Source organism: Streptomyces sp. NPDC046925 (genome assembly GCF_040644915.1).
Classification (GTDB): domain Bacteria; phylum Actinomycetota; class Actinomycetes; order Streptomycetales; family Streptomycetaceae; genus Streptomyces.
In genome coordinates, this window is the sequence record NZ_JBEYWZ010000020.1 from 1 (window position 1) to 87,010 (window position 87,010).

Annotated in this window: 67 protein-coding genes and 1 pseudogene; 18 read left to right on the forward strand and 50 right to left on the reverse strand. The window is 71.7% G+C overall.

The annotated features are described in order from the left end of the window. Window positions 1-314: 314 nt before the first annotated feature. Window positions 315-1,088 (reverse strand): hypothetical protein, encoded by a 774-nt coding sequence (locus ABZ906_RS43300; RefSeq protein ID WP_361392550.1) that lies wholly within the window; start codon window positions 1,086-1,088, stop codon window positions 315-317. 489 nt (window positions 1,089-1,577) lie between these two features. Here ABZ906_RS43300 and ABZ906_RS43305 point away from each other — a divergent pair, with 489 nt between their 5' ends. Both ABZ906_RS43305 and ABZ906_RS43310 read left to right on the forward strand, forming a co-directional pair. Next, window positions 1,578-1,958 (forward strand): hypothetical protein, encoded by a 381-nt coding sequence (locus ABZ906_RS43305; RefSeq protein ID WP_361392553.1) that lies wholly within the window; start codon window positions 1,578-1,580, stop codon window positions 1,956-1,958. 415 nt (window positions 1,959-2,373) lie between these two features. Continuing rightward, window positions 2,374-3,444, forward strand: a complete 1,071-nt coding sequence (locus ABZ906_RS43310) for a helix-turn-helix transcriptional regulator (RefSeq protein WP_361392556.1) — start codon at window positions 2,374-2,376, stop codon at window positions 3,442-3,444. 57 nt (window positions 3,445-3,501) lie between these two features. Here ABZ906_RS43310 and ABZ906_RS43315 read toward each other — a convergent pair whose 3' ends face one another. The 14 genes from ABZ906_RS43315 to ABZ906_RS43380 all read right to left on the reverse strand — a co-directional run bounded on the left by ABZ906_RS43315 (window position 3,502) and on the right by ABZ906_RS43380 (window position 26,118). After that, complete coding sequence (locus ABZ906_RS43315; protein ID WP_361200659.1) at window positions 3,502-4,035, reverse strand: hypothetical protein; 534 nt, start codon at window positions 4,033-4,035, stop codon at window positions 3,502-3,504. A 171-nt stretch (window positions 4,036-4,206) separates the two neighbouring features. After that, on the reverse strand, window positions 4,207-4,500 hold the full coding sequence (locus tag ABZ906_RS43320) for a helix-turn-helix transcriptional regulator (protein ID WP_361200657.1): 294 nt from the start codon (window positions 4,498-4,500) through the stop codon (window positions 4,207-4,209). Window positions 4,501-4,547: 47 nt separating this feature from the next. Next, window positions 4,548-4,709, reverse strand: a complete 162-nt coding sequence (locus ABZ906_RS43325) for a hypothetical protein (protein WP_361392559.1) — start codon at window positions 4,707-4,709, stop codon at window positions 4,548-4,550. Between the two features lie 189 nt (window positions 4,710-4,898). Beyond that, window positions 4,899-6,401: an AMP-binding protein gene (locus tag ABZ906_RS43330; protein ID WP_361392561.1), complete on the reverse strand. Its 1,503-nt coding sequence runs from the start codon at window positions 6,399-6,401 to the stop codon at window positions 4,899-4,901. Beyond that, window positions 6,398-7,198: a phytanoyl-CoA dioxygenase family protein gene (locus ABZ906_RS43335; RefSeq protein WP_361200652.1), complete on the reverse strand. Its 801-nt coding sequence runs from the start codon at window positions 7,196-7,198 to the stop codon at window positions 6,398-6,400. Before ABZ906_RS43335 ends, ABZ906_RS43330 begins: the two co-directional genes overlap by 4 nt. Before the next feature lie 89 nt (window positions 7,199-7,287). Beyond that, window positions 7,288-8,064, reverse strand: coding sequence for a 2OG-Fe dioxygenase family protein (locus ABZ906_RS43340; protein ID WP_361200650.1), 777 nt, complete (start codon window positions 8,062-8,064; stop codon window positions 7,288-7,290). A gap of 76 nt (window positions 8,065-8,140) precedes the next feature. Then, window positions 8,141-9,130, reverse strand: coding sequence for an aspartyl/asparaginyl beta-hydroxylase domain-containing protein (locus tag ABZ906_RS43345; protein ID WP_361392563.1), 990 nt, complete (start codon window positions 9,128-9,130; stop codon window positions 8,141-8,143). 119 nt (window positions 9,131-9,249) lie between these two features. Further along, a complete protein-coding gene (locus ABZ906_RS43350; protein ID WP_361392565.1) occupies window positions 9,250-10,566 on the reverse strand; it encodes an MFS transporter in 1,317 nt (438 codons plus the stop codon). Next, window positions 10,563-14,594: an amino acid adenylation domain-containing protein gene (locus ABZ906_RS43355; RefSeq protein WP_361392567.1), complete on the reverse strand. Its 4,032-nt coding sequence runs from the start codon at window positions 14,592-14,594 to the stop codon at window positions 10,563-10,565. The genes ABZ906_RS43350 and ABZ906_RS43355 overlap by 4 nt, the downstream gene beginning before the upstream one ends. A gap of 10 nt (window positions 14,595-14,604) precedes the next feature. Beyond that, window positions 14,605-15,378 (reverse strand): alpha/beta fold hydrolase, encoded by a 774-nt coding sequence (locus ABZ906_RS43360; RefSeq protein ID WP_361392570.1) that lies wholly within the window; start codon window positions 15,376-15,378, stop codon window positions 14,605-14,607. Between the two features lie 3 nt (window positions 15,379-15,381). Continuing rightward, complete coding sequence (locus ABZ906_RS43365; RefSeq protein ID WP_361200640.1) at window positions 15,382-15,594, reverse strand: MbtH family protein; 213 nt, start codon at window positions 15,592-15,594, stop codon at window positions 15,382-15,384. A 75-nt stretch (window positions 15,595-15,669) separates the two neighbouring features. Then, window positions 15,670-16,098, reverse strand: a complete 429-nt coding sequence (locus ABZ906_RS43370; protein WP_361392573.1) for a LuxR C-terminal-related transcriptional regulator — start codon at window positions 16,096-16,098, stop codon at window positions 15,670-15,672. 58 nt (window positions 16,099-16,156) lie between these two features. Next, window positions 16,157-24,241 (reverse strand): amino acid adenylation domain-containing protein, encoded by an 8,085-nt coding sequence (locus ABZ906_RS43375; RefSeq protein ID WP_361392576.1) that lies wholly within the window; start codon window positions 24,239-24,241, stop codon window positions 16,157-16,159. 2 nt (window positions 24,242-24,243) lie between these two features. Next, entirely contained in the window at window positions 24,244-26,118 is a 1,875-nt protein-coding gene (locus ABZ906_RS43380) for a condensation domain-containing protein (protein ID WP_361392579.1), read from the reverse strand. 207 nt (window positions 26,119-26,325) lie between these two features. Here ABZ906_RS43380 and ABZ906_RS43385 point away from each other — a divergent pair, with 207 nt between their 5' ends. Further along, window positions 26,326-27,753 (forward strand): DegT/DnrJ/EryC1/StrS family aminotransferase, encoded by a 1,428-nt coding sequence (locus ABZ906_RS43385; protein ID WP_361392582.1) that lies wholly within the window; start codon window positions 26,326-26,328, stop codon window positions 27,751-27,753. Between the two features lie 96 nt (window positions 27,754-27,849). On the opposite strand, the gene ABZ906_RS43390 is transcribed toward ABZ906_RS43385, so the two are convergent. The 9 genes from ABZ906_RS43390 to ABZ906_RS43430 all read right to left on the reverse strand — a co-directional run bounded on the left by ABZ906_RS43390 (window position 27,850) and on the right by ABZ906_RS43430 (window position 35,521). Next, window positions 27,850-28,818: a transketolase C-terminal domain-containing protein gene (locus ABZ906_RS43390; protein ID WP_361392585.1), complete on the reverse strand. Its 969-nt coding sequence runs from the start codon at window positions 28,816-28,818 to the stop codon at window positions 27,850-27,852. Next, window positions 28,815-29,666 (reverse strand): transketolase, encoded by an 852-nt coding sequence (locus ABZ906_RS43395; protein ID WP_361392588.1) that lies wholly within the window; start codon window positions 29,664-29,666, stop codon window positions 28,815-28,817. The genes ABZ906_RS43390 and ABZ906_RS43395 overlap by 4 nt, the downstream gene beginning before the upstream one ends. Then, window positions 29,663-30,736, reverse strand: coding sequence for a M20/M25/M40 family metallo-hydrolase (locus tag ABZ906_RS43400; protein WP_361392590.1), 1,074 nt, complete (start codon window positions 30,734-30,736; stop codon window positions 29,663-29,665). The genes ABZ906_RS43395 and ABZ906_RS43400 overlap by 4 nt, the downstream gene beginning before the upstream one ends. Window positions 30,737-30,753: 17 nt before the next feature. Next, window positions 30,754-31,578: a [LysW]-aminoadipate kinase gene (locus ABZ906_RS43405; protein ID WP_361392593.1), complete on the reverse strand. Its 825-nt coding sequence runs from the start codon at window positions 31,576-31,578 to the stop codon at window positions 30,754-30,756. Between the two features lie 18 nt (window positions 31,579-31,596). Then, window positions 31,597-32,628, reverse strand: coding sequence for an N-acetyl-gamma-glutamyl-phosphate reductase (argC, locus tag ABZ906_RS43410; protein WP_361392596.1), 1,032 nt, complete (start codon window positions 32,626-32,628; stop codon window positions 31,597-31,599). Continuing rightward, entirely contained in the window at window positions 32,616-33,482 is an 867-nt protein-coding gene (locus tag ABZ906_RS43415; RefSeq protein WP_361392599.1) for a RimK family alpha-L-glutamate ligase, read from the reverse strand. Before ABZ906_RS43415 ends, argC begins: the two co-directional genes overlap by 13 nt. After that, window positions 33,479-33,643 (reverse strand): lysine biosynthesis protein LysW, encoded by a 165-nt coding sequence (locus tag ABZ906_RS43420; protein WP_361200619.1) that lies wholly within the window; start codon window positions 33,641-33,643, stop codon window positions 33,479-33,481. Before ABZ906_RS43420 ends, ABZ906_RS43415 begins: the two co-directional genes overlap by 4 nt. Window positions 33,644-33,745: 102 nt before the next feature. After that, window positions 33,746-35,191 (reverse strand): helix-turn-helix domain-containing protein, encoded by a 1,446-nt coding sequence (locus ABZ906_RS43425; protein ID WP_361392602.1) that lies wholly within the window; start codon window positions 35,189-35,191, stop codon window positions 33,746-33,748. 168 nt (window positions 35,192-35,359) lie between these two features. Then, window positions 35,360-35,521 (reverse strand): hypothetical protein, encoded by a 162-nt coding sequence (locus ABZ906_RS43430; RefSeq protein ID WP_361200615.1) that lies wholly within the window; start codon window positions 35,519-35,521, stop codon window positions 35,360-35,362. Window positions 35,522-35,973: 452 nt separating this feature from the next. On the opposite strand from ABZ906_RS43430, the gene ABZ906_RS43435 reads away from it, so the two are divergent. From ABZ906_RS43435 to ABZ906_RS43465, 7 genes are all read left to right on the forward strand, one after another. Further along, window positions 35,974-42,477 carry an amino acid adenylation domain-containing protein gene (locus ABZ906_RS43435; RefSeq protein WP_361392605.1) on the forward strand — a complete coding sequence of 2,168 codons (6,504 nt, stop codon included), beginning with the start codon at window positions 35,974-35,976 and terminating at the stop codon, window positions 42,475-42,477. Continuing rightward, the gene (locus ABZ906_RS43440) at window positions 42,474-48,818 is read left to right on the forward strand and encodes an amino acid adenylation domain-containing protein (RefSeq protein WP_361392607.1); all 6,345 of its coding nucleotides are present in this window, start codon (window positions 42,474-42,476) and stop codon (window positions 48,816-48,818) included. The genes ABZ906_RS43435 and ABZ906_RS43440 overlap by 4 nt, the downstream gene beginning before the upstream one ends. 67 nt (window positions 48,819-48,885) lie before the next feature. Beyond that, entirely contained in the window at window positions 48,886-49,098 is a 213-nt protein-coding gene (locus ABZ906_RS43445) for an MbtH family protein (RefSeq protein WP_361392609.1), read from the forward strand. Then, window positions 49,095-50,354: an MFS transporter gene (locus tag ABZ906_RS43450; protein WP_361392612.1), complete on the forward strand. Its 1,260-nt coding sequence runs from the start codon at window positions 49,095-49,097 to the stop codon at window positions 50,352-50,354. The genes ABZ906_RS43445 and ABZ906_RS43450 overlap by 4 nt, the downstream gene beginning before the upstream one ends. Before the next feature lie 4 nt (window positions 50,355-50,358). Beyond that, entirely contained in the window at window positions 50,359-51,390 is a 1,032-nt protein-coding gene (gntD, locus tag ABZ906_RS43455; RefSeq protein WP_361392615.1) for a guanitoxin biosynthesis L-enduracididine beta-hydroxylase GntD, read from the forward strand. Between the two features lie 32 nt (window positions 51,391-51,422). Next, the gene (locus tag ABZ906_RS43460) at window positions 51,423-52,184 is read left to right on the forward strand and encodes an SDR family oxidoreductase (RefSeq protein ID WP_361392618.1); all 762 of its coding nucleotides are present in this window, start codon (window positions 51,423-51,425) and stop codon (window positions 52,182-52,184) included. A gap of 117 nt (window positions 52,185-52,301) precedes the next feature. Then, window positions 52,302-52,820, forward strand: a complete 519-nt coding sequence (locus ABZ906_RS43465) for a GNAT family N-acetyltransferase (RefSeq protein ID WP_361392621.1) — start codon at window positions 52,302-52,304, stop codon at window positions 52,818-52,820. Between the two features lie 76 nt (window positions 52,821-52,896). Here the strand turns inward: ABZ906_RS43465 and ABZ906_RS43470 are convergent, their stop codons facing one another. Then, the gene (locus ABZ906_RS43470; protein WP_361392624.1) at window positions 52,897-53,433 is read right to left on the reverse strand and encodes a GNAT family protein; all 537 of its coding nucleotides are present in this window, start codon (window positions 53,431-53,433) and stop codon (window positions 52,897-52,899) included. A gap of 118 nt (window positions 53,434-53,551) precedes the next feature. Here ABZ906_RS43470 and ABZ906_RS43475 point away from each other — a divergent pair, with 118 nt between their 5' ends. Then, entirely contained in the window at window positions 53,552-54,526 is a 975-nt protein-coding gene (locus tag ABZ906_RS43475; RefSeq protein ID WP_361392627.1) for an MBL fold metallo-hydrolase, read from the forward strand. A 262-nt stretch (window positions 54,527-54,788) separates the two neighbouring features. Here ABZ906_RS43475 and ABZ906_RS43480 read toward each other — a convergent pair whose 3' ends face one another. After that, window positions 54,789-55,688 carry a helix-turn-helix domain-containing protein gene (locus tag ABZ906_RS43480; protein WP_361195951.1) on the reverse strand — a complete coding sequence of 300 codons (900 nt, stop codon included), beginning with the start codon at window positions 55,686-55,688 and terminating at the stop codon, window positions 54,789-54,791. 147 nt (window positions 55,689-55,835) lie between these two features. Between ABZ906_RS43480 and ABZ906_RS43485 the strand changes: the two genes are divergently transcribed. Then, window positions 55,836-56,660: a helix-turn-helix domain-containing protein gene (locus tag ABZ906_RS43485; RefSeq protein WP_361392629.1), complete on the forward strand. Its 825-nt coding sequence runs from the start codon at window positions 55,836-55,838 to the stop codon at window positions 56,658-56,660. 111 nt (window positions 56,661-56,771) lie between these two features. Next, window positions 56,772-57,476 (forward strand): beta-ketoacyl-ACP reductase, encoded by a 705-nt coding sequence (locus ABZ906_RS43490; RefSeq protein ID WP_361195955.1) that lies wholly within the window; start codon window positions 56,772-56,774, stop codon window positions 57,474-57,476. A 64-nt stretch (window positions 57,477-57,540) separates the two neighbouring features. Here ABZ906_RS43490 and ABZ906_RS43495 read toward each other — a convergent pair whose 3' ends face one another. The 9 genes from ABZ906_RS43495 to ABZ906_RS43535 all read right to left on the reverse strand — a co-directional run bounded on the left by ABZ906_RS43495 (window position 57,541) and on the right by ABZ906_RS43535 (window position 67,067). Next, window positions 57,541-57,885: a hypothetical protein gene (locus ABZ906_RS43495; protein WP_361392632.1), complete on the reverse strand. Its 345-nt coding sequence runs from the start codon at window positions 57,883-57,885 to the stop codon at window positions 57,541-57,543. A 269-nt stretch (window positions 57,886-58,154) separates the two neighbouring features. After that, a complete protein-coding gene (locus ABZ906_RS43500) occupies window positions 58,155-59,525 on the reverse strand; it encodes a zinc ribbon domain-containing protein (protein ID WP_361392635.1) in 1,371 nt (456 codons plus the stop codon). Beyond that, window positions 59,522-60,079 (reverse strand): phage tail protein, encoded by a 558-nt coding sequence (locus tag ABZ906_RS43505; RefSeq protein WP_361195960.1) that lies wholly within the window; start codon window positions 60,077-60,079, stop codon window positions 59,522-59,524. The genes ABZ906_RS43500 and ABZ906_RS43505 overlap by 4 nt, the downstream gene beginning before the upstream one ends. A 31-nt stretch (window positions 60,080-60,110) precedes the next feature. Beyond that, window positions 60,111-62,069: a putative baseplate assembly protein gene (locus ABZ906_RS43510; RefSeq protein ID WP_361392638.1), complete on the reverse strand. Its 1,959-nt coding sequence runs from the start codon at window positions 62,067-62,069 to the stop codon at window positions 60,111-60,113. Beyond that, the gene (locus tag ABZ906_RS43515; protein ID WP_361195963.1) at window positions 62,069-62,524 is read right to left on the reverse strand and encodes a GPW/gp25 family protein; all 456 of its coding nucleotides are present in this window, start codon (window positions 62,522-62,524) and stop codon (window positions 62,069-62,071) included. Before ABZ906_RS43515 ends, ABZ906_RS43510 begins: the two co-directional genes overlap by 1 nt. Before the next feature lie 126 nt (window positions 62,525-62,650). Beyond that, on the reverse strand, window positions 62,651-64,567 hold the full coding sequence (locus ABZ906_RS43520; RefSeq protein ID WP_361195965.1) for a VgrG-related protein: 1,917 nt from the start codon (window positions 64,565-64,567) through the stop codon (window positions 62,651-62,653). After that, the gene (locus ABZ906_RS43525) at window positions 64,567-65,286 is read right to left on the reverse strand and encodes a LysM peptidoglycan-binding domain-containing protein (RefSeq protein ID WP_361392641.1); all 720 of its coding nucleotides are present in this window, start codon (window positions 65,284-65,286) and stop codon (window positions 64,567-64,569) included. The genes ABZ906_RS43520 and ABZ906_RS43525 overlap by 1 nt, the downstream gene beginning before the upstream one ends. Before the next feature lie 74 nt (window positions 65,287-65,360). Next, window positions 65,361-65,783: a phage tail protein gene (locus ABZ906_RS43530; protein ID WP_361195969.1), complete on the reverse strand. Its 423-nt coding sequence runs from the start codon at window positions 65,781-65,783 to the stop codon at window positions 65,361-65,363. A gap of 93 nt (window positions 65,784-65,876) precedes the next feature. After that, on the reverse strand, window positions 65,877-67,067 hold the full coding sequence (locus ABZ906_RS43535) for a hypothetical protein (RefSeq protein WP_361392644.1): 1,191 nt from the start codon (window positions 67,065-67,067) through the stop codon (window positions 65,877-65,879). Window positions 67,068-67,446: 379 nt separating this feature from the next. On the opposite strand from ABZ906_RS43535, the gene ABZ906_RS43540 reads away from it, so the two are divergent. Together ABZ906_RS43540 and ABZ906_RS43545 are read left to right on the forward strand one after the other, a co-directional pair. Further along, entirely contained in the window at window positions 67,447-67,845 is a 399-nt protein-coding gene (locus ABZ906_RS43540) for a hypothetical protein (protein WP_361392647.1), read from the forward strand. A gap of 1,038 nt (window positions 67,846-68,883) precedes the next feature. Next, window positions 68,884-69,543 carry a hypothetical protein gene (locus ABZ906_RS43545; protein WP_361392650.1) on the forward strand — a complete coding sequence of 220 codons (660 nt, stop codon included), beginning with the start codon at window positions 68,884-68,886 and terminating at the stop codon, window positions 69,541-69,543. Here the strand turns inward: ABZ906_RS43545 and ABZ906_RS43550 are convergent. The 5 genes from ABZ906_RS43550 to ABZ906_RS43570 form a co-directional block, all read right to left on the reverse strand. Continuing rightward, window positions 69,492-69,650 (reverse strand): DUF6760 family protein, encoded by a 159-nt coding sequence (locus tag ABZ906_RS43550; protein WP_361195977.1) that lies wholly within the window; start codon window positions 69,648-69,650, stop codon window positions 69,492-69,494. The two genes, ABZ906_RS43545 and ABZ906_RS43550, sit on opposite strands and share 52 nt — an antisense overlap. Continuing rightward, on the reverse strand, window positions 69,647-70,156 hold the full coding sequence (locus ABZ906_RS43555) for a hypothetical protein (protein WP_361392653.1): 510 nt from the start codon (window positions 70,154-70,156) through the stop codon (window positions 69,647-69,649). The genes ABZ906_RS43550 and ABZ906_RS43555 overlap by 4 nt, the downstream gene beginning before the upstream one ends. Next, window positions 70,156-70,599: a phage tail protein gene (locus ABZ906_RS43560; protein WP_361195981.1), complete on the reverse strand. Its 444-nt coding sequence runs from the start codon at window positions 70,597-70,599 to the stop codon at window positions 70,156-70,158. The genes ABZ906_RS43555 and ABZ906_RS43560 overlap by 1 nt, the downstream gene beginning before the upstream one ends. A gap of 110 nt (window positions 70,600-70,709) precedes the next feature. Further along, a complete protein-coding gene (locus tag ABZ906_RS43565) occupies window positions 70,710-72,314 on the reverse strand; it encodes a phage tail sheath subtilisin-like domain-containing protein (RefSeq protein WP_361392656.1) in 1,605 nt (534 codons plus the stop codon). A 235-nt stretch (window positions 72,315-72,549) separates the two neighbouring features. Continuing rightward, window positions 72,550-74,355 carry a DUF4157 domain-containing protein gene (locus tag ABZ906_RS43570; protein WP_361392659.1) on the reverse strand — a complete coding sequence of 602 codons (1,806 nt, stop codon included), beginning with the start codon at window positions 74,353-74,355 and terminating at the stop codon, window positions 72,550-72,552. Window positions 74,356-74,671: 316 nt separating this feature from the next. Between ABZ906_RS43570 and ABZ906_RS43575 the strand changes: the two genes are divergently transcribed. Then, entirely contained in the window at window positions 74,672-76,075 is a 1,404-nt protein-coding gene (locus ABZ906_RS43575; protein ID WP_361392662.1) for a hydrolase, read from the forward strand. Between the two features lie 50 nt (window positions 76,076-76,125). On the opposite strand, the gene ABZ906_RS43580 is transcribed toward ABZ906_RS43575, so the two are convergent. The 5 genes from ABZ906_RS43580 to ABZ906_RS43600 all read right to left on the reverse strand — a co-directional run bounded on the left by ABZ906_RS43580 (window position 76,126) and on the right by ABZ906_RS43600 (window position 81,562). After that, window positions 76,126-78,189, reverse strand: coding sequence for an AAA family ATPase (locus ABZ906_RS43580; protein WP_361392664.1), 2,064 nt, complete (start codon window positions 78,187-78,189; stop codon window positions 76,126-76,128). After that, window positions 78,186-78,866, reverse strand: a complete 681-nt coding sequence (locus tag ABZ906_RS43585) for a DUF4255 domain-containing protein (RefSeq protein ID WP_361392667.1) — start codon at window positions 78,864-78,866, stop codon at window positions 78,186-78,188. The genes ABZ906_RS43580 and ABZ906_RS43585 overlap by 4 nt, the downstream gene beginning before the upstream one ends. Before the next feature lie 160 nt (window positions 78,867-79,026). After that, the gene (locus tag ABZ906_RS43590) at window positions 79,027-79,644 is read right to left on the reverse strand and encodes a response regulator transcription factor (protein ID WP_361196184.1); all 618 of its coding nucleotides are present in this window, start codon (window positions 79,642-79,644) and stop codon (window positions 79,027-79,029) included. A gap of 255 nt (window positions 79,645-79,899) precedes the next feature. Further along, window positions 79,900-80,646: a VCBS repeat-containing protein gene (locus ABZ906_RS43595; protein WP_361392670.1), complete on the reverse strand. Its 747-nt coding sequence runs from the start codon at window positions 80,644-80,646 to the stop codon at window positions 79,900-79,902. Between the two features lie 328 nt (window positions 80,647-80,974). Then, complete coding sequence (locus tag ABZ906_RS43600) at window positions 80,975-81,562, reverse strand: helix-turn-helix domain-containing protein (RefSeq protein WP_361392714.1); 588 nt, start codon at window positions 81,560-81,562, stop codon at window positions 80,975-80,977. 199 nt (window positions 81,563-81,761) lie between these two features. On the opposite strand from ABZ906_RS43600, the gene ABZ906_RS43605 reads away from it, so the two are divergent. After that, the gene (locus ABZ906_RS43605; RefSeq protein WP_361392673.1) at window positions 81,762-82,217 is read left to right on the forward strand and encodes an Lrp/AsnC family transcriptional regulator; all 456 of its coding nucleotides are present in this window, start codon (window positions 81,762-81,764) and stop codon (window positions 82,215-82,217) included. A gap of 63 nt (window positions 82,218-82,280) precedes the next feature. Here ABZ906_RS43605 and ABZ906_RS43610 read toward each other — a convergent pair whose 3' ends face one another. The 4 genes from ABZ906_RS43610 to ABZ906_RS43625 form a co-directional block, all read right to left on the reverse strand. Further along, window positions 82,281-82,994: a DUF3592 domain-containing protein gene (locus ABZ906_RS43610; protein ID WP_361392676.1), complete on the reverse strand. Its 714-nt coding sequence runs from the start codon at window positions 82,992-82,994 to the stop codon at window positions 82,281-82,283. Window positions 82,995-83,127: 133 nt separating this feature from the next. After that, the gene (locus tag ABZ906_RS43615; protein ID WP_361392679.1) at window positions 83,128-83,799 is read right to left on the reverse strand and encodes a DUF6000 family protein; all 672 of its coding nucleotides are present in this window, start codon (window positions 83,797-83,799) and stop codon (window positions 83,128-83,130) included. 55 nt (window positions 83,800-83,854) lie between these two features. Further along, entirely contained in the window at window positions 83,855-84,718 is an 864-nt protein-coding gene (locus ABZ906_RS43620) for an immunity 49 family protein (RefSeq protein WP_361392682.1), read from the reverse strand. Between the two features lie 251 nt (window positions 84,719-84,969). Beyond that, on the reverse strand, window positions 84,970-85,392 hold the full coding sequence (locus ABZ906_RS43625; RefSeq protein ID WP_361392685.1) for a MarR family transcriptional regulator: 423 nt from the start codon (window positions 85,390-85,392) through the stop codon (window positions 84,970-84,972). A gap of 192 nt (window positions 85,393-85,584) precedes the next feature. Between ABZ906_RS43625 and eno the strand changes: the two genes are divergently transcribed. Then, window positions 85,585-86,895 carry a phosphopyruvate hydratase gene (gene eno, locus ABZ906_RS43630; RefSeq protein WP_361392688.1) on the forward strand — a complete coding sequence of 437 codons (1,311 nt, stop codon included), beginning with the start codon at window positions 85,585-85,587 and terminating at the stop codon, window positions 86,893-86,895. Between the two features lie 16 nt (window positions 86,896-86,911). Here the strand turns inward: eno and ABZ906_RS43635 are convergent. Next, window positions 86,912-87,010 (reverse strand): annotated as a pseudogene (locus ABZ906_RS43635) (hypothetical protein); the annotation flags it as partial.

Below are 87,010 nucleotides of genomic sequence, written 5' to 3' on the forward strand. Positions count from 1 at the left end.
CACCGCACCACCGCACCACCGCACCGCCGGACCGCCGGACCGCCGGACAAAGACAGGCAGCCCACACCACCACCCCGCACAAACCACCCCGCCGACAACCAACCCGCCGACAACACCGCCGGATCAGGGCCCACCCCGCCCCACAGGTATGCGCCGCCCCCGCCCCACAGGCGGACAACAAGGCGCAGCCAGACCCCGGCCACACAACCCACACACCAGACACAGCGCCGGACACAACCGGCCACAGCCAGCGCACGACCCCGACACCCACCCGGACACCCACCCAGGAAACCCTCAGCAGGCAGGACGGGTTCTCACCGCACCACGACGTTGTCCGCGGCCGACGTCGATGGGCCGGTGGTGGTGTTGCCGTAGTACGCCCAGCGCCACGCGCCCGTCTTGGATGCCTTCACGGTCGTTTTGAGAGCGCCCGAGCCATTGGCGTGCACCTTCTTCACCGTGGTGAAGGAGGCGGCTCCGCTGGGCTTGAACTGCAGGCTCACCAAGCGGCTTCCGTAGGAGGCGTACTTCCTCGTCTCCCAGTTGGCCCGCGTCACCTTGCCGGTCACCGTGATGGTCTTGCCCTTGGCCACCGGCTCCGGCGAGGCGTTCACGCTCAGGCGGGAGTTGCGCTTGACGTAGGCGGTCAGGCCCTTGTCGTCCGTGTCACCGCCGCCGCCCGTGAAGGACACCTCGGCCGCGACCTTCCAGGCTCCGGCCTCGCTGTTGCGCATGTCCCATTCACTGGGGTCGAAGTACATCGTCTCGTTGAAGTCGCAGACACCCGAGCTCACCTGGTGGCAGTCGCTCGTTTCGATGGCGTGCCACAGCCGTTCCCCCGAATTCCCCGTACTGCCGCGGTACAGGAACACCGCCGGCCACTTCCACTTCTTGGTGGTCGCCATCCGGAACGAGGTGGGCGCCGCGACCTCCTCGGACACCCCGATCACGATCGGCTTGCCGCCGTTCACCTGGACGCGGGTGAAGGAGACCCCGCCCTCGGCCGCCCCGGCCGGCACCGCGGCCATACCCGTGAACACCGCCGACGCGCCAACGGCCACGACGGCTCTCCAGACCTTCTTGCCCACCTGATCCCCGATCTCTGTGTCTCTGTACCGAAAGGTGCCGGAGAGCCCTCCTCCGGCGCCTTACAGACCGCCGCGGCCCATACGGGGTTGCACACCCGTAGATCACGATCGGGCATCAGAGGATCCTCGCCTCGTGCCTCTGACGGTGAGGCGCAACCAACCACCGAACCCCGCCGATCCCGCCGCCCGGAGGGCATCCCTCGCGAGGACCGATCGAGGAGGAGGCGCCCCTGGCCGTCGGTGTGTCCGCGCGGCCGGGCGCCTCTCAATCTTCTACCAGCGACCAAGCCTTTCCCTGAAGCGGGCACATTCGTTGAAGGAACCGGCCACCCCGGACGTTGGCCATGGGTTGCCCCCGCTCCCGCTCCCCCAGGAAGCTCAGCAGAAGGTCCCGGACAGCACAGACATGAAGGAACCCGGCGTGCGCAGCACGCAGCACGGCCGGGGCTGGGGGCTCCGCCTCCCGCCCACACCGAAAGGACAGCCCCCATGACCAAGCGGCCGCCCGTCTACATCCTCATCACCCCCGACGGACAGGCCCGGTGGGGTCACCAGCTCGCCGTCGCCGAACAAGCGATGGGACCGCACGGCATCGGCCGCTCCTTCCTCACCCCCCAGGCACGCCTGCGCATCGCCGCACCAAACGCCGCTCTCACCAGCCCCGACCAGTACGCGCCCAACCCCTACGCCGCCCAGGTCCTCGCCCACCTCGTCGGCCTCCCGCCCCACAACACCCCCGAAACCCGCGGCCCAGTCGCCCTCTACGGCTTCGACCCCACCAACGAACGGGACCGCACCCGGCCGCTGACCACCCCCGAACGCAACACCATCACCCGGGCCCTCACCGCCGCCGGATGCACCACCACCTGAGAGTCCCCACCCTGCTGCCCGCCCCTTCATCGAGGTTGAAGAGTTGGTCAGAGACCTTTCTCGAATCGCGCCTCGCTGACGTCGGTCAGGCTCAGGGGTCGTCGGGCCTACGGTCTCTGCAGGGCGTTGCCCGATGGCGTGGTGACCCGCAACTCAGCCCATCGATGCGGGTTTTGTGGCCTCAAGCCTATGGAGCTGTGCTCTTTGGGTATGGGGCGCCCGGCTGTCGTTTGGCGTGTGGTGAGTGTTGCCCGCAAGTGCACCGTGTGGTTGCCCTCTTTGGCGGCCTGGTTGCGTGATGTGGGCAGCGTGTGGGGGTCTTCCGCATGTTCTGTGCGGAGGTCGGGGGCCCTGCGTGTGATGCTGAGGCCGCGGGGGTTCGTGTCGGCAATGTCGGCATCCGAGCGGAGGATTTATGGTTGATCAGGGGATCGGCGACAACGTTATCGGCGTGGGGGACACACTCAGTGCTGAGAACGTCGCCGTCTACCGGTGGCTGGCCCTCCACGGTCAGCTCGATCCGGCACGGATAGCCGAGGAGACCGGGCTCGACGAGACGGTCGTGAGCGGTGCGGTGAGCTATCTTCTGCGGATCGGTCTGGTGGAGCGGGGTGGGGTGGGTGATGGGCAGCTGCGGGCCGTGAACCCGGCGCGTGTTGCCGCCGTGGCTACCGCGCCGATGGAGCGGGCCATCGCTCAGCAGGAGGCGCGGCTCAATGTGTTGCGCGATCAGTTTGCCCAACTGGCCGCCGATTATGACGAGGGGCGGCACAGTGTCGCCACTGACGTGGAGCGCATTCCCGGGCTCACTCAGGTGCGGGACGCGCTGACGCGAGCCGCGGCGAACTGTCGCGAGGACATGGTCACCGTGCAGCCCGGCGGCACCCGTCCCCCTGAGGTGCTCCAGGACGCGTTGCACCGGGACAGTCAGATGCTGGCCCGGGGAGTGCGGATGCGGACGCTCTACCATCACACCGCCCGGTTCAACGGTCCCAGCCAGGCGTACGTGGCCCGGATGAGCGCCCTTGGCGGGGAGTACCGGACCGCCCACCAACTGGCCGGTCGGTTGATCATGTTCGACCGGGAGCTGGCGTTCATGACCGACCACGACAACCGGCTCGGGGCGGTGGTGGTCCGGGAGCCTTCGGTCGTGCATTACCTGTACGAGGTCTTCGAGCAGACCTGGTCGCAGGCGCAGCCTTTCTCCGACGCTGCCGCCGACGGCCTGGAGGCCGTCGCCAAGGATCTGGACCGCACCATCCTGCGGCTGCTCGCGACGGGGTTGAAGGACGAGACGATCGCCCGGCGGCTCGGCATGTCGCTGCGCACCACCCGCAAGCACATCTCCGACATGATGCAGGCTCTCGGCGCCGAGAGCCGCTTCCAGGCCGGGGTGGCGGTCGGCACGGGAGGGTTGTTGGACGACGACGGCGACGATGGCGGGGGCGGGGAGGCGGGCTCCTCCGCCTCTGCCGGTCAGGCCTGATCCGGGCGGCGATGCCAGCGGCACGCGCACGGGGGCGTCCGGTGCGCCCGGGAGGGGTCAGTCCGCGTCTTCCAGGCTCAATTCCAGCAGCGTCGTCGGGGCGTGGATCTCCGACAGGAGGTAGGTGTGGTCCGGGGGGACGAACAGGGTGCCGCCGGAGCGCAGGCGCATGCCCAGCGGGTGCGAGGGGCCAGGGGCCGGGTCTTCGCCGTTGCGCGTCAGGTCGCAGCGGCAGGCGCCCTCCACGACCGTGACGGTGGAGCCGCTGCCGCTCGGCTCGCCCTTCGTCGCGGGGGACCCGGCGGCCAGGAAGCGGTAGAAGGGGCGCACCCGCAGCCGGAGTCTGCGGCCGAGCTCCGCCGCCAGTGGTTCGGTGTCAGGTCCGCCCGGCACGGGGGCAGCGGCGTCCGGTTCCGGGCGCGGCGGCCGGGGCAGCGCGATGAGGGCCGGGAGGGTGTTGGGCTCCTCGGGCCACAGCAGGGCGGGGCCCTTGGTGCCGTTGGCCTCCACGCACAGGGCCAGCTCTTCGACGTAGGACTGGATCGGCCGGCTCAGGGCTTCTTTTTCCTGCCCTTCTCCTTGTCCGGGCATGCTTCTCCGATCTGCCGCATGTCCGGTCGATGCGGGGTGAGTGGGGTGGGTCAGGGTGCTGCGGCGCCGTGGCCGCGGCGAGCATTCTGCCTCTCTGACGTCAGGACCAACAGTCACGTGCACGCGTGACAGGGGGAGCTATTGCGCTCGTCGAGCGCGGTCAGGCCGCGGTCAGGCCGTCGTCCGGTGCGGGTGGTCGGAGAGCTCCGGCGCCGTCATGGGGTCCGCGTCCCCGATCGCTCCGGTGAGCGAGCCCTCGGCCGACAGGGCGAGGAGCAGCAGGTGCATGCGGTTGCGGGCTCCTGTCTTTGCTCGTATCCGGCGCATGTAGGTGTCGACGGTGTGCGGACTGACGTCCATGCGCCGGGCGATCTCGCGGTAGGTGTCCCCGCGTGCGACGTGTCCCAGAACTTCTCTCTCCCGGTGGCTGATCTTGCCGACTGCTTCCCCGAGTTCACTGCTCACAGCTCCGACGCCCTTTCTGTTCGGGTACGCGCAGGTCATTCAGATCGTTAGGGAAGGCGGCCCCAGCCGCTGTCGCCGTTGTCCCACGCGGCCGAGGACATCGTCGTCTGGGCGCGGAGGTGGCCGGTCTCGGCGGCGGCGGTTCCGGCCACCGCGCCGACCGTCAGCAGGCACAGGACGCTGAGTACGAACACGCGGGCAGACTTCATGGTTTCTCCTGCTTTTCCTGGAATCGAGGGGGGGGTGGCAACGCTGGGGCCGTCCCGGCCGCTGGTGGTGCGGCCGTTCCCTTTCGCTCTTCCAGGATGCTGCGCGGCCCGCCCCGAATCCATGGACCGGCCCGTTCACCAAGTTGCCCCGTGCGGAAGGGGAAGGGTGCACGAGTCGCCCATCTCGTCTCAATCAGCGGCAAACGTCTCGCGGAGCTTCGCTCGGTCGATCTTTCCGTTCCGTGTCGAGGGCAGTGCGGTTAGTTCGGTGAAGTGCCGTGGAACCATGAAACGGGGCAGGCGGGTTGCGCAAGCGTCCCTCAAATCCTGCTCGTTGACCGTTGCTCCGGTCACGCGCGTGTAGAACGCGGCCAGTTGGGTGGAGGCGGCGACCTTGACGCCGACGACCGCGGCGCGGCGCACTCCGGGCACTCCGGCGAGCACGGACTCCACCTCGCCCGGTTCGACTCGGTAGCCGTTGACCTTGAGCTGGTCGTCGAGGCGGGATACGAAGTGGAACTGGGTGCCGTCGAAGGTGACCAGGTCTCCGCTGAAGTAGCAGCGGCGCGGTCGGCCGTCCTGGTGGGGGGCCTCCCGGAATTTGTGCGCGGTGAGCTCCTCGTCACCGGCGTATCCGACCCCGACGCAGTTCCCGGCGATGACCAGCTCCCGGGTCTCGCCGGGCTCGAACGGGCGCAGCGCCCCGTCCACTTGGCACAGCAGCTCCGCGTCGACTACCGCTGTCCCGATGGGCGGGCGGTCGGGCCAGTCGGTGACCTCGCCCGTGAGCCGGTACTGGGTCACGACGTGGGTCTCGCTCGGCCCGTACTGGTTCACCAGGGTCAGGTCACCGGCGGCGCAGAACTTGCGTACCTCGTCGTTGATGACCAACTGCTCGCCCGCGACCGAGATCTCCCGCAGGCTCGGTGTCTCGACGCCCGCGACGCACGCGGCGGCGGCCAGGCCGTGCAGGCCGACGACGGGCTGGAAGAGGCGGGCGGCCTGGTGCTCGCTGATGATGTCGAGCAGCGTGAAGGGATCGAGGCGGTCGTGGTCGTTCACCACGATCAGGGTCGCGCCGGCCAGCCAGGTCGCCACGGTGTCCTCGTAGACCATGTCGAAGCCGATGGACGACATGTGCAGGGTGTTCGGTACGCGGTCGTGGCTCCACCGCGCGACGTGCCAGTTGCCCAGGTCCGCGAGGACCACCGGAGGCACCGTGACGGCCTTGGGGTCGCCGGTGGAGCCGGAGGTGGGGATGACGTAGCAGATGGGTCCGGTTGCTACTTCGTCGCGCCGCGTGCCGCGGATCGAGTCGAAGGTGTGCTGCGGGACGTGCGAGTCGACCGGTGGGCACGCCTCGTCGCGCAGGATCATGGCGCAGCCGGCGCTGCGCACGAGTTTGGTAGTCCAGGCGGGCGGCATGGTCGGGTCGATGGACAGCACCCCGGCGCCGACGCGCCAGACGCCGAGGACCGCCGCGCTGCGGGACCAGGAACGTGTGGCGTGTACGTCGACGACGTCGCCGGGGCCGATGCCTTGTGCGGCCAGGCCGCCCGCGATCTCGGCCGACAGCGCGTCGAGTTCGGCGTAGGTATGCCGGACGCCGCCGTCGATGACCGCCACCGCGTCCCGGTGCCGGGTGAGGGCGTCGACCAGCTGCTGGATCAGTGAACCGTCGACGTCGCTCATGCGATCAGACCTCCGTCGACGAGTTCCAGCGGCCGGTAGTCGCGCGAGGCGACGAACTCCGGGCGCGGGTGCGGTACGTCACGCAGTTCGTTGTCGACGCTGTTGTAGCTGACGAACGCCATGGTGCGGCTGGTCGGCGACATGTTCGCGCCGGATCCGTGCGCGATGCAGGGGTCGAAGAACAGCAGGCTTCCGGCGCGGCCGACGATGGAGCGGATCTCCGAGTCGGCGGTCACCTTGGCCATCTGCTCGGCGTCCAGCGCGAACTTCAGCTTCGACGACAGGTCGGCCTCCCACTGCGAGGTGCCGGCGGACTCGGGGTGCCAGGGGGCGATCTCGCCGTTTCGGTGCGAACCGGGCACGACCAGGAGCGGGCCGTTGTGCTCGGTCGCGTCGTCCAGGAGCACGGCGACGTTGACGGCGCGCGGCTCGGGCATGCCGTCCTTGTTGCCCCAGACGCTGTAGTCCTGGTGCCACTGCCACACCTCGCCGCGCAGCGCCTGCTTGGCGTTGACCTTGCACTGGAAGACGTGCACCTTGCTCTCCAGGAGTGCCTCCGCCGCACAGAGCAGCTGAGGCAGCCGAACCAGGCGGGAGAAGAGGGCGCCGGTGGTGTGGCAGCCGTGGATGCCGCGCACCGTGGTGCCGTCCTCCTCGAAGATCCGGCCGGGGTGCTCGGTCGCGTAGAGGTCGCTCACCTCGCGTCGCAGGGCGGCGATGTCGTCGGCGTCGAAGACGTCGTCGAGGAGCAGGAATCCCTCGGACCGGTATTGCGATATCTGACTTTCGGTGAGCATGGCTCGCTGACCTCTCTGCGATGTCGCGGGGTGGTGGGGTGGGTTACGGCGAGAGTGGCGGGTGCGGTACCCGTCCGGCCGCGGCGACCTCAGATGTGCTGCCGCATCGGGGTGAAGTCGGTGAGGATGACCGCGCGTTCGCCCGGCTCGGTGCCGGCGCCGCGCTTGATGGGCGAGACGTAGTGGCTGACCTTCACGTCGGTCACGCCGTACGACTCCAGCGGCTTGGTCAGCTCGAACTCGGCGAGGACCTCGTCGGCCGGGACGTCCGCGGGCTGCTTGCCCCGGTACTGCGGCGGTGCGATGACGTTCAGGCCGCCGTCGACGTTGCTGCGGTAGACCAGGTGCGCGAAGACGAACGGCTCGCCGTCCTGGTGGAGCTCGTTGGGCGAGGAGATGGCCTCGTTGCCGTGGTCGTCGACCGCCAGCTTGATGAGGTGGACGCCGACGTGCAGCGGGAACGCCAGGTCGCTGCGCGACCAGCGGGTCTGCTCGAAGTCGAAGTCGACGATCTCGCGGATGATCGGGTTGTTGCGGGCGGATTCGCTCATGGCGGGCAGCTTGCGCAGCACGCCGACGTATTCGGGGTTGTGGTCGGCCTGCCAGTAGCCGTTCATCCAGCCCTCGTCGCCGAAGTGCGAGTCGGGGATCCAGCTGAACTCCCGCGACCACGGCAGGAAGATGCCGCGGGCGTAGCGGCGGTTGCGTCCCGCCTCGGTCGCGTAGGGGTCCGGCGGGAGGTCGACGAATTCGGCGCGCAGGTTCTGGAAGGCCGGGTCGGATTCGGTGATGCCGAATATCTCGGCGAGGTCCCAGCGGGCGAATCCGTGCTCGACGAGTGCGGGCGTTTCGGTCAGCGTCTGCATGATTTTCCCAAGCGGTAGAAGAGAAATTGGTGGATGGGGGTGGGCAGCGGCTGGTGATGGGTGGCGGCCGGTGCCGTCAGGCCGTGGCCAGCGTGCGTGCCTGGCGTACGACCACCTGGCGGCGGCGGCCGCGCCGGGTGGACAGCTCGACGCGGGGGCTTTCGTCGAAGAGGTCGAGGCGCAGCAGGCGTTCCTCGCTCCAGCCGAGCAGCCGGAACTCGCCGGCGCCCAGGTGCAGCAGTTCCACCGGCCCGCGCCCCTCGACGCGCAGGACGAGCACGTCGTCCTCGGCACTCACCTCGGCGGCGAGGTCGCTGTCCTGGTCGTCGACCACCGGCTCGCCCCACTCCATGAAGGAGAACGGCACCGCGAAGCTGCAGCTGAACTCGGCGAGTTCGCGCGCGGTGAGCGGCAGGACGGGGCGGTAGTACGCGATGTCGCTGGCCGGCAGCTGGGCGCGGAAGCTGTCCGGGAACAGGGCGAGCAGGCTGTCGCTGGTGGCGACGTCGGCGACCAGGTGGATCCTGGAGCGCTCCCCGGTGTTGCTCAGGGAGTGCGGGCGCTCGAAGTCGGCGTACCAGAGGGTTCCCGGCTGCCAGCGCTGCTCGACCCCGTCGAGGACCATGACCGCGTCGGGGTTGGTGACCAGCGGGATGTGCAGGCGTACGTAGCCGTAGGGCAGGCCGAGCGGGGTGTCCGAGTGTTCCTCGACGGACACGCCGGGGGCCAGCGCCATCAGGCGGACGCTGCGCAGTTCGGTGCCGAGCTCGGACAGGACCTGGCGCAGGTACGGCGCCTTCGCCATCAGCGGCGTGTCGGCGAATCCGTCGCGTCCCGGGCCGCCGGGGTCGGTGCGTGTGAGGTCTCCGCCCGGCGCGCGCAGGGAGAGGACCTTCCAGTCCACGTCGGACTCCTCTCCGACGGCGCCGTCCTCGAAGGACCGCTGCAACGCCCAGAATTCGGAGCCGCTCAGTTCCGCGAGATCCGCGGCGAGCCGGTCGGCGTCCAGGTCGTTACGCAGCATGACGGTGGCCGGAAGGTGTTCCAGGGAGCTGCTCTCGTGCATGAAGACCTCGCTTCGATGAGCTTTTCTAGCTCTTCTTGCTTATCCCTTGCCATTGAATTCTTACGTGTTCGGCACTTCGGGAAAAGCTTCGGACAGGGGGCAGAAACGTCCAGGACGCTTTAGGACAGGGCCTTTTCGGTATCCGCCGCGGTAATGGTGCGCGCGGATTCCGGGAAATCACGCATGCGTCGTATCGGACCGCAGAACAGAATTGCTGTCGCCATTACTTGGAGACCGCTGAGCATCCACATCGTTTCCCGGACTCCGGACAAGGCGCCGAGCGTGCCGCCGAGCAGTCCGCCGACGGCGATGGCGCCGAAGCTGATGACGGCCGCGCTGGCACTGACGCGCCCAATAAGGTCCGGTGGGCAGTAGCGCTGGCGGAAGGTGTCGGTGATGACGGACGCCGCGACCACGCCGGCGCTGCAGCCGATGCCGCCGAGCACGAAGAACGCGAGTCCGAATCCGGTGCCGGTCAGCGGGAACAGCAGCGTGAAGGGCGCCGCGCCCAGGTGGCAGATCAGCACGGCCCGCGCGGTTCCGTGGCGCGCGGATACCCGGGGGGAGAGCAGGACGCCGAGGATTCCGCCGAGACCGCACAGCGTGAGGACCGCGCCGACCGCCGCCTCGCCCGCTCCGACCGTCCGGACCAGGAACGCCACTTCGATGGAACTCATGCCGGTCAACGCGATGTTGGACACCGCGCTGAAGACGGCGAGCGAGCGCAGTACCGGGTCCCGGAAGAGGAAACTCAGGCCGTCGGCGACCTCGGTGCGCAGCCGGCGCCGCTCGACGGCCGGGGGCGCGGGTTCGGGCGTGCGGATCGTGCGCAGACACAGCCAGGACACCAGGAAGCTCAGTGCGTTGGCGACCAGGCCGGTGACCGCGCCGAAGGCCTGGACGAGCATTCCGGCCAGGCCGGGGCCGATGACCTCGGTGGTCGACTCGCTGCCCTGCAGCCGCGCGTTGCCCGCCAGGAGTTCCTCGTCGCGGACCAGGACCGGCAGGAACGCGCGTTGCGCGGTGGTGAAGAAAACGTTGGCGCACCCGCCGACGAACGCGGCCGCGAGCAGCTGCGCGATGGTGAGGACGCCCGCCCAGGCCGCGACCGGAACACTGACGAACGCGACGAAGGCGACGACGTCGGCGACCAGCATCACCGGGCGGCGGGGCAGGCGATCCACCCAGGCGCCCGCGGGCAGGCCCAGGATCAGCCAGGGCAGATACGCGACGGAGGTCAGCAGGCCGACGACGAAGGTGCTCGCGTGCAGGGTGAGGACGGCGACCAGCGGCAGCGCCACCACAGCGATCGAGTTGCCGAGCAGACTGGTCGTCTCCCCGAACCAGAACAACCGGAAGTCACGCCCGGACACCGAGCCTTGGTTGGCCACTGAGTCCTGGTTGGCCACTGAGCCCTGGCCGGGCGACTCGCTCATCGCTCCCCCGCCGCAGGTGCCGCAGGCATCGCACGCACCGCAGGCCGCGACGCGTCCAGCAGGGCAAGCTTCCCGGCGATGACCGAGCCGATCCGCGCGATCGGATCCCGCTGGGTGATCTCACCGTGGCCGCAGGCGATCTCGTGCACCTCGAACCGTCCGGTCACGTGCGCGCGCCACGACTCCGGTACGGGCGCGTCCTGCGCCTTGCCCTCCGTGGCGGAGAAGAACACCGCGTCTCCCTCGTACGTGCGGGGCCGCAAGTCCTCGTAGATCCGGTCGTTGTCGACGAACACCCGGGCCAGGGCCGCCGCCTCCTCCCGCGTCAGCCATTCGAGGGTGCTGCCCGGCCGGCGGACCGCCTGCTCGTAGGCGTCGAAGTCCATCGGTTGACGGCCGGACTGCCCGCCGGACTCGGACAGGTCGTATCCCAGGGAGTCCAGGAGCTCGGCGAACGTCTCCGGGCTTCCTTCGTCGAGGGGCCGGTAGTCGGGGACCGACGCGGGTGGGTAGCCGTCGAGCAGGGCGAGCAGGTCGACCTCTGCTCCGGCGGCCTGGAGGTCGGTGGCCAGGAGGTGGGCGATGACGGCGCCGAAGGACCAGCCGATCAGCCGGTAGGGGCCTTCGGGCTGTACGGAGCGGATCTGGCGCGCGTAGTCCTCGACCATGGCTCGCCAGGAACCCCCGCACGCCTCCGCGTCGGTGAGCCCTCGGGCCTGCAAGCCGTACACGGGGTAGTCGGCGTCGATGTGGCCGAGCAGGCCCGCGTAGCTCCAGCTGATCCCGGCGGCCGGGTGCACGCAGAACAGCGGCGGCCGGTCGCCGCCGGTGCGCAGGGGCAGCAGGGGCGCCAGCGGGTCGTGCCGCGCGCCCTCGGTCAGGCGGTCCGCGAGGCCGGCGGCGGTCGGCGCCTGGAACAGGTCCAGGATGGTGAGCTTGCCGCCGAGCACCGTGCGCACCCGGGAGAGCAGCCTGGTGGCCAGCAGGGAGTGGCCGCCCAGGTCGAAGAAGCTCTCCTCGGCTCCGACCCGGCTCAGCCCCAGGACCTGCGCGAACAGATCGCACAGGACCTCCTCGTAGGGTCCGCGCGGGCCACGTGATGTGGGGCGGTGCGCGAGGTCGGGGTCCGGCAGCGCGTCGCGGTCGAGTTTGCCGTTGGGCGTCAACGGCAGCCGCTCCACCGTCTGGAAGAACGACGGGATCATGTGGTCGGGCAGCACCGAGGCAAGCTGGCCGCGCAACTCGCGTGCGTCCGGGGCCTGGCCGCCCGTGGTCGGCTGCACGTATCCCACCAGGCGCTTGTCGCCCCCGGCGGCCGCGCGTACGGCCACGGCGGCCTGCGCCACGCCCGGGCAGCGGGCCAGCGCGGCCTCCACCTCGCCGAGTTCGATACGGAAGCCCCGCAGCTTGACCTGGTCGTCGACGCGGCCCAGGTAGTCGAGCCTGCCTTGGCGGTCCCAGCGGACCAGGTCACCGGTGCGGTACATGCGGGTCCCCGTCTGCCCGGCCGCGGGCCAGGGGCAGGCGACGAACCGTTCGGCGGTGACGGTCGGGCGGCCCAGATAGCCGCGGGCGACGCCGGGTCCTGTCACGTACAGCTCGCCCGGCACGCCCGGCGCGACGGGGCGCAGCCGCTCGTCGAGCACGAACACCCGGGTGTTGCCGATCGGCCGGCCGATCAGCGGGTGCGGGCTGTCCGCCGCGTCCCACCACAGCGCGTCCAGGGTGCATTCGGTGGGGCCGTAGAGGTTGTAGCAGAGGGTGTCGGGCGTCGCCTGGCGTACGCGGGTCCACAGCTGCTGGCCTGCGGCTTCCCCGCCGAGCAGCAGCACCCTTGGTGCGCCCGGCGCGGTGAGCAGGCCTTCGTCGAGCAGGTGCTCCGCGTAGGTGGGGGTGACGTCCAGGACGTCGATCCCGGCGGCCTTGACGTAGGCGGTCAGCGCGGCGGCGTCGCGCCGGATCTCGTCGCCGATGACGTGCAGTTCATGCCCCGCCAGCATCCAGAACAGGGCCTCCCACGAGGTGTCGAACGACAGCGAGGCGGTGACAGCGGACCTCAGGCGCCTGTTCGCCGTGGCCTCGGTGCGCGCGATCAGGCCCGCGCGGTGGAAGGCATACAGGTTGCTCAGGGCGGCGTGCGGGGTCACCACGCCCTTGGGGCGGCCGGTGGATCCGGAGGTGTAGATGACGTACGCGGCGCTGTCCGGGCGTATGCGGCCCGTCAGGTCGGGCAGGGGGCCTGATGGTGTCTCATCCCGGTCGGCGAACACCGACGGCAGCTCGCCGAATTGGTGCGTTGCCGCAGTCGCGGTGTCCGTGACGACGGCGACCGGTGCAGCGTCGCGCAGCATGTGCGCGATCCGCTCGGGCGGATATTCCAGGTCGAGGTGCAGATACGCCGCGCCCGTCTTGAGGACCGCCAGCATCGCGACGACGGAATCGGCCGTGCGGGGCAGGGCGAGCGCGACCACCCGTTCCGCCTCGGCGCCCTGTGCGCGCAGGCGGCGGGCCATCAGGTCGGCGCGCGCGTCGAGTTCGGCGAAGGTGAGCCGCGTGTCCCCGCACACCAGGGCCGTCGCATGCGGGGTGCGCGCGGCCTGTGCCGCGAACAGTTGGGGCACGGTGTCGGGCGAGGCAGGCGCCGTCGTGTCGTTCCAGGCGACCAGGGTTTGGTGGCGGTGTTCGGCGGAGAGCGGGTCGGCCGCGCTGATGGGCTGCTCCGGGGCTGTCACGAGCTGCCTGAGCAGCCGGGGCAGGGCGTCGGCGATGTGGTCGGCGGTGGCCCGGTCGAAGAGGCCGGTGGCGTACTCGAGGGTGCCGTCGATGCCGGCTGCCTCGCCGTCGGGGGCGCGGTGCTCGCGGAAGTCGGCGGTCAGGTCGAACTTGGCTATGCCGTGGTCCGATTGCTCCTCGGTGCAGGTCAGGCCCGGCAACGCGAGGGTCCCCTGCTCTGCCCTGGACAGGGTCAGCATGACCTGGAAGAGCGGATGCCGGGCCAGGGACCGCTCCGGGTTCAGGTCCTCGACCAGGCGCTCGAAGGGGACGTCCTGGTGGTCGTAGGCGGCGAGGTCGGTGTCCCGCACCCGGTGCAGCAGCTCTCCGAAGGTCGGGTCACCCGATACGTCGCTGCGCAGGACCAGGGTGTTCACGAAGAAGCCGACCACGCCTTCCAGCGCGTCGTCCAGGCGCCCGGCCACCGCGGTGCCGATCGGGATGTCCGTACCCGCCCCGAGCCGCGAAAGGAGGACCGCGAGACCGGCTTGCAGCACCATGAAGGTGGTGCAGCCGTGGTCGGCGGCGACCGCGAGCAGGCGGCGGTGCAGTTCGCCGTCGAGCTTGACGGGTACGCAGTCGCCGCGGTGGTCGGCGATCGCGGGGCGCGGCCGGTCGAACGGCAGCTCCAACTCGGCTGGTAGTCCGGCCAGTTGACCCCGCCAGTACGACAGTTGCGTGGCGAGCAGGCCCGACGGTTGGTCCTCCGCGCCGAGCAGGTCCCGCTGCCACACCGCGTAGTCCGCGTAACTGACGGGCAGCGGCGGCCACTGTGGTGTCTGCCCCGCGGTCCTGGCCCCGTACGCCGTGGCCAGGTCGGTGAGCAGCGGCTGCCAGGATCCCTCGTCGCAGGCGATGTGGTGGAGCACCAGCGCCAGCACGTGCTCCTGGGACGCGAGCGTGAACAGCGTTGCCCGGAGCGGGAGTTCGTCCGTCAGGTCGAAGCCTCGGTCGAGGGTGGCGGTCAGCGCGTCGGCGAGTTCGCTCTCCTCGCACGCGAGTACGTCGAGCCCGGGCCGCCGGTCGACCATGTGCGGTACGGGTTCGCCCTCGACGCCCGGGTACACCGTGCGCAGCACGTCGTGCCGGTCGGCCAGGTCGGCGAGCGCTGCCGCCAGGGCGGTGCGGTCGAGGTCGCCGCGCACGCGGATCACGAGCGGGCAGTTGTAGACCGCCGATGCGCCGTTGACGCGGTTCAGGAACCACAGCCTGCGCTGGGCGTAGGACACGGGGGACGCAGGGGACACGGGGGACACGGGTTACTCCTCAGGGGGCAGAGCCGGTTGCGGCGGCGTGGAGCGGTGCGATGCGGCTCGGGAGGGTCCGCCAGATCTCCGGAGTGTAGAAGTGGCCGCCGTCGAGCACGTCGTGCCGGTACGGGCCGCGGGCCAGGCGCCGCCACCGGGCGGTCACGTCGGCGCTGATCAGCGGGTCGTCGTCGCCGGTGAGCACCTGCAACGGCACGCTCACCGCGGCGCCGTCGTAGGCGTAGGTGTCTCGGACGGCGATGTCGGCCCGCATCAGCTCCAGGGCCAGTTCGGTCAGGCCGGGGTGCTCGCGCACGTGCGGGGGCAGCAGGCCGTGGGTCTCCAGCCACCGCAGCATGCGTTCGTCCTCGTCGCCGGGCAGGGGGCGGCGTTCGTTGTCGGTGAGGCCGCGGTCCGGGGCGTTGCAGGAGGACAGGACGAGCGCTTCGGGCCGGTGCGCCGCGTCGCCGTCGAGTCGGGCGGCCACGTCGAAGGCCATCCAGCCGCTCATGCTGTGCCCGAACAGGACGTACGGGCCGAGGTCGTCCGCGGCCTCGCGCAGTGTTCGCGTGACGTCGGCGGCCAGTTCGTCCCAGTCGCGGGCGAAGGGCTCGGCGAAGCGGCCCTCCCGGCCGGGGTAGCAGAGCACGGCCAGGTCCGTCCCGGCGGGCAGAGCGTCGGCCCACGGCTGGTAGGGGGCCGTGCCGCCGCCGAAGAAGCTCAGGCCGACCAGTGTCCGCCGGGCGTCGGACGTGCGGTGCAGGGGCACCAGCGTGGTGTTGCGCACCGCCATCGCTCAGGCCCCGTCCATCGCGGCGACGAGGCTGGCGGGGCGCAGGTCCGTCCAGTGCTCCTCGACGTAGGCGAGGCACGCGGTGCGCGTGTCCGCGCCGAACACGGCGGACCATCCGGCGGGTACGTCGATGAACGCGGGCCACAGCGAGTGCTGGTGCTCGGCGTTGGCCAGGACGAGATAGGTGCCTTCTGCGTCGTCGAAGGGGTTGTTCACGGGGCTGTCCTTTCGGGGTGGTCGACAGGGGTGATCGACCTGGGTGATCGATGCGTGGGGAGGGAGCCGGGTCGGTCAGAGCCAGCCGAGGCGGACGGCCTTCACGCCGGCCTCGAAGCGGCTGCGTGCCCCGAGGCGCTCCATCAGGGCGGCCATCATGCGGCGCGCGGTGCGGTGCGATACGTGCAGTCGGCTCGCGGCGGCCGCGTCGGTGCAGCCCTCGGCGGCCAGCCTGAGCAGCGCACGTTCGGTGCTGCTCAGGTCCGTGCTGCTCAGGCTGTCGCCGCCGGTGGGCCGCTCGGCCTGGAGCACCTGGTCCGACGGGCCCGCGGCGCCGGACCTGAGCAGCCGCAGGGCCTCGGCGTGGGTCTCGGCGAGCCGCCGCTGACGGCGCAGCAACTCCTCGTGCTGGCCGGCCAGCTGGTCGGCGATCTCCTCGATGGCCGATACGGCTTCGACGGCCGATGCGGGTGCGGCGGCTTCCAGTCCGGACAAGGTCAGCATGAGGTCCGTCTCCCGGGTGTGGTGGTCGGGGATGGTCGGGGCCCGTGCAGGCCCCCTGTCAGCGGGCCGCGGCAGGCCGTAGGGCGGGTCGCGCGGGTGCCGCCGTCTCCAGGTACGCGGCGACTCCGGCGACGGTCGGGGCGGTGAAGAACGCGCGGACCGGCAGTTCGAGCCGCAGGGCCGATCGCACGCGGGAGATCAGCTGCGTCGCGAGCAGCGAATGCCCGCCCAGGGCGAAGAAGTTGTCGTCGACGCCGACCGCGTCCCGGCCGAGCAACTCGGCGAACAGCTCGCTCAGCAGCTCCTCGTTCGCCGTGCGCGGTCCGGTGGCGGCCGCTGTCGCGTCCTGCGCCGAAGCCGGGGACTCGGGGCTCGCGGCGGGTCGCGGCTCGCCGACCGGTCGTACGTCGAAGTCGGCGATCCGCCGGTCCGGGTCCTCGGCCGCCTGCGTGAGCAGCCTGTGCAGGCCCTCGGCGAGCCGCTCACCCGTCGCCTCGTCGAACAGCGCGGTCGAGTACGTCAGGGCTCCGGCCAGGCCGGCCGGTGCTCCCCCGGCATCGAGCCGCTCCTCGACATCGATGACCAGGTCACACTTGGCGGCCGTCGAGGCGACTTCCAGTTCCGTCGTCCGCAGACCGGCGAATCGCGGCCCGGCACTCGCGTGCTGGAGCTGGACCATGACCTGGAAGAGGGGGTGGCGGCCGGGCGAGCGTGGTGGGTTGACCTCTTCGACGAGGCGCTCGAACGGCACCTCCTGGTGTTCGTAGGCGGCCAGGTCGGTGGCCCGGACTCGGCGCAGCAGCTCCGCGAAGGTGGGGTCCGCCGAGACGTCGGTCCGCAGGACGACCGTGTTGACGAAGAACCCGACGACGTCGTCGACCGCGTCGTCCGTCCGGCCGGCCACCGGGGTGCCGATGGGGATGTCCGTGCCCGCGCCCAGTCTGCTGAGCAGCGCGGCGCAGGCGGCCTGGAGCACCATGAACACGGTGCAGCCGTGTTCCCTGGCGATCGTGAGCAGGCTTCGATGCAGGTCGGCGTCCCAGTCGAGGTTCACCGCTCCGCCCGAGTAGTCGCTGGTCGCGGGTCGTGGCCGGTCGGTGGGCAGGGTCAGTTCCACCGGCAGATCGGCCAGGCGGTCGCGCCAGTGGTCCAGTTGGCGGGAGAGCACGCTGGTCGGGTCGTCCTCGCCGCCAAGGAGGTCGCGTTGCCACAGCGCGTAGTCGGCGTACTGCACCGGCAGTGCGTCGAAGGCCGGGGCGGCGCCGCTGGTGCGGGCGGCGTAGGCGGTGGACAGGTCGCGCAGGAGCGGTCCGAGCGACCAGCCGTCGCAGACGATGTGGTGGAACACGAGCAGCAGGACGTGCTCCTCCCCGTCCGTGACGTGCTCTTCCGCGTCCGTGACGTGCTGCTTCTCGTCCGTCTGGAACAGGTGGGCGCGCAGGGGAGGGTGGGCGGACAGGTCGAAGCGGTGGTCGGCCGCCGTCCGGATCGCCGCGTCGAGTTCGGCCTCGGGTACTTCGCGGTACGCCAGTTGCGGTCGGGCGTCCTCGGGTGCGAGGACCGACTGCACCGGCTGGTCGTCGCGTTCGGCGAAGACAGTCCGCAGGCTCTCGTGCCGGTCGGTGATGTCGGACAGTGCCTGTTCCAGGGCGGCTCGGTCCAGCGGTCCGGACAGGCGCAGTGCGAGGGGCAGGTTGTAGCTGGCGCCGGTCTCCTCCCACCTGCTGATGAACCACAGCCGCTGCTGGGCGTACGACAGCGGCAGTACGTCCGGGCGTTGCGCGGCCCGCAGCGGCGGCCTGCCGGGCAGGGTGTCGTCGAGGCTGTCGGCGAGTCCGGCCACGGTCGGGGTGCTGAACAGTTGGCGGGCGGGCAGTTCCACGCCCAGGACGGAGCGCGCCTTGCCGCTCAGCCGCACGGCGAGCAGGGAGTGGCCGCCGAGGTCGAAGAAGCTGTCGTCGATGCCGACGGTGTCGCGGCCGAGGATCTCCGCGAACAGCTCGCACAGCAGCTCCTCGCGCAGCGTGCGCGGCGCGCGCCGTTCGCCGGTGGCGGGGTAGGCCGGCTTGGGCAGGGCGGCGGTGTCGAGTTTGCCGTTGGGGGTCAGCGGCAGCTCGTCGAGCACCACGATCGCGGCGGGCACCATGTAGTCGGGCAGGTTCTGCCGGGCGAACTCGCGCAGCCGCTTCGCGTCGAGTCCGGTGTCCCGCGCGAGGACGTAGCCGACGAGGCGTTTGTCTCCGGGCCGGTCCTCGCGAAGGACCGCGACCGCGTGGGCGACGTCTTCGTGGCGGGCCAGCGCCGCCTCCACCTCGCCGAGCTCGACCCGGAACCCGCGGATCTTGACCTGGTCGTCGGCGCGGCCGAGGAATTCCAGGGCGCCGTCGTCGGTCCACCGCACCAGGTCACCGGTGCGGTACATGCGCTGTCCCGGCCGGTAGGGGTTGGCGACGAACCGCTCGGCGGTCAGGCCGGGACGGTTCACGTAGCCGCGCGCCAACTGGGCGCCTGCCACGTACAGTTCGCCGACGACGCGGGAGGGGACGGGGTGCAGCGCCGGGTCGAGCACGAACACCTCGACGCCGTCGATCGGCCTGCCGACCAGGGGGCGGTCGCTCTCGTCCGAGGACCAGAAGAGGGTGTCCACGGTGGTCTCGGTCTGGCCGTAGATGTTGTAGACGGTGCTGCCCTCGGTCTCGCGGATCCGCGCCCACAGCTTCTCGCCGACCGTTTCCGCGCCGGTCATCACCACCGCGGGCGGTGTGCGGTCCGGGTCGAGCATCCCCTGGTGGATCAGCTCCTCGACGTAGCTGGGCATCACGTCGAGGGCGTCGATGCCGCAGCGGTCCATATAGCGGGCCATGGCGGCGGGGTCGCGGCGGGTGTCGTCCCCGATCAGGTGGAGTTCGTGGCCGACGGCCTGCCACAGCAGGGCGACGACCGAGGTGTCGAAGGCGAGGGACGCCGTCAGGGCCATACGGCAGCGCTGCCCGTCGCGGTTGCGCTCGGCGGTGGCGATGACCTCCGTACGGTAGAAGGCGAGGAGGTTGGCGAGGCCGCCGTGGGTGACCATCACGCCCTTGGGCTGTCCGGTCGACCCCGAGGTGTAGACGACGTAGGCGGGGTGGTCGGCGGTGACCGTAATCCCGGGCGCGTGCGACGGTTCGCCGTCGGGTGTGGAGTCGTCGAGCGCGGGGACGTCGAGTGCGGGGTCGTCGGCGAGGACCGGTTCGGGTAGGGGCATCTCGCCTACGGGCAGCGACGCGGCGGTCTTGCTGTCGGTGACGAGCAGGGCCGGGGCGGAGTCCTCCAGGAGATAGGCGATCCGGCGGGCCGGATAGGCCGGGTCGACGAAGAGGAACGCGGCGCCCGACTTCAGGACGGCCAGGAGCGCGACCACCAGGTCCGCGGTCCGGGGCAGGGCTACGGCCACGACCTGGTCCGGGCCTGCGCCCCGGCGTACGAGGCGGTGGGCGAGCCGGGCGGCGCGTTGGTCGAGCTCGGCGTAGGTGAGCGCGGTGTCCTCGAAGACCAGCGCGGTCAGGTCCGGTGTGCGGGCGGCCTGCGCCTGGAAGGCGGCGGGCAGGAACAGGGTCGGCGGCGCGGGTACGGGCTGCCCGGGTCGCTCGGGGCGCTCGATGAGGAAGCGTCGTCGCTCGGCGTCCGAGAGCACGTCGACCGTGCTGATGGGCCGGTCCGGGGCGGCGATCACCTGTTCCAGGAGTCGGCGCAGGCGCGTCACGAGCTGCTCGGCGGTGCTGCGGTCGAACAGCTCGTCGGCGTATTCGAGGTAGCCGGTGAGCCCGGCCGGTGCGCCCTGCGCGTCGCGCTCGTCGACCAGTTCGAGACTGAGGTCGAACTTCGCGACGTCCCAGGTCACCGGGGCACGTTCGCTGTCGAGTCCGGCGAATTCCGGGGTGGCGCCGTCCGCCTGCTGGACCTGGAGGAGGACCTGGAACAGGGGGTTCTGGGACAGCGAGCGTTCGGGGCGTACGTCCTCGACGACGCGCTCGAACGGGACGTCCTGGTGGGCGAAGGCGTCCAGGTCGGTGGCCCGCACCCGGCGAAGGAGTTCGGCGAATCCGGGATCGCCCGCGGTGTCGGTGCGCAGGACCAGGGTGTTGACGAAGAACCCGACCAGATCGTCGAGCGCGCTGTCGGAGCGGCCCGCCACCGGGGTGCCGAGGGGGATGTCGCTGCCGGCGCCCATGCGGGTCAGCAGGGCCGCGAGGCCCGCCTGCACCACCATGAACAGCGTGCAGTCGGCGGCGCGGGCGAGTTCGAGCAGCTTGCGGTGCAGCTCCGGCTCCCACTGGACGGCCACGATTCCGCCGGACTGTGTTGCCAGCGCGGGGCGCGGCCGGTCAGCGGGTAGCGCCAACTCCGTCGGGAGGCGGTCCAACTGGTGGCGCCAGTAATCGAGCTGACGGCTCATCAGGCTGTCTGGTTCATCGGCTGCGCCGAGCAGGTCCCGCTGCCACAGCGTGTAGTCGGCGTAGCGCACCGGCTGCTGATGCCAGTCGGGGGTGCTCCCCGCGCATCGGGCGGTGTACGCGAGGGCGAGGTCGTGCAGCAGCGGGCGCAGGGACCAGCCGTCGGCGGCGATGTGCTGGATGACGAGGAGCAACACCTGCTGTTCCGGGGCAAGTTGGAACAGCGTGGCCTTGACGGGCGCGTCCGCGGTGAGGTCGAAGCGGTGGCCGACCCGCCGCGCCATGGCGTCCGCGAGGTCGGGTGGCGCGATGTCGACGACCTCGATGCCGGGCACCGCGTCCAGGACGACCGGGTGCGGTTCGCCGCCCGTCTCGGGGAAGACGGTGCGCAGGCTCTCGTGCCGGTCCGCCACATCGGCGAACGCCGCCGCCAGGGCGTCCGGGTCGACCGTCCCGGTGAGCCGGACCGCGACGGGGATGTTGTACGTTCCCGCACCGCGCTCCATGCGGTTGAGGAACCACAGGCGTTGCTGGGCGTACGACAGCGGCGCGTCCTCGGCCCCCGCGCGGGCGGTGAGCGCGGGGCGGGCGGTGCCGGTCAAACGGGCGAGGCCTGCCACCGTGGGGGCGTCGAACAGGTCCCGGATCTCGAAGCCCTCTCCCAGGGCCGACCGGATACGGGACAGCAGCCGCAGCGCGAGCAGGGAGTTGCCGCCCAGGTCGAAGAAGTGGTCGTCGATGCCCACGCGGGGCATCCCGAGCACTTCCGCGAAGAGTTCGCACAGGATCTCCTCGCGCGGGCTGCGCGGCCCCCGTACGGCGGCGGCGATCCGGTCGGGCTCGGGCAGGGCGGCCCGGTCGAGTTTCCCGTTCGTCGTCGTCGGCAGGGCATCGAGCAGGACCACTGCGGCGGGCACCATGGCCTCGGGCACGCGGTCGGCCACGTACGAGCGCAGTTCCTGGCCCGTCAGGCCCGTCAGGCCCGTCAGGCCCGCGGACCGGGCCACGGCGTAGGCGACCAGGCGCGGGTCGCCCGGCCGGTCCTCGCGCAGGACGACCGCGGCCTGCCGCACCTCGGGGTGGGTGGCGAGCGCCGCTTCGACCTCGCCGGGCTCCACGCGGAAGCCGCGGATCTTCACCTGTGCGTCCGCGCGGCCGACGAACTCCAGCTGTCCGTCCGTGCTCCACCGGACCAGGTCGCCGGTCCGGTACATCCGCTCCCCCGCCGCGAACGGGCAGGCCACGAATCGCTCGGCGGTCAGTCCGGGGCGCCCGGTGTAACCCCGGGCGAGCTGGATGCCGCCCAGGTACAGCTCGCCCGTCACGCCCGGCGGCACCGGCCGCAGGCTGCCGTCCAGGACGTACGTCGACACGTTGGCCAGCGGCCTGCCGATCGGCACCGTGGCGGCCCGGTCGTCGCGGCGGCACTGCCAGTAGGTCACGTCGACGGCGGCCTCGGTCGGCCCGTAGAGGTTGTGCAGTTCGGTGGCGGGCAGCGTGGCGAACAGGTCGCGCTGGGTGCGGGCGGGCAGGGCTTCGCCGCTGCAGATGACGCGGCGCAGGCCCGTGCAGTCGGCGGCGCCGGGCTCCTGGAGGAAGGCCTGCAGCATGGACGGCACGAAGTGCGTGACGGTCACCGACTCACGCCGGATGAGCTCGGCGAGGTAGGCGGGGTCGCGGTGTCCGCCGGGCCGTGCGATCACCAGGGTCGCGCCGGAGATCAGCGGCCAGAAGAACTCCCACACCGATACGTCGAATCCGGCCGGGGTCTTCTGCAGCACCCGGTCATCGGCAGTGAGGCGGTACTGCTCCTGCATCCAAAGGAGCCGGTTGACGACGGCCGCGTGCGGGACCATCACACCCTTGGGGCGTCCGGTGGACCCGGAGGTGAAAATGACATAGGCCGGGTGCTCGGGACGCGGCGGTACGGGGCGGGCGGCGAGGGGCGCGACCGGCTTGTCGAGCAGCAGCGTCGGCAGCGAATCGGGAAGCACCGCGGCGCTTTGCGTGTCCGTCAGGGCGAGCATCGGTCCCGCGTCCGCGATGGTCGCGGCGATGCGTCCGGCGGGGTGGTCGGGGTCCAGAGGAAGGTAGGCCGCGCCCGCGGTGACGACGGCGAGGATCGCCACCACCAGGTCCGTCGAGCGGGGCAGCGCCACGGCCACGACCTGCTCCGGGCCCGCTCCCTCACGGGCGAGCCGCAGCGCCAACCGCCTTACGCGTGCGTCGAGTTGAGCGTAACTGAGCCGGGTGCCGTCGGTTCCGACCAGGGCCGGCGCGTCGGGCGTGCGACGCACCTGCCGCGACCATAGCTCGCCGAGCGTCGTCGCGGGCAGCTCGCACGCGGTGTCGTTCCACTGCCGTACGACCTGGTGGTGCTGGGCGGGCGGCATGAGGGCGAGAGTGGCGAGCGGCCGGTCCGGGTCCGCGGCCACCTGTTCCAGGAGCAGCGTGAGCCGTTCGGCGAGTTCGGTGGCCTCGGCGGCGGTGAACAGGTCCGGACGGTAGTGCAGGCGTAGGGCGAGGCGCTCGCCGGGTTCGACGGCGAGGGTCAGCGGGAAGTGGGCGCTGTCGCGGAAGGTGACGTGCACGTGGAGGTCGCCGTCGGGCGCGTCGACTTCGTAGTCGTGCATGGGGAAGTTGTCGACGACCACGTTCGTGTCGAAGAGCGCGGTGGAGAGCCCGGTAAGGCGCTGGATGTCCGTCAGGCCGAGGTGATCGTGGTCGAGCGCCGCGGCGCGGTCCGCCTGGATCTGCGCGAACAGCGCGCTCACGGAAGCCGTCCGGTCCAGGCGCACCCGTACCGGCACGGTGTTGATGAGCATGCCGATCATCGAGTCCACGCCGGTCAGCTCCGCGGGACGGCCGCTGACGGTGGACCCGAACACCACGTCGTCTCGTCCGGTGAGCGAACCGACCAGGACGGCCCAGAGGCCCTGGCACACGGTGCTGAGCAGGACGTTCTCCCGCCGGGCGTGCGCGGTCAGCCGCGCCGTCGTCTCGGGCGACAGGAACACCTCCACCTTCTCGGGCGGCGGGCCGGTGCGGGAGTCGGCGGCCGCGACGAAGGTGGGCTGCTCGACGCCCTCCAGGACGGCCGCCCAGTGCCGCTCCGCGGCCGCCCGGTCCTGCTGTGCCAGCCAGGACAGGTAGTCGCGATAGGGACGAACCGCCGGCAGGCCCGCGGTACTGCCCGCCCTGGAGTACACCGCGAACAGCTCCTGGAACAGCAGGGCGAAGGACCAGCCGTCGAGCAGCAGATGGTGGGCGGTCACCAGGAGGCGGTGGCGGCGGGCGGTGTGCCGGGCGAGGGTGAAGCGGATCAGCGGCGTGGAGCCGACGTCGATGCCGTGGTCCCAGTCGCGCGCGGTCAGGTCGGCGAACGCGGCCTGCGCGTCCTGATCGGAGAGGTCGGTATCGGCGAGGTCAGCGAGGTCGATGTCCCGCCAGTCCAGCGGGGCCTCGCGGTGCACCACCCGTATCGGCTCGCCGTTCTTCCGGTACCGGAATCCGGACCGCAGGGTGGCGTGGCGCCGTATGACGGTCTCGGCGGACGACCTCAGGAGCGCGGGGTCCAGCGGGCCTTCGAGGTCGACCGCGAATTGCGCGATGTACGAGCCGCGCTTCTCCCGGTCGAACTGCGCGTGGAAGAGCAGGCCTTCCTGGAGCGGCGACAGGGGAAGGATGTCCTCGACTGCTGATTGACTCATCTTCAGAGTCCCCTTCCCCGGACGGCCTGCAATTCGGATTCGATTTCTTCGAGTTCGTGCTGGCTGAGCGAGCTCAGGGTCAGGTCGGACGGGGTGAGTCCGCCCGCTCCGGGTTCGCGGGCGTGCGCGACCAGCGTCCGCAGCATCGAGAACCACGTCCGCGCCAGTTCGCGGGTGTCCGCCTCGCTGACGACGCTGTCGGCCCAGCTCCAGGTGGCGTTGAGGACCGGGCCTTCGGCCTGGTCCACCGTGGCCGCGTTGACCTCGATGCTGTGGGCCATGGGCATGCCGGGTCCCGTGCCGTCCAGGCCGGTCCCGTACTCCGGTACGACCGACCAGTCGGCGGCGTCCGACGCCTCGAAGCGGCCCAGGTAGTTGAAGACGAACTCCGGCTGGTCGGCCTGTGCGAGGAGCGCGCCGGTCTCTCGGTTCAGATAGCGCAGGAGGCCGTAGCGGACGCCCTTGTCGGGGACGGCGCGCAGTTGCTCCTTGATCCGCTTGACGGCGGTGCCCACCGCGGGTCCCGCGGCGCGCACTTCGGTCCAGTCGAGGTCGCCCGGGTCGAGCCGGACGGGGAAGAGGCTGGTGAACCAGCCGACGGTCCGGGAGAGGTCCAGGTCCGCGAGTGCGCTTTCCCTGCCGTGGCCTTCCAGGTGCAGCAGGGCTGTGCCGTCGCCCGCTGTGCCGCGTGCGCGGTGCCAGTCGCCGAGGGCGAGGGCGAGCGCGGCGAGCAGGACGTCGTTGACGCCGGCGTTGAACGCCGACGGCACACTGGTGAGCAGCTCCCTCGTGAACTCGGCGGGCAGGGACTCCGTAAATCGCCGGTCCCGGTCCTCCAGGTCCTGGCCGGGGGCCCCGGACCGGTCGCCGAAGCGGGCGGCGCCGGGTCGCAACCGGTCGAGCCAGCCGGGGAGTTCGGCGACGGCGGCCGGAGCGTGCGCCTGCTCGCCGAGGAGGTGGGACCAGCGGCGGAAGGAGGTCGGTACCGGTTCGAGGGCGATCGCGGCGCCCTTGTCGAGCGCCTGCCAGGCTGCGGCGAGGTCGGCGGCCAGGACGCGCCAGGAGATCGAGTCGACGGCGAGATGATGGACGACCAGGGCGAGCAGGCCCTGGCGATCAGGTCCGGCGTCGAACCACACGGCCTGGAAGACGTTGCCCTCGCGCGGGCGGAGCCGGTCGCGCGCGGCGTCCGACTCCCGCCGTACGAGGGTGGCCCAGTCGGCGTCGGGGCGTCCCGCCACGTCGATCCGCCGCACAGCCGATGCCGCGTCGATGGCCCCTGTGGGCAGCACGTCGAGCGCCCAGTCGTGCCCGCCGCCCCTGACATCCCCTCCGCCCCCGACATCCCTGCCGTAGCCGCCATCCCCGCCGTCGCGCACGGACAGGCGCAGTCGCAGTACGTCGTGGTGGTCGAGCAGCGCCTGTGTCATCGCGTGCAGGTGCTCCTGCGTCAGCGTGGGCGGCGTACGCAGGACCGCGAGCTGGTGGTAGGTGTCGACGCCGCCGCCGCGTTCCCGGAACCAGCGCGTGATCGGCGTGGTGGCGACAGGGCCGACCCCGCTGTCCGCGACGGGGGCCGGGTCCCGGTGCATCTCGGTGGCGCTCTCCGCCAGGGTCGCGATGTCCCGGTGGGCGAGCACGTCGCCGACGGTGATCCGCAGACCGGCCTTCCGTGCCCGGCTGACGAGTTGCATGGCGATGATGCTGTCGCCGCCGAGCGCCACGAAGCCGTCGTCGGCCCCGACGTCGCTCACCTTGAGCACGTCGGCGACCAGAGCGCACAGGACGCTTTGGCGCCGGGCGACCGGATTTCCCCCGGCCGCACCCGCATTCGCTTCGGCCGCACCCGCATTCGCTTCATCGAAAGGGCTGGTCACGTCATCCCTCATTCCGAGTCCGGTCTGGAATCGGGAACGAAGTTAGCCAGCGGCGGCCGCCGTCAGCGGCAGTCGGAGCGGCAATTCGAGGGGCGTACGCGAGGGCCGCGCGGCAATTGCCGGTGCGATTGCCGCCGGGTGCGATGACGCGCGCCGACACTGACAGGCGCGAAGTCCGGACGCACCCCAGTGAGATGAGGTCCAGCGGTGACAATCAAGCAAGCGGTCGAGCCATCGGTCACGCCGTCGGTCACACCATCGGTCACGCCATCGGTCGACCTCGCGATGTTCGGCGGTGGCCGGGCCGTGCCCAGGGATCTGCGGATCAGGGCGTGGCCGACGGTGACCGATCAGGACGAACAGGCCGTCCAACGGGTGCTCCGCTCCGGCCGGTTCACCTCCGCCTCCGCGGGCGAGGAGGAGATCGCGGGCCTGGAGCGGGAGTGGGCGCGGCATGTCGGCACCGAGCACTGCGTGGCGGTGAGCAACGGCACCGCAGCCCTGTCGGTCGCGCTGAGCGCCGCGGGCGTGGAGCCCGGCGACGAGGTGATCGTGCCCGCCCTGAGCTTCATCGGCAGCGCCACCGCCCCGCTGCACCTCATGGCGGTGCCGGTCTTCGTGGACATCGACCCCGTCACGTTCAACCTGGACCCCGCGGCGCTCGAAGCCGCGATCACCGGCCGGACCAAGGCGATCGTCGTGGTCCACCTGCACGGCCTGCCCGCCGACCTGGACCGGATCACCGCGATCGCCGACCGGCACGGGATCGCCGTCGTCGAGGACGCCGCGCAGGCACACGGCGCCCGCTACCAGGGCCGTGCCGTGGGCTCGATCGGCGCGGTGAACACGTTCAGCCTCAACGTCAGCAAGAACCTCGCCACATGCGGTGAGGGCGGCCTGATCACCACCGATGACGCGGACATCGCCACGCGGGCCACCATGCTGCGCCAGTTCGGCGAACTCATCCCGGCGAGCGGCGAGCGCAGCTACGTCGCCCATCTCCTGGGCTGGAACTGCAAGCCGAACGCGATCCAGGCCGCCTTCACCCGCAGTCGGCTCACGCATTTCGACGCGGAGGCGGCCGTACGCGACCAGAACGTCCGCTGGCTGCTCAGACGGCTCGCGGACCTGCCGGGCTTCCTGGTGCCCGAGGTGCCGGCAGACCGTACGCACGCCTGGCACATCCTGCGTTTCCGGGTGCGGCCCGCCGCCTTCGGCCTCGCCGATGAGTTCGCGGGTCCGTTGCGCGCCGTCGTCCAGCGGGCGCTGCGCGCCGAAGGGGTGCCCGCCGCGCCGTACCAGCTCCAACCGCTGCCCGCGCAACGGGTGTTCGCCGAGCGGCGCGGGTTCGGCGGCTACCCGTGGGCGCTGCCCGGCGTCGTGGAACGCCCCTACCGCGCCGGGGACTTCCCGGCCACGCTGCGGGTCCTCGACGACTCCTTCACCGTGCAGAAGGCGCACCTGCACCCGGAGTCGGGGCCGCTGCTCGACCGGTACGCCGACGCGTTCGAGAAGGTGTGGGAGCACCGCGACGCCCTGGCCGCCGTCGCCGCGCGCACCGCCCACAAGCCGCACTGGGAGCGGGCGTCGGAGATCGGCGACGCCGAGTGGGAGGCGGCGTTCGGTACTCGCTGACCGGCCCGCCCGGTCACGGCGAAGGGGCCGCGGCCCGCCCTGGTGGCGGACCGCGGCCCCTTCGCCGTCAGCAGTTGTTCCAGGCGAGCAGTCGTCTCAGGCGAGCAGCAGCCGTCGTACGTGCTCGATCACCGTGGCTCCGTCGATGCCGTTGCGCGCCAGCAGGTGCCGCTGTCCCCCGCTGCCGGCGGCGAACCGGTCGGCCACCGCCACCCGCCGCACCGGACAGGCGACCCCCAGCTCGGCCACCACCTCGGACACGGCGGAACCGAGGCCACCGGCGGCCCAGTGCTCCTCGACGGTGACGATGCCGCGTGCGCGCGCCGCGGCGGTGACGATCGCCTGCCGGTCGAGCGGCTTGATCGTGTGCATGTTGAGTACGGCCGCCTCGATGCCCGCGGCGGCCAGTTCACCGGCGGCCTCGAGCGCGGTCAGTACGGGGTGCGGTCCGGTGGCGATCAGCGTCACGTCGGCGCCGCGGCGCAGGGTCTGCGCGGTGCCGATCCGCAGCGGCTCCGCTCCCGGCGGCAGGGCCGGCGTCGCGCCGCGTCCCAGGCGCAGGTAGACCGGCCCGGGGATTCGTGCGGACGCGCGCAGAAGCTGTTCGGTGGCGGCGGCGTCGGCGGGCACGAGGACCGTCATGTTCGGCAGCATCCGCATGACGGCGAGGTCTTCCAACGCGTGGTGGGTGGAGCCGAGATGGCCCGCCGAGAGTCCGCCGTGGGTGGCGACGATCCGTACCGGAAGGTCGTTCAGGGCGATGTCGAGTTTCACCGCCTCCAGGGCGCGGGTGGCGGCGAAGGTGGCCATGGTGTTGACGAACGGGATGCGTCCTGACCGGGCGAGGCCCGCCGCCACGCCCATCAGGTTCTGTTCGGCGATGCCGAGGTTGAGGTAGCGCGGCGCGGCGGCGCCCCACGCGGTGCCGGAGAACAGGCCGGTGTCGCTGTCCAGGCACACGTAGCGTGCGTCGGCGGCGGCCATGTCGACCAGCGCGTCACGGTAGACGTCGCGCGCCGCGCGTTCCTCCTGGACGACGGTGGGTTCGGCTGTCACGACGCTCATGCGATCTCCGTTCGGGTTCGTTCGCCGCGGGTTTGTTCGCGGGTTCGTCCGTCGCGCAGCAGCGCCGCGCGGGCACGCCGGTGTCCGCGTTCGGTGAGCCGGACGTAGTGGCTGCGGGCCTGGCCCTCGATGTACGGCAGTCCCTTGCCCTTGACCGTGCGGGCCAGGAGCACGGTCGGCCTGCCCGGGGTGTGCGGGATGCCCGACAGGGCCTCGCGCAGTTGGTCCGTGTCGTGGCCGTCGACCTCGTGGACGGTCCACCCGAAGGCGCGCCAGCGGTCGGCGAGCGGCTCCAGGCCCATCGTGTCTTCCGTGTCGCCGCTGATCTGGAGGCCGTTGCGGTCGACGATCGCCACCAGGCGGTCGAGTCCCTTGGCGCCGGCGGCCATCGCGGCCTCCCAGACCGAGCCTTCCTGGAGTTCTCCGTCGCCCAGGACGACGAAGCAGCGCCGGTCGCTGCCGTCCAGGCGTGCGGCGAGCGCGAAGCCGACGCCGAGGGGCAGCCCGTGCCCCAGCGACCCGGTCGGCATCTCGACGCCGGGGACGGACGGGTTGGGGTGGGCGGTGAACACGCTGTCCGGGGCTCCGTAGGTCGCCAGGAGCTCCTCGGGGAAGAAGCCCCGCTCGGCCAGGGCGGCGTAGAGGCCGATCGCGCCGTGGCCCTTGCTCAGGAGCAGGATGTCGCGGTCCGGGTCCCCGGGCCGCCGCGGGTCGATGCGCATGACGTCGCGGTAGAGCGTCACCAGGATCTCGACGAGGGACATCGAGCCGCCGAGGTGGCCGCCTTCCGGATTGGCGCACATCTGCACGATCAGTTCGCGTGCCCTGCGCGCGTGGTCCTCGCTCATCGGCTCTCCCCGCTGAGGTGTGTGTCCAGTGCGGCCAGGGCGCGGGTGAGCACCCGGATGCCGAACAGGTACTGCGGCAGTTCGATGTGTTCGCGGTCGGAGTGGTCCAGGGCGCTGTCTCCGGGGCCGTACGTGGCCATGGGCACCGTCCACTTCTGGGCCAGGGTGTTCATGTCGGAAGTGCCGGTCTTCACCTTCGCCCGCGGGGCGGCGCCCTCGGCGCGGACGGCGACCGAAAGGGCCCGCACCACGGGGTCGTTGCGGCCGACACGGCAGGCGTCCACCGTGTTGACGACCTCGAGGGTGCCCGCGTCGAGACGCGCGGACAGCTCCTTCACCAGGTGCTCGCCGTCGAAGCCGGGAGGGGTACGGATGCTGAACTCGGCGGTGGCGGTGTCGAGTTCGCCGTGGAGGGACGTCAGGGTCGGGCCGGGGCTGTCGAACCGGGCGTGGCTCGCGTCCGGGCCGAGCAGCGCCAGGAGTTCGCCCCACGCCCGCGCGGCGAGCTCGGAGGCCTTGGGCAGGACGTTGCTGGGGTGGGTCGCCTCGCAGCGCACCTCGTACCGCAGGTCGAGCTTGCCCTTGTAGCCGAGGACGACCGTGTCGCAGCCGCTGGGCTCGCCGATGATCAGCGCGTCCGGGGGCTCGTGCGTGCGGCGGATCTCCACCGCGCCGCGCGACAGGGCGGTCTCCTCCTCCACCGCGCCCACGACCACGATCCGGCCGCGGAACCCACTGCTCGCTGCGGCCGCGGCTGCCGCGCAGATCATGGCGGCCAGCGGCCCCTTGGCGTCGACGGCGCCCCTGCCGTAGAGGCGGTCGCCGACCCGCCGCACCGGTATGTCCCCCGGCACGGTGTCCATGTGCCCGAGCAGCATCACCGTCGGTCCGGGGCCGCGCCGGATCTCCCCGACGGCGTTGCCCGCGGCGTCGATCCCGGCGGTGAAGCCCGCGGTACGCAGGGCGTCCACGACGTACGCGGCCACCTCCTGCTCCGCGTAGGACGGGGAGGGGATGCGCAGCATGCCGTGGAGCAGGTCGACGGCGGCCGTGTCGGAGAACCCGGTCACTTTTCCTCCAGTAGTACTCACTTGTCCTCCAGGAGTACTTCGGTGCACGCGCCCGCCAGGGCGTCGCGGACGGGGTGCGGCCTGCGGCCGTCTCCGATCAGGACGCGGCGGGCCCCGGCGAGGAGTGCCTCGCGGGCCGCGATCAGCTTGATGCCCATGCCGCCGGTGACCACGGGCGGAGGGCCCTGGCGTGGCACCCGGCAGACGGGAAACACCGAGCGTTCGTCGTGGCGGTCGGCGAGGACGCCGCTCGCCCCGGTGAGCAGCAGCAGGGTGCTCGCCCGTACGGCGCCCGCGACGGCGGCGGCGGCGCGGTCGGCGTCGGCGTTGACCACCGCGCCGTCCTCGGCCACGGCCGGGGGCGACACCACGGGCAGCAGGCCGGAGGCGAGCAGCGTGGACAGGAGGTCGCCGTTGACTTCCTTGATGCGTCCGCTGTGGTCGTCGCGGACGATGATGCGCCGTCCGTCGACGAGTGCGCGGTGCGCCGATTTGCGGGCGGCCACGAGGAGTCCGGCGTCCAGGCCGGTCAGACCGACCGCGTCGACGCCGTGGGCGCGCAGGGCGGACAGGAGGCGGGGTTTGACGGATCCGGCGAGGGCCAGTTGCACCACTTCGAGGGTCGGCGCGTCGGTGTACCGGGTCGACACGCCGTCGGGGGCGACGAGCCGGCGGGAGGGCACGCCGAGGCGTTCGGCGAGCGAGTCGATGTCCGCCGAGCCGCCGTGGGCGAGGATCACCGGTGTGCCGCCGTGGTGTACGGCGGCGACGTCCGCGCAGATCGCCTCCGCCCGTACGGCGGCGTTGCCGCCGCACTTGACCACGAGTATGTCGTCCCGCATCGCTTGATCAGCCTCACGTCAGTTCGGGTGGAGTCCGGGGAATTCAAGGCCTGTCCGCTCGGGCCAGCCGAAGCGGACGTTCAGGCATTGCACGGCGCCGCCCGCGCCGCCCTTGACGAGGTTGTCCAGGGCGCCGATCAGGAGCACGGTGCCGTCGTCCGCGTCCACCGCGAAGCCGACGTCACAGAAGTTGGAGCCGGTCAGGATCTTCGGTTCGGGCAGCCGGTAGAGGCCCTGGCGCTGGGCGATGACGCGGACGAAGGGTTCGTCCGCGTACGCCTTGCGGAACGCGGAGCGCACGTCCCGCTCACTCACGCCGGACGCGAGCGTCGCGCGGCACAGCACCTGGACGCCGCGGACGGCTTCGACGCCGGTGGCGCTCATCCGCACGGTGTGACCGGTGGCCTGGGCGATCTCGGCCTCGTGGCGGTGCCGGGAGGGGGCGAACACGCGGAGGGCGCCGCTGCGTTCGGCGTGGGCTCCGGCGGGCCCGCTGGAGACTCCCGAGCCGCTGGAGCCGGTGCGGGCGTCCACGTGGACGGTGCCTTCGATCAGGCCGGCGTCGGCCATGGGGCGGACCGCGAGGATGCCGGCGGTGGCCATGCAGCCGGGGACGGCGATCCGGTCGCTGGATGCGAGTCGGTCGCGATGCCATTCCGGGAGGCCGGTGGTGAATTCGGGGATCAGCTGCGGCGCGCCGTGCGGGACGCCGTAGTAGGACGCGTAGGTCTCGGGGTCTTGCAGGCGGAAGTCGCCGGACAGGTCGATGACGGTGGCGGCCAGCTTGAGGAAGCCGGCCATCCTTCCCATCGTCTCCCGGTGCGGTGCGGCCAGGAAGAGCACGTCGGCGTCGACGTCCTCCAGGGCGTCGTGGCCGATGAAGCACAGGTCCGTGAGGCCGCGCAGGTTGGGGTGGGGGCCGTCGACGCGGCGCCCGGCGAGGCGGTCGGAGGTGGCGGCCACGACGGTGACCCGCGGATGGCCGTGCAGCAGGCGGAGCAGCTCGCCGCCGATGTAGCCGGATGCCCCGACGATCGCTACGCGCAGCATGAGTCGGCCCCCGCCACGAGGTGGTCGACGATCCGGTCGGCGACGCTGACCGTGTCGCCGATGGCCTGTTGCAGGCCGGAGAACTCGACGCCGTGGTTGACCTCGAGGACCAGGAGTTCGCCCGTCTCGTCCTCGATGAGGTCGACTCCGGCGATGTCGGCCGCCACGGCCTGCGCGGCGAGCACCGCGAGCTTGGCGAGGTCCGGTGCCAGGGGGCACGGTTCGCTCACGGCGCCCCGCGCCACGTTGGTCCGCCAGTCCTCGGCGCGCCGGTAGGTCGCCGCCACCGCCTCGCCGCCCACCACGAGGACCCGGATGTCGCGTCCCGGTTTGGCGATCCACTCCTGTACGTAGACGATCCGGGCCTGTGGTGCGGGCAGCGCGGCGGCGTACTCGAGGATGGTTTCCGCGGTCTGCCGGTCCGGCAGCGCGGCGATCAGCCGCCCCCATGACCCGTGCAGCGGTTTGATGACGGCCGGATAGCCGATGGTGTCCAGTGCGGTCAGTGCCGCTTCCGGGGTCAGGGCCAGGGCCGTCCGGGGGGTCGGGATGCCGGCTTCGACGAGGGCGGCGGAGGTGCGCCACTTGTCGCCGCACAGTTCGGTCGCCCACGCCGAGTTGACCACCGTGGCACCCGCCGCTTCCAGCGCCCGGGCCGCGTAGGTCGCGCGGGCGAGCCCGATCTCCCGGTTCAGGACGATCGGCCGGGGGCCGCGGTCACCGAGCTGGTGCCACCACCCCCGGCTGTCGATGTGCCGACAGTCGATCGCTCTGCGGTCGAAGGCTGCGAACAGGGCCTTCTCGTCGGTCCGCACCCGGGATGCGAGGACCGCGAACGGCACGGCGTGGCTCACTCGCCCCAGTCCTCTTCGATCTCCGGGGCGAGCGCGGCGCGTATCGGATCCAGGGTGAGGATCTCCAATTCGCTCGCGCATTCACCGCATTCCACGACTTCGCCGATCACCGGCGGTCCCGCGGGGACCACCGAGTTATCGCATTCCGGGCAGGTGACCATGTCCAGTCCTTTTCATCGATTGCCGAAAGGCACGGGGAGTTGAAAGGCACGGGTAAACGTAAGGGCGGTTCAGGGCCGCGACAGGCAGAACGGGCGGCAGTCTCAGGCGGCCCGGTCCGCCGCCGTCAGGGGCCCCGTCAGGGTCCGCTCGGATTCGTGCAGGAGCCGCACCAGTTGGAGGACCGTGAACCGTTCGGGCCGGTGCGCGCCCACCGGCCGCACCAGGCCCTGGACGAGCAGCGCGTGCAGGGCGGCGGCCGGATCCGGGACGAGGGGGGCGAGGTCCGCGAGGGTCCAGTACGGGCGGTCCGCCACCTCGGCGAGCACGCGGCGATGGCGCTCGGCGAGGCCGTCGACGCTGCGTGCCAGCGAACGCAGCAGGTTGTGGCAGGTGCAGCCCGTCGGCGGCGAGAGCAGGGAGGAGTCGCGGCCGGCCCGGGCGAGGAGGAGTTCGGGCGGATACACCAGGCACCAGCCCGCCGCGTACTCCAGCGCCCTGGGGACGCCGTCGAGCCAGCGGCACAGCCGCAGCACCGCGTGCGCGTTGTCGTCGCGGAGCCGGAACCCCGGCCGTGAGCGGCGGATGTGGGACAGGAACAGCGCCACGGACGCGACCTCGCTCAGCCGGGCGTGGTCCACGTCCATGTCCGGTGCTTCTGGCGGTACGGCGGTCGCGGTGAGCGGCAGGACACGCTCGTCGGGCAGGTGTCGCGGCGCCAGACCGGTCACCACGACGCGCAGGCCCGGACAGCGCCGCAGCAGTTCTGCTACGTCCACTCCGCCGCTGCCCGGCGGGTCGTCACCGTCGATGACCAGCAGTTCGTGCCGGTCGCCGATCGCCCGGGCGAGGTCGTCGGTCACGTCGGCGGCGGGCGCCGGCGTGCCGCCTAAACCGGAGACGGAGCCGGAGCCGGAGCCGATCGTGCCGGCCGCACGGGTCGCATGGGTCGCACGGTTCACGCGGGTCGGGCGGGTCGGGCGGGTGGCACCGCAGCGGCACGGGTCTCGGTCCGGGGCGTGCCATCCGACCCGCCAGCCCCGGTCGCGCAGGACGCGGGCTGCTTCGAGCACCAGATGTGTCTTGCCGATGCCGCTGATCCCGACCACCGTCACCAGGCGGTGCCCGTGCACGGTGACCTGGTCGAGCAGCACCTGTAACTCCGCTTCCCGGCCCACCAGCGCGCCGGGCGGCGCGGGCGGTTCGGGGAGTTCGGCGAGCGGCGCCCGCGGGTCCGCCGGGCTGCCCCCGGCTGCGTGCAACTGCCGCCGTTCCGCTTCGCCGAGGCGCAGTGCGTCGGCGAGCAGTCCCACGCTGTCCCGGCGGGGCCGTCGCACCCGGCCGCTCTCCAGGTCCCGTATCGCCCGGACGCTCAACGTGGCGAAGTCGGCGAGCTGTTGCTGGGTCAGCCCGGACCGGTCGCGGTGGCGCCGCAGGAGCTCGGCAAACGGAACCGGCCGGCCGGTCTCGTGTTCATGGAGCGACGGCGCACGCGCGGCGGTTTTCCCGATCGGATGCGGACCGACCGGACCGACCGGACCGACCTTCATGCGCCGGGTCACCTCGCCGTGAGTTCCCCCGCGGCCGCCGTGTCCGAGCGGTTCTCTTTCCCGGTCACTGATGTTCCGGACGGTTTTCCGAATGGTGTTCCTCACGGCTTCGGACGCCCTTTCTCTGTACGGTTCCCGCGTTCCGGTCCCCCCGTACGTTTGTGCAGGTCATCCCCAGCCGCTGTCGTCGTCGAGCAGGACGGGGGACGCCACCGTGGCGGGTGCGGCAACGCTGTCGGCCCCGCTGGTTTCCGCGGCGGCCGGGCCGGCCGTGGCTGCGGCCGTCAGCAGGAAGAGAACGGTGACGGCGAACGCGCGGACAGACTTCATGGCTTCTCCCGGAATACGAGGGCGAGTGGTGCTTGAAAAGTCCCGTCCGGCGTTGTCCGGCCGTTCCCCTTCCGCTCTTCCAGGATGGTGGGTGCCCCCATCCGGAATCCATGGAAGAAGCCATTCACCAAGTTCCCCGACACCGAAGCGGGGGGGTGCACAAAACACTCACACCTTCCCAATCGGTGACATTGCGGGCCGTACGGCTGTCCTGGATCGCCGGTACCGAGAACCGGCTACCGCCTCTCCGGAGCCGCGAACGCGTTGCTTGTGGCCGGTAGTCGACCGTGGCCAAGATGGGCCCGGTTGCCCGGAACCCTCGTCTCCGCGTTCGGCGGAGACGACCCCTCCGCACCAGGACGCCCGCACGTGCAGCGGCCCACGAGATGCCGCCGTGTCCGGGCCCGAGCCCCGGACCGCCGACCCCGGCGCCCCCCTGACCGAGGTGGATCATGTCTGCTCCCCAGCACGTCACGCTGCCCCTGACCGCCGCCCAGAGCGCCGTCTGGTTCGCTCACCAACTCGCCCCGGACTCCCCCGTCTACAACGTCGGCGAGTACGTCGAGATCCACGGCCCCGTCGACGCCGCCCTGTTCGAGGCCGCGCTCGCGCAGGCGGTCAGCGAGGCCCAGACCCTGCATATCCGGCTCACCGAGACCCCGGACGGGCCGCGCCAGCTCATCGGCCCCGATCCGGGCCCCCGGCTGCGCCACCTCGACGTCAGCGCGTCGGCCGACCCGGGCGCCGCCGCACGCCGGTACATCACCGCGGACATGGCGCGGCCCGTCGACATCCTGGGCGCCGATCTCTTCGGGTACACCCTCGTCCGCCTCGCCGACGACCACTACCTGTGGCACCAGCGGTACCACCACGTGCTCGTGGACGCCTTCGCGGCGGCGGCACTCACCGCCCGCGTGGCCCGCCTCTACACCGCGCTCGCCGCACCGGACGCGGAGGGCTCCGCCGACGTACGGGCCGCCGCCTTCGCCCCGCTGGCCGGTCTGCTCGACGACGAGCGGGCTTATGGCGCCTCGGAGCAGCGCACCCGCGATCGCGACCACTGGTCCGAGCGGTTCGCCACGCCGCCGGACGCCATCGCCACCCTGGCCCGCGACGGGCGGCAGGCCGCTCCCTCGTCCGGGTTCCTGCGCGCCGAGGCCGCCCTCGACCGGGCCGACACCGACGCCATGCGCGCCTTCGCCCGCGCCGGCCGCACCAACTGGACCGCCCTGGTCGTCGCCGCCTGCGCCGCCTATCTGCACCGCAGCACCGGTCTGACCGACATCACCCTCGGCATCCCGGTCAGCGCCCGGCGCGGCGCGGACGCCCGCAACACGCCCGGCATGGTCTCCAACGAGCTGCCGCTGCGGCTGCGGATCACCCCGGACACGTCCGTCGGCGACCTGCTGCGCGCCACCACCGTCGAACTGCGGGCCCTGCTGCGCCACCAGCACCACCGGTACGAGGATCTCCGGCGCGACCTGCGGCTCCTGGACAGCGGGCAGCATCTGTTCGGGCTGATGGTCAACATCATGCCGTTCGACTTCGACGTCACCTTCGCCGGTCACCCCATCACCGTGCACAACGTCTCCAACGGACCGGTCGCCGACCTCAACGTCGCCGTCTACGACCGCTCCGACGGCAGCGGACCGCACTTCACCTTCGACGCCAACCCGGCCCTGTACGACGCGGCCGAACTGGAAGCCCACCAGCGCAGGTTCCTCGACTTCCTCACCGCGTTCGCCGGCCACGGCCCGGACCTGCCCGTCGGCCGCCTCGACACCCTCACCCCCGCCGAACGCGCGGACCTCGCGGCCGCGGCCGATGCGCGCCCGCCGGTGCCCGTACCGCCCGGATCGATCCCCGACCTGTTCGCCGCGCAGGCCGCGTCGACGCCCGGGGCCACGGCCGTGGTCGCCGCCGACCGCACCCTGACCTTCGCCGGGCTGAACGCCCGCGCCAACCGCCTCGCCCATCTGCTCCTCCACCTCGGCGCCGGACCCGAGCAGTTCGTGGCGCTGCTGCTTCCGCGGGGCGCGGACATGGTGACCGCGCTGCTCGCCGTCCTGAAGGCGGGCGCCGCCTACGTCCCCCTCGACCCCGGCCAGCCCGCCGAGCGCACCGCGCGCATCCTCGACGAGGCCACGCCCCTGCTCGTCCTCACCACCGAGGACCTGACCGCCCAACTCCCTTCCGGCCAAAGCCCGTACGACGTCCTCACCGTGGAGGACGTACGTCTCGACCAGCCGGGCCTGCCCGACGTCGACCCCACCGACGCCGACCGCACGAGCCCGCTGCTGCCCGCGCACCTGGCCTACGCCATCTACACCTCGGGCTCCACCGGCCGCCCCAAGGGCGTCGCCGTGCAGCACGCAGGGCTTACGAGCCTCTTCCACCACCATCTGCGGGAGTTCGCCGCACCGGCGCTGCGCGAGGCAGGACGGGACCGCTTCCGTGTCGCGCTCACCAACTCCTTCTCCTTCGACGCCTCCTGGACCGAGCTGCTGTGGCTGGTCGCCGGGCATGAGCTGCACGTCATCGACGACGACACCCGGCGGGACGCCACCGCCCTCACCGCCTACGCGGCCCGCCACGCCCTGGACCTCCTCGACACCACGCCGAGCCACGCCCGCCAGCTGGTCGGCGCGGGCCTGCTCAGCGGCGCCCACCGCCCGCACGTCCTGGTGCTCGGCGGCGAGGCCGTCCCCGACGACCTGTGGGCCGAGCTGCGCGCCACCGAGGGCCTGAGCGCGCGCAACGTCTACGGGCCCACCGAATGCACCGTCGACGCCTTCTACTGCGACCTGCGCGACGCCCCGTCGCCCGTCATAGGCCACCCCGTCGACAATCTGCGCGCGCACGTCCTCGACGCCGCCCTGCGCCCCGTGCCGCCGGGCAGCACCGGCGAGTTGTACCTCTGTGGCGAGGGACTTGCCCGCGGCTATCTCGGCCGCGCCGCCCTGACCGCCGAGCGGTTCCTGGCCGACCCCTACGGTCCGCCCGGCGGCCGCATGTACCGCACCGGCGACCTGGTGCGCAGCGCCCCCGACGGGCAACTCCTGTTCCAGGGACGCGCCGACGAGCAGCTGAAGGTGCGCGGCCACCGCATCGAGCCCGGCGAGATCGAGACCGCCCTCACCACCCACCCCGGCGTCGCCCAGTGCGCCGTCATCCTGCGCGAGGACCGGCCCGGCGTACGCCACCTGACCGCCTACGCCACCACCACACAAGGCACCACCGCCCCGGGCGCCGGCGCCCCCGAACCCGCCGCCCTGCGCGCCCACCTCGCCGCCACCCTGCCCGACTACATGGTCCCGGCGGCCTACGTGATCCTCGACGCCCTGCCGCTGACCCCCAACGGCAAGCTCGACCGGCGCGCCCTGCCCGCCCCCGAGATCGGGGCGGCCCCGGACAGCCGGGCACCGCGCAGCCCCGACGAGGAACTGCTCTGCGGCCTGTACGCCCGGCTGCTCGGCGCCGCCCGGATCGGCATCGACGACAGCTTCTTCGCCCTCGGCGGCGACTCCCTGCTCGCGGTGCGCCTCGCCGCCCTCGCGCGCGCCGCCGGGCTGGAGTTCAGCGCCGCCGAGGTGTTCCGGCACAAGACCGTCGCCGAACTCGCCCCCGCCGCCCGTCGCGCGGCGCCCACCAGCGTCGCCCCGGCCGCGCTGCCCGCTCCGGAGCCCGCCGACGCCGCCGAGCTCCGCGCCGCCCACCCCGGCCACACCGACGCCCTGCCGCTCACCCCGCTCCAGGAGGGCATGCTCTTCCACGCCCTGTACGACACCGAGGCCGCCGACCCCTACCTCGCCCAGACCACGTACGAACTGACCGGCTCCCTCGACGCCGAGGCCCTGCGCCGGGCCTGCGACGCGCTCATCACCCGGCACGAGAGCCTGCGCGTCGCCTTCGCCCGTACCGCGTCGGGCCGCACCTTCCAGGTGGTGACGGACACCTCCGCAGCGCCCTGGCGGCAGCTCGACCTCACCGGCGAGGACCCCGACGGCCAGGCGCGGCTGCTCGCCGCGGAGGAGGAGGCGGACCGCGCCCGGCGCTTCGACCTGAGCGCGGCACCGCTGGTGCGGTTCACCCTGGCCCGGCTCTCCGACGACCGGCACGCCCTGATCCTGACGGGGCATCACATCATTCTCGACGGCTGGTCCCTGCCCCTGCTCATGGGGGACCTGCTCGACGTCCTGAGCGAGAGCCCGCACGCCCCCGCCCCGCACGCCCACGCCCCGCACACCCCCGCCCCGCACGCCGCCCGTCTGCGCGACTACGCGGCCCTGCTGGCCGGACGCGACCAGGACGCGGCGGACGAGGCCTGGCGGACCGCCCTCGACGGCATCGACGAACCGACCCTGGTCGCGCCCGGCGCGGAAGCCGCCCGCGCCCCGGTCCCGCCCGAGCAGGTGACCGTCGAACTCTCCTACGGCGAGACCGAGTTGCTCACCGCGGCGGCCCGTGCCCGCGGACTCACCCTGAACACCATCCTGCAAGGCGCTTGGGCGGCCGTCGCCGGCCAGTTGGCCGGCCGGGACGACGTCGTCTTCGGCTCCACCACGTCGGTGCGTCCCCCGGAACTGCCGGGCGTCGACCAGCTGGTCGGGCTGCTCATCAACACCGTCCCCGTACGCGTACGGCTCGACCCGGCCGAACCCTTCGCCCGGCTGCTCGCCCGGCTCCAGGACGAGCAGGCCGCGCTCAGCCCGCACCACCACACGGGACTCGCCGCCGTACGCCGTGCCACCGGCCTCGACCAACTCTTCGACACCACCATGGTGTTGGAGAGCCACCTGACCGGCGACGGCGAGTCCGTGCCCGACCGGCCCGGTACCGGCCTCGCGGTCCGGGTCGCCGCGAGCCACGGCGCCACCCACTACCCGCTGTCCCTGGTCGCCGTCCCCGGCCGGGCCCTGCGCCTCAACCTCGGCTACCGGTCCGACCTGTTCGACCGGGACACCGCCACCGCCATCGCCGCCCGCACCGCACGGCTCCTGACCGCCTTCGCGACCGCCCCGGACACACCAGTGGCCCGGCTGCCGCTGGCCTCCGCCGCCGAGCGCGAGACCGTGCTGCGCGCCTTCAACGCCGCGACCCCGCCCGCCAGTGACGGGACTCTGCCCGGCCGCGTCGCCGCGCAGGCCGCCCGCACCCCGGACGCGCCCGCCCTGATCAGCGACGACCGCACCCTGACCTACGCCGAACTCGACCGGGCGGCCACCCGCCTCGCGCACCGCCTCCGCCACACCGGGCTGCGCCCCGAGGAGCCGGTCGCCGTCCTCCAGGAACGCGGCTGCGACCTCGTCGTCTCGCTGCTCGCCGTCCTGAAGGCCGGGGGCGCCTGCCTGCCGCTGGACTCCCGCTCGCCCGCCGGGCGCCTGCGCGCCATGACCGAGCGTGCGGGCGTACGCGTCCTGCTCACCGACCCGGCGTCCGACGCGCTCGCCTCAGCTGTGCAAGCCCCGCACACCCTGGACATCACCCAGGACGTCACACGGGACGAAGCGGCTCCGCCCGGACCCCTGCCCGACCCGCACCCCGACCAGCTGGCGCAGGTGCTCTTCACCTCCGGATCCACCGGCGAGCCCAAGGGCGTGGCGCTCACGCACCGCGCCGTCCTGGACCTGGCCGGGGACACCGCGTGGCGCAGCGGCCACCACGGCCGGGTGCTCCAGCACTCCTCGCAGGCGTTCGACGCGGCGACGTACGAGATGTGGGTCCCGCTGCTGCACGGCGGTGCCGTCGTGCTCGCCCCGCCCGGCGAACTCGACGCCGCCGCCCTGGAGCACGCCGTCACCGCCCACGGGGTGAGTGCCGCCTGGCTGACCGCCGGTCTCTTCCGGCTGCTCGCCGAGGAGTCCCCGGCGTCCTTCCGCGGCCTCGGCGAGGTGTGGGCCGGCGGCGACGTGGTCCCGGCGCAGGCCGTGCGGGCCGTGATGGACGCCTGCCCCGGCATCGTCGTCACCGACGGCTACGGGCCCACCGAGACCACCGTCTTCGCCGCCCGCCACCCCCTGCACGACCCCGCGGAGATCCCCGCCACCGTGCCCATCGGCCGCCCCCTAGACGGCGTCAGCGCCTACGTCCTGGACAGCGCGCTGCGTCCCGTCCCGCCCGGCGCCCCCGGCGAACTCCACCTCTCCGGGCCCGGCCTGGCCCGCGGCTACCTCGGCCGAGCGGCCCTGACCGCCGAGCGGTTCGTCGCCGACCCCTTCGGTCCCGCGGGCGGGCGGATGTACCGCACCGGCGACCTGGTGCGCTGGACCGCCGACGGTGTCCTGGTCTTCCTCGGCCGCGCCGACGACCAGGTCAAGGTGCGCGGCTTCCGCATCGAACCGGCGGAGATCGACGCCGCCCTGACCAGGCACCCCGACGTCGCCCAGTGCTGCGTCCTGCCCCGCGAGGACACCCCCGGCGTCAAGCGCCTGGTCGCCTACGTCGTGCCGCCCGCCGGACGCGAGATACCGGGCGCCGACGAACTGCGCGTCCACCTGGCGCCGTTGCTCGCCGAGTACCAGATCCCGGCAGCCTTCGTACCGCTGGAGCGGCTGCCGCTGACCGCGAACGGCAAGGTCGACCGGCGCGCCCTGCCCGCCCCCACGTTCACCACCGGCCGCACGCACCGCGCCCCGGACGGACCCCGCGAGGAACTGCTCTGCGCGCTCTACGCCGACGTACTCGGCCTGGATCAAGTAGGCCCCGACGACGGGTTCTTCGAACTCGGCGGCGACTCCATCGTCTCCGTACGCCTGGTCGCCAGGGCACGCGCGGCCGGTCTCGCCCTCACCCCGCGTGACGTCTTCACCGAGCGGACGCCCGCTGCCTTGGCCGCCGTCGCCCACGCCCTCGACCCCGACGCGGACACGGCACCGGCCGACGACACACCGCCCCCGCCCGCGCTGGACGGCGCGGAGCTCGACGAGCTGCTGTCCGAATGGGAGATGACCAAGTGACCACGCCAACGGCTCCCGCGAGCTCCGGCCCCCGTCCCGAGCGCCCCGAGCGCCCTGAGCGTCCCGAGCGCCCTGAGCGTCCCGAGGTGCTGCCCCTCACCCCGCTCCAGGAGGGCATGCTCTTTCACTCCCTCTACGACACCGAGGGCGCCGACGTCTACACCGTCCAGACCTGCCTCGACCTCACCGGACCCCTCGTCGTCCCCGCCCTGCGGGCCGCCGGGGCAGACCTCCTCGCCCGGCATCCGGCCCTGCGCGCGGGCTTCCTGCAGCGCGCCGGCGGCCAGGCCGTGCAGATCGTCCCCGCCACCGGGACGCCCGAGTGGGAGGAGGTGGACCTCAGCGCGCTGCCCGAGGCCGAGCGGGAGGCGGCCCTGACCGGCCTGCTCGCCCGCGACCAGGAGCGCCGATTCAACCCGGCCAAGCCGCCCCTGATGCGCCTCACACTCGTGCGCACCGGCGCCGAGCGGCACGTCCTGATCCTCACCCACCACCATCTCGTCATCGACGGCTGGTCGTTGCCGCTGGTCCTGCGCGACCTGTGCGAGCTGTACGCCCGGCACGCGAGCGGCGGGGCGAGCGGCGTGGCGGGCGACTGCGCCCTGCCGCCGGCCCCGCCCCACCACCGGCATCTGAGCTGGCTGGCCGGGCAGGACCGGGCGGCGGCCGAGGACGCCTGGCGCACCGCACTCGACGGCGTGGACGAGCCCACCCTGGTCGCCCCGGACGACACCCGGCGTTCCGACTGCTTCCCGCTGCGAGTGGTGGAGCGGCTGCCGGAGGACCTCACACGCGCCCTGACCGCGCTGGCCCGCGGGCGCGGTCTGACCGTCAACACCCTGGTGCAGAGCGCCTGGGCGCTGCTCGTCGGACACTTGACGGGGCGTCAGGACGTGGTGTTCGGGACCACCGTCTCCGGGCGCCCGCCGGAGCTGCCCGGCGTCGAGGACATGGTCGGACTGCTGATCAACACGGTGCCGGTACGCGTCCGGCTCGACCCCGCCGAGCCGCTGGCCGGGCTGCTGACCCGCGTACAGGACGAGCAGGCCGCCCTGATGCCGCACCACCACCTCGGGCTCACCGCCGTCCGGCGCGCCCTGGGCAGCGGCCAGGACCTGTTCGACACCGCCGTGGTGTTCGAGAACGCGCCCTTCGACCACGACGGCCTGGAGCAGCGGTTCGGCGACATCCGCGTCCGCCTGCTGGAGGACACGGCGGCCACCGGCACCATGCACTACCCCCTCAGCCTGCTCGCGGTGCCGGGCCCCCGGCTGCGCCTGGACGTCAGCTACCGCCCCGACGTCTTCGACACGGACACGGCCCACCGGCTCGCGGCCCTGCTGCATCGCATCCTCGCCGCGTGCGTCGAGACTCCCGAGCTGCCCGTCGGTCGTATCCCCTTCCTGGACGCGGACGAGCGGGCCGCCTTGCGGACCCTGGAGGAGGGGCCTGCCGTCGCCCGTCCGGCGACGACGCTGCCCGCGCTGTTCTCGGCGCAGGCCCGCCGCACGCCGGACGCCACCGCGCTCGTCTTCGAGGGCGAGCACCTGACGTACGCCGAGGTGGACTCGCGCGCCACGCGGCTCGCCCGCGCCCTGCGCGCCGAGGGGGTGCGCCCCGGCGCCGTCGTCGCGGTGGCCCTGCCGCGCTCGCTCGACCTCCTCGTCACCCTCTACGCGGTGCACAAGGCGGGCGCCGCCTATCTGCCGATCGACCCCGCCTACCCCGAGGACCGCAGGCGGTACATGCTCGACGACGCCGCGCCCGCCCTCACCGTCACCCCCGAGAGCTACCGCACCCTCCTGGCGCGCGAGCCCGCCGCCGACGAGGCCCCGCTGCCCGACGTCCTGCCCGACTCGCCCGCCTACCTCATCTACACCTCGGGCTCCACCGGCCGCCCCAAGGGCGTCGTCGTCCCGCACCGCGGCATCGTCAACCGGCTGCTGTGGATGCAGTCCGCCTACCGGCTCGACGCCGAGGACCGGGTCCTGCACAAGACGCCGACCAGTTTCGACGTCTCCGTGTGGGAGCTGTTCTGGCCGCTCCTGGTCGGCGCCGCCCTCGTCGTCGCACCCCCCGACGCCCACAAGGACCCCGACCAGCTCGTCCGCCTGATCCGTGCCGAGCGCGTCACCACCGTCCACTTCGTGCCGTCGATGCTGGAGGCGTTCCTGCGGGCCCCCGGCGCCGCCGACGCCACCCCGCTGCGCCGTGTGATCTGCAGCGGCGAGGCGCTGCCCACCGCTCTTGCCGGGCGCTTCCACGCCCTGTTCGACACCGCGGGCACCGGCCTGCACAACCTCTACGGGCCCACCGAGGCGTCCGTGGACGTCACCCACTGGCGCAGCCGCGGCGACGAGGACGGGCCCACCGTGCCCATCGGCCACCCCATCGACAACACCCGCGTCCACGTCCTCGACGCCGGGCTTCGGCCCGTGCCCGTCGGCGCGAGCGGGGAGTTGTACCTCGCCGGGGTCCAGCTCGCCCACGGCTATCTCGGCCGGACGCCGCTCACCGCCGAGCGCTTCGTCGCCGACCCGTTCGGCCCGCCCGGCGGCCGTATGTACCGCACCGGTGACCTGGTGCGCTGGACTGCCGACGGCGCCCTCGTCTTCCTCGGCCGGGCCGACGACCAGGTCAAGCTGAAGGGCTTCCGGATCGAACTCGGCGAGATCGCCGCCCGCCTCGACCTGCACCCGCACGTCGAGCAGTCGGCGGTGGTGGTGCGCGAGGACACTCCTGGCGCGCCGCGCCTGGTGGCGTATGTCGTACCGCCGAATGTTTCTTGTGCCGTCCCGGGGAGCGGCGTGTGCGACGAGGACGCGTTGCGTGCGCACTGCGCGGCCGCCCTGCCCGAGCACATGGTGCCCAGCGCCTTCGTCAGCCTGGACCGCCTGCCGCTGTCCCTCAGCGGAAAGCTGGACCGACGGGCGCTGCCCGCCCCGGTGTTCAGCGCCTCCGGCGGCGGGCGGCCCGCCGCCGGAGCCCTGGAGGAGCAGCTGTGCGCGCTGTTCTCGCAGGTGCTCGGCGTCGAGGGCGTCGGCCCCGAGGACGGCTTCTTCGCCCTGGGCGGCGACTCCATCCTCTCCATTCAGCTCGTCGCCGCCGCCCGCAAGGCCGGCCTCGCCCTCACCCCCCGTGACGTCTTCAAGCACCGCACCCCGGCCCGGCTCGCCCTAGTCGCCGCACCGGCCGCGGCGGCCGTGCCCGCCGAGCCGTCGGACGCCGGAACCGGCACCGTGCACGCCGGGCCGATCACGCGGTGGCTGCTCGAACAGGGCGGTCCCGTCGACGGGTTCAACCAGTCCGTCCTGGTCCGCACGCCCGCGGGCGCCACCACCGAGGAGCTGACGCGAGCCCTCCAGACGCTACTCGACCACCACGACGCCCTGCGCCTGAGCCTGGCCACCGACGACGCCTCGGGATGGCGGCTCGACGTCGCCGCACCCGGCACCGTACGTGCAGCCGACTGCCTGACCCACGCGGTGGCACCGGCCGATCGGCCCCTGGCGGATGTGGTCGCCGCCGAGGCGCGCGCCGCGCAGCGCGCCCTCGACCCGCGCGCCGGACGCGTCGTCAGAGCCGTCCACCTGACGAACCCCGCGGGCGAGGACGGACGCCTGCTCCTGATGATCCACCACCTTGCCGTCGACGGGGTGTCCTGGCGCATCCTGCTGCCCGACCTGGCCGCCGCCTGGACCGCCGCGCACGAGGGCCGCACCGCCGTACTCGACCCGGTGCCCACGTCACTGCGCACCTTCGCCCGGCACGCGTCCGAGGCCGCCACCGACCCGGCCCGCACCACTGAACTGGCCCTCTGGCAGGACATCCTGGCCGCGGACGAGCCCACCCTCGGCCACCGCCCCCTGGACCCGGCGCGCGACACGTACGCCACCCGCCGCGAGGTCACCGTCACGCTGTCCGCCGCCGACACCGAGGCCCTGCTGACCGACGTGCCGCAGGCCTTCCACGCCGGAGTGGACGACGTCCTGCTCACCGCACTCGCCCTCGCCGTCACCAGGCGGCGCGGCAGGGCAGCGTACGACGGCGGGGGGCTCGGGACGACGGCTTACGACGGCGGTGTGCTCGTGGATCTGGAGGGTCATGGCCGCCATGACCTCGGCCGCGACCTCGATCTGACGCGGACCGTCGGCTGGTTCACCAGCCTCCACCCGGTGCGCCTGGACCCGGCCGTCACCGACTGGGCGCAGGTCCATGGCGCGGGACCGGCGCTCGGGCAGGCCCTGAAGGCCGTCAAGGAGCAGCTGCGCGCGATCCCGGACCGGGGCATCGGCTACGGCCTGCTGCGCCACCTCAACCGCGACACCGCCCCCGTGCTCGCCGCCCGGCCAGGGCCGCAGATCGGCTTCAACTACCTGGGCCGGACGGCCACCGGCCACGCCGGGGACTGGGAGCAGACCGACGAGGCGTACGCCGTGGACGCCGTCGCGGACGCGGAGATGCCGCTGCCGCACGCCCTGGACGTCAACGCCGTCACGGAGGACCGCCCCGACGGGCCGCGGCTGACCGCCGGCTGGTCCTGGCCCGGCGGTCTCCTCGACGAGGCGGACGTGCGCGACCTCGCCGACAGTTGGGCGGACATGCTGCGCGCCCTGGTCACGCATGTCCGGCAGCCCGGTGCGGGCGGCCTGACCTCGTCGGATCTGGCGCTGACGGAACTGACGGGTGAGCTGGTGCCGCAGGCCGAATTGGAGGCTCTTGAGGACGGTCGTACGGGGGTTGATACGGGGGCGGGCGTCGAGGACGTCCTGCCGCTGACCCCGCTCCAGCAGGGCCTGTACTTCCACGCCCTGTACGACGCGGCCCTGCCCGACGCCTACCACGTCCAGCTCACCCTCGATCTGGCCGGGACCGTCGACGAGGCCGCGTTGCGCACCGCCTGCCAGGCACTGGTCGACCGGCACGCCGCGCTGCGCACCGCCTTCACCCTGCTCGACTCCGGCACGCCCGCCCAACTGATCGTGTCCGGCGCCGAAGCGGCCTGGGAGTTGCACGACCTGGCTGCGTGCGCTCCCGCCGAACGGGATGCGCGCCGCGAGGAGATCCTGGCCGCCGACCGGGCCCGGCGGTTCGACCTGGCGGCGCCGCCGCTGGTGCGGTTCGCCCTCGTCCGGGAGGGCGGGGATGCCGCCACGCTGGTCGTGACGGTCCATCACATTGTGTTGGACGGGTGGTCGGTGCCCGTCGTATTGGGGGAACTCCTGGCTCATTACGGGCAGTTGGTGGAGGGCGGTGCTGCTGCGTCACCCGGGCCGCGTCCGGGGCCCGCGCTGCGTGAACACCTCGCATGGCGGTACGGGCAGGACCGCGGGGCGGCCGAGAAGGCGTGGCGGGACGCGCTCGACGGGCTTGCCGCGCCGACGCTGGTCGCTCCGGCCGCCGCGCCCGCCGTTTCCGTACTGCCGGAACGGGTGACCGCGGAGCTGACCGAGGCGGAGACACGGGCGCTGGGCGCGTTCGCCCGCGAGCGGGACCTCACCCTCAACACCGTCGTGCAGGGTGCCTGGGCGCACGCGCTCGCCGCCCTCACCGGTCGGCGCGACGTCGTCTTCGGCGCGGTCGTCTCGGTCCGGCCGCCCGAACTGCCGGGCGCCGGGGACGCGGTGGGTCTCTTCATCGAGACGGTGCCGGTCCGGGTGCGGGTCGGCTATTCGGAGGCGGTCGAGGTACGGGACGGCGATCGGGAGGCGTTCGGCGAGGCGTTGTCCCGCCTCCAGGACGAGCAGACCGCGCTCGCCGAGCACCATCACCTGGGTCTGGCCGCCATCCAGCGGCTTGCGGGCGGGGCTCCGCTGTTCGACACGTCCGTCGTGTTCGAGAACTATCCGTCGGCCGACACGGGCGCGGACGCCGACACCGACACCGACGCCGGCACCGGCGTTCCGGCGGGCGGGCTGCGCCTGAGGGGCCTTCAGGGCCGGGACGCGTACCACTACCCGCTCAACCTCATGGGGGTCCCCGGCGACCGTCTCTACCTCCAGCTCACCCACCGGCCCGACGCGGTCGACCGGCGCACCGCCGAGCGGGCCATGACGCTGCTGCGCACCGCACTGCGGGACATCGCCGGCACCGGGCGGCCCGCCGCGCCTCCTGCCCCGGCCGGCCCGGTGACCGAGGCGGCGCTGTGCGCGCTGTTCGCGCAGGCCCTCGGCGTCGACCGGTTCGCACCGTCCGACGACTTCTTCGCCCACGGCGGCGACTCCCTGCGCGCTCTGCGTCTGACCGGCCGACTGCGCGCCCTAACCGGGGACTCCGGCCTCCCAGTGCGCACCGTCCTGGACGCGCGTACTCCCCGCGCCCTCGCCCGCCACCTCGCCTGACCACTCTCCCTCAGGCCCCCACTCCCCCAAGCCCTCACGCCCTCACGCCCTCACGACGGGAAGCCGCATGAACAGCCCCTTCGAGAACCCCGACGCCTCCTACCTCGTCCTCGTCAACGCCGAGGGCCAGCACTCCCTGTGGCCCGCCTTCGCCGAGGTGCCCGCGGGGTGGGAGGTCGTCCTGCCCGGCGGCAGTCGTGCGGCGTGCCTCGCCCATGTCGAGGAGCACTGGACCGATCTGCGCCCGAAGAGTCTGATCGCCGCCATGGACTCCCGGTGAGACCGCGGGACGCCGTCCTCGCCGCCGCGTTCCTCGCCCGGTTCGCGCAGCTCGGTCTGTTCTCCGTCGAGGTGCTCATCCTCCTGGACCGCGGGGTGGCCACCGAACGTGTCGGCGTGGTGCTGACGGCGGCCGCGGTGGGCAGCGGCGTCGCCCAGCTGCTCCTGGCCCGCTTCGGCCACCGGCTCGCGGCGGTGCGCACCGCCCGGATCGGGCTGCTCCTCCAGGCGGCGGGCTGCGCCGCGTTCGGTGTCGTCGGCGCCTGGTGGAGCTTCGCCGTGGCCGACCTCCTGGTGATGGCGGGCAGCGCGGCCGTCACCACCGGGCTGCGGACCCTGGTGGCCGACACGGCGTCGGACCGTACGGACCATGCCGACCGTACGAACCGTACGGACCGGGGCGAGAACGCCTTCGGTGCGCTCACCGCCGCGCAGATGGCGGGGGCGTTCGCCGGACCGTTGTGCACCGGCGCGGTGGTCTCGGTCGGCACCGCCGCGGCGGCCTGGCCCGCGACGGCGGCGACGCTCGGCGCGGCCCTGGTCCTCGCCCGCGCGGCGCACGGTCCGACCGTCGCGCGGGTCGGCAAGACCCTGGCCGGGCGGCCACCCCTGGGTGTGCCCAGCGGTGTGGCGGGCCGCGTCTGGCCGTACGCCGTGCTGCTGTTCGGCGTCACCGGGCTGTACGGCGGCTATGCCGTCGCCTGGAGTGTCTATCTGCGGGGCCTGGGCGCCCCCGACGCTGTGGTCGCCTGGTCCGCGGCGGCCATCGCCCTGCCCAGCCTGCTGCTCTCCCCCCGCGTCGGCAGGCTCCTTCCGCATGTGCCGCGTACCGCCCTGCTGCACGGGGCGGTGCTGCTGATCGGCGGCTGCGCGCTGCTCTACCCGCACCTGGGCGCCGTCGCCCCTGCGGTGGCGCTCTCCCTCGTCGAGGGCGCGCTGCTCGCGGTGGCACTGCCGCTGGTCTCCGCCCAAGTCGCCTTGCGCGCGGGGCGACTCGGCACCCCCAGGGCGTTCGGTGTGCTCGGTCTCGCCGACGCTCTGGGCAGCGGCCTCGGCACGGCCGTGGCCGGTGTGCTGATCGCGGCCGGCGGTACCCCGTACGTCTTCCGCTTCTGTGGACTGCTCTGCCTGGTGTGTGCCGCCGTGGCCCTTGCAGCTCCGCGTCCGTCCCTCTCCCCCGCGGCGTCGCCCTCCCCCGAGGCGTCGCCCGTCGCCATCGAGCGACGCCCGTCATCGAGCATCGAGAACGGCAGGTAGGACCATGAGCCACGCGTTCCCCGTCGAGTACGAACTCTCCCCGACGGAGGCCGACCAGATCCACGCCCACGTCAAGGAGCATCTGGCCCGGACCGGGCCGGACGCGCCCGGGCCCGCCGACCCGGCCTTCTACGACCGTCACTGGGACGCGGGCCTGGGCCTTCCCGAGGGGCTGCGGAAGTTCCTCGAGCACTTCCGCCGCACGGAGCCGTCCGCGGCGCTGGTCGTGCACGGCTTCCCGGTGGACGACGCGGCCGTGGGGCCGACGCCCGGCCACTGGGACGGCATCGCCCCGAACTCCGCCACCCTGGAGCAGGAGTTCCTCCTCGCCATGTGCGGCAGCGCGCTGGGCGACCCGTACACCTTTTCCACGCTCCAGCTCGGCCGCATGGTGCAGAACCTGCTGCCGATCAAGGGGGACGAGCTGCGGCAGAACGGCCACAGCAGTGAATGCCTCCTTGAATTCCACACGGAGGACGGCTTCCACCCGGGCCGCTGCGACTATCTCCTGCTGTTCGGGGTCCGCAACCACGACCGGGTCCCGACCATCGTGGCGTCGGTACGGGACGTGCGTCTGAGCGAGCGCGACATCGATGTCCTGCGCTCGCCCCGCTTTCTGATACGCCCCGACGACGAGCACATCCGCCAGCTCCAGGCGCGGTTCCCGGACCATCCGGCGCTGGCCAGGATGGTCCAGTTCCAGGCGGCGCCGCCCGCGGTGCCGGTGATCTCGGGTGAGCACGAGCGGCCCTACCTGCGCATCGACTACCCGTTCATGGAGTGCGTGGGCGGCGACACGGCCGCCCAGCGGGCGCTGGACGCGTTGATGGCGGAGCTGGAGCGGGTGCAGCAGAACGTGGTGGTCGAGCAGGGCAGCCTCGCCGTCGTCGACAACTACGTGGCCGTGCACGGCAGGCGGTCCTTCCGTGCACGGCTCGACGGTACGGACCGCTGGCTCAAGCGGATGATCGTCAGCCGCGACCTGCGCAAGTCCGTCGCCAGCATCAAGCCGGACAGCGCGCGCGTCCTGTACTAAGGCCGCCCACCAACCCAGAGGGGAACGGAACCATGCGTACAGTCGTGATCTCAGGCGCGTCCAGCGGCATCGGAGCGGCCACCGCGGAACGCTTCGCCCGGGCGGGCGACCGGGTGACGAACCTGGATGTCCGCCCACCCGACACCCCGGTGAGCGGCGTCGAGTGGATACGTGTCGACACCGCGGACTGGTCGGCCGTGGACGCCGCCCTGGCCGACGTACGGGACGCGCGGGGTGCCATCGACGTCGTCATCGCCAACGCGGGAATCAGCGTCCGGCACTCGGTCCTGGACATCACGGAGGCACAGGCCCGCCGGGTCGTCGACGTCAACCTCCTCGGCGTCCTGGGCCTGTGGCGCGGCGCCGCGCGCGTCATGGCGGGGCAGGAGCAAGGCGGCGTACTCCTGGCGACGGCGTCGGTCAACGGCCGCCGCGGCTACCCCCGCTACGCCGACTACAACGCCACCAAGGCAGGCATCGTCTCGCTCACCCAGACATTCGCGATGGAACTGAGCCCACTGATCCGAGCAGCCTGCGTCAGCCCCGGCGCGGTCCTCACCCCGATGCAGATGGCCGAGTACACGGACGAAATGTTCACCGAAACCAACGCCCGCATCCCAGCAGGCCGCCACGCCGCCCCCGAGGAAATCGCATCAGCCTTCTTCTACCTGGCCTCAGACGACGCCTCCTTCCTCACCGGCCAGGAACTAGTCCTCGACGGCGGAGAGATCGCGGGCGCGACAACGACAGAGTGGGGGTCTGCCCTGTCCGGGCGGGAGGAGCAGCGACGCTGACGGGGGTAGGGGCGGACACGTGGCGGTGCCCGCGAGCCATGCCATCATCGCCGGATGGCCGCGCCTCTGAACTCCGCGTCACCCTGCCTCCGCCCCGTGACGGCCGAAGTACGACCCGTGGTTGAGCAGTTGGCACAGCTCTACCGGCATGACCTGTCGGAGTTCCTGGGGTATCTGCCCGAGGCCGACGGGACCTTCGCGTTCCGTACGCTGCCGTTGTTCTTCGATGAGCCGGAGCGCGAGGTCCTGCTGATCGAGTACGGTTCGGCGCCTGCCGGTTTCGTGCTCACGCGTCCGCTGCCCGACGGGGCGACCTCGATCGCGGCGTTCTTCGTCGTACGCGCCCTGCGCAGGCGGGGTGTCGGTCAGCAGGCCGCTCTGCGGTTGCTGCGGTCCCGTCCCGGGCGGTGGGCCATCGCCTTTCAGGAGGCCAACGCGGGCGCGGCACGCTTCTGGCGAGGCGTCGCGACGGCCGCCGTGGGCTCCGCTTGGCGTGAGGAGAGCCGCCCGGTTGTCACGGCGGACGGCTCCACCGTGCCCGACGATCACTGGATCCTGCTGACACAGCCCGACACCACCGGCGACATCGACATGACAGAAGCGTCCCGTGGAAGCGGAGGGGGTCCGCGCGCCTGAGTACCGGGGCCACAGGAGAGTGCCGCCTCACTCCTGCCGCTGCTGGACAAGATCGCGGACGCGTGGGTTCGAACCGTCAGGGCTCAGGGTCTGTTGCCAACCTGGCGTGGATTTCGACGTCGTAGCGGATGCCGTCGTATTCGAGCTTCTGCCGTTGCTGCCCCTCCACCGCGAAGCCTGCGGCCTGCGCGACTCTGCAGGAGCCGGGGTTGTTCACCCGGTGGCCCAGCTCCAGCCGGAACAACCCTGCCTCCCGGAATGCCCAGTGGGCGACAGTCCGGCAGGCCCGGGAGGCGACGCCCTGGCCCCGAGCTGTTGCTGTCGTCCAGTAGGACACCCAGCCAGTGGAGTGCCTGCGGTTCACTGCGCCGACCGATACGTGTCCCAGCACCGCATCACCGCCGTCGACCACAGCGAAGGAGAAGGCCGAATCCTCGGCCCACTGGTCGTTGCGATCCGTGATCCACCGCTCTGCAGTCTGCACCGAATCGATCGGCTCGCTGTTCTGCTCCCGCATCAGGGGATCCGCGAAAGCGGCCATCACCGACTCCGCGTCCCCCAGCATCCACCTCCGCAGCACCAAGCCTGACGAAGCCTCTACACGATCACGCATACCGTGAATCCTCCCCCTCCCTCCCCGCTGACGTACCGGCGTCGAACGCAAGCGAAGGATCTTGGTGATGTGAGCCACTGCGCAGCATAAGAAGGGGGACTTCGGCGACAATGCGGCGATGGAGCTTCCTAGTCAGCTTGTCCCGATTCCCGGTGCTGCCGGTCTGCATGCGTGGATGCCTTACGACAGTGGTGGTTGGGGGTTCGCGAACTGTTTGTGGGTTGTCTCCGGTGAGGACGCCGCGGTCGTCGATACCCCGTACGACCAGCCGTTGACCGATGCGATGATCCGGGCGGCCGGGCCGGTGCTGGGGTCGGGGCGCGTGTCGACCGTGGTCAACACGCATGCCAACGGTGACCACAGTTGGGGCAATCATCTGTTTCCCGGGGCGACGGTCATCACCACCCGTTCCGGCTTCGAGCATCTGGCGCATGAGCCGACGCCCGAGGAGATGCATCGTCTGCTGAACGAGACGTCGCCGGACGGGGCGTTGGGCTGGTACCTGCGCCGTCACTTCGGCATGTTCGATTTCCTGTCGGCTCGTACGCCCATACCCACGCAGACGTTCAGCGGCCGTCACGTCTTCGAGGTCGGCGGGACGGAGGTCGAGCTGATCGAGGTCGGGCCCGCCCATCACTCGGGTGACCTGATCGCGCGGGTCGGTGATGTGGTGTGCGCTGGCGACGTGTTCTTCCCCGACGACCATCCTCCGCACTGGTCAGGTCCGATACAGAACATCATCGACGCCAATGAGACCATCCTGGATCTCTCGCCCAGGGTCATCGTCCCCGGGCACGGCGGGCTCAAGGGCCCTCGCGATCTGCGCGAGCACATCGACTACTTGGGCACCCTCCAGCGCGAGATCCGGCTGCGCTTCGAAGGCGGGCTGAAGGTTCGCGAGGCCATGGACGACATCTTCCGGCGCGAATTCTTCCCGCAGCTCCGCCTGCCGGAACGCCTGATGATCGTCATCGCGGTCGAGTACGGCCATCTGCAGGGCGAGACCGAGGGCCCCAGCATCATCGAGCTCGCGAGCGGTGCCGCCCAGTGGGCCTTCGATCGGCGCACCGAGCCTCGGGTGCCGGTCGCCTGAGGCGCAGCAAAAGTTCTTTTGGGGGGTGCCGCCTGTTGCGCCGGGCGGCACCCCCAACCGAACGTGGGATGGTCGGAGGCGACCAGTTCGGTGCTTTGCACGCACACACCCGCCGGGGTTCGGCGTGCAAGGTGTATTCATCACACATCGGCCGCCCGATGCGGCGCAAGGCACGAACTCGCCGAATCTGTCCGGCTTTCAATCATCGAAATGGCGGACTGCCGTGATTCCGCTCCGTGAAATGCGGAGGCCGCCCTGCGCGTCAGTCTCCGGCCGCAACGGCCCGTGAATGAGTCGGGTCCGGGCTGAAAACCAGCGTGGTGAACCGCGCCCCGGGCGACCCCAGCGGCATGGCCGTGCACATGGTGACGTCCCCTACCCGGGAGGGAGCGTGCCGGTCGCAGCACTGGTCCAGATGCTCCTCCTCGTCCGGGCCTCCGTATTGGTGGTAGCGCATCTTCCGCGTGTCGCCGTTGGGGTGGACGTAGGCCACGTGCCGGTCCCGGTAGAGGGGGCGGACCACCGGGTCCGCGTCGACTTCCTGGTCAAGCTGTTGCAGATCGGCGTTGTCCGGGTGCGCGGCGACGGCCGTGCGCAGCTGGGCGGTGAGCGGTATCGCCCACTGTGTCCGCCAGTTGACCATGTGGTGCTCCCGGACGTCCTCCCTCAGCAGCATGTAGCGGATGAGGTTTCGCTCGGGGAGCGCCGGCTCGGCTCCGCGAGGGCGGGGGAACATGTCGAGGAAGTCGTCGTTGTAGGCCAGGACGTTCCAGGCGACGTCGTTGACGTAGCACGGCTGGCCCTTGATGGCCTCTACCGCCACTTTCCAGGCGGGGTGGACGTTGGTGCCGGCCAGCGGGTCCTGCGGGTGGGGCGGTTCGTGGCCGACGGAGTAGACGTAGAGCGCGATCCTCTCCCGCTCCTTAAGGCCCAGGACGACCGAGACACGGTCGAGGAACTCGGGTGTCGGGGAGGGCATTTCGCCGCGTTCCAGCTGGGCGTAGGTCCGCTCGGACACGAAGAGGAGCTGTCCGACCTGGGCCTGCGAGAGGCCCGGGGAGCGGCGGCCGCGGCCGGTGCGGGGAGGCCAGCCCAGGCTCGATGGGTCCACCTGTTGCCGCTTCCACCGCAGCAGTTGTCGCAGCGCTGCCTTGTTGTCCACCGTTCACCCTCTCCTGCAACGGGAGTTTCCCGGACCCGGCTCATATACCGGAAAGGCATTTTCCTGCAATTCGCGTTCAGGAAAAAGCTGGTCCTGGTGGTGCCCGTGGGGCGGCGGCGACAATGGAAGCTCGGATCTGCTCGTGTTGTGGGAGACGCGGCGATCCTCAATCGCGAGGGGGAATTCGCGTTGTTGCAGACGCCTGCCGTCATACCGTCGGAGCGCAGTGGTCTTTCCGTCGGGCGTACGCTCGCGGTGCTGCGTGCACTTCAGCAGCTCGGCGACGGTGCCCATCCGCTGGCCTCTGTCGCCGCCCGGGCGGATCTGCCCGCCCCCACCGCCTATCGCTACGTACAGGCGCTGGTGGGCGAGGGAGCCGTGGAGCGGCGAGGGCCGCGCGGCCACTACTCCCTTGTAGAGGCACCGCATTTCTTCTCCGACTCCTTCTCAGACGTGTCCGGTCCGCCGACGAGCACGGGCTCTGCTACGGTCCGCGCCGAACTGATCACACTACAGTCACGCACCGGCCAGATCGCTCTGGCGTACGCACCGCTGCTGATCGGCAAGCCGATGCGTATTCATGCCGAACAGGCCCTGGGTGCGCACGCGCGGCAGCTTCAGGCCACCCCGCGGGCGTCGCTTCAGGCCTTGTGGCGTGCTCCGCTGGAGGCGGATCCGCCGGGGTGGGCCATCCTGGCCTGCCTCGGGGATGTCACCGCGGCACGGCCCCAGTTCACCCGTGTACGGCAGGACGGGTACGCCGTCGGCCCCTCTCCCCTGCGCGGCAGGGATGCCATCGCGGCACCCATCTGGCGGGGCTCGACCGTCGCCGGCTCAGTCAGCCTGCTGGCGGCGCACAGCCAGGTGTGCAACCCCGCGGCTCAAGTCCGCCTGGTCGAGGCCGTGATGGATACGGCGGCGCAGATCAGCAGGCAGCTGACGCGCTCGGGCATGCCCGCATCCGCCCTCTGACCCGCAGCGGCTCCACAGCGACCCCGCAGCGACTCCGCAGCCCCACCCCATCACTGTTCCACCACTCCTTCACTGCTCCACTCCCCCACAGCACTTTCAGAAAGGCTCTTCGTGTCCCGTTCCGTCCTGATCACCGGAGGCAACCGCGGCATTGGCCTGGCCACTGCCCGCGCCCTGCAAGCGGCAGGCGATCGCGTCGCCGTCACCTACCGCACCGGTGAACCCCCCGAGGGACTCTTCGCCATCAAATGCGATGTCACCGACACCGATCAGGTGCAGGCCGCTTTCAAGGAGGCGGAGAACGAGCACGGTCCGGTCGAAGTACTGGTGTGCAGCGCCGGCATCACCAAGGACCAACTGCTCATGCGCATGAGCGAGGACGACTTCACGTCCGTCCTCGACACCAACCTCACCGGCACGTTCCGCGTCGTCAAGCAGGCCACCAGGGCGATGCTCCGGGCCAGGTTCGGGCGTGTCGTACTGGTCTCCTCGGCCGTCGCCCTGCGTGGCGAGAGCGGCCAGGCCAACTACGCCGCGTCCAAGGCCGGTCTCGTCGGATTCGCGCGATCTATGGCCCGTGAACTCGGCTCCCGCAACATCACGTTCAATGTCGTCGCGCCCGGCCTCACCGAAACGAACATGACCGAGAGCCTCTCGGACGAGCAGCGGGACCACCTAGTGGGGCAGATACCCCTGGGCCGCCTGGCTCGCCCCGAGGAGATCGCCGCAGCCATCGCGTTCCTCGTCTCCCCCGCCGCCAGCTACATCACCGGCGCGGTCCTCCCCGTGGACGGCGGCGGAGGCATGGGGCACTGACTCCCCGACGAGTGGCGGTGGGCCCCGGGGAGCCGGAGGTGTCGGTACCGGAGGTGTGTCGGGATCAGATGTCCTCTTCGGGGCCCACGTGGCGGAGTACCGTCTCGTGGTCGCCCGTTGCGACGAGGCCGTCGATGACTCTGGTCATTGATGCCACGCCCGCGTCGCGGACGATGAGGCCGTCCCAGCACCACCAGTAGTCGCCCTCCGGATCGCCCGCCCGGCGCTGGCGGTCCATGATCCGGTGTACCTCGTCGAGCGTGAATACCGTTCCTGACCAGCGGTCACCGTCGTCGCGGATCACCCACATGTCCACATTGCAGACCTCGTCGAGGTCCTCTCCCGCATCGGGGACGAAACAGATCTCGTATCCCTCGCGCCTGACCCGGTAAAAGGGTCCGTCCCACATGTTCGCTCCCCGCATGACCGTGCATGACGAAGCCGTCCGCCAGGTTCCCCCGTGGCGGACGGCTTGCGTTCGTGTGTCCAGAGATCAGAGTCGGTGCAGGCGACAAGGTGCTCTAGCCACTGAGCTACGCCGGCCCGAAGCCGGCGACGGGATTCGAACCCGCGACCGCCCCATTAACAGTGGAAGTAGCCCGCTCCTGCGCACCTGGACGTCTCCACCGTAGCGATCAGCACACCTCGGCGCACTTCATTAACTGGGGCGGGCGCTGGTCAGGTTTGGCTGCCGTTCGAGCGGCCGAAGAGTTCTATCTCGGCTATCGCCACCTGCTTCTTCGCTGAAGCCGCGTGGGCGGATTCGATGGTGAAGCGGACCCGGGTGACCTCGCCGACGCGGAAGGAGCGGCGCTGTCCGCCCGGGCCCGGGTCCAGGGTGATGTCACGGGTCGCGGTGGAGCCGTCCTTCCTGGTGACCTCCGCCTTGACCCGGTGGGGCAGTGCGGACTTGGAGAGCTCGTCGGCGCGGGTCGAGACGCCCGGCGTGATGATGACGTCCAGCAGGCGCGTCGGTTGGGTGAAGCGGACCTCGATCCATTCGCCCTGGCCCGACTCCGCGACCCCCGGGCCCCACCAGGTGTTGTTGAGCTTGTCGAAGGCCAGCTTGTCTCCATGGCCCTCGTACGCGTTCGAGGAGCGGATCTCGTCCGGCTCGACCGGTGCGCGCTTGGCGAAGTGGTCGCGTGTGGCCTGGATGCCGTCGGAGAGGTTCACCGCCACGAAGATGAGCAGCGTCAGGACGATGGCCCACGTGATCCAGGTGCCGATGTTGTCGAACACCCGGCGCAGGCGGGGGCGTTCGCCCGCCCAGGGTGTCTGGTTGCGGCCCGGCCCCATCAGACGGCGCCACCAGGGCAGTGGACCGGGCGTCTGGTCGGTGGTCTGCGCGAGCGGCATGGCGCAGCGGGCGCAGAAGTGGCGGTCGGGGCGGTTCGGGGTGGAGCACCACTGGCACGGCGGGCCGTTGTTCGGCTGCGGTGCCTGGCCGGGGACGCGTACGTGCGGGCGCTCCGCGTCGGGGCGGCCGGGCAGCACCGGGCTGACGGCCGCGGGCGGCGGGGCCGCCACCGGGTCGGCGACGGGCACCAGGAGCGAGTGGATCGTGTCCGGGCCGGGGGTGTACGCGGGCGGCACCGGGTCGTTGGGCGCCGTGTCCGTCAAGTCCGGGTTGTTGGGGTGGGGTTGCGGTGAGGGGGCGCCCGGAGCGGGGTTCCCTTCTGCGGTGGCTGCGGGCTCCGGCGGCGCGGACCTGCGGGGCAGGCCCGAGTCGGTGGCGGCTGGCGCGTCGGTGGCCTGGTTCGGCACCGGGCCGGTGGCGGGGCTGGCGGGAGCGGCGCCTGCCGCAGGGGGTGCCGTACGGTCCGGGCGCGCGAAGCCGTCCCAGCCGGACGCGGGCCCGGAGCCTGCGTGGGCGGCGCCCTGGTTCGCGGCGTTCACGGAGCCCGCGCGCGCTGCCGGGTCCGCGGCCTGTGCCGCTCCCGTGCGGGCCCCGGCCGCGTCCCAGCTGAGGACGGCGCCGCAGGCGTCGCAGAACGACTGACCGGGTTCCACGCGGGCGTCGCACTCGGTGCAGTTCTGCCTGGTCATGACTCCAGAGTCCTTTCGGCGGCCGTGACGGTGACGGAGTAGGGCATATGGGCGGGGCGGGCGGCGGCCACGAGGGTGTCCAGGCGGTGGGTGTCCGCCGGTGTCGGGTCCGGCAGCCGGAGCGTCACCTTCAGGTGGGGGCGGGGGCTGCCGGGGACCGGGCCGCGCGGGCGGGCGCTCCATGCCGCGCCGCCGCTTTCGGTGATCTCCGGTGCGGTGCCGAACGCGAGGCGCACCGCCTCCGACAGGCCCTGCCGTGTGCCCCGTACCCGGTGCAGCGCGGCCGCGGCGGCGACGGCGGCGCGCAGCCGGGCCTCGGATTCGATGCCGTCCGTCTCGGCGCCCACCCAGATGCTGAGCCACTGGGCGAAGTCGAGCGGGGTGAGCGCGGGGTCGAAGTAGGTGTCCAGGCAGTCCAGGACGTTCAGGATCGGCGCGAGGACCTCGTCGAGGCCCGCGACGAACTTCTGGGCCAGGTCGTCGTCGGCGAAGACGGCCGGGAGCATCAGGCCGATGGGCGCGGAGGAGCCGAGGCCGTCGATCGAGCCCCTCATGAGCGGCCCTGCGCAGGGTGCGGGGAAGTCCTCACGAGGCGTCCCCGATCACCCGTACGCGGTGGTCGAAGGAGAACACCAGGGCGGAGGGCTCCAGGTCGATGCGGTCGGTGCGGTCGCCGCGCTTGCCGGTCAGGGGGTCGGCCGGGTGCAGGACGACCTCGTCGACCAGTTCCACGCCGGGCACCCGTTGGAGGACCGCGAAGATCTCGCCCGCCTGGACGGGTCGGCCGAAGGGCCAGCCTCTGCCGTCCGCGCCGCCGGTGAGCGGGTCGAGGTGGCGGTAGATGGCGTCATGGGCGGCGCGTCGTACGCGGTCGGTCTCCACGCCGCGGAAGGCGTGCACTGTGGAGACCACCGTGATGCCCTGGTAGTACGGCGGGCCGACGGCGAGCCGCGTGCCGATGAGGCGGCGCTCGTCGAGGTGGCGGGTGATGCGGTCCAACAGGGCGTCGCCCGGCACGAGTTGCTCGAAGCGCAGCCGGCCGCCGGGGTCGGGCACGGCCTGCGGTACGACCAGGACGCGCACGGCGTGCGCGCCGTAGTCGTCGACTTTGCCCTCCAGGCACATGATGCGGGCGGTCTCCGGGGCCGCGCGGCGGGCGAGTTCCTCGTAGTCGCGCAGGGTCACGGCGCGTTCCTGGGCGCGCAGCGTGATGGGTGCGCGGGCCTTCGCCTCCTCGACCGTCTCGCCGTCGACCCCGCTGTGCGCGGCCTCCCGGTTGACGACCGAGGTGATGTACGGGATGGAGGAGCGCAGCACGCTCAGGGCGCCGCGGGCCACGTTGCCGGCGCGGCCGCCGCCGGTGCGGTAGCGGCGGGCGCGGACGACGGAGCCCTTGGGGGCGACCTTGCCGTACTGGCGCAGGGTGCCGTCGGCCTCGCGGACGGCGGGGCCGAAGGCGATGTCTCCGGTGGTCGCGTCGAGGGTGATGTGCCGGTCGTCGGGGCGGGACTCCGCGAAGTGGCGGACCACCTGCCAGTCCTCCCAGCCGTTGTGCTCGGCGGTCTGGAGCAGCACCGGCGGGTCGTCGCCGACGACGGGCGCGTGGGCGAGCCGCAGCCGCTGGCCGGGCAGTCCGGTGGCCTCGCCGAGCGCCTCGTCGTACACCGTGTCCGCGTGGACGACGCCGGTGGTGCCGCCGATGGTGCAGGCGTCGCTGGAGCGCACGGTCGGCGAGGTGGTGTAGAAGGGCTGGTCGGCGGCGGGTTCGGTGACGCGGCAGCGCAGCCAGCCCGCCTCGTGGCCGCCGTTGCGGGACAGGACGTGGCCGCCGGGTACGTGCAGGACGACGTCGCCGGGTTTGTTGAGGCCGCCGGTGCCGTCGCTGTGCACCTCGCACGTCTGCCAGCCGTCCGCCGTCCATGCCTCCCAGACGAGCGGGGGCTGGCGGGGGTCGACGCCGACGCCGTCGACGCGGCTGTCGAGTTCGAGGGCGACCGCGCAGTGCGGGACGGCGGCGGTCAGGCCGAAGAGCAGGCTGTCGCCGGGCCGGGGAGCCTCGGCGAAGCACATCACGTCGGTGCCTTCGGCGAGGTCGGCGGTGCGGTCGGTGACGGGTTCGCCGGGGTGCTGCACCATCAGGTGCCGCAGCATGCACGGGACGATCTGCAGGGCGTCCTCGGTGGCGAAGACGACGGCGTCCTCGGTCTCGGTGCGCAGCGTGGTCACCTCGGTGCCGACGGGCACGGAGACCGGCTCCTCGCGGGGCGCGGACAACCAGAACGTGACGTCGGTGCGGGCGGCCGACGGCGGGAACAGGGTGATGCCGACCAGGTCGAGGAAGGCCAGGTGGTTCTTCTCCGGGACGCGGTTGAGGCGGTAGACGATCTGGTCCGCCATGTGCGCGACCGTCTCGACGAGGGTGACGCCGGGGTCGGAGACGTTGTGGTCGGTCCACTCCGGGGCGCGCTGCTGTATGTAGCGCTTGGCGTCGTCGACGAACTGCTGGAAGCGGCGGTCGTCGAGGTTGGGGCTCTGCAGGGGCATCAGCGGTCGTCGCTTTCGGGGAAGGCACCGGGGCCGTCGGACGTCTCAGCGGCTCCCGGTTCCTCGTGGGAGGGAATGACGTAGAAGGGGAAGACGAGGCTGCGCGGGTTGTTCGTGCCGCGGATGGCGTAGCGCACGTCGATGAACAGCACGTTCTGGTCCTCGCCCGCGGTGACCTCGACCTCGTGCACCTCGATGCGCGGCTCCCAGCGGTCCAGGCTCAGATACACCTCGTGCTGGATGCGGCCCGCGGTCTGTTCGTTGACCGGCGCGAACACCAGGTCGTGGATGGCGCAGCCGAACTCGGGGCGCATCGGCCGTTCGCCGGGGGCGGTAGCGAGGACGAGCCGGATGGCCTCCTCGACCTCGCGTTCCCCGCTGACCAGGGCGATGCCTCCGGTGGGGCCGATGCGCAGCGGGAACGCCCAGCCGGAGCCGACGAACTGTTCGGCCATCAGGGAATCACCGGTCCTTTCGCGGGGTGCGGAGTGAGGGAAGCGGAGTGAGGGGTGCGGAGTGAGGGATGCGGAGTGAGGGATGCGGAGTGCGGGCCGCTGCTCCGTGGGGGATGGCGTGCGCCATCAGAAGGGCAGCGGTTTGCGGTTGACCAGGACCACGCCGTTGAGCCCGATGTTGGTGGAGTTCAGGGCCATCGTGGCGCCGGAGGTGAGCGCCATCGCCCCGACGGTGTTCACGGTGACCCCGCCGGTCGCGATGAGGGAGGCCATGCCGGCCGCCCGTACGCTGAACATCGATGTGTTGACGTTGACCCCGCCGCCGCCCGCGTTCACGTTGAGGGCGGTTCCGGCCCGCAGGCTGAGCATTCCGCCGCTCTGAATGGACACATTGCGTTTGGCCCTGAGCGTGAGGTCCGTCCCCGCGCGGACGGTCACGGAGCGGCTGCCCTTGATGGTGACCGAGCCCTTGCTGTCCACGGTGATCTCGGTCTTGGCGCGGTCCAGATTGACGATCAGCTTGTTGTCTCCGGTGGAGACCTTCACGCCACGGTTGGTGCCGACCCGCTGGCTGAGCAGGTCGACGCGGTTGCCGGTGCGGTCGGAGATGGTGTGCCGGCTGGCCTGGTTGCGCGCCCCGGAGTACAGCGGGGCCTTGTTCCGGGTCGGATTGTCCTTGCCGTTGTAGAGCCCGCCGATGACGAACGGGTGGTCGAGCGCGCCCCGGTCGAAACCGACGAGGACCTCGTCGCCCACGTCGAGGGGGAAGATGCCGCCGCCGCGCTTCCCGCCCAGTTGCACACAGCGCGTCCAGTCACTGACGTACGTGTCGTCGAGCCACGGGAACTTCAGCTTCACGCGGGCCTGTTCGTCCTTGGTGTCGACGTCCGTGACGACGGCGTTGGCCACACCGGGCAGCCGCGGCGCGCTCTCCGTACCGCCCGAGGTGAGCCCGTACAGGGAGCGCCACTGGCGGCCGCTGACGGTCACCCAGGATTCGTAGCGCTGCCCGTTGCCGAAGACGTGCCGCACGGAGGTCGTCGTGTACTTGCCCTGGAAGGGCCAGCCGACGTCGGCGAGCGCCACCGGCACACCCGGACGCAGCTTGGGGTTGCCGTGGACGATGACCTCCAGTTCGGAGAACGAGGAGGACACGTCGTCGAAGAGCCCGTCGGCGGCGTGCTTGGCCTCGGGCCCCTTGTCGTAGGGCAGCGATGTCTGTACGAGCTTGGTCTTCTTGAAGGCGGCGGCGGCCTTCTTGGGTGTTGAGCCGATGGAGAAGACGGGGTTGTTGGCGCGGCGCGAGGTCTCCACGATCTCCTGCGCGTTGGCGACGTCGTAGCCGCGCACCTCCACCTCGGCCACCTGGTCGGCGGCGGTCACAGAGGTCCGCAGACGCAGGATGTCGGTCCCGGACTTCAGGACCAGGGGGTTCTTGGCGCTGCTTGCACCGCTCGGCGAGGGCGCGCCCGACGAGGGCTTCGGCGAGACGAAGTTGAACTTGCCCTTGGCGTCGAGGGACATCACCATCTTGTTCTCGTCCGCGAGGCGGGCGATGAAGTCCCAGTCGGTGACGTTGGCCTGGCTGATGAACTCGTAGGTGCCCTTGGAGGACTCGATCGTCCCGACGGGCACGCCCGCGAGCCCGGCCAGCTTCTTGACGATCGAGGACGCGGTCTCGTTCGCGTACGCGACCACCCGGCGCCGGCGCAGGAACCGGTGCCCGAGGTCGTAGCCGCGGATGACCGTGAAGGAGCCGGTGCCGTCGTAGTCGGCCTCCAGGGCGGTGACCTCGCCGGTCAGGAGCGGTTCGCCGGAGCCCTGCCCGTCGGCCACCGGGGTCAGCACCACATCGGTACCGAACTTGACGTTGAGGTCCTTCAGAAGCAGGCGGTGCGGGTCACGGAAGGTGAGCCGGAACGCGGCGGGCACCCCGGCGCCCTGGTCGACCCAGCCGTCGACGAACATCCGGGCGTACTCGTCGGGGAGCTTCTTCCCGCCGAGCTTCACCTTCATGACACTGGAGAAAGCTGTGTCGGCCATCAGCGACCCACCTCCTGCGCGGCGGGCAGCACGAGTTCCGTACCGGTCCTGAGGGTCGACGGGTCGTCGATGCCATTGGCCTCGGCGATGGCCCGCCACACCGTGGCATCGCCGTACTCACGCCAGGCAAGCGACTGAAGCGAGTCGCCGGCGACGACCCGGTGCACGCTCTGCGCGGTGAGCGCGCCGGAGGTCGGGTTCTGCCCTGGGGCGTCGCGCGGGATCTCGTGGAGCCGCAGCTGGCAGGTGGCCCGGATGGGGACGCCCGAGGTGCCGAAGAGAGTGTACGAGGCGTCGACGGACGCGACGTAGGCGACGAACCGCGCCGTCTTGAACGACCCCCACTGGAAGATCACCCACGGCGGCGACGGCTGGTCGGCCTTCTTGCTCTTGTCGGTCACCCCGCAGCAGTCGAGAAGCGTCTGCACCTTCTTCAGGACTTCGTTGCTCGTCGGCCGGTCGGAGGAGTCGAGGAAGATCTCCAACCCCATCTCGCGCTGCTCCGAGCCCATGAACTCCGGCATCGCGCCGTCACGGTTGTCCGCGGTCGGCGTCACCGTCCAGTTGGCGCGGCGGCCGATGGTCAGCTGCGCCGGGTTGAAGTCGAACTTGAACGTCTTGATGAGCCCGCCCGGCGTGGTGCTGGTGCCGACGGGAGGCTCGTGAATGGCGAGGCTTGCGCGAACGAGGCTCTTGCCGGCGCCTGTGCTCTTGGGCATGTGGGTGTCTCCTGCTCCTCTCTCCGGACTCCCGGGTCACTCGGACCCTGGGCCCCTTGCTGGCTTCCGGTCCCTCAGTCCGTGAACCCGTGGTGGGCGATCTCCAGGACCTCCGTGGCGACGGCCGGGCTGCTGGGGTCGAGCCGGGGGCCCTGCCAGCTGACGGGGAGCACGTCGATCAGGCCCCAGCGCGCCACCTCCGACCCGTCCGCGCGCAGGGCCGCGATCTGGGCGGTGGGCCGTTTGATCCCCGTCTGCACGGAGGAGATCCACTTGGCGACCTTCGTGGTGTCCGGAGTGAGGGGGCGGGTGAGCCGGATGGTGGAGAAGGTGACGCGGGAGGGCAGTTGCCAGACGAACCCGTTGTTGCCGCCCTCCTGGCGCTGCTCGATCTCCACCTGGGAGGAAAGGCCCTCGCACCCGTTGAAGAAGCCGAGGCTCTGGCCGTCGATGGACAGGCTGAACCAGATCGTGGAACCCGGGTCCTGGCGGGGCATCGCGGGTGGGCCTTTCTGTCGGTGCTGCTTTTCCTGCTGCTTTTCGTGCTGCTGTTGCTGCTGTTGCTGCTTTTACGGCGGCGGGGCGTGCGGTCAGCGGCGGTCGTCGCGGAGCCTGCCGATCCGTTCGCGGTCCATACGGAGTTCGGTACGTACGAGGCGCGTGATGCGGCCGATCAAGCGGTGCGCGAGTTCGTCGAGCTGGAAGTCCGTGAGGTCCTTCGGATCGAACGTCCCCTCGGGCACTCGGGTGTAGGCGGGCGGCGGCGGACCGCTGGAGGCGGACGAGGTCGCCGAGGCCGTGTTCTTGTCGGGCGGGAACGGCAACGGGTCGTCCTCGACCGCCTCCTGCTCCTGCCTGCTCGGCTGGCTCCGGCCGCCCGGCCACATCCGCCCCAGAGCGTTCGCGGCGGTGGCCCCTGCGGCGGCCGCGAGCGTCTCGGTGGCCGAACGGGTCGCCGAGCGGAGACCTCGCTGAACGACGGGGCCCGCGCCGGGACCTGCGGCGGTGGCGCCGCTTGTGCTTGTGCTGGTGCGGGCGATGGGCAGGGGCTGGGTGGACGTCATCGGCGACGGCGCCGAGGGGGCGGCCAGGCGGGCGACGGGGAGGGGCGTGGCGCGTTGGACGGTGGGGAGTGCCGGCGCCGGGAGGGTGGGCATGGCGGCGGGGCGGGTCAACGTGGCTGGTTCGGCCAGGCGTTGGACCGGCAGCGCTGCTTCGCGGGGCGAAGCGTGTGCGGCGCGTTGCACCGGCGGGAGCGGGGTGGCGGGCGCAGGCGCGGAGTTGGGCGTGGTGGTGGCGCGCTGTACGGGGAGCGCTGCGGGGGTGTTGGCGCGGGGTGCTCCGGGGGCCTGCGCCGAGGGGGTGGCAGGCGCGTCGGGTACGGACCGTTGTACGGGCGGCGGCGTCGATCCGGTGCGCGGCGCGGGGCCCTTCTGCTGGGCTGAGCTAGTGGTCGGTCCGGGGGCGGTGGCTCGCTGGACCGGCAGTGCGGTGGGCGTCGCGGGTATCTGCGAGGGGGCCGGTGCAGGGGGCGTGTGGGGTGTTACGGCTCGTTGGGCCGGTGACGCGGCGGGGCCAGTAGGTGCTGCTGCTCCGGGGGTCGGCTGAGTGGTGCCGGGGCGCGGTGCGGAAGCCGGGTGCGGGGCGGAAGGGGTGGTGTGCTGCACCGGCGGGGCGGCGGTGGGGCGGGTGGACCCCGATGCTTCGGGGGTCGGCAGCGCTGCGCCCGGTGCGGGAGTCGGATGGGCGCCGGGGCTCTTGGTGAGGGAAGTGCGCTGCACGGGCGGTACTTGCGGTGTCGCGCGCTGCTGCGAGGGGGCGGGCCCTGCGGCCGGGCGGGAGGCTACGGCTCGCTGGACCAGCGGTGCCGTCGGTCCCGTGGGCCCGGGCGAGGCGGGCGCTCCCTTCGGAACGTCCGTGCGCGGCCCCGGGTTTGGCGGCGGTGCAGACGCGGTGGGCGGGTTGGGCGCGCTGGATGCGGTGGTCTGCTCCGTCGGCGCGGGGGTGTGGGGGCGTGCGTCGCCGGTCGCCGTGGCGGGTGAGCTGGGAGAGACGGCCCGCTGGACCGGCGGTTGGGCTGTGCGGCCGTTGTCGCGTGACGGGGCGGGCCCCTGTCGCAGCGACTCCGTGAGCGGTACGGCGCCCGGAGGCGGTGTGGTGATGGGCGCCCCGAGTGGCACGCGGCCGCGCGAGGCAGGCCTGGTGGCGGGCGCCGTGGAGCGCTGGACCGTGGGCGCGGGCGGGGTGACGGCCTGGTTCGCGGGTGGCTCGGCGGGTGTTGTTTTCGGGGCGGTGGCGGGTGGTGTGGCCGAAGTCGGTGCGGGCGTCGGCGCCTTGGGCGTGGCGTCGGACGTGACGGGGGCGCCGAGGCCCGGCCGGGCGGGCTTGCGGGAGGCGCTGCGCTGGACCGTCGCGGGCCGGGGCTTCACGGGCGGTTGGGGCGCGGTCGCACTCGACGCCGACGTGCCCGTACGGGCCGTCTCCCCCGTGGCAGGCGCGTTGCTTGCCGCGGTACGCGAAACACCGCCGTCCGTACGGGGGTTGCTTGCCGCCACTTGAGAGTTGGAGGCCACCGCAGGCGGGGCGGCAGGAGCGGGATGCGGGGCGGACGGCGCGGAGTTGCTGTCCGCAGCCCGAGCAGCCCGCTGCACCGCCGGGCCCGCAGCGGTCGGTCGGTTCAGGGGCTTCGCGGCAGCCGACGCAGTACCCGGCTGGGACGCGGACGGCCGAGCAGTCGGCTCGGGCGCGGACGAAGTACCCGTCGACGGCACCGAGGCAGAGGGCACTGCCCCTCCCCCGGCGTCCACCGAAGCCGCCCCGCTAACCGCCCCGCCGCTCGCGGCAACCGGGGCAGCCGACGCAGTACCCGGCTGAGACGCGGACGGCCGCGCACTCGATTCCGGCGTGAACGAAATACCCGTGGACGGCGCCGAGGCAGAGGGCACTCCCCCTCCCCCGGCGCCCGTCGAAGCCGCCGCGCTAGCCGCCCCGCCGCTCGCGGCAGCCGACGCAGTACCCGGCTGAGACGCGGACGGCCGGACACTCGGCTCCGACGCGGACGAAGCACCCGTCGACGGCACCGAGGCAGAGGGCACTCCCCCTCCCCCGGCGCCCGCCGAAGCCGCCCCGTTCCCCGCCCCGCCGCTCGCGGCGTCCGGCGCAGGCCCCCGACGGGCCGCTGCCACCGGCAGGACGCGGCGCTGTACCGCCGTAGGCGCGGCCGGTGCCCTGGTCAGGGCGGGAGGTCGCGTGGCGTCCAGGGACGGAGCGGGCGTCACGCGTACCCCGCGGGCCGGTGTGGGAGGCGGGGTGGCAGCGCCCGGTGCGCGGGACGGCGTGACGGCCGGCGTCCCGCTCCCCTCCTGCATGGCACGCGAGCGCTGCACGGTCCGGGGCCCAGGGCCTGGTACAGCGGACCCCTGTGCTTCAGGACTCCGTGGCCGCTGGGCGCCAGAAACCCCGGGTACCCCAGAATTGCCGCCCGTCGCTCCCGCGTTCCGCGCCCCGGCCACCGCAGCACGCTGCACCGGGGCGGGCGAGCCCACCGGCGCCTGTCGTGACCGCCGCGCGGACGACGGCCTCGTACCGCCAACTCGCGTGCTGGGCAGTGCAGATGCAGATGCCGCACCTCCCGCCCGCCCGGCGGTCGCCCCGGCCCCGGCGGTCGGCCCGGCCCCGGATGTCTCCGGAGCGGCGGCGGGTGTCGCGGCCCGCTGCACCTCCCGCAACGGCGCCACCGGCATCGGCCGCGCCGACGGGGGCGGCGACGCCGGTGTCCAGGGCGCCGCGCCCGCGGCCCTCTCAAGGCCAGTGACCGGCCGCGCCGTGGCGCTCAGCGTCCCGGACGAGGAGGAGGCGGAGGAGTGCAGGCTGCTCGACGCCGCCGCGTCCAGGACTCCGGTGCGGGCGGACGTCGCCGCAAAGGAGGGGTTCTGCCAGGTGGGCAGCCGCATGCCGAACGCGGAGTCCGCGACGCCGGACCCGCCGTCGCGCACGGCCCGCTGGATCGGCGGCAGCCCGGACCACGCGCCCGTGACCGCACCGGCACCGGCACCGGTACCGGCACCGCTGGACACGGCGTCGGACGGCACGTCGGACGCGGAGTCGGTGGCCGACGGAGCCGCGACCGCAGCACCGTCGAGCGCATCCGCGCCCACGCCGACGCCCGCACCCCGCCCCCGCAGCCGGTCGAAGAACCCCACCGCTCAGCCCTCCGCGCCGGCGAGCGTCACGAAGGACGCGATCTGGTCCGCGTAACGGCGGCGGTCGTGGTGTTCCAGGTCCAGGATCGTCTCCAGGTTCCAGTGGAAGTGATAGGCGACGTACGCGATCTCCTCGTGCAGCCGGTCGGTCGCGTACGTCACGATTCCCCCAGGCGGCTCCCGCCGAGTTCCACCTCGAACGGCTCGGAGCAGTGCGGGCACTGCACGGCCGCGCGGGTGTGCCCCTCGGCGTTGATCTGGCGGTAGAAGTCCTGGAGGAACGCCAGGTCGGAGGCGAACAGGTTCTCCACCGTCCCGTCGTGCACCGACGCCAGCGTGCCCAGGCGCGTGATGACCCGGCCCAGGAGCACCACCGACAGGTACGCGGGGTTCTCCTGGACGCGGACATCGCGCAGCGGGACCAGTTCGTCCCGCGCGGTCGACAGGCGCATCACGCCGTCGCGGTGCACGGTGCCGGCCTCGTCCACGTATCCGCGTGGCAGTTGGAAGGGGAACTCCGTGCGCAGGGCCCGCGGTGCGGTGTCGGTCTGGGCGGCGGGGGGAGCCTGAGCGGGGGACTCCGCTCCCCCCGCCGCGTTCTGGGACGGGGCCGGGGGCGCGGCGAGGGCCGCGCCCGTGTCCGGCACACCGACAGCCTTGCGGCGCATTACTCGATGACCAGTTCTTCGAAGACGATGGTCACGGTCTCGGTGAGCACGGCGGCCTCGCCGGCCTTCAGGCTGCTGGCGTCGATCTTGCTGCACCAGGCGTTGCGCAGGTTGTAGCGCTTCACCGGGTTGTCCTCGTAATCCATCATGATGATCGAGGCGTTCTTGCGGGCCGTGCTCATGCGACCGGTGATCGAGTCGTTGATCCACTGCGTGAACGCGGACGACTGGGTCATGCCGCGCACGACGGTGCACTGACCGTTCTTCTGCACGCCCGGCAGGATGGCGGTCTCGATCTTGCCCTGCGCGGTGTTCTGCTGGCTGACGATGATGTCCTGTTCGAGGGTCAGGCCGCTGACCTCCTGGAGATACTCGACCATCACGCCGTCGATCTGGAGACCGAAGTTGTGTGATGTGAGGGAGTCACCCTGCATGAGACTCATGGAATCGCTGTCCTTCTAACGCTTCGTGGCGATGGCGTACGACCTGGCGCTTCGTGGCGATGGCGTACGACGGTGGTGGGGGCGGACGGTTGAACGGGCGGGCGTACGGCCTACTCGTCCAACTCCCCGCTGCCGCTGGAGAACTGGGACAGACGGAAGATCACGAACTCGGCGGGCTTGACCGGGGCGACGCCGATCTCGCACACGACGCGGCCCAGGTCGACCGACTCCGGCGGGTTGGTCTCCTCGTCGCACTTGACGTAGAACGCCTCCTCGGGCCGCTGGCCGAAGAGCGCGCCGTTGCGCCACTCGGTGACCAGGAACGCCGAGATGTTGCGCCGGATGCGGGCCCACAGCGCGTGGTCGTTCGGCTCGAACACCACCCACTGGGTGCCGATCAGGATCGACTCCTCCAGGTAGTTGAAGTACCGGCGGATGTTCAGGTAGCGCCACTCGGGGTCGGAGGCCAGGGTGCGCGCGCCCCAGACGCGGATGCCGCGGCCGGGGAAGGCGCGGATGCAGTTGACGCCGATGGGGTTGAGCAGGTCCTGCTCGCCGCGGGTGATCTGGAGCTCCAGGTCGACGGCGCCGCGTACGACCTCGTTGGCGGGCGCCTTGTGCACGCCGCGCTCGGCGTCGTTGCGGGCCCAGATGCCGGCGATGTGACCGCTGGGCGGCATCATGCGGGCCTTGCCCGATGCCGGGTCGAAGGTCTTGAGCCAGGGGTAGTACAGGGCCGCGTACTTGGAGTCGTAGCCGGCCGTCTCCTGGCGCCACACGCGTATCTGACGGGCGTTCAGGGTGGGCGGGGGGTCGATGACCGCGACGCGGTCGCCCATCAGCTCGCAGTGCGCGATGAGGCCGAGCTGTACGGCCTTGACGGCCTCCAGGTCGATCGCGCCCTGCTGGTAGGCGGCCATGAGGTCGGGGACGGCCACCATGGAGATCTCGTCGATGGCTTCCAGGCCGCCGAAGCCGGTGCGGTCGGCGGAGTCGCCGAGGTACTGGGCCGGGCCGGGGTGCGAGGTCTCGTCCTGTTCCGTCGCCACGGGCACCGGCGCGGGGGCGGGCGGCGCGGGCAGGGCGACGGTCTGGTTCTCCGGGCGGGTGAGCTGCGCGCCGGACGCGTTCTCCGTCACCGTGATGAGCTTGGAGCGCTCCTTGACCTGCGTGACGACGTAGGTCCGGTTGCCCTTCTTGGCGCTCACGTCGAAGGTCTCGACCGGCTTGTCGCCGCTCTTGACGATCAGCTTGAAGCGCTCGGCGGGGCCCTCGCCCTCGGGGTCGGCGACCTCGACGCTCAGCGGGCCGCTCGCGCCCTGGCCGGTGGCCGCCACGGAGAAGGCGCCGAGCTGCTTGGGCTCGGCGGCGGGCAGCGCCGGTGCGGGCGCCGAACCGTTCACCGCGGCAGGGGTCTTGCCGTCCGCCGACGACCCTGCCGAGCCCTCGGAGGAGCCGCCGACGCGGACCACGTATGCGGCGGATCCGCCGTTGTTGAAGAAGCCGTAGACCGAGTGGGCGAGGTAGTACCCGTCGGTGAAGTCGCCGAAGGCGGCGACGTACTGGGTCCAGTTGGTCACCAGCGTGGGCTCGTTCAGCGGTCCGGACGAGGCAAGTCCGACGAAGGCCGCCACCGAGGTCCCCACTCCCTCGATCGGGCGCGAACCGCCGGACACCTCCTCGACGTAGACGCCGGGCGACAAGTAGGACGGCATGCTCTGCTCTCCTCGGGGTACGCGACGGGACTCCTTCAGGCTGGTCGCTGCCGAGCACCGGTGGAATGTCCTCGGGTGCCATGCCCCGGGCAACGTCGATGCCCGCAAGGGCACTCACCGTGGGCCGGTTACATGAGTCCGCTCGCCCCGCGTCGCTACAGCTCGCCGTGTACCGGCGCACGGGCCCCTGGCCGTGCGCCGACTCGGTCCGCTCGGGAGCGCTGCACCCGTCGGCCTATCCCCATTCGGAGTTCGCCCATACGTTTTGGATCGTTTCGCTGTGCCGTGCAGACTGCTTGCGCAGATCCGCGTCACGCTGGCTCTTGATGGCAGCGAATGCCGCGGGCTGCTCCTTTTGGAATTTCTCGATGGCTTCATACTGGTCGGCGATTTTGTTGTGTGCTGCCACGCCTCCCGTCACCATCGTCGCAACCCTGCCCGCCGCGCTGATGAGAGGATGCGGGATCGCCGATGCTGCCCGGCCGATGGCCGCGCCCGTCGCCAGAGAGCCCGCGGCAGAGGCCGCGGCCTTCTTCGCGTTCTCGGATTGCAGAGCTGCCCAGTCATCGCGAAGTCCCTTGCCTTCGCTTTCACTTGCCCGCTTCGCGAGCTCCTCCACCACCGAGTTGGCGTTCTCCAGTCCCTCTCCGGCCCAGAGGCCCCAGCGCACCATTTCCACGGTCTTGTCCGGGGCCTGCGGAGCCCTGGTCACCGCATCGGCGCGGCCGGTGAAAGCGCCGGTCACTCCCTCCATGAACCCTGTCGAGATCGGATTCTCCGGCGTCCGTTGGGCGAGTTCCGGCCTGACCCTGCGCGACGCGGCGTCGGCAAGCCCCGCCGTTCCCAGGCCCACGGCGGACGGTGCGGCGGAGGGAGCGGCGCCGGACTTGGAGGCGGCCAGCCGCTGCAGGAGATCCGGCGCCACGTCGTAGAGCGACATGTTCTTCTTGGCATTGGCCGGCCCTGATTGAGCGCGACCACCGGCCGCCTCCATGGGAGGCTCACCGATTTTTTCGCAGATTGCTTCAGCCAGTTCCTTCGCGCCGTTTGCAGTCTTCCCGTACACACGAGACTCGCCGTCGGTCAGTATCTCCTCGACGGCCGGGCCGAGACGAAATCCCGTATGAGCTGCCGCGCGAAGCGGGGTCAAGTCATGAATTCCACTGTAAACGAGTGCAACCGACACGTTGAACTGACCGAGGAACGCCTTCACATCATCGGCATTCTGCATTTCCTGAGTGGTCGACGTCTCAGGATCTTCCACACTGACCCGCCTCTGCACAGCGGGCGCGGCGAGAGCGCCCCCGGCGTCCGAGGCGTGCGTTCCGTGGTCGTGCACCTCGGCGGGCCCCGACAGCGAGGGTACGGGCGCGCTGCTGAGGGCATGCGCGGTGGCCTCGGCCGCCCTCTCGTGCTTGTCGTCGGGATCGCTGACCTTGATACCGCTGCGCTGAACGGTTCCCTCGACGTCTCCGCTGCGCTGCTGCTTGACGTGCTCCAGCTCGTGGATCATCGTGTGCCGGTCCAGCGGGCGGTCCCCGACGACGATGTGCTCGCCCGCCGTCAGAGCGTGCGCGCCCATCATCTTGGCGGACTCGGCCGCCGCCGCGTCGTCGTGCATGCGCACGGTGGAGAAGTCCGAGCCCATCAGCGACCCCAGCTCGGAGGCGACTTGGGGTTCCAGCGGCCGTCCGGGGCTTGAGAGGACCTTGTCCAGGCTCGCCCGCTCCGTATCGGCCTCTGCTGCCATGGCCTGTCGCATCTCTGCCTCCGGCCCGGCGAAGCCGTTGTCGACGGCGACCCGCCGCTGCACCGTGGCCGACCCGTCGCTCCGGTGTCCGCAGCCGGCGCCGTGCTGGTGCTTTTCCTGCGCCCAGGGATGGCCGGCATTGCGCAGCATCTGGACCACAGCGGCATTGCCTGCCGACGCCTGGCCTGCCAAGAGGCCCTGGAGTCCTGCCGCGTTGCTCGTCGAACGCTCACGCTGCTGCTGCCGACTGACGCTGCCTTCGCTGTTCTTTTCGCCGGATTGATCGCGCACGAGAGTCTCTCTTTCTTGGCCACGGGTACGGAGGGGGCTGCGGCAGCGTGAATACGGGTCTCGTCCGGGATACTCGGTGGGCCGCACGCGGCGCCAGGCACGCGGGGGCACAATCGGTGGCCGATCGGGCAGAGTTGGGGTGCGTCACGACCATGCGCCGACCTCACCCGAAGCCCGCGGGCAGGGCTTTGGTGACGTCGCCGGTCCGAAGTCGTCTTCCTGCCGGCCTCGCGGACACCACGCCTCGCCCCTGTGGGCAACGGGGTCTGCCCCGCAGTCTCCTGACGGGTTGCGTCGTCTCTTCTAGCGTCGAGGCGTGAGCCTATGGACTTCTCTGGAACCCGCTTCTGCGACCGTCGATCCCGGCAGCAGCACCACCGTGCGGCTGAAGGTGCGCAACACCGGTGACATCGTCGACGAGTACCGCTTCGAACCGGTCGGCGATCTCTCGCCCTGGACCAGGGTGGAGCCACCGTCGCTGCGGCTCTACCCGGGGACGACCGGCACGGTGGAGCTGACGTTCGCGCCGCCGCGCACGCCGGACGCGGCAGCGGGGCCCAATCCCTACGCGGTGCGGATCACGCCGACCGAGCACCCGGACGCCGTGACCGTCCCCGAGGGAAACCTCACCATCACGCCCTTCACCGAGGTGCGCGCCGAGTTGGTGCCGCCGACGGTCAAGGGCCGCTTCCGGGGCAAGCCGCGGCTCGCGGTGGACAACCTCGGCAACACGAAGGTCACCGCCTCGCTCAGCGGCAGCGACACCGGGGACCGGCTCTCGTACGACCTGCAGCCGAGCAACATCCAGATCGAGCCGGGCCGGGCCGCGTTCGTGAAGACGACGCTGCGCCCCCGGCAGATCACCTGGTTCGGGTCCAAGCAGGAGCAGCCCTACACGCTGGCCGTGCGGCGCTCCGGCACCGAACCGATGGACGTGGACGGCACCTTCGTACAACGCGGGATCCTGCCGGGCTGGCTGGCCACCACCTTCGGTCTGCTCCTCGCTCTCGCGATCGCTTTCGTCGTGATCTGGCTGACGTACAAGCCGCAGGTGAAGAGCGTGGCGCGGGAGAAGCCGGTGGAGGCCGGCAAGATCGAGCCGTCCCAGTCTCCCCCTCCGATCAGCAGCGCTCCGCCCACCCCCACGGAGAAGCCGGACGACGAGAAGAAGGACGAGGGCGGCTCGGACGACGACAAGGGCGACGGAGGAGGCGGAGGCGGAGGCGGCGGACAGCAGCCCCCGAAGCCCAAGCAGCAGACCGCGGCCGACGCGGTGCGCAAGCTCTCCGAGCGCAGCGAGGGCCGCCACATCTGCTACCGCGCCCTGGTCGCGGGCAAGGGCTGGCAGGATCCGGTGTGCGACGGCGCCGAGGCCGGCACGGTCGGCAAGGGCACGCCCATCAAGGCCCTGAACATCGCGACGGTCAACACCAAGGGCGTCAGCGGCACCGGCGCCTGGGTCGGCGAAGGATGGCGTACGAAGGTTCCGTGGTCGAACGCGCAGGACGGGAAGAACATGTACTTCGGCAGCTCGAAGAGCGCCGACCCCGTTCTTGAGGGCTACACCTTCAAGGTCTTTGAAGGTGTCGTATGCAGCGACGCCCGGGTGAGGAACGAGCAGTGGATGGGCCGGGTGTGCACCGACCCCGGCGGGTGGAAGTACCACGGAAGCCCGATCGAGAAGTACAAGGCGCTGGAGGCGGTCCGCTTCACCGTGTGACAGCCCCCCGCTGTCACCCCGGCTATCGCCCCGCTGTCACCGGCCGGTTCTCACCAGTTGGCTTCACCGGGGACGAGCCGGCCCGCCTTGCGGTACTCGCGGCGGGCGCCCTCCAGGAGGTCGCCCGCCGCTACCGGTTCGTCCCGGGCGGCCGCGAGGTAGGCGGCGGTGACCACCGCACTGCGGATGGAGCCGCCCGCCAGCTCGAAGACCCGGGCGAGCGGGTCGAGTTCGATGTCTTCGGCGTGCGGGACGTGCGACAGTCCGTGCCGCCACAGCGCGGTCCGCTGCTCCGCGTCCGGGAAGGGGAAGTCGACCACCAGGTCCAGGCGGCGGGTGAACGCGTCGTCGATGTTGGCCCGCAGGTTGGTGGTCAGGAGCGCGATGCCGTCGAAGGACTCCAGGCGCTGCAGCAGGTAGGCGCTCTCCATGTTGGCGTACCGGTCGTGGGAGTTCTTGACCTCGGAGCGCTTGCCGAAGACGGCGTCGGCCTCGTCGAAGAGGAGCACCGCGTCCGTACGGTCGGCCTCCGTGAAGATCCGCTCCAGGTTCTTCTCGGTCTCGCCGACGTACTTGTCGACGATCGAGGAGAGCTGGACGACGTAGAGGTCCACGCCCAGATCCGCGGCGACGACCTCGGCGGACAGCGTCTTGCCTGTGCCGGACTCCCCCGCGAACAGTCCGAGGACCCCGCGTCCGCGACCGCCGCCCGCGCTGAGCCGCCAGTCGCCCAGTACGCGGTCGCGATGGCGGGCACGCAGGGCGAGTTCCCGCAGCTGGGCGAGGGGCTCGTGGGGCAGGACCAGGTCGTGCCAGGTCACGTCGGGCCGGATGCGGCGGGCGTGTTGTTCGAGGCCGGAGGCCGATTGCTGCCGGGCGGCGAGCCGGACGTGGGCGGCGGTGAGTTCGGTCCCGTCGAAGGCCGCGAGCGCTGCAGCGGCCCTCGCGGCGCGCCCGATGCGCTCGGCGCCGAGATGGTACGGGGCCACGGTGCCGGCCAGGTCGAAGCCGTCGGCGGCAGCGCCGAGGGCGCTCTGCCAGGTCGCGGTGCCGCCTGCCGGGAGCCGGGGTGCCTGGAGCACCAGGGGGTCGTGCGCGGACCACTGGGGGTCGTAGGGGCGGGGGTCGGCGAGGAGCACGGTCACGTCTCTGGCGGAGGCCAACTCGGCGACCATGGATGCCGGTTGTTCGGGCAGCCCGGACACGACGACGGCCCGGCCGCTGAGGCGTGCCTCGCGCAGCAGCTCCGGGAGGTGGTCCGTGGGGCCGGAGAAGCGCAGTGCTCCGATGTCCGCCGTGTGCAGGGCGGAGGCGAGGACGGCCAGGGCGTCGCCCTCGCGGTGTTCCTGGAGGTAGGCGGTGCAGGGGCCCGCGCCGAGGCGGGTGGCGAGCCGCTGGACGAAGCCGTCGCCCTGCGCGCCGTGCGCGGTCTCCGGCTGCGGGGCAGGCATCGGGTGCAGCAGGCCCCGGAGCGCGGCGTCGGGGGTGGCGTCGCCCAGGAGGTGGGCGGTGAGCCGGTCGGGCACGCGCAAGGAGCGGGTGAGCAGCGGCCGTTCGGCGTCCTCGACCGTCAGCAGTCCCAGGGAGCGGAGGGGCGCCGAGGGGTGGAAGCGGGCGCGGGCGTCGGGCAGGTGCGGGGGTGTGCCGCACAGTTCCAGGGCGAGTCCCACGGTGGCGCGGCGGCGGCTCACGTCGTCGTTGAGGTAGCCGTACAGGGGCTCGAAGGTGCGGTCCAGGTCCGGGGCGAGGGCGATGAGCAGGACCGCCGTGTCCAGCTCGGTGAGGGGCAGCCGGGCGGCGATGCGGGCGAGCCGGTCGTCGGGGTCTGCGGGGGCGACGGGGTCTACGGGGTCGGCGGTGTGCTGCGGCGGTCGGGGCGCCGGTGGTTCGGTCTCCGGGATCGTGCGTGGGCTGGCGTGCAGCAGATGGCGTACGGCGTCCTCGGACAGGTACAGGCCGCGCAGCGGGTCGCCGGCGGTGGGGTCGGCGGCCGAGCGGGACTCGACGAGGGCGGTCACCGTCTGCCGCAGGCGGGCCAGGCGCTGGAGGAGGGAGTGGGCGGGCCCTGTGCCGCCGGGGGCTTGCGGGCGGTCATCCAGGGACGTCGTACTCATGGCTGCTCCGTGCGGCGGGCCGCCGCCGCCTGTTCGTGGGCGGTGCGGGCGGCCGCCACCTGGCGGGGCCGGTGGGAGCGGTCCGCCGATACGGGCGGGCCGCCGTCGGTGGCGCGAACCCGGACCGTCGCGCCCTCGGTGACCGGGGGCCCCGCGTCGTAGTCGGGGTAGGCCGGGAACGGCACGGTGACCGCGAGGTCCAGGGACGGCTTGAGTTCCCCGCCGAGTGCCGACCAGATGTCGGCGAGGGACCTGGCCTCCGACTTGCTGCCGGACACCGTCACGGGGATCGAAAGGCCCAGGCGCCCGAGCGCTTCCGGGAGATCCGCGGGTGACAGCAGCTCGTGCGGCAGGAGGGTCGCGAGGACGGCCGACAGCAGGCGGTGTTCGTCCTGCGGCGTCTTCGTCCAGGCCGTCACCAGATAGGAGAGCCGGAACCAGCGCGGGGGACGGCGGCGGCGTACGACGACGTCACGTTCGTCGCGCAGTCCGGTGTGGCCGCGCTGGCGCAGCGCCACGTCCTCCCGGATGTCGTACAAGTAGGCGTTGACCACGGGTGCGTTGCGCCGGGCCGCCCAGTCGCGGGTGGGCACGTCGAAGGACACGTCGATACCGGAGCCGGACAGTGTCCCGCCGCCGATGAGGCCCTTGAGCACCTCGTCCACCTCATGGATCACCCTTGCGCTCCCAGCAGCCGTTCGCTTCCCCGCCGTGCGGGCCGGTGACGGCCCTGCCCCCGATCGTGCTCTTCGCGGCGACCGGGGTGCAGGTACGTCGGGGATGACGGCGGGGCAGGGTTTGTTGCCTCAAGGGGCGGACCGGCCCTCGGTATGGCTCCTAGATGTAGCCCTCACGCAGGGCATGGGCCACCACGTGTGCCCGGTTGCGCAGGTTCAGGCGTGTGGTCAGGCCGTGCATGACGTTCTTGACGGTCCGTTCGGAGTACGACAGCTTCATGGCGATCTCCGAGGTGTCGAAGCCCTCCGCCACCAGCGCGACCACGTCCACCTCGCGTTTGCTGAAGCTCAGGAAGGATCCCGGCATATCGGCGCCGCTCCGGCGCAGCCGCCCGACCTGGCCGATGAGTTGGCCCAGCAGGTCCGCGGGCAGGTCGCCGCCGCCTCTCGCGGTGGTGAGCACCGCTTGGACCAGGCGGTGGGCGGTTGCCTCGTGACGCCACACTATGGCGCCCACACCGCACTCGATGACCTCCAGGAGTTCGTGCTCGCGGACCGTACCCGCGACGAGCACGGCGCGGGCCCCCTCGCTGCGCACGGCGCGTCTGAGCCGGGTCAGCGCGGCCTCGTCGAGGGTGTCCTCGATGAGCAGGGCCACCGCGGCGGGGCCGGAGTCCGCCTGCAGTTCGACCTCAGGGTGCCGCCGCAACTGGCTGAGGACTCCCTCACGGCTTATCGGGTCGGGGGCGCTGACGGCGACCCGCACCCGGCCGGGCATCGGTAAGACACGCAAGGACGGGGATGAGACCGGGGCGGCAGGGAGGTCCGGGGAGGCCTGGAGGTCCGGGGGCGAGCTGGACAAGCGAACTTCCTCACTTATGGAACTGCGCGGTGAAGCCCTGCGAAGAAAGCCGGCGAGCTGAACAGCTGAACTCCCCCGGAGCTGCGGTCAGCCATACGGATTCCTCGGGGCGGCCGGGGCGCCGCCGGCATGGGAAGGGTGGGTGGCCGGCGGCGTCCGGTGGTGGTCCGGTCAGGAGCAGGACTTGTAGAAGTGCTTCCATCCGTCGGCGGGCATGGCAGGCGGCTCGGCCGGGGTCCCGGTCTCGCCGTACTTCTGCTGCAGTTCGTAATCGTAGGCGCCGGGCCCGCCGCCCGGCTCCGTCAGGCGGACGGATCGCTCCCAGACGCCGTCGCCGTCGTTGTTGAGGACCGCGAGGTCCGGGTACGCGTCGTCGCCGTAGTTGGCGATACGCAGCTGCTTGGCCTCGCCGTGGGTGCCGATGTCGGACTTCTCGGCGGCGGCGGAGCCCAGGTTCGACCGCTTGAGCGGGCCGGGGCGGAACTCGGCGACGCGTGCGGTGTTGGGGTCGTCCCCGCCCGCGGGCGTGACGAGGTTGACGACCATGTCCAGGGTGCCGTCGTTCTGGAAGTCGGCGACCGCGGCGGTGGCGACCTCGCCCGTCTTCGCGCCGAGGAGCTTGGCGACGTTCTGCTTGCTGCCGAAGGTGCCGTCCGCCGCTCCCCACTGGACGGTCATCTTGAGGCCGGTGTGCCCGGGGTTGACGATCTTGTCGGGGCGGCCGTCGCCGTCGAGGTCGCCGACCAGGGTGGTGGCGCCCGCCAGACACGGAACGGTCGCACCGGCAGCCTTGCCGGACCGCGCCGCGCCGCCCGCGTCCGACGATCCGGCCGCGCTGGCCTGGTACCCGGCAGCGGTCAGGGTCAGGGCCACAGCCGCGACCGGCGCGGCGATCAAGCGTGAGCGCTTGCGAAGCATCTGCGAACTCCTCATGTCATTGCTGTCGAGAAGTGCCCGATCCAGGGCTCCGCTCCGCGCCGCGCCTCATGCAGTGGTGATCGCGATGTGGGGGGTGGGGGATCTTCCGGATGAGCACCCTTCGAGCTTGCGGGGTGATCCGTCCGGACCGCCATGAAATCCGGTCAGTTAGGGACGCTGGAACGCGAAATCACCCTCTGACCAGCGGGAACGTGTACTGCCCGGGACACGGGGGTGGGACGCGGGTGACTCTTCGGAGAGCCTTGAGAGCTTCTCTGGCGCCGGTGGGGCGAAGGGTCGCCTTCGCGCGTGCCGCCGTGCGGGGATCTCAGATGCCCGTGTGCCCGCCGAGTCGGGACGGGTCTCCGGCGCCGCGCAGGAGGGTGTCCATGACGCGGGTGGCGAGCATGTCCGCGTCCGCCTCGCCGCCGCCTTCCGCGCCTTCCTTGGCGGCCTCGTGGATGAGGGCGTAGTAGACGCGCCGGGTCCAGTCGAGGTCGATGCCGGAGCGGAGTACGCCCGCTTCCTGGGCGCGGCGGAAGAGCCGGATGCAGGTGTCCCGGACCTCGGCGTGGATGCGGTCCGCCTCGGGGTGGACGTCCTCGGCCGCGCGGTTCATGGAGAACGACCAATCGGTCTTTACGCGCAGGACGTTGGCGGTGACCTGGTAGAGGGCGACGAGGGGCGGTGCGGCGTCCGGGCGGGCGGCGTCGACGGCGTCCGCGAACTGCCGGGCGGCCCAGCCGGTGAGCTCGTCGAGGAGCGCGTCGCGGGTGGCGAACCGGCGGTGGACGGTGGTGCGGGCGACACCGGCGGCCTTGGCCAGTTGCTCCATGGTCGCCGCGGGGTTGGCGGCCAGGACGCGCTCGGACGCTTCGAGGATCGTCCGAATGGTCCGCTCGGTGTCGGCCCGCAGGGGCCGCTTCGCCTGCGGGTCCTTCTGCGGGTCCTTCTGCCGGTCCGTCTTGTGAGCCGTCTGCCGGTCCGTCTGCTGCTTCTGCGCCGTCACGCCGACATGCTACGTCCACACTCCGCCAGGGGTCATACATGCGACATGCGTGTAGCGCATCATGGATGCCGATCCCCGGGATGATGACGTACGGGGGCGATTGACGATGGAATCACTCGACGAGATCGACCGCGCCATCCTGGCACTGCTCCAGACCGACGGCCGGCTCACCGGAGCGGAGGTCGGACGCCGGGTCGGCCTCTCGCAGCCGGCGGCCGGCGCCCGTATCCAACGCCTGGAGAAGAGCGGAGTCATCGCCGGCTACCGCGCGGTCGTCGTTCCGGCCGCCGTCGGGCTGCACATCCACGCCGTCGTACGGCTGCGCACCGGCCACGCGCAGCTCTCCCCGGCGCTCGCCCTGGCCGCCCGTACTCCCGAGGTCGTCTCGACCCTCCGCGTGACCGGCGATGACTGCCTGCTGCTCGACGTGCACTGCTCGCACGCCGAACGCCTCGAACAAGTCGTGGACTCCCTGGCCCGCTACGGCCCGGTCACCACCTCCCTCGTACTGCGCAGCTATCCGCACAAACCGCTGCCGATGGCGCCGTCAGCCACGTCCTGACCCGGCCATTTCCCGTTCCCTGGGCTGCTCCCGGGGGCGTCGGCAAGACAGCGCCGGATCCGGCTAGCCGTTCAGCAGGTCGCCCAGCACGGCCGCCACGAATCCGGCGAGCGGTACGAGGGCCAGGGCCGCCCCGAATACGACGAGGAAGAGGGCCATGGTCATATGGGCGAACGCCCGGCCGCCGCGGACCCTGCTGGGGTGCTGCGGGTCGTAGGTGACGTCCACGGAAGAATTCCGGAGCCGCATCAGGACGGTGACCGACGACTCGTGCGTCACCGTGACACCGTCGGCCGTCGTGAACCGCAGGACGGGGTACATGGCCTGCTGCTTGGTCGACGTGCGGTAGTCGACGATCTCGCCGGGCACCGTCACGCCGCGGCGCCGCAGAATCCACGGGTCGCGCACGAAGAACCGCCAGGCCGCCAGCAGGAGTCCGGCGCCGAAGGGCAGCAGGTACAAGGTGGTACCCAGCCAGTACGCCTGATCGGGATCCTCCACGACCGTGAACAGCAGGACGATCAGCAGCAGATAGCCGCCCGCCCCCATGGTCACCCGGGCCGCGCGGGTGTTGAGCGCCAGAGGCGTCCGGGGCGTGGGCCCGGTGGTCACCAGCGCCGCTCCGTCCGCCACGGGGGTAACGCCTTCCATGGCCTGCCGCAGCCCCTCGGTGAACGCGCCCACCGCGTTGCTGTTGCCGCTGCTCACCCTAAAACCGTCCCCCACGGTGTCGCCGCTGATCCGCAGCCGCACGGAGGTCCTGCCGTCACTCTCCACGGCACCGAGGGCCCGCAACGGTATGCACCACGTAGCGCGCCCCCGCACCACAAGCACCTCCCCGCTCTCCAGCCGCATGACGCCCCCGCGCCCTTTCAACACAATCCGCACACCCCGCCCCATAAGCCGGATCCTACGGCCCAACTGGCCCATCAAAGCCTGCCGTTGCCGACCACGGCCCCTGCCGCAGCTCGGCACAGTCGTCAACGAAGGCGCAGAGCCGGCGGATCAGACTCAAGCTGTCGGCGTACGTGCCGGCATGGACGCCGGCCTGCCGCCCATCGGCTCTGCCCTGAAGCCACTGATGCCACAGCCCGTCCGGCGCCAGGAAACGGGCGGCTTTGTCGTGACCGAGGTTGAGGTCGACGTACACGAGGGCGCCCATGGCCACGCTCTGGTCGTAGCCGAGGTCGGGGCGGCGCAGGTAGCGATCAAGGTAGGCGGTCAGGTGATCGGCGTCGTCCGGCGTACCGAAGGAGGCGAGGGCCACGCAGTACGCAGAACCTGCGCAGCAGACCTCGCTGGCCAGCAGAAGCTCACCGAGGCGGTCGCGGAACTCGGTCCGCCGGGACACGGCGACGAGCCACGCGGCGGTTCTGCGCTCACGCCATCCGCCTTTGAGGAGGGTGGCGATTTCGGGCGCGGTGATAACCCCGGCGTCCGCAGCAAGAAGCCGCACGAACCGGCCGAGCTCAGGTTCCTCCAACCTCAACAGTCCCCCGCCGAGCTTGAGATAACGACGGCCGGGCGTCACGTACCGGCGAACCAGCTCCCGCAGCTCGGCATCCTCATCGCTGTGTCGCACCCCAGGATCCTGACCCGCCGAGGACGATCGAGCCATGCCGCATCGTCATGCCGCCTCAGGTAGCGAACTCGCCGAGCCAGCCGTGCCGCAGGAGGTGATGGGGCAGGTACTCCGACTCGACCTCGATGGGGAACCCCCCGTCGAAGGCCAGGCAGGCAATGGCCAGCGGGCCAATCGCGATAGTGCCGTCGATGTCGCTCTTGCGGTCCTCGTTCAAGGTCCAGTACGCACGGTGCAGTTTCAGCGCCTCGACCAAGGCCGGTCCGAAGCCCTCCTCATCCTTGATCACAAGGCGATAGAAGAGATTGATCGGCGGGTAGAGGATGCCGTCCAACAGGTCCCGTGGGGCGATATGTGCCACTGCCGTATCGGAGGCTTCGAATGTGGCCGTGAGCTTCTCCACCAGGCCGGGGCGTCGCAGCCAGTAGGTCTGCAGTGTGTCCACCCAGTGGTAGACGTACTCGTCGTACTTGCCTTGCCGCGCACGCAAGCGGTCGAGCGGGATCTCGCACAGCTGCGTCATCCGTTCCTGTTCTCGGCAGATGACGGCCAGCCAAAACGCCTGAAGCCAGGTGCCCGCATCAGCGGTCGGCAGCGGGCCGAGGGCCCGCAGGCTGCGTACCTTGCGGTCGATCCGGCACTCGACGGTGCCTTCGCTCATACCGGTGACGGCAAATAGCGCTGACCCCACCTGCATCGCCGTGGACGCCGCCTCCCATGTCTCCAGCTCCGCTGCCCGCGGGTCGAGCACACTACGCGCGCGGAGGTTCAGGATTGACGTGTCAAAGACTCCGTCGAGAACTGCTGTGGACTCCTCAAGCTGACTGATCTCCTCGCTGAAGAACTGACCGATCCGTTGCGCATACGCTTCGGCCTCGGGCCCTGCCGGCAGTCCATGCCGTTCGATACGTACGGTCACTGATGAGTCCCCTCCTTGATGTCGAACCGGTGTCGCGCGTTCGATCAGATCACGCGGGGGTGTATGGGTCTGCGTGTGCCGGCATGTCGGGCGTTCAGTACCGCAGCCACGACGATCCATGCCCTTGTGTCCCGACGCCGTGGTGCCGCGAAGTCGTGGCCCGCACAGACCATGGGCTCCGAGCATCGGGGACATCCGCGCTCGCCAGGGACCGCTGACCGCCCCCCGCGGACACCGGCCGCCTCGCCCCCCTAGCGTGCGGCGAGGCGGTTCAGGAGGGTGGCGCTTTTGGAGAGCAGCTCCCTTTCCTCGTCGGAGAGTTCGGCCTCGATGGCCAGGGCGAGCCAGCCTGCCCTGCGGCCGCGTTCCGCTTCGAGTGCCGCCCGGCCCGCGTCCGACAGTTCGACCAGTGACTTGCGGCCGTCGGTGGGGTGGGCCCGGCGGGTGATCAGGTTCTGTTCCATGAGCAGGCCCACCGCCCTGGCCATCGACTGGGGGCGCACGTGCTGGTTGGCGGCGAGGTCGCTGGTGGTCATGGCGCCGTCGCGGTCGAGTGCGCCGAGCACGGCGACCTGGCCGAGCGGGATGCGGTCCTCGTGCCTGACGCGGCGGGTGAGCTTGCCCATCGCGGTACGCAGTTCTGCGGCGATGGCGGCGGCTTCCGGGGTGGGCATACGGCACTTTACCCCGCTACCGGGCAGCGAAGCCGTGCAGCTGACCTGCGCAGAGTCGCCATAGGGCAGGGGTGTGCAGCAAAACTGCTCAGCAATACTGCACAGCATTGCTGTAGGGTTTCGTTCCGTCGGGCTCAGCGCCAGCGTTGTCGCAGCCGGGGCCACGGCACACGACAACGGGGAGGATCTCCCATGTCCGAAACAGCAGCAGCCGGGACCGTCGACGCCACCATCGAGGCCGTCACCGCCCGCCGGATCATCGACAGCCGGGGCAACCCCACGGTCGAGGTCGACGTCGTGCTGAGGGACGAGCACCTGGGGCGCGCGGCCGTTCCCTCCGGCGCGTCCACCGGCGCCCGGGAGGCCGTGGAGCTGCGCGACGGGGACTCCGCGCGCTGGCACGGCAAGGGCGTCGACCGCGCGGTGGCCCACGTCAACGGAGAGATCGCGGCGGCCGTGCGCGGCCGGGACGCGGCGGACCAGGCGGGGCTCGACGCCGCGCTCGTCGCCCTCGACGGCACCGCCACGAAGTCCCGGCTCGGCGCCAACGCGATCCTCGGCGTGTCCCTCGCCGCCGCCAAGGCCGCCGCGGCGGCCCACCGTCAGCCCCTCTACCGCTACCTCGGCGGCGCCGACGCCCACCTCCTGCCGCTGCCGATGATGAACATCGTCAACGGCGGCGCGCACGCCGACAATCCGCTGGACTTCCAGGAGTTCATGATCGCGCCCGTCGGCGCGGACACCTTCGCCGAAGCCGTACGCATGGGCAGCGAGGTCTTCCACACCCTGCGCCGCGATCTGCTGGCCGCCGGGCACTCCACCGGCGTCGGCGACGAGGGCGGTTTCGCGCCCGCGCTGCGTACGGCCGAGGAAGCGCTCGACTTCGTGATGAGCGCCATCGAGCGCACCGGCTACCGCCCCGGCACGGACATCGGCCTGATCATGGACCCGGCGTCGTCGGAGTTCTTCCGCGAGGGCGTGTACGACTACGCGGGCGAGGGAGTGCGCCGCACACCCTCCGAGAACGCCGACTACCTCGCCAAGCTCATCGACTCGTACCCGATCGTCTCCATCGAGGACCCGATGGCGGAGAACGACCTGGACGGCTGGCGTGAGCTGACCGCCCGCGTCGGCGACCGCTGCCAGCTCACCGGCGACGACGTGTTCTGCACCAACGAGACGCTGCTGCGCGACGGCATCCGCACCGGCGTCGGCAACTCCGTCCTGGTCAAGGTCAATCAGATCGGAACCCTGACCGAGGCGCTGAACGCGGTGGCCACGGCCCATCAGGCGGGCTGGACGGCGGTCATGTCGCACCGCTCGGGCGAGACGGAGGACACCACCATCGCGGATCTGGCGGTGGCGACCGGCTGCGGTCAGATCAAGACCGGCTCCCTCTCCCGCTCCGACCGCACGGCGAAGTACAACCAACTGATCCGTATCGAGGAGGAGTTGGGCGACGCGGCTCGTTTCGCCGGCCGCTCCGCGCTGCGTCGGGCGTGAGCAGCGGACACAGGTAGCGGACCGCGAAACGAGCCGCGTCGCCCAACTCCTCCTCGATACGGATCAGTTGGTTGTACTTCGCCGTGCGGTCGGAGCGGGAGAGGGAGCCGGTCTT

Bases quoted from the DNA above. Each gene is read 5' to 3' on its own strand.
- ABZ906_RS43305 (WP_361392553.1), top strand. From the start codon at position 1,578: ATGACCAAGCGGCCGCCCGTCTACATCCTCATCACCCCCGACGGACAG.
- ABZ906_RS43310 (WP_361392556.1), top strand. From the start codon at position 2,374: ATGGTTGATCAGGGGATCGGCGACAACGTTATCGGCGTGGGGGACACA.
- ABZ906_RS43315 (WP_361200659.1), bottom strand. From the start codon at position 4,035: ATGCCCGGACAAGGAGAAGGGCAGGAAAAAGAAGCCCTGAGCCGGCCG.
- ABZ906_RS43325 (WP_361392559.1), bottom strand. From the start codon at position 4,709: ATGAAGTCTGCCCGCGTGTTCGTACTCAGCGTCCTGTGCCTGCTGACG.
- ABZ906_RS43330 (WP_361392561.1), bottom strand. From the start codon at position 6,401: ATGAGCGACGTCGACGGTTCACTGATCCAGCAGCTGGTCGACGCCCTC.
- ABZ906_RS43335 (WP_361200652.1), bottom strand. From the start codon at position 7,198: ATGCTCACCGAAAGTCAGATATCGCAATACCGGTCCGAGGGATTCCTG.
- ABZ906_RS43340 (WP_361200650.1), bottom strand. From the start codon at position 8,064: ATGCAGACGCTGACCGAAACGCCCGCACTCGTCGAGCACGGATTCGCC.
- ABZ906_RS43345 (WP_361392563.1), bottom strand. From the start codon at position 9,130: ATGCACGAGAGCAGCTCCCTGGAACACCTTCCGGCCACCGTCATGCTG.
- ABZ906_RS43350 (WP_361392565.1), bottom strand. From the start codon at position 10,566: ATGAGCGAGTCGCCCGGCCAGGGCTCAGTGGCCAACCAGGACTCAGTG.
- ABZ906_RS43360 (WP_361392570.1), bottom strand. From the start codon at position 15,378: ATGGCGGTGCGCAACACCACGCTGGTGCCCCTGCACCGCACGTCCGAC.
- ABZ906_RS43370 (WP_361392573.1), bottom strand. From the start codon at position 16,098: ATGCTGACCTTGTCCGGACTGGAAGCCGCCGCACCCGCATCGGCCGTC.
- ABZ906_RS43375 (WP_361392576.1), bottom strand. From the start codon at position 24,241: ATGAGTCAATCAGCAGTCGAGGACATCCTTCCCCTGTCGCCGCTCCAG.
- ABZ906_RS43390 (WP_361392585.1), bottom strand. From the start codon at position 28,818: ATGAGCGTCGTGACAGCCGAACCCACCGTCGTCCAGGAGGAACGCGCG.
- ABZ906_RS43395 (WP_361392588.1), bottom strand. From the start codon at position 29,666: ATGAGCGAGGACCACGCGCGCAGGGCACGCGAACTGATCGTGCAGATG.
- ABZ906_RS43405 (WP_361392593.1), bottom strand. From the start codon at position 31,578: ATGCGGGACGACATACTCGTGGTCAAGTGCGGCGGCAACGCCGCCGTA.
- argC (WP_361392596.1), bottom strand. From the start codon at position 32,628: ATGCTGCGCGTAGCGATCGTCGGGGCATCCGGCTACATCGGCGGCGAG.
- ABZ906_RS43420 (WP_361200619.1), bottom strand. From the start codon at position 33,643: ATGGTCACCTGCCCGGAATGCGATAACTCGGTGGTCCCCGCGGGACCG.
- ABZ906_RS43425 (WP_361392602.1), bottom strand. From the start codon at position 35,191: ATGAAGGTCGGTCCGGTCGGTCCGGTCGGTCCGCATCCGATCGGGAAA.
- ABZ906_RS43430 (WP_361200615.1), bottom strand. From the start codon at position 35,521: ATGAAGTCTGTCCGCGCGTTCGCCGTCACCGTTCTCTTCCTGCTGACG.
- ABZ906_RS43435 (WP_361392605.1), top strand. From the start codon at position 35,974: ATGTCTGCTCCCCAGCACGTCACGCTGCCCCTGACCGCCGCCCAGAGC.
- ABZ906_RS43445 (WP_361392609.1), top strand. From the start codon at position 48,886: ATGAACAGCCCCTTCGAGAACCCCGACGCCTCCTACCTCGTCCTCGTC.
- gntD (WP_361392615.1), top strand. From the start codon at position 50,359: ATGAGCCACGCGTTCCCCGTCGAGTACGAACTCTCCCCGACGGAGGCC.
- ABZ906_RS43460 (WP_361392618.1), top strand. From the start codon at position 51,423: ATGCGTACAGTCGTGATCTCAGGCGCGTCCAGCGGCATCGGAGCGGCC.
- ABZ906_RS43470 (WP_361392624.1), bottom strand. From the start codon at position 53,433: ATGCGTGATCGTGTAGAGGCTTCGTCAGGCTTGGTGCTGCGGAGGTGG.
- ABZ906_RS43475 (WP_361392627.1), top strand. From the start codon at position 53,552: ATGGAGCTTCCTAGTCAGCTTGTCCCGATTCCCGGTGCTGCCGGTCTG.
- ABZ906_RS43495 (WP_361392632.1), bottom strand. From the start codon at position 57,885: ATGTGGGACGGACCCTTTTACCGGGTCAGGCGCGAGGGATACGAGATC.
- ABZ906_RS43500 (WP_361392635.1), bottom strand. From the start codon at position 59,525: ATGACCAGGCAGAACTGCACCGAGTGCGACGCCCGCGTGGAACCCGGT.
- ABZ906_RS43505 (WP_361195960.1), bottom strand. From the start codon at position 60,079: ATGAGGGGCTCGATCGACGGCCTCGGCTCCTCCGCGCCCATCGGCCTG.
- ABZ906_RS43510 (WP_361392638.1), bottom strand. From the start codon at position 62,069: ATGCCCCTGCAGAGCCCCAACCTCGACGACCGCCGCTTCCAGCAGTTC.
- ABZ906_RS43515 (WP_361195963.1), bottom strand. From the start codon at position 62,524: ATGGCCGAACAGTTCGTCGGCTCCGGCTGGGCGTTCCCGCTGCGCATC.
- ABZ906_RS43520 (WP_361195965.1), bottom strand. From the start codon at position 64,567: ATGGCCGACACAGCTTTCTCCAGTGTCATGAAGGTGAAGCTCGGCGGG.
- ABZ906_RS43525 (WP_361392641.1), bottom strand. From the start codon at position 65,286: ATGCCCAAGAGCACAGGCGCCGGCAAGAGCCTCGTTCGCGCAAGCCTC.
- ABZ906_RS43530 (WP_361195969.1), bottom strand. From the start codon at position 65,783: ATGCCCCGCCAGGACCCGGGTTCCACGATCTGGTTCAGCCTGTCCATC.
- ABZ906_RS43540 (WP_361392647.1), top strand. From the start codon at position 67,447: ATGGGCGCCCCGAGTGGCACGCGGCCGCGCGAGGCAGGCCTGGTGGCG.
- ABZ906_RS43555 (WP_361392653.1), bottom strand. From the start codon at position 70,156: ATGCGCCGCAAGGCTGTCGGTGTGCCGGACACGGGCGCGGCCCTCGCC.
- ABZ906_RS43560 (WP_361195981.1), bottom strand. From the start codon at position 70,599: ATGAGTCTCATGCAGGGTGACTCCCTCACATCACACAACTTCGGTCTC.
- ABZ906_RS43565 (WP_361392656.1), bottom strand. From the start codon at position 72,314: ATGCCGTCCTACTTGTCGCCCGGCGTCTACGTCGAGGAGGTGTCCGGC.
- ABZ906_RS43580 (WP_361392664.1), bottom strand. From the start codon at position 78,189: ATGAGTACGACGTCCCTGGATGACCGCCCGCAAGCCCCCGGCGGCACA.
- ABZ906_RS43590 (WP_361196184.1), bottom strand. From the start codon at position 79,644: ATGCCCGGCCGGGTGCGGGTCGCCGTCAGCGCCCCCGACCCGATAAGC.
- ABZ906_RS43595 (WP_361392670.1), bottom strand. From the start codon at position 80,646: ATGCTTCGCAAGCGCTCACGCTTGATCGCCGCGCCGGTCGCGGCTGTG.
- ABZ906_RS43605 (WP_361392673.1), top strand. From the start codon at position 81,762: ATGGAATCACTCGACGAGATCGACCGCGCCATCCTGGCACTGCTCCAG.
- ABZ906_RS43625 (WP_361392685.1), bottom strand. From the start codon at position 85,392: ATGCCCACCCCGGAAGCCGCCGCCATCGCCGCAGAACTGCGTACCGCG.
- eno (WP_361392688.1), top strand. From the start codon at position 85,585: ATGTCCGAAACAGCAGCAGCCGGGACCGTCGACGCCACCATCGAGGCC.